Source organism: Pseudomonas sp. AB39(2026) (genome assembly GCF_059831485.1).
In genome coordinates, this window is record NZ_CP195212.1 from 4,051,403 (window position 1) to 4,165,092 (window position 113,690).

Sequence of the window (113,690 nt, forward strand, 5' to 3'; positions counted from 1 at the left end):
GCGGTATCCACCTTGGTGGTGGCCAGGGTGATTTTCTTCAGCGCGCGTGGGTCTGCCTTCTTGCTTTTGTAACGTTCGAACACATAGCCGGCGTCCAGCACAGTCTCGGCCAGCAGGCGGACCTTACTGTAGGTGTCGCGGTTGGCAACGGTCACTTCGTCCAATGCGAGCACCGCATCAGCGCCGCCGAGGGTTTTCAATACGCCCAGGGCGGAGGTTATGGCCTTGCGGAAGGGGCGGTCGCCCAATGCATCTTTACCGACGCCCAACAGCAGTACCCGTTCGGCCTTGATGCCAGGCAGGCTGTGCAATAGCAGGGTCTGGCCGGGCTTGCCTTCGTGATCACCACGCTTGAGAATCGCGCTGATGGCGCCGCTGCTCTGTTCGTCGAGCTTTCTGCCCACAGCGCCCAGGCTGCGGCCTTCGCTGACCGGTACCACCAAGGTTGCGGTCTTGAGCGTTTCGGCATTCACGCTTTTTACAAGCAGTTCCATGTAACGTCCCCAATCAGTGGTTCGACTGCCACGCGGCCCTGTGCCTCGTGGTCGCGCAGGCGTAGGCGTTCAGTTTGAGCCTGTGTCTCTGTCGCTGACAACCCCGATGGCACACCGCCAAGTGACAGGCACCCCCATTCACAGGATAATGCGCCCACTTTTTCCGTCGGGCCTGTGTGTAATCGCACAAGCGCATGGCCGTCAAGGCTGGTTACCCCGGAGTGTCTGGTTTGATCGTTTTCCGTTATCTGTCCCGCGAAGTCCTGGTGACCCTCAGTGCCGTCAGCGCCGTGCTGCTGGTTATCATCATGAGTGGGCGCTTTATCAAGTACCTGGCCCAGGCTGCCAGCGGTGCGCTCGACCCCGGTGTTTTGTTCCAGATCATGGGCTATCGGCTGCCGGGTTTCCTGCAGCTGATTCTCCCGCTGGGGTTGTTCCTGGGCATTCTGCTCGCTTACGGAAGGCTGTACCTGGAAAGCGAAATGACGGTGCTGTCTGCCACTGGCATGAGCCCAGGGCGCTTGCTGGGCATCACCATGATCCCGGCCACTGTGGTCGCCCTGCTGGTCGCCTGGCTCAGCTTCAGCCTGGCACCCCTGGGCGCAACGCGGTTTGCCCAACTGATCAACCAGCAGGATGCGCTGACCGAGTTCGACACGCTCGTACCGGGACGCTTCCAGATGCTGCGTGATGGCACGCGCGTCACCTATACCGAAGAGCTCTCCGAAGACCGCGTCAACCTGGGTGGCGTGTTCATCTCGGAAAAACGCGCGTCTACCGATGGCAAGAAGGATCGGGGTATTTCGGTGCTGGTAGCCGACAAAGGCCGCCAGGAGGTGGACACCAACGGTAACCGTTACCTGATCCTCGAGAACGGCTACCGCTACGACGGTAACCCGGGGCAACCCGATTACCGTGCTATCAAGTACGACACCTATGGCGTGATGTTGCCAAAGCCTGAGGTGAGCGAGGACATCAGCGAGCGCGAGGCCATTCCAACGTCCACCCTGTTCGGGTCCACTGTGCTGCGTGACCGTGCCGAACTGCAGTGGCGCCTTTCGCTGCCGCTGCTGGTCTTCATCGTTACGCTCATGGCCGTTCCCCTGTCACGGGTGAACCCGCGCCAAGGCCGGTTCCTCAAGCTGTTACCGGCCATCCTGCTGTACATGGCCTACCTTACTATCCTGATTTCGGTACGCAGTGCCGTGGAGAAAGGGCGCCTGCCCATCGGCCTTGGCCTGTGGTGGGTGCATGGGCTGTTCCTCGCCATCGGGATAGGGCTGATGGGGTGGCAACCCCTGCGTCTTTCGCAGGCGCAGCGTCGTAGCCGGGCTGGGGTGGCAAAATGAAGAAGCTTGATGGGTACATCGGTCGCAGCGTGTTCGTTGCTATCCTGGCGGTGCTGGGCATCATCCTGGGCCTGGCCACCCTGTTCGCGCTCATCGATGAACTGAGCGACCTGAGTGACACCTACACCTTGGGGGACGCGGCCTGGTACGTATTCCTCACCGCACCACGGCGTTTGTATGAGCTGTTGCCCATGTCCGCACTCATCGGGTGCCTGATCGGCCTGGGCAGCCTGGCCAGCAGCAGCGAACTGACGATCATGCGCGCAGCAGGCGTATCCATCTCACGTATCGTGTGGGCCGTCATGAAGCCTATGCTGGTGCTGATGGTGGCAGGCGTGCTGATCGGCGAATACGTGGCGCCGCCGGCTGAGGACCAGGCCCAGGCCTCCCGCTCCCTGGCACAGGGCGGTGGTGACGCCCAAAGCGGCAAGCACGGCTTGTGGCACCGCCAGGGCAACGAATATATCCATATCAATACTGTGCAGCCCAATGGGCTGCTGTATGGCGTAACCCGTTACGAGTTCGACGACCAGCACCACCTTCAGCAGTCCAGCTTCGCTCGCAAGGCCGTGTACGCACAGGACCACTGGCAGTTGAGTGAGGTCACTACCACGCTGTTCAAAGGGGACCATACCGAGGTTGTGCCTGCGGACACAGTGCGCTGGGACGTGGCCCTTACGCCGCAGCTGTTGAGCACCGTGGTCATGGCCCCTGAATCCCTCTCTATCACCGGCTTGTGGGCCTATGTGCATTACCTGGGCGCCCAAGGGCTGAGCAGCGGGAAGTACTGGCTGGCCTTCTGGACAAAAGTATTGCAACCCTTCGTGACCGCCGCCCTGGTGGTGATGGCGATCTCCTTCATCTTCGGCCCGCTGCGCTCTGTCACCCTGGGCCAGCGCGTGTTTACCGGGGTACTGGTAGGTTTCGTGTTCCGCATTGCCCAAGACCTGCTCGGCCCTTCGAGCCTGGTATTCGGCTTTCCGCCCCTGTTGGCGGTCGCCTTGCCTGCGACAGTCTGCGCCATAGCGGGGGTGTGGTTGTTGCGCAGGGCGGGCTAGCGCTATAGGCGCCTTTAGGCGGCTGTCTGTTAAAAGCTGACAAAACAGGCGCTCATAAAAAAGCCCCGCCTATCACTAGTCGGGGCTTTTTCGTGCGAAGGTGATCAGGCTTCGGCTTGAACTTCGTCCGCTTGCATGCCTTTTTGGCCCTGCACCGCAACGAAGGTCACTTTCTGGCCTTCTTTCAGGCTTTTGAAACCGTTGCCTTGGATAGCGCGGAAGTGCACGAACAGATCCGGACCGCTTTCAGGCGTGATAAAACCAAAACCTTTTTCGTCGTTGAACCACTTGACGGTACCGCTCTGGCGAGTGCTCATGTCTATTTCCTTGAAGCTCAATAATGGTGTCAGCTGGCCTTCAATTTGGAGGCTGCTATTACTGGTTGCAGGAAAGTAAGAGACGCAGAACGGGTTGTAGCAAAGCCTAGCGCTACTGCCCAGGTCACGAACCAAAGCGACCCATGCAAACTCAGTCCAGACGACTCTACGCTAACCTTAGTCACAAAAACAAGCCCCGAAACTGCTAGCTTTTATGCCTTTTTCATACCCGTTTTGCGACCTTATTCCTACTTGCTCAGCGAAGTGCCTCGACGGGCATAACACCGCCAAGGTCGCTGGCTATGCCATGCAAGCACAGCGCCATGACCGGGTTGATGAAGGCTGAATTCGCTTTAATGTCTGTTTACGCCTGGCCCCGATAATAACGCTGCGCTACAAAGGGCATGCGTGACACTTTCACGGGTACTGTCTTGCCCCGTACCAGTGCCCAGAGTTCGGTCTCCAACCCACTAAGGTGCGTATCTATCCATGCCATTGCAACTGGCGCATTCAATGTAGGGCCAAAGCCGCCACTGCAGACCTGGCCTACTTCGTTGCCCTCGGCATCTACTACCTGAGCGCCTTCACGTACCGGCATGCGTTCCTGGGGCAGCAAGCCAACCCGCTTGCGGGGCACACCCTCTTTCTGCTGGGCATAGATAGTGTCCGCACCTGGGAACCCGCCGGCACGTGCTCCATCGGCGCGGCGCACTTTTGAAATGGCCCAGCCCAGGTTGGCCTCTACTGGCGTAAGTTCGGCATTCATGTCATGCCCATACAGGCACAGGCCAGCCTCCAGTCGCAGCGAGTCACGTGCGCCCAGGCCAATAGGCTGCACTTCAGGCTCACTTAGCAGTCGGCGAGCCAGTGCTTCGGCTTGTTCCACAGGTACGGAAATCTCATAGCCATCTTCGCCGGTATAGCCCGAGCGGCTTACGTAGCAGGCAATGCCTGCCAGCTCCAGGGCTGCAAACTGCATGAAGGTCATGCTCGACACCGCAGGTTGCAACCGCGCCAGCACGTCCACGGCTTTGGGACCTTGCAGCGCCAGCAAGGCGCGGCTTTCGAACAGGGGCTCGATCACGCAGTGGCTGGTAAGGTGGCTGCGCAGGTGTGCAAGGTCTGCCTCCTTGCAGGCCGCGTTGACTACCAGGAACAGCTCCGTCTCTGAAACCTTGGCCACCATCAGGTCATCGAGAATGCCGCCCTGGTCGTTGGTGAACAGCGCATAGCGTTGGGTGCCAACTGGCAGGTCGATGATGTCGACGGGCACCAGCGCTTCCAGCGCTGCGGCAGCGTGCTCGCCCAGCAGCCGGATCTGCCCCATGTGTGACACATCGAACAGGCCAGCCTGCTCGCGGGTATGCAAGTGCTCCTTCAACACGCCTAGGGGGTATTGCACGGGCATGTCGTAACCGGCAAAAGGCACCATGCGCGCACCCAGTTCCAGGTGGAGGGCATGCAAAGGGGTTTTCAAAAGGGTGTCGGACATTGCTGTGCTCCTTGTGCTGCGGCATGGCCGTCAGCATTCAATAATGTTTACCGCCAGGCCGCCGCGCGCGGTTTCCTTGTACTTGCTTTTCATGTCAGCGCCGGTCTGGCGCATGGTGCGGATGACTTTATCCAGCGACACAAAATGCTGGCCGTCGCCGCGCAGCGCCATGCGCACGGCATTGATTGCCTTTACCGAACCCATTGCATTGCGCTCGATGCAGGGCACCTGCACCAGGCCGCCAATAGGGTCGCAAGTCAGCCCTAGGTTGTGCTCCATACCGATTTCTGCCGCATTTTCGACCTGCTGCACGGTGCCGCCCATGACTTCGCACAGCCCACCGGCGGCCATCGAGCAGGCCACGCCCACTTCGCCCTGGCAGCCGACTTCGGCCCCCGAGATTGAAGCGTTTTCCTTGTACAGGATGCCAATGGCCGCAGCGGTTAGAAGGAAGCGCACCACCCCGTCCTCATTGGCACCTGGCACGAATCGCATGTAGTAGTGCAACACGGCCGGCACGATACCGGCGGCGCCGTTGGTAGGTGCGGTGACCACCCGGCCGCCGCTGGCGTTCTCTTCATTCACGGCCAGGGCATAGAGGTTGACCCAGTCCAGCACGGACAGGCTGTCGCGCAGCGCGGCCTCTGGGTTGCTGCGCAGTTGGCGGTACAGCCCTGCTGCGCGACGCTTCACTTTCAGGCCGCCCGGGAGGATGCCTTCGTTCTCGCAGCCTGCACGTACGCACTGTTGCATTACCTGCCAGATGTGCAGCAGGCCGGCGCGGGTTTCAGCTTCCGGGCGCCAGGCCTTTTCGTTGGCCAGCATGATCTGGCTGATAGGCAGGTGTTGCGCCGTGCAGTGGGCCATCAATTCCTTGGCCAAGGTAAACGGGTAGGGCAGTGGGGTGGTATCGGCCACGATGCGGTCTGCACCGGCAGCGTTGTCATCCACCACGAACCCACCCCCTACCGAATAATACTCCCGGCTGCGTACCTGCAGGCCAGCCCCATCGAAAGCACGGAAAATCATGCCGTTGGGGTGGTAAGGCAAGGGCTTGCGGATCATTGCCAAGTGCTGTTTTTCGACGAAGTCGATTTCGTGTTCGCCCAGCAGCCGCAACCGGCCTGTGCTGCGAATGGCGGCCAGGCGAGCATCGATGGTCGTGGTGTCTACTGTGTCAGGCTGCTCGCCTTCAAGGCCAATCAGCACCGCTTTGTCACTGCCATGCCCTTTGCCCGTTGCACCTAGCGAGCCATACAGCTCTACTTTCACCTGGGCCACGCTGGCCAGCATCCCTTCGCGTCGAAGCCCTTCGGCGAAGCGCGCAGCAGCGCGCATGGGCCCCACGGTATGGGAACTGGAAGGGCCAATACCCACCTTGAACAGGTCAAACACACTTAAGGACATGAGCGTTCCAGGATAAAACTGAGAAAAAGGGGCCACGGTTGTGGCCCCTCGTGTCAGAGCCTGGGCTCACGCGTTTTGATAGGCTTCGATGGGCGGGCAGGCGCACACCAGGTTGCGATCCCCAAACACGTTGTCCACCCGTCCAACCGGCGGCCAGTACTTAGTAGCCTTGAGGCTGGCCAGCGGGTAGGCCGCTTGTTCCCGGCTGTAGCTATGGGGCCACTCGCCCAACAGCTCTTCAGCCGTATGCGGCGCGTTGCGCAGCGGGTTGTCCTCGGCATCCAGCGCGCCGCTCTCCACACCACGGATCTCCTCGCGAATGCAGATCATGGCGTCGCAGAAACGGTCCAATTCTTCCTTGGATTCGCTTTCAGTGGGCTCGATCATTAAAGTGCCGGCTACCGGGAACGACATGGTAGGGGCATGGAACCCGAAGTCGATCAAGCGCTTGGCCACGTCGTCCACGCTGATACCGCTGCTGTCCTTGAGCGGGCGCAGGTCGAGAATGCACTCATGGGCCACCAGGCCATTGCTGCCGGTATAGAGCACAGGGTAATGCTCTTCCAGGCGGCGGGCGATGTAGTTGGCGTTGAGGATAGCCATTTGCGAGGCACGCTTGAGGCCTGCACCGCCCATCATCCGGATGTACATCCAAGTAATGGGCAGAATGCTCGCGCTGCCGAACGGCGCAGCGCAGACGGCGCCTTCCTTGCGCTCCAAGGCTTCATGGCCTGGGAGGAAGGGGGCCAGGTGCGCTTTCACGCCGATCGGGCCCACGCCTGGGCCACCGCCGCCATGGGGAATGCAAAACGTCTTGTGCAGGTTAAGGTGGGACACGTCGCCGCCGAACTTGCCGGGCGCGCATAGGCCCACCATGGCGTTCATGTTGGCGCCGTCGATGTACACCTGGCCGCCGTTGTCATGAATGATCTGGCAGATTTCGCCGATCCCTTCTTCGAACACCCCATGGGTGGACGGGTAGGTGATCATGAGGGCAGCCAGGTAATCTTTATGCGCCTCCGCCTTGGCGCGCAGGTCGTCGATATCCACGTTACCCCGCGCATCACAGGCAGTAACCACTACGCGCATGCCGGCCATGTGGGCGGTCGCTGGGTTAGTGCCGTGGGCAGAAGAAGGGATCAGGCACAGGTCGCGCTGGGTATCGCCACGGCTCTGGTGGTAGGCACGAATGGCCAGCAAGCCGGCGTACTCACCTTGTGAGCCCGCATTAGGTTGCAGCGAGACAGCGTCGTAACCGGTGGCTGCGCACAGCATGGCTTCCAGTTCTTTTGTCAGCGCTGTGTAGCCTTGGCTTTGCTCTGCGGGGGCGAAGGGGTGCAGGTTTCCGAACTCGGCCCAGGTCACCGGGATCATTTCGCTGGCCGCGTTGAGCTTCATGGTGCAGGAACCCAGCGGAATCATGGTGCGGTCCAGGGCCAGGTCCTTGTCGGCCAGGCGGCGCAGGTAACGCATCAACTCGGTTTCGGAGTGATAACGGTTGAATACGGGGTGGCTGAGCACAGCACCCTGGCGCAGTTGCCCCTTAGGCAATGCACTGGAGGCACTGCCTTGAACAGCAGCGAAAGCTGGCTGCTGACCGGTGGCAAAAATAGCCCACAAGGCTTCTACATCGGCCTGCCGGCTGGTTTCGTCCAAGGACACGCCCACACGCTCGGCGTCTACCTGGCGCAGGTTGTAGCCCGCCGTCCGTGCTTTGGCATGCCGCTCAGCGGTGGCAGCCCCTGTGTGCAGTGTCAGGGTGTCGAAGAAGTGCGTCTGCTCGACCACTACACCCATGTCACGGAGGCCTGCCGCCAGAATCGCCGTCAGGGCATGGGTACGTTTAGCGATCTGTTGCAGGCCCTGAGGCCCGTGGTACACCGCATACATGCTGGCGATGTTGGCCAGGAGCACCTGCGCGGTGCAGATGTTGCTAGTGGCCTTTTCGCGGCGGATATGCTGCTCGCGTGTCTGCATGGCCAGCCGATAGGCAGGTTGGCCATGGCGGTCGATGGACACACCTACCAGGCGCCCGGGCATGTCGCGCTTGAAGCTGTCCCGGGTAGAAAAGTACGCGGCATGGGGGCCGCCAAAGCCTAAGGGCACGCCAAACCGCTGTGCGCTGCCAATGGCCACGTCAGCGCCGAATTCGCCCGGCGGCGTGAGCAGGGTCAAGGCCAGCAGGTCGGCGGCAACGGCTACCAAGGCCTGGCTGGCGTGGAAGCGTTCCACTACGGCGGTGTAATCCAGCACATCGCCGTTACTGGCAGGGTATTGCAGCAGGGCACCGAAGAAGCGGCTAGTGTCCTCCAGGGTGTGTTCATCGGCGACTACCACCTCAATACCCAGCGGCTCAGCGCGCGTACGCAGCACCGCTAGGGTTTGCGGGTGGCAACGCACCGACGCGAAGAAGGCGGTGCTAACACGGTTTTTCGACAGGCGCTTGCAGAAGGTCATGGCTTCGGCGGCAGCGGTGGCTTCGTCCAACAGCGAGGCATTGGCAATGGGCAGCCCCGTCAGGTCGCTGATCAGCGTCTGGAAGTTGAGGAGGGCTTCAAGGCGGCCTTGGGAAATTTCCGGTTGATAGGGGGTATACGCGGTATACCAGGCTGGATTTTCCAGCAGGTTGCGCAGGATGGGCGCCGGAGTATGGGTGTTGTAGTACCCCTGCCCGATCACCGTCTTGAGCAACTGGTTCTTGCCAGCAATAGCCTTGAGCGCAGCCAGTGCATCGGCTTCGCTTTGCCCATCGCCAGCATCCAGCACGCTGGTGCCCTTGATGGTGGCGGGAATGACCGCTGCGGTCAGGCTGTCCAGGCTATCGAAACCTAGGGTTTGAAGCAGCGCCTGCTCGTCTTCTGCGCGTGGGCCGATATGGCGGCCAATGAATTCGTTATCCGTGGTCAAGGCAACGTCAAAAGGCATGTCAGATGTCCTCAGGCTTGGGCAGCGATCAATTGATCGTAGGCGTTCTGGTCCAGCAGGCCATCGAGTTGCGACGCATCGACAGGCTTGAAGCGGAAGAACCAGCCACGTGCCAGGGGATCTTCATTGACCAGTTCAGGGTTGCCTTCCAGGGCCGGGTTCACCTCGGTGATCTCGCCATCCAGGGGCATGTTGATGCTGCTGGCGGCTTTAACAGATTCCAGTACAGCCACTTCAGCCTCCACAGTGTAGTCGCCGGTTTCCGGCAACTGTACGAACACCACGTCGCCCAGGGCCTGCTGGGCAAAATTGGTAATGCCTACGGTCACGGTGCCGTCGGCTTCGGCACGCAGCCATTCATGCTCATGGGTGAAACGCAAAACAGTCATGCAACACTCCAGAAGGCCAGGGGTGGCCGCAAACACGCGCCCATGCGGGCTGGATCGCTGTCATGTTGCAAATAGGCTGCCAATGCAATGAAGTACCCGATTTTGCTGGGCTAGAAGGGTGTGAGGGGACGGCAGCACAGGGCGTGATATGTAATGATTTCATTACGGTCGTTGTCAGGGCTGAGTCGGTGCTGGCTGCTTGAGGTGTAATGAAATGCAGACGCTGTATCGATAACGTGACGCAAGCGGGGCGAATGGCCAACGTCAGCTTTTGCTGGTGCCTATCCCGTATTTGCGCAAGCGGTTGGCAATGGCGGTATGGGACGTCTGCAGCCGCGCGGCCAGCTGCCGCGTGGACGGATAATCGGTATACAGCTTTTCCAGCAGCGCCTGTTCGAAATCGTCCACGGCCTGCTCCAGGCTATGGATTTCCCGGTCGCGTTGCTGCGCCACGGAAGTACCAGCAATGTCCAAGTCGCCAATGTCCACCAGTGTGCTTTCGCAAATGGCCGCTGCACGGAAAATCACATTCTGCAACTGGCGAACGTTGCCGGGCCAACGGTTGCCCAGCAGGGCAGGGTAGGTGCCCGGTGCCAGGCGACAGACGGGCCGGCCGATCTGCGCGCAGGCCTGGCGCATGAACCAACGGGCCAATAGCAGAATGTCCTGGCCCCGGTCACGCAAGGGCGGTACGTCCAGGTTGAGCACGTTGAGCCGGTAATACAGGTCTTCGCGAAAGGTCCCTTCGCTCACCATCTTGTCCAGATTGCGATGGGTGGCGCTCAGGATACGTACATTCACATTGATTTCGCGGTCGCCACCTACGCGCCTGAAGCTGCCGTCATTGAGGAACCGCAACAATTTAGCTTGCAGGTAGAGGGACATTTCGCCGATCTCATCGAGAAAGACCGTGCCTTGGTGCGCCAGCTCCATCAAGCCGGGCTTGCCGTTGCGCTGTGCGCCTGTGAACGCCCCAGGTGCATAGCCGAACAGCTCGCTTTCAGCCAGGTTTTCAGGCAACGCTGCGCAGTTCAGTGCCAGGAAGGGTGAGCTATGGCGTGCGCTGGCGGCATGGCAGGCGCGCGCGACGAGTTCTTTTCCCGTACCGGTTTCCCCCTGAATCAACAAAGGCGCATCCAGGGTAGCAATGCGTTGTGCCCGCGCCTTGAGCTGGCGAATGGCGGTGGACTCGCCCAGCAGCGCCTCGAAGCCTTCAGCATGGTCATGGTGCAGGGCTGCCAGCCGTTCGCCGATGCGGTTGGGGGGGTAGAGCGTGATGAGCGCGCCGGCGTGGGGAATGGGCGTGGCGTCCAGCATCAGGGTTTCGCCCTCCACCGACACTTCTCTGAGGGGCAGGCGGAAGCCGTTTTCAACCAGTGCCTCCAGCAGGCTGGTGTCGCGGAACACCTGTGCCACCAGCTCGCCAGCGGGTTCCCGACCGCATAGCGAAACCATGGCAGGGTTGGCCAGCAGTACCTTTCCTGCAGTGTCCACGGCCAGCACCGGGTCGCTCATGGCGGCAAGCAGCGCATCAAGCTGAAGGTGGCGCCGCTGGCCTGGCAAAATGTCCACCACCGTGACGGCCTGAACACCGGCCACGGCAAACAGCGCACCACGCAGTTCGTCCAGTACAGCAGCACTGAGCGTAGGGGCATCGATATACACATTGGGCGGTACCATCTCGACCGCATCCAGGTTCAGGTTGCGGGCACCCAGCAGGGCCAGTACTTCTTGGGTAATGCCTACCCGGTCTTGAAAGCTGACGTGAATACGCATGAGGAAAACAGGGCCTGGACGTCAGAAGCCATGGATTATGCCTCCCCCGTGCTGCCGATGAAACCCACGCTCAGGCGCCAGGCAGGTGCGCCGGGTCCACGGGACCGCCCGCGTGTCGCTCCAATTTGTTCTGGATATCGGCGAACATGGCGTCGTATTGGTGATGCACGCTGATAGGAATGATCTGCGTGGCGGGCAGGCCGTGTTGACGCGCCAGGTGATCGATGTCGCTGGCGAAGTTGAAGGCCAGGTCCCGTGGCAGGTCCAGTGCCTCGTTCAAGGCGTGGCCAGCAATATCACCTGCCACCTGGAAATGCATGATGGTGCCACGGGCGTCGCTGCGCGGTTCATAGGTGATGTCCAGCTGGTACGCGACGTCACGGGGCTGGACGGGGCTGTGTTCAAGGTGCAGGTGGCCGGGTTCGAACATGACGTACTCCTTGACAGAAACGCCCCGCAGGCCGGGGCGTCGAAGGGTCAAGCATAGACGTGCTCTGCGTTGGCTGCTTTATACCTTGAAGGGGTCCATCAAGCGCATCTGCTGGCCGGCCAGTGCGTTGAGCTGGCTGCTCACCTGGGCGGCCTCAGAGGCTTGTACGGTCAAGGCTTCGGTGACCACCCGAATGGCCGATACATTTCGGTTTACCTCTTCGGCCACGGCACTCTGCTCTTCTGCAGCGCTGGCGATCTGCAGGTTCATGTCGCTGATGATGCCTACCGCTTCACTGATGCGACTTAACGCGGACGAAGCCTGGAGGATTTGCGTAGCGTTCTCCTGGGCTTTGGCCTGGCTTGAGTGCATGGTAGCCACTACGTCGTGGGTCGCCCCCTGGATACGTTCGATTACCAGGCGAATCTCGCCTACCGAATCCTGTGTGCGCCGTGCCAGGTTGCGCACTTCATCGGCTACGACCGCGAACCCGCGGCCGCTTTCCCCAGCACGCGCCGCTTCGATGGCGGCGTTGAGTGCCAGTAGGTTGGTCTGGTCCGCAATACCCCGTATCACTTCCAGTACCGAGCCAATCTGCTCGCTGTTGACGGCAAGGGTTTGCACCTGGCCTACCGCCGTACTTACTTCCTCGGCCAGGCCATTGATGTCCACAGTGCTGCGCTCGATGATACGCAGGCCATCCCGTGCAGCCTGATCGGCACCTTTGGCGGCATTGGCAGCATTGGCAGCACTGCCGGCCACTTCATGGGCGGTGGCACTCATCTGATTGGACGCAGTGGCCACTTGGTCGATTTCCCTGAACTGGACCTGCATGCCTTCGCTGGTTTTGTGGGCGATGTCCGAGGACTGGTCGGCCGTGCTCCGGGCTTCGATGACACTGGCCTTGATTTGCGCGATCGTAGGTTGCAGCTTGTCGAGGAAGCGGTTGAACCAGTTGGCCAACTCGCCCAGCTCGTCTTTGCGAGCGTAGTGAATACGGCGCGTCAGGTCGCCTTCGCCGCTGGCAATGTCCTTTAGCATCAAGGCAACACTGGTGATAGGCCGGGTTACGCCTGAGGCCGTCAACCATAGCACCACCAGCCCCAGCAAGCCTGCCACGATGGCCACCATCAAGGTTTGCAGGGTGCCATTGGTCTGTGACTGGTCAAGCACAGCCTGGAGCTTCAACGCGTCCGCCAGCAGTACGTTGCGTGGCAGGTCGATCACCACGCCCCAGGCTGGTACGCCCTCTACCGGCACCACGGGGTAGATGGCGCGAATCACGTCGCCACGGGCCATCACCGTAGCCTTGCCGGCCTGAAGTTGCTGCAGGGTATCGCGACCGTCAACGCCTAAAGCTGCTTCAATACCCTTTCCCAGGGTGTCGGGGGTATTGCTGTCGGCAGCCAGTACGCCTTTGCTGGACAGCACCATGATATGGCCCGCGCCCTCGAACAGCTCGCCCTTTGCCTTCACGGCACTGACCTGCAAGGCGCTGAGGGCTAGGTCGACCCCCGCTACGCCGACCACCTTGCCTGCCACGCGGATGGGCACGGCCAGGGTGGTCATGAGCAGGGTCTTGCCGCCGCTGGTGTCGGCATAGGGTTCCAGCAGGCACAGCTTGCCGGTTTGCAGGGCGCAGGTATACCAACTGTTGAACGGCAGGCCACTGGCGTTTATTTCAGTCTTGGAGAGGTCATCTTCGTTGATGGCCGAATTGCTGTCATTGCCGTCGTAACGGCTCCAATAGCTGCTGAAGCGGCCGGTTTCATTGGAGCCGCGCGCCAGGTCAGCCACAAAGTCGGCATCGTTGCCGTCGAAGGCATTGGGCTGAAACACGGCCCACACCGCCAGTACGTCGCGGTTGCGCTTGAACGCCAGCGCCAAGGCCTGATTGGCCTCTTCGCGCAAGGCGGCGGCGTTGAAGTTCTGACGTTGGCGTGCGGTGCTCAATTGGGCCATCTGCTCGGCCAGGTCGCTGGTGAGCATCAGGTCTGCGCCATAGGCTTTTTGCAGCGATATAGCTTTTTCGGCAGCCTGGGCCAGCAGCAGTTTCTCAACGCTTGTGGTGAGCATGCGTTCACTGGACTGGCTCACCAGCGCGTTATTAGCGCGGCTCTGGTAAAGGTTCATGCCAACAACGGTGGCCACTACGGCAACCAGGCTCAACCCTGCCAGCAGCACTATTTTCAAACGGATGGACAGGGACTGCAGCATGGGTGTGCTCGTGGGGGGTAAGGTGGGCGAGGGCTGGCATGCCTCGAAAGCGGAGAGTTCGGCTTCGCCACCTCATCGGCCTTTTTGACCACGGCTTTATCATCTGCCGACAAGCGGTAAAGGCTAGCCAGGCCTTTTAGGGTGCTCGGGCCGCGACCAGATCCAGAGGTTGACCAGCACCATGCCGCCGATGGCCGCGTAGATCGCCCAGTAATGGCGCAAGGTGAGCCACATGACCACTGCGCACACCAGCATGCTGGCGGTGGCCGCCAGTTTGGACCGGCGTGTAATGACTTTACCCATCCGCCAGTTGCGAATGATGGGGCCAAACACCTTGTGGTTTTCCAGCCAGGCGGCCAGCCGTGGAGAACTGCGCGTGGCCGCCCAGGCGGCAATGAGGATGAATTCGGTGGTGGGCAGGCCAGGAATGAAGATGGCAACGATGCCAATGCCTACGCAGACATACGCAAGCACCCCATAAAGGACGCGAGCCAGGCGTGAGCGAGTAGGAGGGAGCTGGTCGGTCATCGGCACCGGGCAGTGATCGGGCCAGGCCACGCCATGGGCGGGCCGGGCGGTGAGTTCATGCCTATGCACGGGCAAAGGCGGTTTGCAGCAGTACCGTAAAGCGCTGGAAGGCTGCCAGGGCACCGGCTTGGGCCAGTGCATCGTCCCTGGGGCTTAGTTCAAGCGCGTCCAGCGCCTGGGTGAAACGTTTCCAGCCTGCCGCGCGGCCCTCTACAGGCGCTGCCAGGTGACGAGCCCCGTAGGTGGCAGACAACCCGAGCGCTTCGGCACGCTTGATCAGGAATGCGGCGCCGAGTTTCGACCCTTCCGACACAAAAATCCACCCCAGTGACTCACCAAAGCTGAGCAAGGCAGGCCCTCCCGGTGGCGGCTCGGGGGGTGTTACGCCCAGGTCGGCGAGGTCTGCCAGGGCGTCACTGGCGCGGCAGCGGCGGGGCAGGTCGGTAAAACAGCTACGCAGGTGCAGGTCCTGGTAGAGCCCTTCAAGGTCCGCCTGGAAAAGGTATTGGGCTGTTACGAAACGGCTGAAGCCTTCGAGGGAGTCGAAGGGCGCCTGCGCCTTTACCAGGTGATCAAGCGCTGCATGGGGCGCATGCGTGGCCTGGTTCAAGCGCTGCGAACGCAGCAAGGGCGTGATGGGTTCGAGTGCGGGGGAAGCCTGTAGAGGCATTGGGAATCGCTCCTTGAAATGATGACAGCGTGCGCAGTGGTTTTAGATATCCCAGACCAGATTGACCGAAACGTTGCGGCCTGGCTGAGTAAGGCGGTCCAGGTTGGCAGGCGCGGTGACCGAGGCTTCACCCACGCTGTCGTAGCCGCGCACGTTGTCCCAAAGCCAGTATTTTTTGTCGGCCAGGTTGTAAAGGCCCGCGTTGAGGGTGATGTCGTCACTGAGCTTGTAATAGCCGGTGAGGTCCAGCGTGCCGAAACCCGGTGTTTTGAACAGGGTGCCCCCATCGGGCGTGTTAAGGCTGCTGCTGTCCACCTGCCCTTTACGACTGACCAAGGTCCAGCTGAGCAACCCGCCGTGGCGCGGCCGGTCGTAGCCAATGCCCAGCACACTGGTTAACGGGTTGATGCTATTAAGGGGCTGGCCGGTGTCCTTGTTGCGCCCGTGGGCGTAGGCGATCGAACCTTGGGTATACAGGCCCTGCGGCGCCCCGAAGCGGTCCAAGTTGAGCCGACCTTTGGCTTCCACGCCGCGAATCGTGGCGTGGCGGATATTGCTGCTCTGGAACGTGGCTTGGTCGTAGCCGCCTTGCAGTTGGTTTTCGTCGATGAAATCCCGGTAGGTGTTATAGAACACGGCCAAGTCATAGCTGCCCGCCTCGAAGTAGCCTCGTAGCCCGGTTTCGAAACTGCGGCTTTTTTCAGGCTCCAGGTTCGGGTTGGGTTCCACCACGTAGTCACTGGCGGCGTTTTCGAACCGGCCATACAGGGCCTTGGCAGTGGGTGTACGGAACCCCTCGGCGTACTGACCGTACCAGGAGGTCTGCTCGGTGAAGGCATAGGTCACGCCCAGCTTGGGCGAGAGGCGGTGCCAGGTTTTAGTGTCGTCGCTGTACTGGGTATTGTCGCTGCCCTTGAGAGTGCGCAAAAACGCCTCGGTCAGTTTTGGTTTCAGGTGGGTGTAGTCATAGCGCACACCGGGAAGGAAGGACCAGTTGCCCAGCCGGATCTCATCCTGGGCAAACACGCTGTACGTATCGACGGTAGGGTTTGGAAAATCACTTTCCGGCGCTAAGGCGTCGCTGGGGCTGGGTTGGCCTGCGGTACAGTTGCGACCGTTCGCCAGGCAGACGCCGTAGCCGGAACGCAGGTTGGTAACTTTTTGCCGCTTGAGCGTGGCACCGTAGGTCAATGCATGATCGGTAGCGCCCAGGCTAAAGGCTTTATCCAACTGCCCATCGAAGATCCATTGACGGTCCTTGTATGAGGTTTGCCGGTGCCGTAGCACCTGGCGGGTGTAAGGGACGTACAGTTCGTCGGTCTGCTCGTCGGTCTTGGCCAACTGGTAGTTCAGGCTCCATTTGGCTTCATCGGCCAGCGGGCTGTTGAGGGTCACGTCATGGGCGATGCCGAAGCGCTCCCGTGTGCGCGTATCGTTCGTGCCTCTGGAGCGGTACATGCCCGACGCCACGCCTTGGATGAAAGGCCCGCCAATGGCGCTTTTTACGTCTGCCTGGTTGTTGCCTTTGAACCTTTCGTAGGTAAGCACCAGGCGCTCATCCTGGGCATAGGTCCACCCCGCCTTGGCAAGCACATTGGTGCTGCGCGCGTCTTCAGGGTTAGCGGCAGTACGGGCCAGCCCATTGCCGCCGTGGCTGGCGAAGGATTTGGTTTCGTGGCCGTCTCGCTGGCTCAGGTGCACAAGTGCGTCCACATTACCCTGGCGCCCTGCCACGGTACCGGACTTCAACCAGCTGTTGTCTTTGCCGCTGTAACCAGCCTTCAGGCGCGCCCCAGTGGCCTGGCCTGGCTTGATGATGTCAGCAGGGTCGAGCGTGTAATAACTGACTGCCCCACCGATGGCCGTGCTGCCATAGAGCGAAGAGCTGGGCCCGCGCAGGATCTCCACGCGTTTGATGATCTCAGGGTCTACGTAGTTGCGCTGGGTTTGTGCGTAAGGCCCGAAGAAATAGCTTTCCGGGATGCCCACGCCGTCGATCTGGGTAAGGACGCGGTCACCGTCGATACCACGAATGTTGTAACCCGTGATGCCTGCACGCTGGCCGCTACCACCCACGCTCACCCCAGGCTCATAACGCACGACGTCCTGAAGGGTGTTGACGTTGCTCTGGTCCAGTACCTGGCGATCAATCACGCTCACTGTGCCAGGCACCTCCGTCACCGCCTGGGTGTGTCGCGTGGCGCTGACGGTTATCGGTGCCAGCTCCACTGCTGTTGCCTGACGCACCAGCACGGCGGCACCTTCGCCTACCTGGCGATAACCCAGCCCGGTGCCTGCGAGCAGCTTTTCCAGCGCCTGTTCCGGCGCCATATGCCCGCTTACGCCCAATGAGAGCAGGTCGCTGCCCGTTTCGGCAGGAACCTCCACTTGCCAGCCCGTGACCAGGCTGAACGCCTTGAGTGCATTGGTCAGCGGTTGTTGGGCGATATGAAACGTGCGGCTGCCGGAGTCAGCGAAGGCAGGGGTAACGAACGCGGCAGCGAAAACCAGCAAGGCGCTGGATAGAAGAGGGTGGTACATGAACGGCTCCGTCTAGATGCGAATGTTTTGCATTGGCAGAAAGACAAGACGAACGAGCGACGCAAATGCGTAATTTTTTTAGCGGCTTATTTGGAGAGCAGGGCGGTTGTTGAGCTTTATTGCGCACCGCCTTTGTAGGAGTAGGCGTAAGCCTGCGAACATCACTCGGCTTACAGGCAAAATCACGACAGGCACTAGCCTCGTTGGCCCCATTCGCCCGCTTCGCAGGCTCCCACAAAAGTCGGCTATGCATGGCCAGCTCATCATTCCGACATGCTTTCTGTAACCTGCTGGCATATCCGCATCACTTGCTTGAGTTCTTTCTGTACGGTGCTGGCCGAGACACCTAACGCCTGAGCAATGGCTGGGCAAGGCTGGCCGTGTACCCGGTTCTGAATGAAGATGCTGCGTTGGCGTGGCGTAAGCCGAGCGACCTGCAGGCTGAGGCGCTGGAGGAGCTGATCGGTATATGCAGCTTCTTCAGCGGTGCTGCCTTCTTGGGGAATGTTGTGCACAACCTGCAAGGGCAGGTCACCGTCCAGGATGCACGTGTGTCGGCGCTGGGTACGCAGGTGGTCGAGCGCCAGGCGGCGGGCGGTTTGAAAAACGAAGGGTTCAAGGTGTTCCACGTGATAGCCCGCCAGCGCCCGCGACACCCGTAGCCATGTGTCATGCAGTAGGTCTTCGGCGACGTGTGGGTCGCCTACCATACTGTGAAGGGTGCGCAGCAGGCTAAGGCGGTGACGCAAAAAGACAGCGTCGAGGCGAGACGGATTCACGGGGGGCGACCTGGCTACGGAGGTCAGATGATAATGCTTCTCATCTTTTCAGCCGGTCAAGTCAGCCCCACCGAGAAACCATTACTTGGCGTTACACAGTGCCAGGCAGTTATCCAGCATACGGTTGGAGAAGCCCCATTCGTTGTCGTACCACGCCATGACCTTGACCATGCGGCCGATGACTTTGGTGTGATTGGCATCGAAGATCGAGGACAGCGGGTTGTTGTTGAAGTCGCATGACACCAGCGGCAGGGTGTTGTAACCCAGCACCTTGGAGCCTTCGGCGGCGGCCTTCATCAGGGCATTTACCTCAGCAACCGTGGTATCACGCTTGACGTTGATGGTCAGGTCCACCACAGACACATTGATCACGGGCACGCGCACGGCCATGCCTGTGAACTTGCCGGCCAGTGCTGGCAACACCAGGCCAACGGCTTCAGCGGCGCCGGTCTTGCTTGGGATCATCGACTGGGTGGCCGAGCGCGCCCGGAAGGGGTCGGTGTGGTACACGTCGATCAGGTTCTGGTCGTTGGTGTAGGCATGAATGGTGGTCATCAGGCCTTGTTCGATACCCAGCTCACGTTCCAGTACCTGTGCCACGGGTGCCAGGCAGTTGGTGGTACAGCTGGCGTTTGAGATGACCTGATGAGAGGCAGTCAGCACTTCATCGTTGACGCCATACACGACCGTGGCATCTGCGCCCTTGGCAGGGGCCGAGATGATGACCTTGCCAGCACCGGCGGTAAGGTGCGCAGCGGCTTTTTCACGGTCGGTGAAAAATCCGGTGCATTCGAACACAACATCTACATTGTTGGCTTTCCATGGCAATTCCGCCGGGTTGCGGATCGCCGACACCGCGATGCGGTCTCCATTGACACTCAGGCCGTTTTCATCGTGCTCGACTGTGGCATCAAACGTACCGTGCACGGTGTCGTATTTGAGCAAGTGGGCATTCATGGCACTGTCACCCAAGTCGTTGATGGCGACGACCTGCAGGTCCTGACGGTACCCCTGGGTATACAGTGCACGAAGAACGTTTCGACCGATGCGGCCGAAGCCATTGATTGCGATACGAATGGTCATGGCATTACCTACTGTCAGAGTGTGAGCGTTTCCAAACCATAGCCGGAACCGCGAAAATCTGTTTTGTTGTTGGAATTACAAGATTATTCGCATAGAAATAGAAAACAAGCCTTTTTGATGGCAGAATTTTGTTTTATCTACAACGCGTGACCGGTACGGCTCTGTCTTTTGATCGACCCCTGGCAGTTAAGTTGAAAGATTTGAAACCAGGCGGATCCTTTTGCAGCGCCCGACAACGGTCCCACTGAAAGCCTGGAGTCTTACATGCATCCCCGCGTCCTCGAGGTTACCCAACGGCTGATCGAACGCAGCCGCCCCACGCGCGAGCGTTATCTGGCCATGATCCGTGCCGCCGCGACCGAGGGGCCTCAGCGCGGCAAGCTGCAATGCGCCAACTTCGCCCATGGCGTGGCCGGGTGCGGCGCGGAGGACAAGCACCAGCTACGCCTTCTCAATGCGGCCAACGTGGCGATCGTGTCGGCCTACAACGACATGCTGTCAGCCCACCAGCCCTATGAACGCTACCCTGAGGTGATCAAGGCCGCACTGCGTGAAATGGGCTCGGTCGGGCAGTTCGCCGGTGGCGTGCCCGCCATGTGCGATGGTGTGACACAAGGCGAGCCAGGCATGGAACTGTCCATTGCCAGCCGCGAAACCATTGCCATGGCCACGGCCGTGGCGTTGTCTCACAACATGTTCGACGCGGCCTTGTGCCTGGGCATCTGCGACAAGATTGTGCCCGGCCTGATGATCGGCGCACTGCGCTTTGGCCACTTGCCGACCATTTTCGTGCCTGGCGGCCCCATGCCCTCGGGGATCTCCAACAAGCAGAAAGCCGATGTGCGCCAGCGCTACGCCGAAGGCAAGGCCACCCGCGAGGAGCTGTTGGAGTCTGAGATGAACTCCTACCACGCGCCAGGCACCTGCACGTTCTACGGCACCGCCAATACCAACCAGCTAGTAATGGAGGTGATGGGCCTGCACCTGCCAGGTTCGTCCTTCATCAACCCTAATACGCCGCTGCGCGAAGCGCTCACAGTCGAAGCCGCACAGCAGGTGACGCGCATTACCAAAGCCAGCGGCGCCTTTATGCCCCTGGGTGAAATTGTAGACGAACGGGCATTGGTCAACGCCTGCGTGGCCCTGCACGCCACAGGCGGCTCCACCAACCACACACTGCACCTGCCAGCGATCGCCATGGCCGCTGGCATCCAGTTGACCTGGAAAGACATGGCCGACCTCTCCGAGGTAGTGCCAACGCTGTCCAACGTGTACCCCAACGGTAAAGCCGACATCAACCACTTCCAGGCCGCAGGCGGCATGGCGTTCCTGATCCGTGAACTGCTGGAGGCCGGCCTGCTGCATGAAGACGTCAACACCGTAGTGGGCAAGGGCCTCAAGGCCTACACCCGTGAACCTTTCCTGGACAATGGCAAGGTGGTGTTCCGTGAAGGCCCGGTTGCCAGCCTGGACGAGGCCATTCTGCGCCCGGCCAGCCGACCGTTCTCCACCGAAGGCGGGCTTCGGGTGATGGAAGGCAACCTGGGCAGGGGCGTGATGAAGGTGTCGGCGGTGGCGCCTGAATTCCGTGTGGTTGAAGCCCCGGCCCGTGTGTTCGAGGACCAGCAGGCCCTGGCGGACGCGTTCAAGGCGGGCGAGCTTGAGCGTGACCTGGTGGCTGTTATGCGGTTCCAGGGGCCGCGTGCCAACGGCATGCCAGAGTTGCACAAGATGACGCCTTTCCTGGGCGTGTTGCAGGACCGGGGTTTCAAAGTGGCGTTGGTTACTGATGGACGAATGTCAGGTGCTTCGGGCAAGATCCCGGCCGCGATCCACGTGTGCCCTGAAGGGGCAGCGGGTGGGCCGCTGGCCAGGGTGCGTGATGGTGACATCATTCGCGTAGACGGCACGACCGGGACCCTTGAAATCAAGGTAGACCCTGCCGAATTTGCCGCACGTGAACCCGCCGTGCCTACAATCGACAGCAGCGTGGGCTGTGGTCGCGAACTGTTCAGTTTCATGCGCGTGGCGTTCAGCTCGGCCGAGCAGGGCGCCAGCGCCTTTACCTCGGCTTTGGGAGCCCTTACATGACATTGTCACTGGTAGGTGATATCGGCGGCACCAATGCACGTTTCGCCCTGTGGGAAAATGGGGCCATCCGGGCCGTCCAGGTGTTTGCCACCGCCGATTACACCAGCCCCGAGCAGGCTATTGGTCAGTACCTTAAAGACCAGGGCCTGGCGGCTGGCGCGATCAGCTCCGTCTGCCTGGCGGTAGCCGGGCCGGTGTCCGGTGATGAGTTCCGGTTCACCAACAGCCATTGGCGCATCAGCCAGAAGGCGTTTTGCAGCACGTTGAGTGTGCAGCGGTTGCTGTTGATCAATGACTTCACTGCCATGGCGTTAGGCATGACGCAGCTGCAGGAAGGCGAATTCAAGACCGTGTGTGAAGGCCAGGCACAGCCGCGCCGGCCTGCCGTGGTCATCGGGCCGGGCACGGGCCTGGGCGTGGGTACGTTGCTCTGCCTGGAAAACGGCCACTATATGGCTTTGCCGGGGGAGGGAGGCCATGTGGACCTGCCCGTGGGCAATGCGCGGGAAGCCAGGCTGCGCCAGTACATTCAGGATGAAATCGGCCATGTCAGTGCCGAAACCATTCTTAGCGGTGGTGGCCTGTTACGGCTCTATCAGGCGATCTGTGCCGTGGATGACCGCGTAGCCAAGGCGACCTCGCCGTCACAGGTGACCGAACTGGCGCTCAAGGGTGATGAAGTGGCCTGCCAGACCGTCGACCAGTTCTGCCGTTTCCTGGGGCGGGTGGCGGGTAACAATGTACTGACCGTGGGTGGGTTGGGCGGTGTGTACATCGTGGGCGGTGTGATCCCCAAATTCATCGAGCTGTTCCTGGCCAGCGGTTTCAAGGACAGCTTCGCTGACAAGGGCTGCATGAGCGGATATTTCTCAAATGTGCCGGTATGGGTGGTCACCGCCGAGTTTTCCGGCCTGATTGGTGCGGGTGTGGCCTTGCGGGAAGGGGCAGCTTGAGCGTCTAATCGGCGTCGAACGGGCGACGACCCGGGCTGACGGGAAATAAGCGCTGTGACCACTGCCGGCAAAACCATCCTTCTGGTAGACGACGACCAGGATATTCGAGAGTTGCTGACCACGTACCTGGGCCGCGCCGGCTTCCAGGTTCACGCGGTCAGCGATGGCCAGGGCTTTCGTGACGCGTTCAACGCAGCCAGCGTGGACCTAGTCATCCTGGACATCATGCTGCCTGATGAAGACGGCTTCAGCCTGTGCCGCTGGGCGCGTCAGCACCCTCGGCAGGCCCACGTGCCCATCATCATGCTCACCGCCAGTTCCGACGAGGCCGACCGTATTGTTGGCCTGGAGCTGGGGGCAGACGACTACCTGGGCAAACCCTTCAGCCCCCGCGAACTGCAGGCCCGTATCAAGGCCCTGCTGCGGCGAGCTCAATTTGGCAGCGAGCGGGTCAGCGAATTGCTCGCCTTCGATGAATGGCGGCTGGATGTAATCAGCCACCGCCTGTTCCATGTGGACGGCGAAGAAGTCATTCTTTCCGGGGCGGATTTCGCCTTGCTCAAGCTGTTCCTGGACCACCCCCAACAGATTCTGGACCGCGACACCATTGGCAATGCGACCCGCGGCCGCGAACCCATGCCCCTGGACCGCATCGTTGACATGGCCGTCAGCCGCTTGCGGCAACGGCTGCGCGATACAGACAAACCCCCTCGGCTGATCCGTACCGTACGCGGCAGTGGGTACCTGCTGGCCGCTCACGTTGTCGCTGCTTAAACGCCTGCCCCTGCCACGCTCCTTGCTGGGGCGCATGCTGATGCTGACATTGCTGGCGGTATTGCTGGCGCAAACCCTGTCCAGCGTGATCTGGCTGTCCCAACTACGGGAAACCCAGCTAGAAGGCGTCGTAACCAGCGCCCGCAGCTTGGCGCACTCCATGTCGGCCAGTGTCAGCTATTTCCGCTCTCTGCCATTGGCCTACCGGCCGCTGGTGCTGGACCAGTTGCGTAGCATGGGCGGAACACGGTTCTTTGTATCCCTCAACGACAAACCCTTGAGCATGCGGGTGTTAGGCCCCTCACCCAGGCGCCAGGCGGTGGTCAGCGCAGTGGAAGCCGTGCTTCACCAGCAATTGGGGGAGCAGGTGAACCTGACGGTGCAGTTCGTGACGCCGCAGGACCTGCGCATATTCAACAGCGGGCTGGCCCTGGATGACTTGCCACGCTCCTGGGCGCATTACGCCTTGACCTTGGAACCGGTGAACCCGCCGGTGATGGTGACCCAGATACACTTGGGTGACGGTGAGTGGCTGTACATTGCCTCATTGTTGCCCGAGCCCTATACCAGCCTGGACGAGGAGGGCCTGCCTGCCCAGCAGTTGCTGTTCATTGGTTTGACCAGCGCCTTCCTACTGATGTTCATCGGGTTGCTGGTGCATTGGCAAAGCCGCCCCTTGAAACGGTTGGCCCAGGCGGCGCGCGAATTATCATTGGGTGAAGAGCCGCAAAAGCCCTTGGCCGAAGGGGGTGGTAGCGAAGTGATGGAAGTCAGCCGCGCCTTCAATGCCATGCGCGATCGTATCAGCCGTTACCTGACGGAGCGCAGCCTGCTGTTCAGCGCCATTTCCCATGACCTGCGTACGCCTATCACCCGGCTGCGCCTTCGTGTCGAGCTGCTGGAGGATGAAACACTGCATACACGCTTTAACCGGGACCTGGACGAGCTGGACCTGTTGGTCAAAGGCGCCTTGCAGTGCGTGAAAGACACAGACATCCACGAGAACATCGAGCGGGTGGACCTTAACCAAGTGCTTGATTGCCTGGTGGAGCCTTACCTAGGGCAGGCCGGAGAGGGCCGTGTGACCCTGGAAGGGCGGGGGCGCCGCGCCTACCGGGGCAAGCCGCTGGCACTCAAGCGCTGCATGGGTAACCTGATCGACAATGCGCTCAAGTACGGCGACCGGGCGCACCTGTTTGTGGAGGATTCAGCCAAGGCCTTTGTGCTCCACGTGGATGACGAAGGGCCGGGTGTGCCCGCGCAACGCTTGGAAACGGTATTCGAACCCCATGTGCGATTGTCCAGCAATCAGCAGGGCTATGGCTTGGGGCTAGGTATCGCACGCAATATCGCCCACAGCCATGGAGGCGAGATTACTCTTCAGAACCTGCCTGCAGGTGGCTTGCGGGTGACGCTCTACCTTCCTCGCCGCTAGCGGTCAGCGCACAGTTTGGTCACCGCTCTGTGACATTTAAAAACCGCTTCGTTACCCGGGCGCGCGCTGCCCTTGGTTACACTCCAGCGCGAACAATAAAAACCAAAGGGCTTCCATGAACAGGTTCCAACCTGCATACAACAGTTGGCTGGCTGCACCTGCGCACCAGCAGTGGCTCACGGCCGAGGCGGCCCGGCTGGCTGATTTTGCCAAGGCCTCCCGGCTGGCCGAAGGCTTCGGCCACCTCGATGACAGCGGTCAGCTTGCCGACACCACTGCACAAACATTGATCACCACCCGCATGACCCACAGTTTTGCCCTGATGCACGTGAAGGGTGTGCCGGGCTATGCCGGGTACATCGATCATGGCATTGCCGCCCTTGAAGGCTGCCTGCAGGACCCCGAACACGGTGGCTGGTACAGCACCGCCAATACGGCCAGCGATGAGGGCAAGGCAGCCTACCTGCACGCCTTTGTGGCGCTGGCGGCCAGCTCTGCCGTGGCGGCGGCCAGGCCAGGTGCAACCGAACTGTTGGCCAAGGCCATCGGCATCATTGAAAGGCACTTCTGGAGCGAATCCGAAGGCGCCATGCGCGAAGCCTTTGATCGGGCCTGGGCCAACGAGGAAGCCTACCGGGGCGCCAACAGCAACATGCACACGGTGGAAGCCTTCCTGGCCCTGGCGGACGTAACCGGCGAGGTGAAATGGCTGGAGCGCGCAGTGCGGATTTGTGAGCGCGTTATTCATCAGCACGCCGCCAGCAATGGGCATCGCGTAATCGAGCACTTCAGCCCTGGATGGGCGCCTGCACTAGACTATAACCATGACCGGCCGGCGGACCCGTTCCGGCCTTACGGCAGCACACCCGGCCATGCATTCGAATGGGCTCGGCTATTGCTGCACCTTGAGGCAGCCCTTAGCCTGCGCAACCTTGACGCGCCGGCCTGGCTCCTGGCCGATGCCCGTGCATTGTTTGCAACCGCCTGCCATACGGCCTGGCAGGTGGACGGGGCGCCGGGGCTGGTTTACACCCTGGACTGGAGCGATCAGCCCGTGGTCCGGCAGCGTATGCATTGGGTGCATGCCGAAGCCAGCTCGGCGGCAGCGGCGTTGCTGCAACGTACCGGGGAAAGCGAATACGAACAGTGGTACCGCACCTTTTGGGAGTTCTCTGCGACCTACCTGCTGGATACGATCAAGGGCAGTTGGCATCACGAACTGGACGCTCATAACAGGCCTTCGGCGCAGGTGTGGGGTGGCAAACCTGACCTTTACCATGCCCTCCAGGCGGTGCTCTTGCCCACACTGCCGCTGGCGCGAAGCCTTGCCACTGGCCTGGGGGAGCCCGTTGTCACCAAGTTGTGACAAAACTGCATCCATTCGTTACCTGGCGTACTGGATACCCTGCTTACACTTCCCGCAGCGCAAGCGCCAGACTTGCAATGCATAACAACAAAAAGGTAACTCGATGAACGCGATCAATCGCCTCGCTACAGTCATATCCCTCGCCACACTCTTTCCCTTCGCTGCCCAGGCTGCCGACAGCAAAGGCACGGTCGAAGTCGTGCATTGGTGGACCTCGGGTGGTGAAAAAGCCGCTGTTGACGTGCTCAAGGCGCAGGTGGAAAAAGACGGCTTCACCTGGAAAGACGGTGCTGTCGCCGGTGGTGGCGGCTCGACCGCAATGACCGTACTGAAAAGCCGCGCCATGGCCGGTAACCCGCCGGGTGTGGCCCAGATCAAAGGCCCGGATATCCAGGAGTGGGCCAGCACCGGCCTGTTGAACCCTGATGCGCTCACGGATGTGGCCAAGCAGGAAAACTGGGACGGGCTGCTGTCCAAAAAAGTGGCTGACACCGTCAAGTACGAAGGCAAATACGTTGCGGTGCCTGTGAACATCCACCGTGTGAACTGGCTGTGGATCAACCCGGAAGTGTTCAAGAAAGCCGGCATCGACAAGGCGCCTACCACCCTTGAAGAATTCTATGCAGCAGGCGACAAGCTTAAGGCTGCTGGCTTCATTGCGTTGGCGCACGGCGGCCAACCGTGGCAGGACAGCACCGTGTTCGAAGATGTCGTGCTGTCGGTGATGGGGCCGGAAGGCTTCAAGAAGGCGTTCGTAGACCTGGATGAGAGCACGCTTACGGGCCCGGACATGGTCAAGGCCTTTACTGAGCTCAAGAAGGTCGCTACCTACATGGACGCCAACCGTGCCGGCCGTGACTGGAACCTGGCGGCCGGTGACGTGATCAGCGGTAAGGCGGGCATGCAGGCCATGGGTGACTGGGCCAAGAGCGAGTGGACCGCTGCGAAGAAGATCGCCGGCAAGGACTACCAGTGTGTGCCGTTCCCAGGCACCGACAAGGCCTTCACGTACAACATCGACTCCCTGGCTGTGTTCCTGGTCAAGGACAAGAACACCATTGCCGCTCAGCAGGATCTGGCCAAGGTGGCCTTGGGTACCGACTTCCAGAAGGTATTCAGCATCAACAAGGGCTCGATCCCTGTTCGCACCGACATGCAGAACGACATGGAGAAACTTGGTTTCGATTCCTGTGCACAGCAGGCGGCCAAGGACTTCGTAGCGGACGACAAGAGCGGCGGCCTGCAGCCAAGCATGGCGCACAACATGGCGACCTCTCTGGCCGTTCAAGGCGCGATCTTTGACGTAGTCACCAACTACATCAACAACACCAAGGCCGATCCAGCCGCCGCTGCCAAGCAACTGGCAAGCGCTATCAAGTCAGCCAAGTAACGCCGTACCTTCGCCCCTGCTATCTTTGCGTCTGGACAGCAGGGGCGATCTCGAACCCGAATGCTTCTAGCGGAACCCAAGTTTATGAGCTCAGTAGCGGCCTTGAGCAAAGCCTCGCCCCTGGATGCCCTGCAACGCTGGCTGCCCAAGCTGGTGTTGGCCCCAAGCATGCTCGTCGTGCTAGTGGGCTTTTACGGTTACATCATCTGGACGTTTATCCTCTCGTTCACCAGTTCCACCTTTATGCCGACCTACAAGTTCGTAGGCCTGCAACAATACATGCGGTTGATGGAAAACGACCGTTGGTGGGTCGCCAGCAAAAACCTGGCGGTCTTCGGCGGCATGTTCATTGCCATCAGCCTTGTGATCGGCGTGTTTCTGGCCGTGCTGCTGGACCAACGCATTCGCCGCGAAGGTTTCCTTCGCACGATTTACCTCTACCCCATGGCCCTGTCCATGATCGTGACCGGCACCGCCTGGAAATGGCTGCTCAACCCAGGCCTGGGCCTGGACAAGATGCTGCGTGACTGGGGCTGGGAAGGCTTTCGCCTGGACTGGCTGGTGGATCAGGACCGTGTGATCTATTGCGTGGTGATCGCCGCTGTATGGCAGGCGTCCGGCTTTGTGATGGCGCTATTCCTGGCCGGCCTGCGTGGCGTGGACAGTTCCATCGTGCGCGCGGCCCAGGTCGATGGTGCCAGCTTGCCCACCATCTACCTGAAAATTGTGCTGCCTAGCCTGCGCCCAGTGTTCTTCAGTGCCTTCATGATCCTTGCTCACATCGCGATCAAGAGCTTTGACCTGGTAATGGCCATGACAGCCGGTGGGCCAGGCTATGCCTCGGACCTTCCCGCCGTGTTCATGTATTCCTTCACCTTCAGCCGTGGCCAGATGGGCGTGGGCTCGGCCAGTGCCATGCTGATGCTGGGGGCTATCCTGGCCATCCTGGTGCCTTACCTCTACTCGGAACTGCGAGGCAAGCGCCATGACTGATACCCGCCTCAAGCAAGGCCTGACCCTAGACCGGGTGGCGATCTATACCGTATTGCTGGTCGCTGCGGCCATTTACCTGGTACCGCTGGTAGTGATGATGCTCACCAGCTTCAAATCGCCGGAAGATGTATTTGCCGGCAACCTGCTGAGCCTGCCTCAGGTATTTACCGTAGACGGCTGGGGCAAGGCGTGGAACACCGTGGGTGGCTACTTCTGGAACTCGGTAAAGATCACGGTGCCAGCTGTGCTGATCTCCACGTTCGTGGGCGCCCTGAATGGCTACGTGCTGTCCATGTGGCGCTTCCGTGGCTCCCAACTGTTCTTCGGCCTGTTGCTGTTCGGCTGCTTCCTGCCGTTCCAGACAGTATTGCTGCCAGCTTCCTTCACCCTGGGGCAAATGGGCCTGGCCAACACCACCACTGGCCTGGTTTTGGTTCATGTGGTGTACGGGCTGGCCTTCACCACGCTGTTCTTCCGTAACTTCTACGTCAGCGTGCCCAACGCGCTGGTAAGTGCAGCGCGGCTGGACGGGGCAGGGTTCTTTACGATTTTCGGGCGCATTCTGCTGCCCATGTCGATTCCCACCATCATGGTGTGCCTGATCTGGCAGTTCACGCAGATCTGGAACGACTTCCTGTTCGGTGTGGTGTTCGCCAGTGGCGACGCTCAGCCGATTACCGTTGCGCTGAACAACCTGGTCAATACCAGCACCGGCGTGAAGGAATATAACGTAGACATGGCTGCGGCGATGATCGCCGGGCTACCGACACTGCTGGTGTACGTACTGGCGGGCAAGTATTTCCTGCGTGGGCTGACGGCCGGCGCGGTTAAGGGGTAAGGCAAATGGCAGCGCTCGAACTGCGTAACGTGATCAAAACCTACGGCACTGGTTTGCCGGACACCCTCAAGAACATCCAGCTGCAGATTGACGCTGGGGAGTTTCTGATTCTTGTAGGCCCGTCAGGTTGTGGCAAATCTACCCTCATGAACTGCATTGCGGGCCTGGAGAACATCACAGGCGGCGCAATCATGCTCGATGGGGTCGACATCAGCGGCATGAGCCCGAAAGACCGGGACATTGCCATGGTGTTCCAGTCCTATGCGCTATACCCCACCATGACTGTGCGGGAAAACATTGCCTTTGGGCTGAAAATCCGCAAAATGCCTACCGCCGAGATCGATCAGGAAGTCGCGCGCGTGGCCAAGCTACTGCAGATTGAACATTTGCTTTCACGCAAGCCAGGCCAATTGTCAGGCGGCCAGCAACAGCGGGTTGCTATGGGCCGAGCCCTGGCAAGACGGCCAAAGATCTACCTGTTCGATGAGCCGCTGTCGAACCTGGACGCCAAGTTGCGGGTGGAGATGCGCACTGAAATCAAGCTGATGCACCAACGTTTGCGCACCACTACCGTGTACGTGACCCATGACCAGATCGAAGCCATGACACTGGGTGACAAGGTGGCCGTGATGAAGGACGGGATCATCCAGCAGTTCGGTACGCCCAAGGACATCTACAACAATCCGGCCAACCTGTTCGTTGCCAGCTTTATCGGTTCTCCCCCTATGAACTTTATTCCGCTACGCTTGCAGCGCAGGGATACAGGTTTGGTGGCAGTGCTGGACAGCGGGCAGGCGCGTTGCGAATTGCCACTTGGCGTGCATACCGCTGGCCTCGAAGACCGTGACGTGATCCTGGGCGTACGCCCTGAACAGCTGGTGGTAGCCAGGGAAGCCGGCAGTGCCTTGCCTGGCCTGCGCGCAGAGGTTCAGGTGACCGAGCCCACCGGCCCGGACACCTTGGTGTTCGTGACCTTGAACGACACCAAGGTGTGTTGCCGCGTGGCACCAGACGACGCCCCCGTGGTAGGCGAAACACTTGATGTACGTTTCGACCCAAGCAAGGTGCTGTTGTTCGACGCCGTTACGGGTGAACGGCTTGGTGTGACGGAGGCTGCTGCCATACAGCCGTCAGATGACAACGTGGCCCGGTTCGCCGGCCGCCATTAAGAGCGTGCCAACACACAAAGGCACACAACAGAGCGTTTTAATAACAATAAAACAACGAGGGTAGCCAGGGAATGAAGAAGCAAATTACCACTAAAAAAAGGACCTTCCGGCTGGCACGCCAGCTGTCGGTGCTCGGCGCCATGGGGCTGGCTACAACGGCCTATGCCGCCAAGCCCTACGATGCCTCCCAATACGGCACCGGCGACTGGGGCGGGTTGCGCCATGAGCTGTACGACAAAGGCTATGACTTCACCCTCGAATACGTCGGTGAAGCGGCCACCAACCTCAATGGTGGCTACAACGACGACCGTACTGCCCGTTATTCCGACCAGTTCGCCCTAGGCGTGCAGCTGGACCTGGAAAAGCTGTTCGGCTGGCATGGTGCGGAGTTCAAGCTGGCGGTCACCGAGCGTAGTGGTCGCAACATCAGCAATGACCGCATTGGCGACCCTCGTGCCGGCACCCTCAGCTCTTCCCAGGAAGTCTGGGGCCGCGGCCAAACCTGGCGGCTCACCCAGATGTGGGTCAAGCAGACCTTCCTGGACGACAAGCTAGATGTGAAGTTCGGCCGCTTCGGCGAAGGCGAGGACTTCAACAGCTTCCCATGCGATTTCCAGAACCTGGCGTTCTGCGGTTCTCAAGTGGGTAACTGGATTGGCGACATCTGGTACAACTGGCCTGTGTCTCAATGGGCACTGCGCGTGAAGTACAACATCACGCCAGAGTTCTACGCACAAATCGGTGCGTATGAGCAGAACCCGTCCTACCTGGAAACAGGTAATGCCTGGAAGCTCAGTGGCAGCGGTACCAAAGGCGCCATCATCCCAGTGGAAGTGGTGTGGTCACCCTCGGTCAATGGCCTGCCAGGCGAGTACCGTGCCGGTTACTACTACAGCACAGCCAAAGCCAACGACGTGTCCGAAGGCGAAGACGGCCAACTGCAAGCCGCCAGCGGGGGCGATTTCCGCCGCCATGGCAGCAAGCACGGTGCCTGGATCGTGGCCCAGCAGCAGTTGACCAGCCACAATGGTGACCCAAGCCGTGGCCTGAGCATCTTTGCCAACGCCACCGTGCATGACAAAGCTACCACCGTGGTCGACAACTACCAGCAAGTTGGCTTTGTGTATAAGGGCTTGTTCGATGGCCGCCCTAAAGACGACATCGGTGTAGGCCTGGCGCGTATCCATGTTAACGATGACGTCTCGGACAATGCCCGCCTCGCCAATGCCCTGAACGGCATCGACGACTACGACAATCCAACGTTCGTTCCAATCCGCAGCAGCGAGTACGACGCGGAAATCTACTACGGCTTCCACGTCACCAACTGGCTCACCGTGCGCCCCAACCTGCAGTACATCAAGCGCCCAGGTGGCGTGGACGATGTGGACAACGCCCTGGTTGCCGGTTTGAAAGTGCAGTCCAAGTTCTAACCCTGTAGCACGCTGTCGCCTTCAGGCGACAGCACAGCCGGCTGCTATCAGCCCTCTTCTAGGGGGTAGCGGCTGGCGTTCAGGCTTTCCTTGATCTTGCGCAAATGTGGCTGGAAATCCGAGCCACGGCGCAGGGTCATGCCTGTAGCCAGCACATCCAGCACCGTCAATTGAATAATGCGCGAGGTCATGGGCATGTAGATGTCCGTGTCTTCAGGCAATGGGATGTTCAGGCTGAGGCTGCTGGCCTGCGCTAGCGGCGAACCTGCCGAGGTCAGGCCCAGTACCGACGCGCCATTCTCCCTGGCAATACGCGCCACCTCTACCAGTTCGCGAGTGCGCCCGGTGTAGGAAATGATCACAAAGAGCTCTCCCGTGTGCGCCACCGAAGCCAGCATGCGTTGCATCAATACGTCTGCATGGGCGGAGACCGGCAAGTTGAAGCGGAAAAACTTGTGCTGAGCGTCTACGGCCACAGGGGCGGAAGCACCCAGCCCGAAGAAATGGATCTGCCGGGCCTGGATCATCATGTCCACTGCTCGGCTGATCAGTTGTGGGTCCAATTGCTGATAAACGCTGTCCAGCGACGCAATGGCGCTGGAAAAAATCTTTTGTGTATAGGCGGCAGGGTCATCGTCTGGCGCTACGGCACGGCTCACATAAGCAGCGCCGCTGGCCAGGCTTTGGGCCAGTTGAAGTTTCAGTTCAGGGTAGCCGCTGACCTCGAAGGACCGGCAGAATCGGTTTACCGTAGGCTCACTGACCTTGGCGGCCTGGGCAAGGGCGGCGATACTGAACCGGGTGGCCTGCTGGGGATTGCTTAGAATGACCTCGGCAACCTTGCGCTCAGCTTTGTTCAGGTCTTCAAGGCGACCCTGGATCTGCTCCAGTAGGTTGCGCACGCGATCCATGTACTCTCCTGTGAGCCACTGGCACTGCGGGGCACCGCGGGTCGTTTTCTCGCGCGGCGCCCTGTGCGGTGGGGGAAATGGGTGGTCTATCGTACTGATGGGGCCCGCCAATCACCAGTACAGATGCAGCAAGCACTGGGCTTGTTGTTTTATTACTACTTTTGGCTTGATTCACGGGCCTCAAACCCGTAATACTCGTCCAACTTGATAAAAGAACCCATATCATGCTGTCAATTTCCGAACCTTGCACCTTCGCTTTATTCGGCGCCCTCGGTGACCTGGCCCTGCGCAAGCTGTTTCCAGCGCTGTACCAGTTGGAACGGGCAGGCCTGCTCCACCCCGAGACTCGGTTGTTCGCCCTCGCTCGTGAGCCAGGTGACACCGCTACGCACCTGGCAAGAATTGACGAGCAGCTGCATGAGTTTGTACCCGCAGCAGAATTGGACGACGACCACCTGGCACGTTTCAAGGCCCGCCTTGAATACCTGCACGTCGACTTTCTGCTTGCCGAGGACTATGCCGTCCTGGCCGAGCGCATTGGCCCGGCCCAAGTCATCGCCTACTTCGCTACACCCGCCGCAGTGTACGGCGCGATTTGCGAAAACCTCGCCAAGGCCGGCCTGGCGGAGCGCACCCGGGTGGTGCTGGAAAAGCCCATCGGCCATGACCTTGAATCTTCACGCCGCGTAAATGACGCGGTGGCGCATTACTTCCCGGAAAACCGGGTGTACCGTATCGACCATTACCTGGGCAAGGAAACGGTTCAGAACCTGATTGCCCTGCGCTTTGCCAACAGCCTGTTCGAGACCCAGTGGAACCAGAACTACATCTCTCACGTAGAGATCACCGTTGCCGAGAAAGTCGGCATCGAAGGGCGCTGGGGCTATTTTGACAAGGCAGGCCAACTGCGCGACATGGTGCAGAACCACCTGCTTCAGTTGCTGTGTCTGATCGCAATGGACCCTCCCGCAGACCTCTCGGCAGACGCTATTCGAGACGAGAAAGTGAAAGTGCTCAAAGCGCTCGCGCCTATCACAGGCGAGGGGTTGAGTACCCATGTGGTTCGTGGGCAATACATTGCCGGCTACAGCGAAGGCCGTGGCGTGCCAGGGTACCTGGAGGAGGAAAACTCCAACACCCAGAGCGACACTGAAACCTTTGTGGCCCTGCGTGCAGATATCCGTAACTGGCGCTGGGCGGGCGTTCCCTTCTACCTGCGCACGGGCAAGCGCATGCCCCAGAAGCTGTCCCAGATCGTCATCCACTTCAAAGAGCCGCCGCACTACATCTTTGCACCCGAGCAGCGGCTTCAGATCAGCAACAAGCTGATCATCCGCCTGCAACCGGACGAAAGCATCTCACTGCGTGTGATGACCAAGGAGCAGGGCCTGGACAAAGGCATGCACCTCAAGAGCGGCCCGCTGCAGCTCAACCTGTCGGACAGCCGCAGCTCGCGTATTCCTGACGCGTACGAGCGGCTGTTGCTTGAAGTGATGCAGGGTAACCAGAACCTGTTCGTGCGCAAGGACGAAATCGAGTACGCATGGCGCTGGTGCGACCAGTTGATTGCTGGCTGGAAGCGTTCTGGTGATGCACCCAAACCTTACGCTGCAGGTTCCTGGGGGCCAATGAGCTCCATTGCCTTGATTACCCGCGATGGGCGGTCCTGGTATGGCGATATTTGAAACCGGCCAGTAGCCCAGCGCTGGCTTCGCTTCTCTCAACCACCCTGCCGGGCACGAACCGGCGCCCCTGAGCCAAGGATCAGCCGTTATGACGCCTGAACAACAAGCCCGCATGGCGGACAAGGTCACATTGATCGACGAGATCGCACAGCGCGCGCGCGTGCTCCCAGTGATCGTGATCAACGACGAACGCGAAATTCTGCCGATGGCCGATGCCCTGGCCGCCGGTGGGCTTACGTGCCTTGAGGTGACACTGCGGTCCAAGTTTGGGCTGAAGGCTATCGAGTTGTTGCGTCAACAGCGGCCGAACTTGACGGTAGGGGCGGGCACGGTACTGGATCGCCATATGTTTGCAGCTGTGGAGGCGGCGGGTGCCCAGTTCGTGGTGACGCCGGGTGCGACTCAGGACATGCTCGAAGCGGGCGTTGAAAGCGCGCTTCCACTGTTGCCAGGCATTGCCACGGCGTCAGAGATCATGATGGGCTACGCACTTGGCTACCGCCGTTTCAAGCTGTTCCCCGCTGAAATCTGCGGGGGCGCGGCGGCCATCCAAGCGTTCGGCGGGCCCTTCGGTGACGTACGTTTCTGCCCAACCGGCGGTGTAAACGTAGGCAACTTGAAAGCCTATATGAGCCTGCCCAACGTGATGTGCGTAGGGGGCACCTGGATGTTGGACAAAGCCTGGATCAAAGCAGGGGAGTGGGACAAGGTCGAACAAAGCAGCCGTGAGGCCGTCGAGCTGTTCTAGCCGTACAAGCAGGGCAGGGTTCAGGGGTGCGCTTGGTCAGCGCACCCTTTTTCATTTTTCGGCCTGATGTTTTTTCTGCAAGGGCGCCAGCAAATCATTCAGCCCGTTGTGATCGATTTCGTGCATCAGCGCGATCAAAGCTCCCAGTTCGCCATGGGGGAACCCCTGACGCGCGAACCACCCCAGATAGTTTCCAGGCAGGTCGGCCAACACGCGGCCTTTGTATTTACCGTAGGGCATGCGGGTCGTTACAAGCAGTTCGAGTTTCTGAAAATCCATGGGCGTGTGGCCGGGCTCGTTCAAATGGCGTGATCAAAGCGTGCAATTTGCAATGCCAAGCGAACACTGCCTTGCATTCCGAATGATGGCGAAGGGTTTCTCTTGGCGTTAACTGTTTGAAAATAATGGGGTTTCATAATAATTGCCAGTTGGCATGGACCCTGCTCTTGTCAATACAACGACTAAATATTCAGGAGAAGGGCAAATGACCAAGTCTGGCAATGATGTGGTATCGGTGCTCAACCACTTGATCGAAACCTGCAAAGACGGCCAAGAAGGTTTCAAGGCATGTGCCGATGACGTGAAGAACCCTGAGCTTAAGGCACTGTTCCTCAAACATGCTCAAGAGTGTGGTGCGGCTGCTGGCGAACTGCAAGCAGAAGTCACTCAGTTGGGTGGCAGCCCGGAAGACTCCACTAGCTTTAGCGCTGACCTGCACCGCCGTTGGGTGGACCTCAAATCGTTGATTACGGGCAAAAGCGAAGAAGCTGTGCTCAACGAAGCCGAGCGCGGTGAAGACGTGGCCAAGAAAGCCTACTCAGAAGCACTTCAAGAACCGCTACCTGCGCACATCTACGCGTTGATAGAACGCCAGTTCCACGGCGTACAGCGCAATCATGACCAGATTAAAGCGCTTCGCAATATCGCTCGCGCCAGCTGATTTCATCTCCGTTATCCCCTGTTGTAAATCCCTCTTACGCCGGTGCTGCCGGCGTTTTTTTTGGGAATGCAATGCCCTCCCAGCATGGCACACGTGGTTGCGACCTTCCCTCTTGGCCTGATACAGCGCTGCATCCCACAGAATATCGCAACGTACAGGGGCAGAGACGGCACGGCCAAAGAGCAGTTGACGTTTAAGCGAGGCCGGTACCTTTACCAGCTCCGGGTTTTGAGAAGCGTCTACCACACCTTGCAATGGAAGGTTGTACAGGGCCACTTTACGTTGAGCATCACCTTCGATCAGTTGGGCGACTGTTTTACTGACGACTGCTTCCTGCCATGGGAAAGCGCTCGGCAGTCATGGCCAAGCAGACGCGAGACACTGACGTGGCAATGGCTCTGGGATAAGGCAAAACTAGTCTAGGTACGCTGGAATCAGGTCACAAGGTATTCAGTGATGACTAGGTGCTACTATCTGGGTCACGTTAATTGCATTTCAACGCGAGCATTAGAGAAAACCTTCTGAAACAGAGTACTAAGGAATACTGCCTGTCTTGTACAAACCAGCAGCACCCAGGTACGTTTGAAAATAGTCCAGGCAATGGGCAGAAGGATATGGAAATACAGAACTTTCCCACAGAAGGCGCAGAATCAGCTGATAGATTTTTAGAGACTCTAACGCAGACACTACAGCACAACTGCTGAAAGAGTCTGCCATGCCTACCTCATGCTGCGTTGTACCTGGCCTGCTGCTGCTAGGCTTTACCACCGCCTTACGGCTACTGGTGCCTCAGGTTGCTCCTGGGTTCACAGGGTGGTTCGTCAACGTAGGAAGCCTCCTTATACAGCTTTAGCCTGAGAAAGGCGGGCGGGTCACGGCCCTCGCTGCTCGAATCAGGCATTCGGTCAGCTCCGGCGAGGAAAATTTGGTGAGCACGGCATCCGCGCCTGCTTCTTCGGCCCGCTTGCTGTTCATGGCACTGTCCAGGGAAGTATGAAGCAGAATGTACAAGCGGCTGAACGCCGTACTGTCCCGCAGCGTACGTGTCAGCGCGTACCCGTCCATTTCCGGCATTTCGATATCTGACACCACGATGTTGATTGCTGCCGCAGTACCTTGAAGCTCAACCAGTCGGGCCATGGCTTCCTTGGCGCTTCGGGCGGTGTGGCATCCTATGCCCAAGCTTCTCAGGGCAATGACCGACTGCTGCAGTGCCACCTGGCTGTCGTCCACCACAAGAATCCGTGCCTGCGCCAGCAGCTCGGCCTGCTCGGGGGTCAAGTCGCCCACAGGGGCTTCGCGCCGTGGAGGGGCGATACCGTGAATCACCTTCTCGATATCTAGCACTTGAACCAATACACCGTCTACTTGTGTCACTCCGGTGATAAAGGCCCGGCCCCCAGAGGCCGGGGGAGGGGGGCGTATGTCCGTAGAGCGGCAATGAATGATTCGGCTCACCGCCTGAACATGCAGGCCTTGCCGCGATCGACTTACATCCGTGACGATCAGGCATCCGCCGGAAGGGTCTGCCAATGGCTGTTCGCCGATTGCACGGCTAAGGTCAATAACCGACAGCGTAGCGCCCCGAAGCGTAGCGATGCCTCGAACATGAGGGTGAGCATCCGGAAGGCGGGTCAATGCAGGGCAAGGGATGATCTCACTCACTTTCAAGAGATTGATGGCCATCAACTTGCCGCTGCGCAAGGTGAACAGCAGAAGCGAGAGGGACTCAGTGGGTGCTTGGGACATAACTGCCTTCTGACTCGAGTGCGGTAAACCGCAGAACATATACACAGGGTATCGGCCAGATCTGCTGCAGCTTGAATGTGTTAAACCCTTGATCAGAGGGCGTCCGGCACCGCTGTAGCAATATTCGTACGCAGTTAACTGAGGTTTAATCGCTCGAACCTTTACTGTGCCTGGACCAACGATGCTATTTTATCGCCCCGCATTACTGTCGTCGCAGTGCGGCGCTAAAGGACGTTCATGAACCCTGACTATGCCTGGCTCGGCCGCGAGCGCCGTTTTCTCATGTTACTAGGCGTCATCTGCCTGGCCATCTTGGGCGGTGCTCTTTATATGCAGGTGGTGCTCGGAGAGGCGCCATGCCCTTTGTGCATCCTGCAGCGCTATGCGTTCCTGCTCATTGCGGTATTTGCCTTCATTGGCGCAGCAATTCCCGGCAAGCGTGGCGTTACAGCGTGCGAGGCCTTTGTAGTGGTGAGTGCGCTAGGCGGGCTAGTTGCAGCAGGCCGGCATGCCTGGGTATTGGCTCACCCCGAATCCAGTTGCGGGGTAGATGTGCTGCAGCCCATTGTAGATGGCCTGCCCCTGGCCAAGCTCCTGCCGTCGGTTTTTGAAGTGCAAGGTTTCTGCACAACACCTTATCCGCCTGTGCTGGGGCTTTCACTGGCACAGTGGGCACTGGTGGCCTTCGCCCTCACGGCAGTACTGGTGCCGCTAGGCATCTGGCGTAACCGGCGCGTGTCATGAATCGTGCCCGGCTTTGCAATTATGCAACAGTAACCCTATGCAATTCGGCCTAGGGGAAAGCTCTGAAAGGTCGATATTTCCTGGGTCGCCGCCGCTTCGCAAGCCATGCGACATCATGTCGCAGAGGGTTGAAAGTCAGCTGGATTGTTGCATAATTCGTAAGGTACTGTTGCTATATAAGTCATATTCATCATGGGGTTAGCTCACTACAATCGCGGCAATTTCCGCCAGGTAAGCCTCTCCAGGCCTTGAAAATCAAGGTATGCGCCTTTTTTTTCAATTCATTTGAGGCACCTGATGGTGTCCGGTTGTCTACCCTTACGGTGAGTGCCTCCAGTAATGGGGCGCATCCGGGCGACTTGCCTATAATCCGACGAGTCAAAGCAATTTGAGCACTGCACGACACTGGTTGCCTGATTCAGCAGTGGCTGGTTACCAGGCTTCCTCATGGTCGATATCGAAAAATGCTAACGCTTGGCAGGACAAAGTGTTGGCGATCACAACACACATTGCATTGAAGCAAGCTTTAGAGGTCGTGAGATGAGTAAAAAGCGTTACCCCAGACTGTTTGGCATATTGCCCTTTTTCGGCATGCTTTTTCTCAGTGGGTGCGACTGGACCCTGCTCAATCCCAAGGGGCAGGTGGGCATCGACGAGAGAAACCTGATTCTTCTCGCATTTGCATTGATGCTCACGGTGGTTATCCCGGTGATCGTCATGGCCTTGCTGTTCGCATGGCGGTACCGTGCGTCTAACCGCAACGCTACCTATGCGCCGGAATGGGCCCATTCCACGAAGATCGAAGCAGTCGTATGGGGTGTTCCTCTCATCATCATCGCCGTTCTGGGCTATGTGACGTACGTTTCCACTCACCATCTTGACCCGTACCGCCCACTGGATTCGGATGTGAAGCCTGTGCGCATCCAAGTCGTGGCACTGGATTGGAAGTGGCTGTTCATCTACCCAGACCAAGGCATCGCCACAGTCAACAAAATCGTATTCCCTGCACATACACCGGTTGCGTTCGAGATCACGTCAGATGCTGTGATGAACTCCTTCTTCATTCCTGCGCTGGGTGGTCAGATCTACGCCATGGCAGGCATGCAGACCAAGCTTCACCTGATTGCCAACCAGGAAGGTGATTTCCAGGGTATCTCGGCCAACTACAGTGGCGCGGGCTTCACTGGCATGAGCTTCCAGGCGCAAGCCACTACCCAGGCAGCGTTCGACAGCTGGGTAAACGAAGTAAAAAATTCACCGAAGAAACTTGATTCGGCCGAATACACCGCGCTGGCCAAACCAAGCGAGAAGAACCCTGTCGCGTTGTACGCTTCCGTGCCGCCAAACCTGTTCCATACCATCATCGACAAGTATGAAGGCATGGGCGCTGGCCACCACGGGATGCACGAGAAAGGTGTGCTTGGTCAGGAAGGTAAGGAAGTAAGTGAGAATTCAGCTGCTGGGGCAGAGGAGTAAGAGATGTTCGGTAAATTAACGCTGGAAGCGATACCCTTCCACGAGCCGATAGTGATGGTGACCCTCGCCGTCGTTGCCGTGCTCGGGGCGGGTGTGTTCGCGGCGATCACCTACCACAAGAAGTGGGGCTATCTCTGGAAAGAGTGGTTCACCTCTGTCGACCACAAGAAAATCGGTGTGATGTACATCGCCGTGGCCGTCATCATGCTGATCCGCGGCTTTGCCGACGCCATCATGATGCGTACACAACAGGCTATGGCTACGGGTGGGTCAACAGGCTACCTGCCACCTGAGCACTATGACCAGATCTTCACCGCTCACGGCACGATCATGATTATCTTCATGGCCATGCCTTTCATGATCGGCCTGATGAACATCGTGGTGCCCCTGCAGATCGGTGCTCGCGATGTCGCCTTCCCTTTCCTGAACTCGGTGAGCTTCTGGTTCTTCGTGGTAGGTGTACTGCTGGTTAACATCTCTCTGGGTGTGGGCGAGTTCGCCAAGACGGGCTGGGTTGCCTACCCGCCGTTGTCCGGGTTGCAGTATAGTCCGGGAGTAGGGGTGGACTACTACATCTGGGCCTTGCAGATATCCGGCCTGGGTACATTGCTGACCGGTGTGAACTTCATCGTGACCATTCTCAAGATGCGTGCCCCTGGCATGACCTTGATGAAAATGCCGGTGTTCACCTGGAACTGCCTGTGCACCGCTGTTCTGATCGCGGCCTCTTTCCCGATCCTGACCGCAACACTGTTCCTGCTCTCGCTTGACCGTTATCTGGGTATGCACTTCTTCACCAACGAGCTTGGTGGCAACCCGATGATGTACGTCAACCTGTTCTGGGCATGGGGCCACCCTGAAGTGTACATCCTGATCCTGCCGGCCTTCGGCGTGTTCTCGGAAGTCACCTCTACGTTCTCCAAAAAGCGCTTGTTCGGGTACGTGTCGCTGGTATGGGCGACCATCGCCATCACTGTGCTGTCGTTCATGGTGTGGTTGCACCACTTCTTCACCATGGGTGCAGGCGCCAACGTCAACGCCTTCTTCGGTATTGCCACTATGGTGATCGCGGTACCGACGGGTGTGAAGATCTTCACCTGGCTGTTCACCATGTTCCGCGGCCGCATCGAGTTCAAGACACCGATGCTATGGACGGTTGGCTTCATCGTGACCTTCAGTATCGGTGGTATGACCGGCGTACTGTTGGCAGTTCCAGGTGCGGACTTCGTGCTGCACAACAGCCTGTTCCTGATCGCGCACTTCCATAACGTGATCATCGGTGGTGCTGTATTCGGTTACCTGGCAGGCTTCACGTTCTGGTTCCCGAAAGCCTTTGGCTTCAAGCTCAACGAGCGCCTGGGCAAGTGTTCCTTCTGGTGCTGGCTGATCGGCTTCTATTTTGCCTTCATGCCGCTGTACGTGCTGGGCTTCATGGGCATGACCCGTCGCCTGAACCACACCGATAACCCGGAGTGGACCCCCTGGTTCTACGTGGCCATGGTCGGTGTACTGTTCGTTGCCGCTGGTATTGGCTTCCAGCTGCTGCAGATCTATGTCTCGATCCGTGACCGCAAGAAGAACATGGATGTGACCGGTGACCCATGGGATGGCCGTACCCTGGAATGGTCCACGTCCTCGCCACCACCGTTCTACAACTTCGCCGAAGTGCCAGTGGTTTCCGACCTGGATGCCTACTGGGGCATGAAGGAGCGTGCAGAAGCGACCGCTAACGCCGCTGACTACAAACAGATTCACATGCCGCGAAACACGGGCATGGGCGTAGTGATTGCGTTCTTCAGCCTAATCTTCGGGTTTGCCATGATCTGGCACATCTGGTGGGCTGTGGCCGTTGGTTTCGTAGGCATGATCGTGACCCTGATCGTGCGCAGCTATGACGACGACATTGACTACTACGTTCCAGCGGCAGAAGTCGCTCGTATCGAAGGTGAGCGCCAGCGAACACTGGCCAACTACCATGCCGGCGTGCCTAGCGGTACTCGTGTGAACTCCACGTTGGAGAAGGTTTGAATCATGGCTAATACCGTTCTGCACGGTGAAGTCGCCCATAGCCACGAGCATGGGCACGACGATCACCACGATGCCGGGGGCATGACTGTCTTCGGCTTCTGGATCTACCTGATGACGGACTGCATCCTGTTTGCGTCGATCTTCGCCGCATACGGGGTGCTGGCTGGCAACTTCGCCGGCGGCCCAAGCGGGCATGAGATCTTCGAACTGGACTACGTCCTGGTCGAAACCTTCCTGCTGCTGTTCAGCTCGATCACCTTCGGCTTTGCCATGCTGGCAATGCACAAGGGCAACAAGAGCGGCGTGATGACCTGGTTGTTCATCACCTTCCTGTTCGGCCTTGGTTTTATTGGCATGGAACTCAACGAGTTCCACAAGCTGATCTCTGAAGGCTACGGCCCGCAGCGCAGTGGCTTCCTGTCAGCGTTCTTCACGCTGGTGGGCACCCACGGCCTGCACGTGTCCAGCGGTCTGCTGTGGATGGCAGTGATGATGGCCCAGATCAGCAAGAACGGGCTTACCAGCACTAACCAGACGCGTATGAACTGCCTCAGCTTGTTCTGGCACTTCCTGGACGTGGTCTGGATCTGCGTATTCACCGTTGTCTACCTGATGGGGGCCTTGTAATGGCGAGCAACCATTCCGCCGGCGGCGCAAGTCACGGCAGCACCAAGTCGTATATGGTCGGCTTTATCCTGTCGGTGATTCTGACAGTGATTCCGTTTGGCCTGGTGATGTTCCAGTCGATGTCCAAGGCGGCCATTCTCACCATCGTGCTGGTATTCGCGGTGGTTCAGGTGCTGGTTCACCTAGTGTGCTTCCTGCACCTGGACCGCTCCTCCGAGCAGCGCTGGAATGTGATTGCGGGGATTTTCTCCTTCATCATCATTGCACTGCTGGTTGGCCTTTCGCTGTGGATCATGTTCAGCGTGCACCACTTCATGCTAGCGAAGTGAGGTAGCTTGCATGTCCGTTAAGCACTTTATCCAAATCACCAAACCGGGGATCATTTTCGGTAACGTGCTTTCGGTGGCAGGCGGCTTTTTCCTGGCTGCGCAAGGGCATATCGATCTCGGTCTGTTCCTTGCCACAGTGGTGGGTACATCGCTTGTAGTGGCGTCGGGTTGTGTATTCAACAACTGCATTGACCGCGACATCGATGTGAAGATGGAGCGCACCCGGAACCGCGCTATTGTCCAGGGTCTGATTTCGATCAAGTTGGCCCTGGTCTATGCGGCAGTCCTAGGGCTCCTGGGGTTTGGCCTGTTGTATAAAGTGGCCAACCCCCTGGCCGCCTTCTGTGGCTTGATCGGGTTTGCGATCTACGTAGGGCTGTACAGTCTCTACCTCAAGCGCAAATCGGTGCATGGCACGCTGGTGGGAAGTTTGTCAGGCGCAATGCCTCCGGTTATCGGCTACGTGGCCGTGACAGGGCGTTTCGACATAGCCGCGCTCACCTTGCTGGTGATGTTCAGCCTATGGCAAATGCCGCATTCCTATGCCATTGCAATCTTCCGGTTCAATGACTACAAGGCAGCCTCCATTCCGGTATTGCCGGTGGAGCGCGGTATCGCCGTCGCAAAACGCCACATCCTGTACTACATTCTGGCCTTTGTGCTGGCCACGTTGATGCTGACGCTTTGTGGCTACGCTGGCCTCAGCTACATGGCCGTTGCAGCGGCCATGGGTATGTACTGGCTTTACATGGCCTGGACGGGGTACAAAGCGGCGGATGATCGGGTATGGGCACGCAAGCTGTTCGTGTTTTCCATTTTCACCATCACGGCACTCAGTGTGATGATGTCGGTGGATTTCAAGGCCTCTGCGGGTTTCCTGCTGACATCGGCACTGCCGTAAGCCCTATCGATGTATGACAAAACCGGGCAATGCCCGGTTTTTTCATGGCTGCGTACTGGACAGCGCACGGTGGCTACCCTTATCTTCATTGCCAGCCATGCCATATGGCCACGTCGCTCGGACGGTTCCGGGCGCTTACGTACATCGAGGACAGCATGCCCGAACTCCGTTCGCCGCGCCGCTTTGCGCGCATAGATCGTCTCCCCCCCTACGTATTCAATATCACCGCAGACCTGAAAATGGCCGCCCGCCGTCGTGGTGAAGACATCATCGACCTGAGCATGGGTAACCCAGATGGCCCTACGCCTCCTCATATTGTCGAGAAGCTGGTCAGTGTGGCCCAACGTGAAGATACCCACGGGTATTCCACTTCAAGGGGTATTCCACGCCTGCGCCGCGCCATTTCACGGTGGTATGCGGACCGTTATCAGGTAGAGATAGATCCGGAAAACGAGGCCATTGTCACCATCGGCTCCAAGGAAGGCCTGGCACACCTGATGCTGGCAACCCTGGATCAGGGCGATACCGTGCTGGTACCCAACCCCAGCTACCCGATTCATATCTACGGCGCTGTCATTGCGGGTGCACAGGTACGCTCGGTACCACTGGTGCCCGGTGTAGATTTTTTCAATGAGCTGGAACGTGCCATTCGTGAGTCCATTCCCAAACCCAAGATGATGATCCTGGGCTTCCCGTCGAACCCCACGGCGCAATGCGTGGAGCTGGACTTTTTCGAACGCGTCGTAGCCTTGGCCAAGCGCTACGACGTGCTGGTGGTTCATGACCTTGCCTACGCGGACATCGTGTACGACGGCTGGAAAGCGCCCTCCATCATGCAAGTGCCTGGGGCCAAAGACATCGCTGTGGAGTTCTTTACGCTGTCCAAGAGCTATAACATGGCGGGCTGGCGTATTGGTTTCATGGTGGGTAACCCAGAACTGGTGTCGGCCTTGGCCCGGATCAAGAGCTACCACGATTACGGCACCTTTACCCCGCTGCAGGTGGCTGCCATTGCCGCCTTGGAGGGCGATCAGCAATGCGTTCGCGATATCGCCGAGCAATACCGGCAACGGCGCAATACCTTGGTAAAAGGCTTGCATGAAACCGGCTGGATGGTGGAAAACCCTAAAGCCTCCATGTATGTCTGGGCGAAGATCCCTGAGCCCTATGCTCACTTGGGCTCACTGGAGTTCGCTAAGAAGCTGCTTGCCGAAGCCAAGGTGTGTGTATCCCCAGGTGTTGGTTTCGGGGACTACGGTGATGACCATGTACGCTTCGCGCTGATCGAGAACAATGACCGTATACGCCAGGCCATACGCGGCATTCGTCATATGTTCCGGGCTGATGGGTTGTTGCCCGCTGCCAGCAGGCACTCGGCTGGTGTGTAACAGCACGCTATTGTTGCCAAGCAGGTAAGTCAGTTTCCTGCTGGGGGGTTGGACGCTGGTCCCCTGGCCGGCATACGCTTGCTACCACACGTATTCATTGCGCAAGCCTACCTAAGGGTGGGCCTGCTCTGGCCTCTGCCACTGCGTTTTGATTGCCGTAGCGCTGGAACTTCGTTGCCAGCCTGGGTCACTACACTGTAACGGTCGGGTCATTGCCTTCGTTTCCAAGTACCGCTTTGCCAGGTAAAACCTTTCGAAGAGGGGATTGCTATGCATACCAAGCTTTCCGGTTCAACGTCTGGCGCGCCTGTTGGCGCCAACGCCAGCTCGCTGAAGTTCGCCCAGCAGCTATTGGCCAGGGCTGGCATCGGCATGCACGGTGTACAGCCATGGGACATGACCCTCAATGACCCTGGCGTGCCTGCGCGCGCACTGGCCGAAGGCAACTTGGGGCTTGGGGAAGCGTATATGCGGGGAGAGTGGGATGCCGAGCGTCTCGACGAATTCTTCGCGCGCCTGCTGCGTGCCGGCGTAGCTGACCTGGTGAACCCCTCGGCACTAATGTTTCACGCGGTCAAGGCCAAGCTGATCAACTTACAGAACAAGGACCGTGCCTGGCAGGTGGGGGAGCAGCACTACGACTTGGGCAATGAGTTCTATGAAAGCATGCTCGATTCCCGCATGACCTATACCTGCGGTTATTGGAAGGACGCCAGCACGCTGGAGCAAGCCCAAGTTGCTAAGCTGGACCTGATCTGCCGCAAGCTAAAGCTGCAACCCGGGCAGCGTGTGTTGGACATCGGGTGTGGGTGGGGCAGCTTCATGGCCTATGCAGCTCAGCACTACGGCGTAACCTGTGTGGGCGTGACCATTTCCCGCGAGCAATGTGATTGGGCCAAGGCCCGCTATCCAGGCCTGCCACTGGACTTTCGCCTACAGGATTATCGGGATATCAATGAGCCGTTTGACCATATTGTCAGCATAGGCATGTTTGAGCACGTGGGCCGCAAGAACCATCGGCTATACATGGAAACGGTTCACCGCTGCCTTAAACAGGACGGGTTGTTTCTGCTCCACACCATTGGCAAGAACAAGCGCAACAGCACAACGGACCGCTGGATCGACAAGTACATTTTCCGCAACGGCGACCTTCCTTCCGTTGGACAGGTTGGGGATGCCATCGACGGGTTGTTCGTGGCCGAGGACATGCACAATTTCGGCGCCGATTACGACAAGACCTTGATGGCATGGTGTGAACGGTTCGAAGCGGCCTGGCCTCGCTTTGCCGACCACATGGGCGAGCCGTTCTTCCGGATGTGGCGTTATTATCTGTTGTCCTGCGCCGGGGCCTTCAGAGCCAGAGAGATTCAGCTGTGGCAGTGGGTGTTATCCAAGAAGGGCGTGCCCGGCGGTTACGCGCGCGTCAGTTAACCATGCAAAGGTATCCAAATGAGCAATGTGTTTCCCGTCAGCCGTCCGCGCCGCTTGCGCCGTTCGGAATCGCTGCGGTCAGTGTTTCAAGAAACAGAGTTCCAACTTCAGGACTTGGTGCTGCCGATCTTTGTGGAAGAGGGCATTGATGATTTCGTGCCCATCACCAGCATGCCTGGGGTCAATCGCATTCCCGAATCACGCCTGGCTAGTGAGATCGAGCGTTACGCACGGGCGGGCATCCGCTCCGTAATGACCTTTGGGGTGTCCCACCACCTTGATGCTGCGGGCAGTGACACCTGGAACGAAAACGGCCTCGTGGCGCGCATGGCGCGGATTTGCAAGGACACTGTGCCCGAGATGATTGTGATGTCGGACACCTGCTTCTGTGAGTACACCTCCCATGGGCACTGCGGCGTACTGCATGGTGAGGCAGTGGACAACGATGCCACTTTGGTGAACCTAGGCCGACAAGCCGTTGTGGCTGCCCAGGCCGGTGCGGACTTCATTGCCCCTTCGGCTGCCATGGACGGCCAGGTTCAAGCCATTCGCCAAGCGCTGGATGCGGCCGGGTTCGACCAGACCTCAATCATGGCGTATTCCACCAAGTTTGCTTCGGCGTTGTATGGCCCCTTCCGGGAAGCCGGTGGAACGGCCCTCAAGGGGGACCGAAAAGCCTATCAGATGAACCCCATGAACCGCCGTGAAGCGGTGCGTGAGTCATTGCTGGACGAACAGGAAGGCGCCGATGCCCTCATGGTAAAACCTGCAGGTGCCTATCTGGACATCATTCGAGACATCCGTGAGGCCTCCCGCTTGCCATTGGCGGCCTACCAGGTAAGTGGCGAGTACGCCATGATCAAGTTCGGTGGCCTGGCCGGTGCCATTGACGAAGCGCGTGTCATGCGCGAGAGCCTGGGCGCCATCAAGCGTGCAGGCGCTGACCTCATCCTTACGTACTTTGCCATGGACATTGCCCGCGACGGCCTTTGAAGCCATCGCAGCGCTACGCTTCACTCCCTGCCAGCGGTGCCTAGCAGGGAGAGGGGAAGGCGCACTGCGACAGTGGCATTGCCATTGTCGTTGTTGAACGACACATGGCCCCCGCAGCTTTCACACAAGGCCTTCACAATGGGTAGGCCCAGCCCCCAGCCCTTTGTTTCGCTGCGGGTAGAGATGAAGTAGGGCGTTGCCAGGTTGGTCAGTACCTCATCGGGGAAGCTACCCGCGTTGGAAACGGTCAGGTAAATGTCGTTACCTTCAGCCCATTGCCTTACCAGGATGGGTGACGCTTGGCCGCCATGCTTGCTGGCATTGATAACCAGGTTGTCCAGGATGCGCAGGAACGCATTGCGATCCCAATGCACCACGTTGTCTGTTGCCGCCAGTTGCGCTTCAATCGGCTGGGGCAACTGCAGCCTGAGGTTGTTCAAGGCGTCTTCGAACAACGGACCGGTTACCAGCGGTTCGGCCACCAGCTTTATGCCACCTCCCATGGCCACATGGGAAATGTCCAGGACGTTGCCGATCATACGGTCGATGCGCCGAAGGTTTTCTTCCAGTATCTGAAGCAATTCTTCAGTACGCCTGGCAGGGTTCTTCTTCATAAGACCTGCGACCATGGTGGCGGCGGCCAACGGCGAACGCAGGTCATGGCTGAACGATCGCATGAAGCGTTCCAGCATGATCTTTTCAGACCGCAGGCTTTCATTTCTAGCCACAGCTACTTTGCGCCTGCGTTCTACCCGTTCCAGGCGGTTCTCGGATTTCACCAGGCTGGCGATGGTGGCCAGCATTTCCTGCCCGTCGATAGGGTGGGTGAGGTAAGCACGGGCACCTTTGTTCAGCCCCATGGCTTTGTCGGCACCACTGATGAACGTTGCAGAGATATTGATGACCGCAGGCATATGGTCGCTGCCCAGCTTGGCCTCGGCATCGCGAATCAATTCGAACCCACTCATGTCCGGCAGGTTGATATCCAGGATCACCAGATCGATAGACGCATCGATCAGCGCCAGGCCCTCTGCACCATTACTGGCTTCCAGTACCTCGTACTGAGGCTCGTGGGACAGGATCTTGCGCAGGACATACCGGTTGGCCTGCATGTCATCGATAATCAGGATCCGCCTAGTACGCATCGCGCAAACTCCTGGAGAGGCGGTGCACCTGCTGCAGTACCGACTCGACGTAGTTGGGTTGCCCTTTGAGCAGCATGCCCGCACATTGCCCGCCGAGGGCCAGCCGTTCGGCTTCACCCAATGGCTTGGCCGTATTGATCAGAACACGCGCATGCATTGCCCAGTCCATGCTTTCGAGCAGATCGGCACCGTAGATATCCGGCAACTCCAGGTCCAGGAAAATGATATCGGGGCGTACAGCATGCAATTTGTCGATGCTGTCAGCCGCTGTGGTAGCGTCGATGATAAGCGGGCTGTAAGGCTCAAGCAGGTGACGCAACAGGTAGCGATCACCTTCATTGTCATCAATGATCAGAACGCTTAGCCCTTCAAGGTTCAGGCTTCTGAAATCGCTTTCAGCCTTGTCACACAGGCAGCGGGCAATCTCTACACTGAAACGGCTGCCTTGCCCTAGGGTGCTGCTCACGCTAATAGTGCCTTGCAGCAACAGAACCAGCCTTTGTACCAGCGACAGCCCTAGGCCGTTGCCCTGCACTTGGGTAAGCCCGGGCATCCGGATGCGGGCAAACTCCTCGAAAATGCGCTCAAGATTACCTTCTGAAATACCTACCCCGGTATCCTCTACCACCCATTCGAGGGTGTTTTCGCTGGGCTGGAACACGCGCAGGGTTACCGAGCCTTCAGGCGTGTATTTGAACGCATTGCTGATCAGGTTCCGCACCACTTGGAACAGCCGGTTGCGGTCGGTTTCCAGCATGACCGGGTGGTCGATCGAAATCACTTCCCACTCCAAGTCGGGATAACGCAGCGCCAGTGCGGCTGTAAACTGCCGAACCTGCTCCACGAACGTATCCAGCGAGAACGCCGACGCCACAACCTCCATCCTGCCGGACTCCGCCTCAGCGAGGTCCAGCAGTTCATTGACCATGTCTGCCAGTTCGCCGGCGGCTGCGCTGATAAAGCCCACCTGCTTGAGCTGCTCGACATTGAGGTCGCCATCTGTGCCGTTGAGCAGCAATTTCGAAATGTTCTCGATGATATTGATCGGCGTGCGGAATTCATGGGTCATGTTGGAAAAGAATCGGCTCTTGGACTCACTGGCAGAAGTGAGTTCGTGAGCAGTTTTTTCCAGCTCAGAGTAAAGCGCCACCACGCCTTTGTTGGTGGTTTCCAGTTCCAGGTTAGTGGCTTCCAGCTCGCGTTGTTTGATCTGCAGCTCAGCCGCCGTCAGCAACAGCTCCGAGCCTTGTTCCTGCAAGGCCACGAACGGGTCGGCCAGCCCTGCATCAGCCAGTGCGCGCCTAAGGGTCTCGATATGGCGGTCATCTGGGAACGGCAGAGACGGGTGGATAGCCTTGCCCGCATGAATGGTAGTGCCCTCAGCGCCTGTCCGGATCTCCCAAACATCCAGCAACCGCTGAGCACCCCGTAGCCCTACGCCCATGCCGGTTGTCGATACATAACTTCCGTTCAGGATGTAGTCGAGGTCCCTGATGCCAGGGCCTTGATCGACGGCATCAAAGAGCACGGCACACGCCTTCCCGGCAGCATCGCTTTTCAGATAGAAATGAAAGGCACCACTGCCCGCGTACTGGAAAATGTTGCGGGCAAGCTCCGATACAGCAGTGGCCAAGCGGATCTGGTCCAGCTTTGGCAGGCCTAGCCAGTCGCCCACCTGCCGGGCAGCCTGGCGGCACATCACCACATCGGTTTCAGCCTGTATCGACAGGCTGCACAACCTCAAAAGGTCATTCAATTCGGGCCACCACCGCCGTGGAATCGTCGGTTTGGCGGCTGAAGTCCCGGTGCAGCAAGGCTGCAATAATTTCGGGGTGGCGCGCGGTCAGGCCAGGGTAGCGGCCTGTGTCCAATCGGGTCTTGATGCCATCGCTGGTCAGAATAAGCACAGTGCCTGGGTCCCAGGGATAGGAATACGTAGGGGTTCGACCCATTCGGTAGCCAACCGTGCCATTGCTGGAGATCATGTTGCGTGGCTTGTCGCCCAACAGCATACCGGCAATATTCCCGATGCCGCAGTACGTCACTTGGCGTGCTTCGGGTTTTACTTCGGCGATACCTACCGCGCCACCGCGGGTAGGCATCAACGCGTGATGCAACTGCTGCATAAGGTGGTCCAGAGGGGTTGCAGGGTTGTGTGCGAGGAACACCTGCCGGGCCAAGGCACTGGCAGCGCTGGCAGCGTGGCCATGGCCCAGGCCATCGCATACCATCACGCGGTAGCCTGAGACAGCCCAGGCATCTCCTGCCACGGTTTCACCGGGGTAGGGGACGCACACAGCGCCGTGCCTCATGGCAACAGGCGCACTGGCCAGGTTGAAGCTGGCAAACACCACAGTGCCTTGCTCAGGCTGGCTGAAGATATCAAAGGTATCGGCCAGGCGTTTTACAGCGCCCAGCCCTACACCCAGGGTACCGATGGACGAATAATGGTCGGCCAGGCACTGGGCGATATTCGCCATACCAGGACCCGTATCAACGGCAAGCAGGTTGAGGCAGCCCTCGTCTTGCCGGTAGATCAGCTGCCCACCTCCGCCATGCAATACCAGGTTGCGGCCAAGCTCCTGAACCACTAAGGTCAGCTTGCCGATCAGTGCTTCCTCGCTGGTAAGCTGGCTGGCTTGGCGCACAATGGCGCGGCGGGCAGCATCTACATGCGCCAAGTCGCTGATCGGCAGCACCAGGCTGCACGCCTGGCTATCTACTTCCATTTCCACAGTTCCACGGTAGTGCCTTCGCCCTGGGCGCTTTGTATCGCAAAATGGTCTACCAGCCGTCGGGCACCGCTGAGCCCTAGGCCTAGGCCATTGCCAGAGGTGTAGCCGTCTACCATGGCCTGGTTCATGTCGGCGATGCCTTGGCCTTTGTCCGCCACTATCAGCCGTACCGCCGCTCGGCCGTCACGGAAGGTACGCTCCAGCAGGCATTCGCCACCACCCCCATAGATCAGGGCATTACGCGCAATTTCGCTGGCCGCTGTCACGATCTTGGTCTGGGATACCAGGCCTAGCCTTGCGTCTTCAGCTGCCTTGCGAACCCTTTGGCGGATAATGACGATGTCAGTTTCCTGTTTCAGCGGGAGTGTCTCTGTGCTCGTCACTCTCGACCTCTGCGACCAGATCATCGTTCACGTGTGTTTCCAGCCAAAGCATGCCTTTTTCGACATTCAGCGCCGTGGCGATACCTGGCAGTTCCAGGCCTAGCTCCACCAGAGTGATTGCTACCGCCGGTTGCATGCCGACAACAATCACCTTGGCATCCAGGATGCGAGAAACGCTGGCTATATGGGACAGCATTCTGCCGATGAACGAGTCGACGATTTCCAGCGAAGAAATATCGATCAGCACACCCTTGGCACTGTGCCGGACAATCTGTTCAGTAAGGTCTTCCTGGAGGTCCATGGCCAACTGGTCATGCATGTCTATCTGGATGCTGAGCAACAGGTAACGGCCCATCTTGAGAATCGGAATCTTGTCGACCATCTCGAACCTCAGCGTGTGTTAGGGCTGACAAGGCGAACATTCAGCTCCTTGAGGGCCAGCTGGAAGGCGTCGGACAATGAAGCCTTGGTAATGACGTCACCCAGCTCAACGCCCAGATGCACGATAGTAGCAGCGATCTGTGGGCGAATACCGCTGATGATGCAGCGGGCACCCATGAGCTTGGCAGCTGTGATGGTCTTGAGCAGGTGCTGGGCCACCATGGTGTCGACGGTGGGCACACCGGTGATGTCAATAATCGCGATGTCCGACTCGGTTTCCACGATCTTCTGCAGCAAGGCTTCCATCACCACTTGGGTGCGGTTGCTGTCCAATGAGCCGATCAGGGGCACGGCCAGCACGCCCTTCCACAACTGGACTACTGGGGTAGACAGCTCCAGCATACTTTCCTGTTGCTCTCGAATAACCTCTTCACGGCTGGCAACGAAGCGTTCCATGCTGTACAGGCCCAGTTTGTCCACCAGTTGGCTGGCCGCCAATAGTTGGTCAGGCTGCTGGGCCAACAGGGTAAACAGAGGTTGTTTGAGAGAGAAGACAAACGTGGCCGTTTCAGTGGGCGTGAAGCCTTGGCGGCTTTGTGCCTGGGACAAACGCTCAAGAAGCGACTTTACGGGCGCCCAGCTGGCGTGCTCAACGTCCTTACCGCCTTCGCTCAGTGCTTTGATGAACACTTTAAGCAGGTCGCGAGAGTTGTCGACCATGGTGCGGTCATCGATCAGGTCTGAGCGAATGCCCGCCTTGCGCTGAGCCTCAATCCATTGCTCCAAGAGCACGCTTTCGTTTTGCTTGAACGTATCGGCCAGCGAATCGACGGTCATTAAAACCTTCCTGTAGGGAATCGTCTGAAAAACGAACCACAGTAGCAAGAAGGCCGCGCAAATTGAAGGTGGGTGCAGCTGTGTTTCCAGGCTTTTGCCTCACTTGAGAACACGAGCGGTGCCGTGTTCATCCAAGCGAGGGAAAAGCCTGAAAGGCAAGCAGTGGTTAGACCAGTTGGTCGCCCACGTGGAGGATCTTCATGCCGTTGGTACCACCGATGGTGTGATGGCTATCGCCCTTGGTCAGGATAACCCAGTCGCCTTGCTCCACCAGGCCGCGTTTGAGTAGCTCGTCTACGGCTGCCTGGCTCACCTTGCCGATATCGTACGCCGAAGGATCGAAGGGCACGGTATAGACGCCGCGCATCAGCGATACCCGCGCCTGGGTTTCGCGCCCAGCCGCAAAGGCGTAGATCGGCACCGAAGAGCGGATGCGGGACATGATCAGCGGGGTATAGCCGCTTTCAGTAAGTGCGATGATCGCCTTCACGCCTGGGAAGTGGTTGGCGGTGTACATGGCCGCCAGCGCAATGCTCTCGTCACAGCGATTGAACTGCGTGTACAACCTGTGGCTGGACTTCTTGCTGGTGGGGTGTTTTTCCGCACCCAGGCAGATGCGTGCCATGGCCTGTACCGCTTCGATCGGGTAGGCGCCTGCCGCGCTTTCAGCCGACAGCATCACAGCATCGGTGTAGTCCAGCACCGCGTTGGCCACGTCGGACACTTCGGCCCGGGTCGGCATTGGGTTCTGGATCATCGACTCCATCATCTGGGTCGCAACGATGACGGCTTTGTTGTTGCGGCGAGCATGCTGGATGATTTTCTTCTGGATGGCGATCAGTTCGGCATCACCGATTTCCACGCCCAAGTCACCACGGGCGACCATCACGGCGTCACTGGCGCGAATCAGCCCGTCCAGGCTTTCGTCATCGGCCACGGCTTCGGCGCGCTCGATCTTGGCCACCAGCCAGGCCGTGCCGCCGGCAGCGTCGCGCAGCTGGCGGGCATATTCCATGTCGGCGGCATCACGCGGGAACGAAACCGCCAGGTAATCCACTTCCATTTCGGCGGCCAGAATGATGTCGGCCTTGTCCTTTTCGGTCAGGGCGGGTGCGGTCAGGCCACCACCACGGCGGTTGATGCCTTTGTGGTCGGATAAAGGCCCGCCAATGAGCACCACACAGTGAAGGGCGTCGGTGTCGGCACGCTCAACGCGCATGACCACGCGGCCATCGTCCAGCAGCAGCTCGTCACCTACACCGCAGTCTTTGACCAGGTCCGGGTAGTCGATGCCGACCACCTGCTGGTTGCCCTCAGTGAGCGGGTGCGTGGTAGAGAAGGTGAAGGCGTCGCCTACCTTGAGCTCGATGCGCTTGCCAGCGAACTTGGCGATGCGGATTTTCGGCCCTTGAAGGTCGCCCAGCAATGCCACATGGCGGCCGTTGCGCGCGGCGATCTCACGGATCAGGCGGGCGCGTGCCTTGTGTTCATCCGGTGTGCCATGGGAGAAGTTCAGGCGAGCCACATCCAGCCCGGCGAGAATCAGTTGCTCAAGCACCTCGGGCGAGTTGCTGGCTGGGCCGAGGGTGGCAACGATTTTTGTACGGCGTACGGTCATGCACTGGCTCCTTAATTGACGGGCGGTGAGAGGCTACTCCTCAAACCCGCTGTAGTCACCGACGGTTTGCACTACGTTGGCAGCTTGGCACCTGTGACGAGCAAGGCATTGAAGAATTGCATCAAGCCGCCGATACCCTTTACAGGCAGAGGAGATCTTCATGCGACCCCTTATCGTGTTGACCTTGCTGGCCATGGTGGCCGGCTGTACCCGCTGGTCGATGGACCAGCACTTGAACAGCGCTTACAGAGCGTATGACGCTGGCGATTGCAAGAAGGTCATGTTGGAATTGTCCCAAGTTGACCGCAAGAGCCGTGCACGGCCTTACATTCGCCCGGAAAGCGCCTTGCTGCGAGGGCAGTGCCTGGAGCGTCAGAACCTCTACGCTGATGCAGCGCAAACCTACCAGTTCATCTTCTATCAGTACCCAGGCAGCGAATACGCCTACCGGGCTAAAGCCCGATTGGAGACACTCGAACGCCTGGGCCAGTACCCCGCAGGTGCTGCCACGGTTCCAGGCGCGCCAGTGCATTGAGCAAAGGCTGGCAGACGGCTGGCTTTGCGTTAAGCTGAGCACCTGAGGGCACTTACCAAGCTTGCTATCAGTCCGAAAACAACAGGGCTAAGACACAGTGAATCGCCATGTATATCGATAGACGCATAGAGCGGCATCAGTTGCCGTACTACCTCAAGGTGTACAACCGGTATACCGACCGCCCGATCGGCTACCTGGGCAACGTGTCGGAGTCCGGGTTGATGCTGATCAGTAACGTACCGTTGCTGGTAGGGCCTGATTTCGAGCTGCAGCTGAAAGTACCGGCGCACGAAGGAGAGATCCAGCTGATCAACCTGACAGGCAGCTGCCTGTGGTGCCAGGAAGACACCACCCCTGGTTTCTACGACTCCGGCTTCATGCTGCTGCAGGTGCCTGTGGAGTATGAGCAACTGGTCGATGCGCTGCGTCGTTATTTCAGTTTTCTGCCCATGAGCGCTTCGGCCTGAGGGGCACCTGAGGAGCAGCAGTCAGAGGCTGCAACGCTAAGCTCCTTCGTATCATTGCAAGGCCCTGGCATACCGCTCAACCAGCGTCTCTGCCAGCTTGTCCCCTGGCACTTGCACGATGTCCAGCCCAGCCGCCCGGAGTGCCCCTGCGACCTGCAGGCGCATGCCCAGGGTATGGACCGCGCTGCAATAGGCCCGTATCTGCGCTTCGTTGCGCACAGGCTGGCATGTTGCAGCAGCCAGGGGCTGTTCGGCAATGTCGGCAATCACCAGCGTACGCTCCCGGGAAACCGCTGTGAGCGAAGCGAGTACCTGTGGTTCAGCCTCTGGCAGGCGCGTGATGAGCAGCACAATCGCCTTGGGGTGGCTGCGTTGCAGCACGCTGGCTGAGCTGGTACGCCAGTCCGTAGGGTGCGCGCTGGCCTGCACGTTAAGCAGCGCCTGATACACCGCTTGCAGTTGTGCGCTGCCTCCTCTTGGGGACAGGTAGCGACGGTTCGGGTTGCCGTCAAAATGTACGGCTACCTGGGCGCCGTATGCCAGCGCGGCACAGGCCACGGCTATGGCCGCATCCATAGCGCAGTCCAGTAGCCGCTCGCCTTGGTGCATGCCGCCCATGGGAGGGCCGGTGTCCAGCCAGATCGCTAGGTCTGGAACGTTGCGCTTCGTGGGGAGTGGGCAGGACGCCCATGCATCCAGCATTCGAAAACTCTGTCCGGCGCGACCTTGTGCAGGTGCGGCGAGCCTGTGGCGCACGCTCCATAAACCCAATGGCCCGCGTACGTGAAGCTCGCAGGCAACAGAGGGCAGGGCGCCGCGGCGCTGAGGTTCAAGCGTGTACTGAACCTGCGCCTGGTGCCGAGCGGGCAGGGTCAACTGCACGGGTAGCCCAAATGTGCGTACTGATGCCTTCCCGCTATGGCATTCGTTATAGGTCAGGCGTACCACATGGCCATGAGGGTTGGTCAGGGTAACGCTCACTACCTGGGCACGGCCTACACCCAGATGATCAGGTAGGTGCCGCACAGGGCTTGGCAATCGCACACCGGCTGCCCACAGCAGGTCTATTGCACTGCCCAGCATGAACCCCCCTAGCAGCCAAGGGCCCAGGCTTACACCGTACGCATCACCGGCCAGCACAGCCACCAATAGCACCGCCATCACTGCACAGGCGCTGTAGCAGGGGCGGATCATGTCGCCGTGCTCATGGCCGAGGGGCACTCACGGCACTCAACTGTTCGGCCAGCACCTGTTCAAGCGACGCCCCGTCGATACGCTGCGCGGCCGCCAGGCGAACACGATGGCGCAGCACAGCTGGTGCACATTGCCGAATGTCCTCTGCCACCGCATGGTCTCGGCCTGCCAGCAGCGCGCAGGCCTGTGCACAACGCACCAGCGCAATGGCGGCCCGTGGGCCTGCACCCAAGCAGAACAGCGGGGTGTAGCGTGTTGCGCGTACCAGGCGCACAGCGTAGTCCACTAGCGTATCGGCGACCTTGACCGTAGCGCGTTGCTTTCGCAGGTCAATGACATCGCTGGCGCTGAACAACTGCTGCGGGGCCGCCACGGCCAGCATGTCAGTGCCGACCGACAGGCTCAGGTCGCGCGCCAGGCGCACCTCCTCTTCCGGGCCTGGAAAGGCCACGTGCAGGGCCAGGAGGAAACGGTCGAGCAAGCTGTCGGACAGCGTGGCCACACCGGCCGAGTCCTGGGGATTGCGACAGGCAATGAGCAGGCAAGGGCGAGGCAGCGAAGGCCGTTCATCAAGGGCGCCCTCCTTGTCAGCCTCTAGGGCAAGGGCCAAGGCCGCCTGAGCCTCCATGGACGCCTGCTCTAGCCCTTTGGCTAGCACCACTTGCGCAGTTTCAGCTTCGGGGAGCCTGGTTTGGGCCGAGGCAAGAGACGAACACGCCAACGGGTGGCACGCTGCCCCAAACGAGGCAGCCAAAGCACGGGCCAGGGTTTGCTTGCCCGTACCAGGCGGGCCGTCAAGCAGCACATGGCCACCCGCCAAAAGGGCAATCAACAGGCCTTGGGTGGCGGCCGGCTGGCCTACGAATACGGTGTTGAGCTCCGTAGCCCAGTGGGTGGCACGGGCCGTGGCAAGCTCTGGAGGGGTAAGGGAACCAAGCGACGGGTTGCTCATAGGGCATTCCTGATGGCTTGCAACTGTACGACCTGGCGCCGGAATACAGTGGTAGACAAGCGTTTGTCGGGGTGCGGGTGCATGGCGTAGGCAATCTGAGCCGTAGACGTAGAAGCCAATGTAGCCAGCCATTGCCATTGCGCTGCCACGGTGAGGTGGCCAAAGGCAGGATAGCGCAACCGGGCCACCTGCCGGATATCCTCACGCAGGCCTTGTAACAGCTGCTCGCGGCTGGCGTGTCGATAGTGTATTGGCAGTGGGGCTTTTGGTTTGCCAGGCCTGGTGCCCAAGAGGGTAGGTTGGCGAACAAGGGTGGCCCAGGCCAGCAGTATCAGCAGCGAAAGGGCGCAGGCCAGTGTAGACGGGTGGCTCGCTAGCCACTGGCCAAGGCCTGGCGCTTCGCTGCGGTACTGCAGCACCACCTGGCGCCCCTGGTTCAGGTACCACAACAACCAGGCATTATCGAACTGGCCGATGGCAGGGTTGCGCCACAGGGCCGTATCGCTCACAACCGTAAGCGTGCCTGTACCCAGGGGTAACTGCAGCATGTGTGTGCCCTGGGGGCTGTTGGCCCATGACTGGGCCAGGTCATCGGCGTCTTCAAGGTGGCGGCCGGGCGCAAAACTCAATCGCAGTGGCGCCTGCCCGTCTTCCAGGTACAGTTCGGTAAGGGTGCTGCGAGCGGCTATTACCTGGCCGCCTGCACTGGCGTAGGCATCCAGCAGTCGAATGCTCAAAGGGTCTAGCAGAGGGTCACCGTCGCCGCCACTCGGTGTCCAAAACCCCTTCACGGTGACCACCAACCTACCGCCGGCATACACCCACGCTAGCAGCGTTTGCGCCTGCGCAGGGCTCATGTGTTCACGTTCGCCCAGCAGTACAAGGCTGAGCGTGTTAGCGGGCCTGTGAGCCAGGGGTTGGAGGTCCTGGCTGCGCACCACGGGCAGGCCCTGCTCACGGAGGAACTGGGCGGCTGCCCACCACGGATCGTCCACAGGGCGGGTGGCCCAGGCACCTAGCGCCAGCAGCACTGCAAACATAAGCAGTACCACGCTGCGCCGGTTCATGCGCCCGTATCACTGGGGAACAGATGGCGCCAACCGGCCAGCAACTGGTGCCACGTGGCGGTGTCCGGGTAGCGTTCAGCGTACACAGCCAGCTGCCACTGCTCCACCAACCGCCGAGTGAAGGCTTCCAGCCCGCTCAGCTGTAGCGCGGCGACTTGAGCCAGTACCTGAGGCTCGGTGGCACTGGACGGAATGTGGAGGTGATAGTCCGACCCCAGGTGCATCAGCAAAGACCTGTATAAGAGGCCCAAGGCTTCGGCAGGCGAATCGTCCCGCAGGCGTTCGACACGGGCAGCGACATCCGTGCAATTGGGTGGTGCGGGGAGGGGCGTGTACTGGACCTGCCCCTGGGGTGCAGGTGTGCGCCACCGCTTGGCCAAGGTGCCTAACAGTACGGCGAGCAGGCAAAGTATCGAAGCCAGCCCCATGCCACCGGTCACTGCAGACAGAGCAGTAGGGTCCGGACCTGCCAGCACCTGTACCACCGCCTGATGTGCCGCCTGCGAGGTCAATGGGGCTTGGTCAGCCATGGCCAGCACGGGGCCGCCGCCAGCCAGCAGGACAATGACACGAAGCAGCAGAGGTAATCCATTTACCGGCATGGTTGTTCTGGCGGACAGTGAGCCCTCGATGCTAGCCATGCACGAGCCATCCGGCAACCGGGATTGCGTGGCACACACCCGAGGCGCGTCGACGAATTTGGCCTCTGCCAGCACTGCCTTTAAACTGCACGATTGCTTGTTTCAGGAATGCCCCGTGACCACTAGCCTGTTCTGGTACGACTACGAAACCACCGGTATTGTCCCGAGCCGGGACCGGCCGCTCCAGGTAGCGGGTATCCGCACTGACGAACAGCTCAACGAAATCGATACGCCGCTCAACCTGTACTGTCACTTGGCCGATGACATCCTTCCGCACCCGGCAGCGTGCCTGGTCACAGGCATCGACCCAGCGCGCCTGCGCGAGCAGGGCGTGTCGGAAGTGGAATTCATGAACCGGGTGCACCATGAGCTTGGTCAGCCCGGTACCTGTGGCGTGGGGTACAACAGCCTGCGTTTCGACGACGAGGTCACCCGCTATAGCCTCTACCGCAACTTCCATGACCCCTATGCGCGTGAGTGGCAGGGCGGCAACAGCCGCTGGGACCTGATCGACCTGGTGCGTGCAGCCTACGCGCTTCGCCCCGATGGAATCGAATGGCCACAGGTGGATGGCCAGGTATCGCTGCGGCTGGAATTGCTCACCGCCGCCAATGGCATCGATCACGGCCAGGCCCATGATGCCTTGTCGGATGTTCGCGCGACCATTGCACTGGCGCGGCTGTTACGGGCGCGACAGCCCAAATTGTTCCACTGGCTGTTTGAGTTGCGCCGCAAACATAAGGTTATCGAACGCATCCAGTTGATGCGCCCTATGGTTCATGTATCCGGGCGCTTCGGTGCGGCGCGTAATTATCTGGGCGTTGTTTTACCGCTGGCATGGCATCCGCGAAACCGTAATGCCCTGATCGTCTGCGACCTGGCCCATGACCCGCGCGTGCTGTGGGAAGAAGAGAGTGAACTATTGGCCCGGCGGCTCTATACCCGCCATGACCAGTTGCTAGAAGGCCAACTGCCCGTCCCTCTGAAGTTGATTCATGTGAACCGTTGCCCGGTCATTGCACCGCTGGGAGTGATCGCTGATAAAGACCGTGAGCGCCTGCAGCTGGATGTCACGCTATATCAAAGTCGAGTGCAGGCGCTTCATGAAGCTCGGCATCTATGGGTAGAAAAGCTGAGCCATATTTATGGCAGTGACGAGTTCTTGCCTAACGACGACCCAGAGCAACAGCTGTATGCGGGCTTTATTGGCGACCGCGACCGGCGATTGTGTGAAAAAGTTCGGGAGGCGCCGCCTGAATCGCTCGCCCAGGATACCTGGATGTTCGATGATCCGCGTTTGCGCGAGTTGCTCTTTCGTTACCGCGCAAGAAATTATCCTGAAACCTTGGATGTTTCAGAGCAAGCCTTATGGCAGGCGTTCTGCCGTGGTCGGTTGACTGACCCTGCCTATGGCGCGCCCCATACGCTGCAAAGCTTTGCACAGGCGATGGAACAGGCGTTGAGTGGCGCTACGGAGCAGCAGCGGGCGCTACTAGGGCGGTGGCAGCACTATATAAACGGCGTGCGCCTTAAATGGCAGGTATGAAAAACGCCAGCAATGCTGGCGTTCGTGGGAAACCGCTAGATATTAGCCCAGCAGTGTTGCCCAGCTTTCCACTTCATCACCGCCCCACTTGGCTTTCCACTCTTTCAGGGTTTTGTGGTTGCCACCCTTGGTTTCAACGATTTCACCGTTGTGTGGGTTCTTGTATTGCTTGACCTTGCGGGCGCGCTTTGTACCTGTGGTTTTAACAGGTGCAACGCGGCCGGGCTTGGAGTTGCGGGCTTCCGGATCGAGCAGTGCGGTAATGTCACGCAGAGACTTCTGGTATTCGCCCATCAGGTCGCGCAATTTGGCTTCGAATTCAAGCTCGGTCTGCAGGTTCTTGTCCTGGGACAGGCTCTGCAGGCGGGCCTGGAGTTCCTTGATGGTTTCTTCGGTGTTGCGGTACTCGTTGATAAGCGACATGAAACTACCTATGAATGGGTTGACGGTCTGGGGCGATAATAAACACTGTGGAATATGGAGTAAAGATTAACCTGAGGCTTTGGCAATTAGAACGGTAAAGTCTGTGGGTGAATTTATTTCCACATGTTTTCACGATGGGATCATAAAGTAGCAATGCGCTTACACGTCTTTCATGTGCATGCAGGTGCTATTGCTACTGCACAACCGGGCGCCACTCGCTAGAATGGCGGTCTTTTTCGATGTACTGGAGCTTTACCGATGCGTACTTTCCGGCTGGTGATTGCCTGCCCCGACGGCGTTGGCATTGTTGCCAAGGTCAGCCACTTCCTGGCGTCCCATAATGGCTGGATCACTGAAGCAAGCCACCACTCCGATGAGCAGAGCGGGTGGTTCTTCATGCGCCACGAAATCCGTGCCGACAGCCTGCCCTTTGGCCTGGATGAATTCCGTGAAGCCTTCGCGCCCATTGCCGAAGCGTTTTCGATGGTCTGGCATATCACAGACTCTGGCCGCAAGAAGCGCGTGGCGCTGATGGCCAGCCGAGAATCCCATTGCCTGGCAGACCTGCTGCACCGCTGGCATAGCCAAGAGCTGGACTGCAATATCGCCTGCGTGATTTCCAATCACAATGATTTGCGCAGCATGGTGGAGTGGCACGGTATTCCTTATTACCACGTGCCGGTCAACCCAGCGGACAAGCAGCCTGCCTTTGCCGAAGTGTCTCGCCTGGTGAGCGAGCATGCCGCTGATGTGGTGGTACTGGCCCGCTACATGCAAATCCTGCCACCGCAACTGTGTCAGGACTATGCTCAGCGCGTCATCAACATTCACCATAGCTTCCTGCCGTCCTTCGTAGGCGCTAAGCCGTACCACCAGGCAGCGGCCCGAGGGGTGAAACTGATTGGTGCTACTTGCCATTATGTGACTGAAGAGCTGGACGCAGGGCCGATCATCGAACAAGACGTGGTGCGTATCAGTCACAGCCACAGCACCGAAGACATGGTGCGGTTGGGGCGTGATGTAGAAAAAATGGTATTGGCGCGTGGCTTGCGCTATCACCTTGAGGACCGCGTGCTGGTGCACGGCAACAAGACTGTGATCTTTGACTGACCCAGAGAGGTGAGCCATGACCGACCCGCTCGACCGTGCCACCTCCATGCCGCCCCCCGTACTGGGGGAGGGCTGCACCGCCCGTTACGATCCTCGGGCCTTGACTGACGATAACGGCACTGACTTTCCACACGCTGAGGCGTTATGGAAGGCGCTGCAGGAAGGTTGTCACGGCCCGGTTACGCCTGACGAAGCGTCATAAGCTTGCGTAGCAGCGGCCTGCCGACCATCAGGACGAACACGGGCGCACCGGCCAGCAGATAGAAGTAATACGTCACTACCCGCCAGATAACAATCGCTGCGGCAGCAGTAGGTTTACCTACCATAGGTGCCAGCAGCGCCGCGCTGGTCAGCTCTGCTGCACCGGCACCTCCGGGTAACAGGCTAAACTGCCCTGCACTCAAGGACAGGATCTGCACCAGGAAGGCCCACGCCCATTGCAGGTCTGCGCCCAACCCGCGCAGGGCCAGCCATAAAATGCTGAACCGCAATCCCCAGTGAGCGCAGGTGAGCAGGAAGGCCAGCGCCAGCGAAGGCTTGGGCATGCCAAGGGTGTCTTTGAAGGCATGCACAAAGTGTAACCAGCGGCGTGCCCAGCGCCAGCGACGCGGCCTGCCCATGCCCACGCGGCCCAGTAAATAGCCGGTAAGCGCCACGAAACGCCGTTGATGGCGAGCGATGGCCCAGCAGGTGAACAATGACAGCGTCATCAGCAGCGCACTGCTGCCCAACAGCCATTCCAGGCGACTGTCCAACTGATGGAATAAGGCATACAGCAGCACGCCTGCGATAGCACAGCAGAAGAAGAGCAGGTCGCCCAGTTGATCCATGGCAAAAACGGCGCCACTGCGCGCTGGCCGAATGCCTTGCCGATCAAGCAGTGTCACTAGGGTGACAGGGCCGCCGCTGCCGCCTGGCGTGGCGCAGATGGCAAATTCTGTGGCCATGATCATGCCGACGGTGTGGCACAGGCCCAGGTGTCTGCCCTCGGCCTGTAACAGTACTCGTAAGCGCAGGGCATTGAGGGTCCAGCACAGGCCGATCATGGCGAACAGGCCTAGCAACAGTGGCAGTGAAAAGCCACGCAGGCGGCTCAGCAATTCCCCGCCCCCCAGCGCCCAGGGTAGGGCAATGGCCATGGCCAGTGCCACGACCAGCCAGGCCAAGCGTTTCATGCCGCGTGTGCCATGGTGCCTTGGTGTGACAGCCAGCTGCGCTTGGTTTCAGCCACGCGACCGTCCTGCATCAGCCGTTGCAGCGTGTTCAGCCAATAAGCACGGGACGAGGCATGCCGCATGTCTACCGGGTGCAGCCCCAAGCGCACTGTTGCAGCCTGCTGCCAGCGCTGCAACTGCCATTCGCTGACCGCTCGGGAGAGGGTACGGCGCCAGGCGCTACCTGCACTCCATACCAGCCCAGGGGCTGTTATCTTTTCAAAGCTGGGCAGGCGATAGAAGTGCTGTGGATCGCTGGTATAGGACAGCGGCAACTTGCTGAGCGCCTTGCGCGTGCCTTCGCTCATCAGCCACGCGGGGGCCACAAAGCCGTCCAGCGGCCATTGCTGTTGCTGGAATACCTCAATGCCTCGGCTGATGCGTTCGAGGGCCTGGTGCTCAGCCAACGTATAGAATTCGCCTTCCCAGGTATATACCCGGCGCATGAACCACTGCCAAGGCGTGCGAGGTGCTGGCGCGTCATCGGCATGGTAGTAGCCATGCAGGGCCAACTCGTCCCCTGCCGCTAACCGTTGTTCCATAAGGCGGCAGAACGCCGGGTGCTGGCCGAGTGTGTTGCAGTGATGGAAATCGGGCACCACCAAGTGCGTCATGGTCACACCCCCCAGCGCATCCACAGCCTCTACGAAGGGCTTGTAATCTACCCAGGTCTGGGGCGCCACATCGTGCAGCACCAGCAACACGCTTCGGCGGCCGGTCGATGCCACTTGATCAACCATGGACCACCGCCGGTAATTCGACCGTCCCTTGAACAGCGTGATAGTGCCCCAGCAGCCCAGTCACCACGGTGTCCCAGGCGAACTCGCGCTCGGTGTACAGGCGCGCCCGCCTGCCCCATGCCACCGGGTCGTGCTTGAACAGGTGCCTCACGGTTTCCGCCATGGCGCCTGGGTCATTTGGAGGGCAGCGCAAACCGCCTTCATCCGTGATCAATTCCTTGAACGCACCGGCATCCACAGCCACCACCGGAATACCGCTGGCCATGGCTTCTAGAATGACAAGGCCAAAGGTTTCCTGATTGCCGGCGTGCAACAACGCGTCAGCGCTGGCCATTAGGCGCGCAACTTCATGCATGGGACAGAAATGGTTGATAACAGTAACGTTGTCGGGAACGTTGGCAGGCATGCTGGAACCTACCAATAACAAATGGTAATCCCCGCCCAGATGCTTCATACAATCGAGCAGCACAGGAATGTTCTTTTCCTTTGAGCCGCGCCCCGCAAACACCAACAAGCGAGTGTCTGCTGCAATACCTAACTGTTTCCGCAATTCTGGATCCCGGCGTGAAGGGTTAAACAGTTCAAGGTCCACGCCAAGCCGTTGAACGTATACATCCCTGATACCCAAACGGCGAAGTTTGTCTGCCATTACCTTGCTAGGTGCCAATACACGATCGAAGTTGCCATACAGCTTGCTCACATAAGCTTCCACGTTGGGCGTAACCCAGTTGCCCATGCGGTTACTGACCAGCAACGGTAGATCGGAGTGATAAAAACCGATCACAGGCACGTCCAGTTGGCGGCGGGCATTGAGGGCAGCCCAGGCCGTACGGTAGGGGTCACCCACTTCGATCACGTCTGGTTGCAGCTCTTTGAGAACGTTGCACCACGGCGCCAGGCGCACAGGGAAGCGGTAGCCATTGCCAAAGGGCAGGGCCGGCGAGGGTACGCGATATACACCGTTCTCTTCGCTCAGGCTTGGCCCTGGGATCAACAAACTATGGCGGATACCTGTTCTGCCGGCCAAGCGACGATGTTTGGCATCAAGGTAAGTCCTTACCCCTCCACTGGCTGGGGCGTAGAACATGGTGATGTCAGCAATGTGCACAATCAGCTTTCCTTCCGGCAGAGACCCTACCATGGACCTTAATGAACTTTAGATGTTCGATCCGGCCGCTTCGTTTAAGCCAGGAAAGTGATTGTACAAGGGGGAGGGAGGCCGCTCGCCAGGAGCGGCCGAAGGGATCAGCCGATTGCCTTGGAGGCCAGCCAGAAGAGCCCGGCTGCCATGCACATGACCACAGGCAAGGTGAGTACCCACGCCAGCATGATGTTTTTGACCGTGCTGCCCTGCAGGCCGCTACGGTTGGCCACCATGGTGCCAGCGACACCGGAGGACAGTACATGGGTGGTGGACACTGGCAAGCTGAACACGTTGGCCAGACCAATGGCGAATGCGGCGGTGATCTGCGCAGACATGCCTTGAGCGTAGGTCATGCCCTGCTTGCCGATTTTTTCGCCAATGGTCAGTACCACACGACGCCAGCCCACCATGGTGCCTACACCCAGCGCCAGGGCCACCGCGAAGATTACCCAGAACGGTGCATATTCTGTGGTACTGGTGAGGTCCTTGCGCAGCTTGTCCAGGTCGGCTTTTTCCCGAGCACCCAGGTCTGGCAGTTTTCCAACCTTGCGCGCCGTGTCATCCAGGCACAGCAGGAAGCGGCGGGTTTCAATGCGCTTGTCTGCTGCCATACTGTGATAGTCGGCTACACCGCGCAGGTTTTCCTGTAAGGCGGCGATGGTAGGTTCGGTCTGCTGCGGGTTGCATTCGAACTGCTCGGGCAGGTCCCCCTCGCGTGCCTTGCCCAGTGCCAGGTACTCGCCAAGGCTCGTGTTATTGCGCTGGTAAAACTGTGCCAGGTGCAAGGTGGCGTCGCGGGTGCGCTCGATCTCGTAGGTGCTGCTGGTGAGGTTGAGCACGAACTGGCTCGGTACAATGCCAATCAACACGAGCATGATCAGGCCGATGCCCTTCTGGCCATCGTTGGAGCCGTGAACAAAGCTTACCCCGAGTGCAGAGAGCACCAGCACCAGCCTGTTCCAGAAGGGCGGGTGTTTCTTGTCATCCAGCTTGCGGCGCTGGTCTGGGGTTTTATGCATCTTGGACAGCGGGCGCCAGCGCTTGAGCGCAATCAGCATCAAAGCTGCGACCCCGAAGCCCACGATGGGGGACACCACCAGAGAGGCACCAATGTCGATCGCCTTCTGCCAGTTCACCCCTTCAGCCAGGGGAATGTCGTTGATCATGGCATTGGCCATGCCCACGCCAAGAATGGAGCCGATCAAGGTGTGCGAGCTGGAAGCGGGAATACCGAAGTACCAAGTGCCCAGGTTCCAGGCGATGGCTGCTGCCAGCAGTGAGAACACCATGGCCAGGCCGCGGCCCGTGTTGACATTGATCAGCAGCTCGACCGGTAGCAGGTGAACGATGGCATACGCCACACCTACGCCACCCAGCAGTACACCCAGAAAATTGAAGAAGCCTGACAGCAATACAGCCAGGTGCGGCGGCATGGCCTTGGTATAAATGACGGTCGCCACCGCATTTGCGGTGTCATGAAAGCCATTGATGAACTCAAAGGCGAGGACGAAGGCCAAAGCCAGGAACAGGCTTATCAGGACCCAGGCGTCCAATCCGCTGAATAGATCGATCATGAAGATTTTGTGACCAGCCGTGGAGGGGGCGCGATTATGACAGAAAATCGCAAAAATCGATGCCCTTGCCTGCCGATTGGCTAAGGCCCCGTAAATACGGGCGGATGGCAGTCACAACCTCTGTTTGCTTCATGCAAGCCCTGGAGAACCGCCATTGATGCACCGGCCGGACTCAGCTCGCTTCGGCAGTTTTCAACTCATTTTCGATTTTTTCGATTTCAGTTTGAAAGGCTTGGTCCAATAGGCTAGCGCGTTTACGCCAAGGTTTACGTTCAGGTTCAGGTTGCGCGGCATAAGTGGTGATTTCTCCACCGTACACATCCTTGAAGCGTTTTTCCTGGCGCTCAAGTTCTGCGCGCAGTTCGTCTTTAGTCACATGCTTACCTTTATGAGCATTGGAAGTGGGAGTATACCCGTAACCCTATTGGCGGTGCCTGGGAACAGGTAAGGCAACGTTAGCGCTATAAGTTACAGTTAGTCAACTTCCAGGAGGTTTCCAAATATAGCAAAGCGCAGGTGTATCGCACTTGTTTGGATCCTTATATGCACAAAAAGGTTTAATGCCATTCATGTTTTTATTTTTACGTTTGCCATTGGCCAACCCCGTGGCAATAAAACAAACGGCTGGTCGCCGAGCCTTCCTCAAGGTGCGTTGCGTTGTAGGGAAGGGAAGCGGCGGGCTGGCCAATTGCGGTAATCGGCCAGCCGTTCGATAATCGACCTGCATGCTACGGCACATTCTGGCCAGGAGAACCTACCGTGAACGATCAACTTCGCACTGCGTTCAGTTCGCTCGCGCCGCCTATCGTGGCGTCACCGGCCAAACGTATACAGGCGTTCGCCGGAGACCCTGACTTTATGACGTCTCTGGCCAGAGGGCTGGCCGTGGTCCAGGCCTTTCAGGAGCGCAAGCGCCACCTCACCATTGCCCAGATCAGCCACCGCACTGAAATTCCTCGGGCAGCTGTGCGCCGGTGCCTGCATACCTTGATCAAACTGGGGTACGCCACCACTGATGGGCGGACCTATTCGTTGTTGCCCAAGGTGCTTACGTTAGGGCATGCCTACTTGTCCTCAACGCCCCTGGCCGTGTCGGCGCAGCCTTACCTGGATCGCATGAGCGAGCAACTTCATGAGGCCTGTAACATGGCCACCCTTGAGGGCGATGACATTCTTTATATCGCACGCAGTGCGACTACCCAGCGGTTGATCTCGGTCGACCTTTCGGTAGGTGGCCGGTTGCCGGCGTATTGCACTTCCATGGGGCGGATTCTGCTGTCGGCGCTGGACGATGCCACTCTGGGTGATTACCTGAGCCATGTGGAGTTGCAACCTAAGACCCGCAAAACCCTCACCAGCCGGGACCAACTCAAAGCGTGCCTGGAACAGGTGCGACAGCAGGGCTGGTGCATTGTCGACCAGGAGCTGGAGCAAGGCCTGCGCTCCATTGCCGTACCGGTGTACGACGCGTCCGGCCAGGTATTGGCAGCGTTGAATGTCAGCACCCATGCCGGACGTGTAGGCCGAGGCGAGTTGGAACAGCGTTTTCTGCCGATCATGCTGGCTGCCAGCCGGGACCTGAGTACTCAACTGTTCAGCTGACAAGCTCTGTTCGATAAACGCACTGATTGCCCTTTGCCGAATTGACGGTACGCGGAGGCGCCTCTTAATGTCGCCTCACTCGCCGAAGCGTTCGGCGGGTGCCTTCGGTGGAATAAAAATAATGAACCGTCCTCACGCTGCTCCAGGCCATTGCCTCGACGTTCAGTCGTTTATCAATAGCCAACCGTTGTCCCGCTTCCAATGGCGGGTTGTCCTGCTGTGTTTTCTGATCGTGTTTCTCGATGGCCTGGACACGGCCGCCATGGGGTTCATCGCTCCTGCCTTGTCTCAGGATTGGGGCTTGCCCAAGGGTAGCCTGGGGCCAGTCATGAGCGCGGCACTGGTCGGGATGGTATTCGGTGCCCTGGGTTCTGGGCCACTGGCTGACCGCTTTGGCCGCAAGGTAGTGCTGGTGGCAGCGGTGGCCGTATTTGGCGTCTTCAGCCTGGCGTCGGCCTACAGCACTAACATCGATCAACTCATGATCCTGCGCCTGCTTACCGGTATCGGCTTGGGGGCGGGCATGCCCAACGCCACTACGTTGCTGTCCGAATACACCCCCGAACGCCTCAAGTCCCTGCTGGTGACCAGCATGTTCTGTGGCTTCAACCTGGGCATGGCCGGAGGTGGCTTTATCTCTGCCAAACTCATTCCGGCGTACGGCTGGCATAGCCTGCTCCTGCTGGGCGGCGTGTTGCCTCTGGTATTGCTGGTGGTGCTGATGATCTGGCTGCCGGAATCCGCACGTTTCCTCATCGTGCGTAACCGTGGCATGGACCGCGTTCGCCAGGTGCTGGCGCCTATCAGCCCTACCGTAGTCGCCCAGGCAAGCACCTTCAGTGTGCCTGAGCTGACGACGGTAAATGCCCGCACCGTGTTTGCCGTCATGTTCTCCGGCACCTATAAAGCCGGCACTCTGTTGCTGTGGCTGACCTACTTCATGGGCTTGGTGATCGTGTACCTGTTGACCAGTTGGCTGCCCACCCTTATTCGAGACACTGGTGCGAGCATGGAGCAGGCCGCGTTTATCGGCGGATTGTTCCAGTTTGGCGGCGTACTCAGTGCGGTTGCCGTCGGCTGGGCCATGGATCGCTTCAACCCGCACAAGGTGATTGCCACCTTTTATTGCCTGGCCGGCGTGTTTGCGTATGCGGTGGGCCAGAGCCTGGGCAATTTCGTACTGCTGGCGACCCTGGTACTGGTAGCCGGCATGTGCGTGAACGGTGCCCAGTCCGCGATGCCTTCGCTGGCGGCGCGTTATTACCCCACGCAGGCCCGCGCCACGGGCGTGTCCTGGATGCTAGGCATCGGTCGATTCGGCGCCATCTTGGGTGCTTCCAGTGGCGCAGCGCTGCTGGGCGCCGGCTGGACGTTCACTCAAGTGCTCACGGCGCTGTTGGTACCTGCGGTGCTGGCCACGGCAGCGGTCTATATAAAGGGCCGCGTGAGCCATGCTGATGCCACGTAACAGCTAGCAGTAGCGTTCGATCACCGAACGCATACTCGATAATCGGATTGTACGGTGCAGTGGCGAATCGTAACCTGCTCTGCACGTATGCACAGGGACTGCCAATGGCCAGCCCCTCAAACAAAAAGGAGTCCTCGCGACATGGCTGAGCTTCTCTCACTCCACGAGGCTGTGAAGCAATTCGTGAACGATGGCGATACCGTCGCCCTTGAAGGGTTTACTCACCTTATTCCTACGGCCGCCGGTCACGAGATCATCCGTCAGGCAAAGAAAGACCTGACCTTGGTGCGCATGACCCCAGACCTGATTTATGACCAGCTGATCGGTGCAGGGTGCGCGCGTAAACTGATCTTCTCCTGGGGTGGCAACCCCGGCGTCGGCTCTCTGCACCGCCTGCGCGACGCTGTGGAAAAGCAGTGGCCCCGGGCGATCGAGATCGAAGAGCACAGCCACGCTGACCTGGCCAACGCCTACGTAGCCGGCGCCTCTGGGCTGCCTTTTGCGGTACTGCGCGCCTACGCAGGCTCCGACTTGCCCAAGGTCAACCCGCTGATCAAGACAGTGACCTGCCCCTTTACGGGCGAAGTGCTGGCTGCGGTGCCCTCGGTACGCCCGGATGTGACCGTGATCCATGCTCAAAAGGCCGACCGTAAGGGCAATGTGTTGCTGTGGGGCATTCTAGGGGTACAGAAGGAAGCCGCCCTGGCGGCCAAGCGCTGCATCGTCACCGTTGAGGAAATTGTGGATGACCTGCAGGCCCCGATGAATGCCTGCGTGTTGCCGACCTGGGCCTTGAGTGCCGTCTGCTTGGTGCCAGGGGGCTCGCATCCCTCCTATGCCCACGGGTATACCGAGCGTGACAACCGCTTCTACCAAGCCTGGGACCCTATCGCACGGGGCCGTGACACCTTTACGGCCTGGATCGATGAGTACGTGCGCGGCACGCGCGACTTCGAAGAATACCGCGCCAAACTCAGCCAAGCCGGAGAGCACGCCTGATGACTTACTCCACGTCCGAAATGATGACTGTGGCAGCGGCCCGCCGCCTGAAAAACGGTTCGGTCTGCTTTGTGGGCATCGGCTTGCCGTCCAAGGCTGCGAACCTGGCTCGGTTGACCTCGTCCCCTGATGTGGTGCTGATCTATGAGTCCGGCCCCATTGGCGCCAAACCCACGGTACTGCCCCTGTCTATCGGCGATGGCGAGCTGGCGGAAACCGCTGACACCGTAGTGCCAACAGGCGAAATCTTCCGTTACTGGCTGCAGGGCGGCCGCATCGACGTCGGCTTCCTGGGGGCTGCACAGGTCGACCGTTTCGGTAACATCAACACCACGGTGGTAGGCGATTACCACACGCCCAAGGTGCGCCTGCCAGGGGCTGGGGGAGCGCCTGAAATCGCCGGTTCTGCCAAGAGCGTGCTGATCATTCTCAAGCAGTCCCACCGCAGCTTTGTAGAAAAGCTGGACTTCATCACCTCTGTAGGCCACGGCGAAGGCGGCGATTCGCGCAAGCGCCTTGGGCTACCAGGGGCAGGGCCGGTGGGCATCATTACCGACCTGTGCATCATGGAGCCCGAAGCGGGCAGCCATGAGTTCGTGGTCACCTCGATTCACCCGGGCGTCACCCGCGAGCAGATCACGGCGGCAACAGGGTGGGCTATCCGGTTCGCCGACAACGTCGCTACCACCGGTGAACCCACAGAAGCCGAACTGACGGCCCTGCGCGACCTGGAAGCCCGTACGGCCGCCGCCCATGGCCAAGCCCCTGGAGAAGCCTGATGCGCGATGTATTCATTTGCGACGCCATTCGTACGCCTATCGGCCGCATGGGCGGTGCCTTGGCGGGTGTTCGTGCTGACGACCTGGCGGCGATCCCCATTAAGGCTTTGATGACGCGCAACCCGCAGGTTGATTGGAGCGCGGTGGACGAAGTGTTCATGGGCTGTGCCAACCAGGCCGGTGAAGACAACCGCAATGTGGCACGCATGGCCTTGCTGCTGGCCGGCCTGCCGCCTACCGTCCCCGGTATCACCCTCAACCGCCTGTGTGCCTCGGGGCTGGACGCGGTAGGCAGCGCCTTCCGCGCCATTGCCGCGGGCGAAATCGACCTGGCCATTGCCGGTGGCGTAGAGTCCATGTCCCGCGCACCCTTTGTGATGGGCAAGGCTGACACAGCTTGGTCGCGCAACATGAAGATCGAAGACACCACCATTGGCTGGCGTTTCGTGAACCCGGCCATGAAGGCGCAGTATGGCGTCGACGCCATGCCCCAAACCGCTGACAACGTGGCTGATGACTATCAGGTGTCTCGTGAAGACCAGGATGCCTTTGCCCTGCGCAGCCAGCAACGCAGTGCGGCAGCGCAGGCATCGGGCTTCTACGCCGAAGAAATCGTGCCTGTACATATCCCTGGCAAGAAGGGCGAAACAGTCGTCGACACCGACGAACACCCGCGCCCTGATACTACCCTTGAGGCCTTGGCCCGCCTCAAACCGGTCAACGGCCCGGACAAGACCGTGACAGCCGGTAACGCCTCAGGTGTGAACGACGGTGCTGCGGCGCTGATCCTGGCCTCGGCCGAGGCGGTAGAAAAACATGGCCTCACGCCTCGGGCCCGTGTACTGGGCGTGGCCAGCGCAGGCGTTGCCCCACGTGTGATGGGCATTGGTCCCGTTCCGGCGGTGCGCAAGCTCATCGGGCGCCTTGGGCTGACGGTGGAAGATTTCGACCTGATCGAACTCAACGAGGCCTTCGCGTCACAGGGCCTGGCCGTGTTGCGCGACCTTGGTGTGGCCGATGATGCTCCCCACGTGAACCCCAATGGCGGCGGTATTGCCTTGGGGCATCCCCTGGGCATGAGTGGCGCGCGCCTGGTCTTGACGGCCGTGCATCACCTTCAGCGCAGTGGTGGTAAAAGGGCCTTGGCCACCATGTGTGTGGGCGTAGGGCAGGGCGTGGCTTTGGCCCTGGAACGGGTATGACCCTGCTTCTTGCGTTGTTTCCTGAGCATATATAGGGCCTTCCGCACAAGGCCTGGTGTGTTTCGAGTGATTGCTGAGAGAGGGGGTGTTACGGTAGCGCTTCCGTATCCCCCTAATGAGAACAATAGATGACCACCACTCCTGATACGCCTTACACAGGCGAAGAGCGGCGCAAGCGGATATTCGCCATCGTTGGTGCCTCCTCCGGCAACCTCGTCGAATGGTTCGACTTTTATGTGTATGCGTTTTTCAGTCTGTATTTCGCCCCGTCTTTTTTCCCGTCCGAAGACCGCACCGTGCAACTGCTTTACAGCGCCGGGGTGTTCGCAGCAGGTTTTCTGATGCGCCCTATCGGGGGGTGGCTGTTCGGCCGTATCGCTGACCGTTATGGCCGGCGGCTTTCGATGATGATTGCCGTGCTGGTGATGTGTGCAGGCTCGTTGATGATTGCCTGCCTGCCGACCTATGCGACCATTGGCGTGGCCGCGCCTGTGCTGCTGCTGTTAGCCCGCTTGCTGCAGGGCCTGTCGGTGGGCGGCGAGTACGGCACTACCGCGACCTATATGAGCGAAATTGCGCTGCGTGGCCAGCGCGGTTTCTTCGCCTCGTTCCAGTACGTCACGTTGATTGGCGGGCAATTGCTGGCGTCCTTGGTGGTTGTGGTGCTGCAACAGATGTACAGCAGCGCCGAGCTGACCGCCTGGGGCTGGCGTATCCCATTCGTGATTGGCGCCATTACGGCCGTGATTTCCCTGTTGCTGCGTCGCTCACTTGAAGAAACCAGTACGGCAGAAACCCGTAATGCCAAGGATGCCGGCAGCCTGAAGGGCCTGTTCAAGCACCACTGGCTGGCGTTCGTTACCGTACTGGGCTACACCGCTGGCGGTTCGCTGATCTTCTACACCTTTACCACTTACATGCAGAAATTCCTGGTCAACACCTCGGGCATGCCCAAGGAAACGGCCAGCATCGTGATGACGGCCGCGCTGTTCGTGTACATGTGCATGCAGCCGCTGTTCGGTGCCTTGAGCGACCGTATCGGGCGGCGCAATTCCATGCTGCTGTTCGGTGGGCTGGGTGCGCTCTGTACCGTGCCTATTCTGCTGGCCCTTAAAACCGTCAGTAGCCCCTACATGGCCTTTGTACTGATCGTGCTGGCCATGGCCATCATCAGTTTCTACACCTCTATCAGCGGGCTGGTAAAAGCCGAGATGTTCCCGCCTCAGGTACGCGCACTGGGGGTGGGATTGTCCTACGCCGTCGCCAACGCCATCTTCGGCGGTTCGGCAGAGTTCGTGGCCCTGAGCTTGAAAAGCGGTGGCAATGAAAACAGCTTCTACTGGTACGTCACTGCCATGCTGGTGATTGCGTTCCTGTTCAGCTTCCGGTTGCCCAAACAGGCGGCCTACCTGCACCACGACCATTGACCCAGCCCGGCGCACGCGCCTGAGGGGCGTGCGTCGATGAACGAGGACACCATGAGCCCACGCCCCACCAACGACCTGTTCGATGCGTACTTCACCCTTGAGGGCATGCGCCGGATCTTTTCCAACGAGGGGCGGGTACAGGGGATGCTGGCGTTCGAAGCCGCATTGGCGCGGGCCCAGGCACGCACTGGGTTGATTCCTGCCTCGGCTCCCCCTGAAATCGAGGCTGCGTGCCATGCTGGCCTGTATGACCTGGATGCGTTAGCCCTGGCCATTGGCGGGGGCGGCAACTCGGCCATTCCCCTGGTGAAAATGCTGGGTAAACGCGTGGCGGCACAGGCGCCGGACGCCGAGCGTTATGTGCACTTGGGCGCCACTAGCCAGGACGTGATGGACACCGGGCTGGTGCTACAACTCCGGGATGCGATCAAGCTATTCGACCGCAAGCTTCTAGCGCTGACAAACGGCCTGGCCGAGCAGGCACAGCGTTACCGCACCACACCCATGCCAGGCCGTACCTGGCTGCAACACGCCACCCCGGTAACCCTGGGCATGAAACTCGCCGGGTGGCTGGGCGCCCTTGACCGCCACCGCCAGCGTTTGCTGGAACTCAAGCCGCGCCTGCTGGTGCTGCAGTTCGGTGGCGCGTCTGGCACCTTGGCGGCGTTGGGCGAACACGCCTGGCCGGTGGCCGAAGCCCTGGCCGATGAGCTGAAACTGGGCTTGCCCGAGCAACCGTGGCATACCCACCGCGATCGCCTTGTGGAGTTTGGTACCGTGCTGGGGCTGCTGGCCGGCACGCTGGGCAAGATGGGCCGTGACATCAGCCTGCTGATGCAGACCGAAGCCGGTGAAGTGTTCGAGCCTTCCGCGCCGGGCAAAGGGGGCTCATCCACCATGCCCCACAAACGCAACCCGGTCGGGGCTGCCGTGTTGATTGCCACGGCGACCCGTGCGCCGGGGCTGGTCTCCACGCTGCTCAGTGCCATGCCCCAGGAGCACGAGCGCAGCTTGGGCTTGTGGCATGCCGAATGGGACACCCTACCGGAACTGTGTTGCCTGGTCAGCGGTGCGCTGGAGCAGGCCATCGGGTTTGCCGGGGGCTTTGAGGTAGACGCCGAGCGTATGGGCCACAACCTGCAGTTGACCCAGGGCCTGGTGATGGCCGAAGCCGTGAGCATTGAGCTGTCGCAGCGGCTGGGGCGTGAAACCGCCCACCATCTGGTGGAGCGTTGCTGCAAGCGCGCTGTGGCTGAGGGTCGGCACTTGCGTGACGTGCTGGGCGATGAGCCCCAGGTCACCGCCGAGTTGTCGCCAACGGAGCTGGACCGCCTGCTGGACCCGGCCTATTACCTAGGCCAAGCCGAGCGCTGGGTGGCCCGCGCGGTCGCCGAGCATACACGTACCGCTGAATAACAGGAGGCTTAGGTGGCACAGGTCAAACTCGCCGACGGCGAACTCAATTATCAATTGGAGGGCCCCGAGGGTGCTCCGGTGCTGGTGCTGTCCAATTCCCTGGGCACCGACCTGGGGATGTGGGACAGCCAGGTGCCTGTATTTGCCGAGCATTTTCGGGTGCTCCGTTACGACACCCGTGGGCATGGCAGGTCGCTGGTCACCGTAGGGCCCTATACCATCGAGCAGCTGGGCCAAGACGTGCTAGCCCTGCTGGATGCCTTGCACTGTGACCGCGTGTCGTTCTGTGGCCTGTCCATGGGCGGGCTTATCGGCCAATGGCTGGGTATCAACGCCAGCGACCGCCTGCACAAGCTGGTGATCTGCAACACAGCGGCGAAGATCGCCACGGATGACGTGTGGAACAGCCGCATCGAAACCGTGCTGCGTGACCGTGAAGCTGCCATGGCAGGGTTGCGGGATGCTTCCATCGGCCGCTGGTTCACCCCAGGCTTTGCCGAGCGCGAGCCTGCGCAGGTCAAGCGTATTACCGACATGCTCGCCGCCACGTCCCCGGAGGGCTATGCCGCCAACTGTGCCGCCGTGCGCGATGCCGATTTCCGCGAGCAGGTGGCCCGTATTGCCGTGCCCCTGTTGGTTATCTCGGGTAGCGAGGACGCTGTAACGCCGCCAGCAGGCGGTGACTTTATCCAGCAACAGGTGAAGGGGGCTGAGCACCAGGTGTTCCCGGCTGCCCACCTGTCCAATGTCGAAATCGGCACGCCGTTCAGCCAGCGCGTGCTGGACTTTTTGCTTGCTTGAAAAAGGGTGCTTGATTGTGGATGAACAGCAACGCTACGAAGAAGGCATGAAGGTACGGCGTGAGGTACTGGGCGACGCCCATGTGGACCGCAGCCTGAAGAACGTCAACGGGTTTAACGGCGAGTTTCAGGAAATGATTACCCGGCATGCCTGGGGCGACATCTGGACCCGCCCTGGCCTGCCACGCCATACCCGCAGCCTGATCACCATTGCCATGTTGATCGGCATGAACCGCAGCGAGGAATTGAAGCTTCATTTGCGTGCGGCGGCCAACAATGGCGTTACGCGGGAAGAGCTCAAGGAAGTGATCATGCAGAGCGCCATTTATTGTGGCATTCCTGCGGCCAACGCCACCTTTCACCTGGCCGAGTCGGTGTGGGATGAATTGGGGGTAGAGTCCAAGGAGCAGCGGCCTGCGACCTGAAGCGGATGCTGGCGCCTGCGCAAGTTAAGCCTGCGTAGGCGCCAGGCAGCTTGTTACAGCAGGCTGAGGGGGTAGTTGAAGATCAGGCGGTTCTCATCGAAGCTGTTGGTGCTGCCGTAGTTACGGCGCAGGGTAGAGTTACGCCACCGCACACTGAGCGATTTGAACATGCCGCTCTGGAGGGTGTACGCCACCTCGGTCTCACGCCCGCGTTCTTCACCGTCAGTAATGCTCGCGCCAGTATGCACGTTGCTACCTTCGATAAAGCGGTTCATCAGGGTCAAGCCAGGGACGCCAAACCCGGCGAAGTCATAGTCATGGCGTACCTGCCAGGACTTCTCACCTTTGGCCTCATAGCTCGAACCGTAGCTGTCGTTTGCCAGGGTGCCGCCACTGGTACCGGCCACCCGCTGCCAACCCGCATTGCCGGTGACTTTCTGCAAGCCTACGTAGAAGGTGTTGAAGCCTACTTTCAAGGAGAACAGGCCTGACATAGTGCGGTTCTGCTGGTCTTTCACACCGGCCAGGTTGTCGGCCCGGCCAGCGCCGTCAGACTCGCCAATGAAGTAGCCCAGGTTGGCGCCTGCAGTAATGCCGTCTGCAATGGGCTGGGAATGCAGCAACTGGAAGTACTTCTGGTTGTACACGTCTTCGAGTTGGTCATACCAGGCACCCACCAGCGTACGTTTGTCGTTGAAGGTGTACTCGGCACCTACAAAGTTGAACGCATCGCCACTGATCGTAGGTTTGCCACGCACGGTGCTCCCGGCGTTATTCAGGGACATACGCTCCATGCTGGCATCGTTGCGCTGGCTGTTACGGTTGAACGAGCCGCCATACAGGGTGGTGTTGTCGATGTCCTTGGAGGTGATCTGAGCGCCTTGGAAGGTTTGCGGAAGCGAGCGGCCGTCATCGGAGCGCAGGATGGGCAGCACCGGCATCCATTCGCCCACTTTCAGCTCGGTCTTGGAGATTTTCATCTTGCCCGCAACCCCCAGGCGCCCAAAGTCGTCCGCAGGCTTGTTGCCGTCATGGGTCGGGAGCAACTGGGTGCCGTAGGTGCCACGGCCGCCATCGAGTTTCACCGCGAAGATACCCAGTACGTCCACACCAAAGCCGACGGCACCCTGGGTAAAGCCTGACTTGGCGTCCAGAATGAACGCCTGGGTCCATTCCTCTGCTTCACCATGCTTGGTGGGGCCTGGTACAGCGATGGAGCCGCCATTGTTTACATAGTTGCGGTTGAAATAGAAGTTGCGGAAGTTGAGTGTCGCTTTGGCGTCTTCAACAAACCCCGATTCAGCCGCTACCACAGGCACTGCAGCGGCGGAAACAGCCAGGCCGAGCAGGGCTAGGCCAACACGCTTTTTACGGGTGAAGCTCACAGGAATGGCTTTCATTATTGTTGTGTTCTCTGCTGATCAATGGCGATAGCGGGCCACCGTAACGCTGAGGTGTCCTTTGCAAGGGCACTTCAAGGGTCATTGCGGTTATCAAGCATGGAATGCGGTTTAGCGTAACGGCGTGCTGATGGTCTGCATGATGGCCTGCCTATTATTATTGGTTTTTTCAAGCGGCCTATATGAAGGCTGCTTCACACAGCGGATGGTGCAAATGTCCCATCCCTTGGGTCAATCCGCCACCACACCTTGTGGGCGATAGGCGAACACTCACTGTTCGGTTACTTTCGAACGCGTGGTCTTACGACGTCAGATCATTGTAAGTAGAAATTCCGTGAAAGCACTACGACTTTTGTTTAAACGCCGAATGCCGTCGGGTGTGGGCGCGTTGCTATGAGTGCGGGAGGCGTTTATGACAGCCCATGACGGACCGGAAGTTGCCTGGGGGGAAGGAGATAGAGGAGGAGGGGGGCAATGCCGCTGCCTTGGCTCAGGAAGCGGCATTGTTGCTTCAGCCCTTGGGCTTTTGTACCGGCGTGCTGCCGGCCTGGTCACTGCGCTCGTACCAGCCGCCCCCTAGTGCCCTGTAGAGGTTCACTTCGGCGGTGAGCTGGGCCAGGCGGTCAGTGATTAGCGACTGTTGTGCGCTGAACAGCTCACGCTGCGCGTCCAGCAGTGTCAGGTGGCTGTCCACGCCGATACGGTAGCGGCGGTCCGCCAGCCGGTAGTAGTCCTCGCTGGACTTCACCAGGTCCCGCTGGGCTTGTAGCTGGTCGGTGTAGGTTTTGCGCGCGGTAAGGCCGTCCGACACTTCCTGGAAAGCCGTTTGAATGGCTTTCTCGTAGTTGGCGACATTGATGTCCTTCTGGATTTTCGAGTAATCCAGGCTGGCTCGCAGTGCGCCCGCATTGAAGATCGGCAAGCTGATCGAAGGGCTGAACACCCAACGGCCAGAACCGCCCTTGAACAGCCCGTCCAGGTCCGAACTGGCCGTGCCGGCGCTGGCCGTCAACGTGATGCTGGGGAAGAACGCAGCCCGGGCGGCGCCGATGTTGGCATTGGCGGCCAACAGGTTGTGTTCGGCCTGCAGGATGTCCGGGCGACGGGTGAGCAGGTCCGAAGGCAGGCCTGCGGGCACTTCGGTCAGCAGGTCGCTGTCCAGGCGCTGAGGCTGCAAGCCCGTCGGCAATGGGCCACCAACCAGCACCGTCAGGTTGTTCAGGTCCTGGGCCACTTGGCGCTGATAGCGGGCCAGGTTGGCTCGAGCACCTTCAACGGCGGTGCGTGCCTGGCTCAGGTCCAACGCCGAAGACACACCCACTTCGGCACTACGGCTGGTCAGCCGCAGGCTTTCTTCGTAGGTTTTCAACGTGTCCTGGGTCAGCTGGTATAGCTCTTGGTCCGCCTGCCAGGTGAGGTAGGCATTGGCCACGCTGGCCACCAGGCTTATCTGGGTAGAGCGACGGGCCTCTTCGGTTGCAAAGTAGCTTTCCAGCGCTTGCTGGCTGAGGCTGCGAATGCGCCCGAACAGGTCCAGCTCATACGCCGAAATACCCAGCGATGCCGCGTAGGTACTGGAAATGCCCGAACGGCCGGTGGTGGACAGGTCCGCTGGGTTACGCTGGCGCGTGCCGGCGGCGTCTGCCGAAACCGCCGGGAACAGGTCTGCCCGCTGAATGCGGAACTGCGCTGCATAGGCATCCACGTTAAGCGCAGCTACGCGCAGGTCGCGGTTGTTCTGCAAGGAGGCCTGGATCAGCTGTTGCAGGGCCGGGTCCCGGTAGAACTCGCGCCAGCCTTGCTCGGCAGCGGCCTGCTTGGCAGGGTCCACCGGTGCGTACGCCGGGCCCTGTGGGTATTGCTCGGCCACAGGGGCAGCGGGGCGCTGGTAGTCAGGGATCAGCGAGCAGCCGCTGAGCACAACGGCGGCCACCGCAAGGGATATCAGTGACTTGCTCATTCGTGAGCCTCATCAGGTTTCGAGTCGGTGTGTTTCTTGCGACCCTGGAAGAGAGAAGATACGGCAACAAAGAACATGGGTACCCAGAAAATCGCCAGAACGGTCGCTGTGATCATGCCGCCGATCACACCCGTACCGATGGCGTGCTGGCTGCCTGAGCCGGCACCGCTGGAAATCGCCAGGGGCACCACGCCCAGAATGAACGCCATGGACGTCATGATGATGGGGCGCAGGCGCATGCGACAGGCTTCCACGGCGGCATCCAGCAGGCTCTTGCCTTGCTCGTGCAGCTCTTTGGCGAACTCCACGATCAGGATGGCGTTCTTCGCGGCCAGGCCCACCGTTACCAGCAGCCCCACCTGGAAGAACACATCGTTGGAGAGGCCGCGCAGGCTGGTGGCGATCAGCGCACCGATCACACCCAGCGGTACCACAAGGATAACCGCGATGGGGATGGACCAACTCTCATACAACGCAGCCAGGCAGAGGAATACGACCAGCAGGGACAGGGCGTACAACGCAGGTGCCTGGGACCCGGACAAGCGCTCTTCAAAGGACAGGCCGGTGAAGCTGTAACCAATGCCCGCCGGAAGCTGCTTGGCGATTTTCTCTACTTCATCCATGGCCTGGCCCGTACTGTAGCCCGGCGCAGGCGTACCCAGTATTTCTTCCGCCGCTACACCGTTATAGCGCGACAGCTTGGGTGAACCGAAGCCCCACTCGCCACTGGCGAACGCGGAGAAGGGCACCATTTTCCCATCGGTGTTGCGCACGTACCATTTTTCCAGGTCTTCAGGGCGCATACGGCCGCTGGCATCACCCTGCACGTACACTTTCTTCACACGACCACGGTCGATGAAGTCGTTCACGTAGCTGCCACCTAAGGCAATCGACAGGGTGCTGTTGATGTCCGACAGGCTCACACCCAGCGCGCGGGCACGCTCGTCATCGATCAGCAACTGATACTGCGGTTCGTCACTCAGGCCGTTAGGGCGCACGCCGGTGATGATCTTGCTTTGCGCCGCCATTCCCAGGAACTGGTTGCGAGCCTCCATCAATTTGGCATGGCCTACGCCGCCCTGATCCTGCAAGTAGAAGTCAAAGCCGGTGGCGTTACCCAGCTCCAGTACCGAAGGTGGTACCACCGCGAAGGTCATGGCGTCGCTGAACCCGAAGAAGTGCTGCTGTGCACGCTTGGCCACCTCGAACACGCTCATGCTCGAATCACGGTCTTCCCAAGGCTTGAGCATCACGAACGCCAGGCCTGAGCTTTGGCCACGGCCGGCAAAGTTGAAGCCGCTGACCGTGAACACGGATTTCACCGCCTTGCCTTCGCCGTTGTCCGCATCCAGCAGGTATTCGCGGGCCCGGTCCAGTACCTTCTGGGTATTTTCAGCCGAGGTATTGGGCGGCGTCTGTACCTGGGTGAAGATCACACCCTGGTCTTCTTCAGGCAGGAACGCTGCAGGAATGCGGGTAAACATCCAGGCCATGATGCCTACGATCACCAGGTACACCAGAAACGCCGGTATGCGGTGGCGAATCATGTGGCCAACGCCACGCTCGTAGCGGTTCACGCCGCGGTCGAACGTGCGGTTGAACCAGCCGAAGAAACCGCGCTTGGGCTGGCCATGGGTTTCCACGTCCGACGCCTTGAGCAACGTGGCGCACAGGGCAGGGGTGAACACCAGCGCTACGAACACCGACAGCGCCATGGCTGACACGATGGTGATAGAGAACTGCTTGTAGATCACACCCGTGGAGCCGCCGAAGAAGGCCATGGGCAGCAATACAGCTGACAGCACCAGCGCAATACCCACCAGCGCGCCCTGGATCTGCCCCATGGACTTGCGCGTGGCTTCCTTGGGCGAAATGTGTTCCTCGCCCATTACCCGCTCGACGTTTTCCACCACCACGATGGCATCGTCCACCAGCAGCCCGATGGCCAGGATCATCCCGAACATGGTCAGTGTGTTGATGGTGAAGCCAAAGGCAGCCAGGATGCCGAACGTCCCCAGCAATACCACCGGTACGGTCATGGTGGTGATCACCGTGGCGCGGAAGTTCTGCAGGAACAAGTACATCACCAGGAACACCAGCACAATCGCTTCGATCAAGGTGTGCACCACACCCGAGATCGATTCGGTCACCACGGGGGTGGTATCGTACGGGAACACGGCTTCAACGCCCTGTGGGAAGAAGGGCTTGAGGTTGTCGATGGTCGCGCGGATGGCCTTGGCTGTATCCAGGGCGTTGGCACCGGTTGCCAGCTTGATCGCCATGCCCGACGCGGCCTTGCCGTTGTACTGGGCGTTGATGCTGTAGTTCTCGCCACCCAGGCCGATGTCCGCCACGTCACGCAGGCGGACCTGGGAACCGTCGGTGTTGACCTTGAGCAGGATGTCGCCGAACTGTTCAGCGGTCTGCAGGCGGGTCTTGCCGATGATCGTTGCGTTGAGCTGAGTACCTGGCAGGGCGGGCAAGCCACCCAACTGGCCGGACGAAACCTGCACGTTCTGGGCTTCGATGGCCGACCTGACGTCCAGCGGGGTGAGCTGGAAGTTGTTCAGTTTTGCCGGGTCGAGCCAGATACGCATGGCGTACTGAGCACCGAACACCTGGAAGTCACCCACGCCCGAGGTTCGGGAGATAGGGTCCTGCAGGTTGGACACAATATAGTTGGCCAGGTCGTCCTTGGTCATGGCGCCGTCAGTGGACACCAGGCCGATCACCAACAGGAAGTTCTTCACCGCCTTGGTGACCCGCAGGCCCTGCTGCTGGACTTCCTGAGGCAGCAAGGGCGTGGCCAGGTTGAGCTTGTTCTGTACCTGTACCTGGGCGATGTCCGGGTTGGTGCCTTGGTTGAAGGTCACCGTGATGGTCATGCTGCCGTCAGAGTTACTCTCCGAAGAGATGTAGCGCAGGTTGTCGATGCCGTTCATCTGCTGCTCGATCACCTGCACCACGGTGTCCTGCACGGTTTGCGCAGAAGCACCTGGGTAGTTGACCGCAATGGCGATGGCCGGTGGCGCAATAGCGGGGTACTGGTTGATGGGCAGCTTGAGAATGGACAAACCGCCGACCAGCATGATCACCAAGGCGATTACCCAGGCGAAGATCGGCCGATCAATAAAGAACTTCGACATGGTTTATTCCTTCTCGCCACCGGCAGCATTGCCAGCAGGGGCTGGGGCAGCGGGTACATCGGCTTTTGCTTCATGCGGCTTCACTTCAGCGCCAGGTTTTACGTACTGCAAACCATCGACGATCAGTTTGTCGCCCGCTTTCAGGCCGTCTTCGATCAGCCAGCTGTCACCAACGGTGCGGCTGGTTTTCAAGGTGCGCTGTTCAACCTTGTTGTCCGCACCCACTACCAAGGCAGTCGGGGTGCCTTTGAGGTCACGGGTCACGCCGCGCTGTGGCGCGAGGATTGCGGCCTGAGCCACACCGGCCATCAGCTCAGCATGCACGAACATGCCAGGCAGCAAGGTGTGATCCGGGTTAGGGAATACGGCCCGCAACGTCACCGAACCTGTGGTTTCATCCACCGACACCTCCGAGAACTCCAGCTTGCCTTCCTGGCCATAGACCGTACCGTCCTCTAGCTTGAGCTGGGCTTTGGCCGAATTGGCACCGGCCTTCTGCAGTTGGCCACTTTCCAGGGCACGGCGCAGCTTGAGCATGTCCGAAGTGGACTGGGTGACGTCCACGTAGATAGGGTCCAGCTGGGAAATGGTCGCCAAGGCCATGGTCTGGCCATTGGTGACCAATGCGCCTTCGGTCACGGCCGAACGGCTGATACGCCCTGAAATCGGCGCCAACACCTTGGTGTAGCGCAGGTTGATCTGTGCACTCTTGAGCGTGGCCTCGGCTTGCAGCTGCTGCGCCCGCGCCGTGTCGTATTCCTGCCGGCTGACCGCTTGTTCATCAATCAATTGCTTGTAGCGGCCTGTAAGGGAGCGGTACTGCTCGACACTGGCCTGTGCGTTGGCCTGGGTGGCTTCGTACACCGACGGGTCGATCTGGTACAGCTGCTGGCCGGCCTTCACGTCGCCGCCTTCCTGGAACAGGCGCTTGAGAATGATGCCGTCCACTTGTGGGCGAACCTCTGCCATGCGGTACGCACTGGTACGGCCGGGCAGTTCGTTGGTAAGGGTAACGCTTTGTGGCTGTAGCGTGACCACGCCGACCTGAGGGGCCTGGGGAGCGGGAGGGGCTGCCTCTTGCTTCTCGCAGCCACTGAGCAAGGTGGCCAGGGCAATGGCGGATACCAGGGCGGTAACAGCTGGCTTGAAGTGCATGAAGATCCTCGGGGCGGAACGCGGAAGACGCTCAAGAGTAATGGAAGGAAGGGTTTGTAACATCTAGATAAATAGCTTACTAACGAATATACTTACGTTCGCGGCTGTTTGTAAATAGGCCATTTGCCTTCATCTGCTGCATAAACGTTCACTGGCCGGGCACGCTCCCATAATAAAAGCGCCGGCTCGCTTCGCCTTTGGCGGAGTACCTTGTGAGGTCACTGCCATGGTTCGCCGTACAAAAGAAGAAGCGCTGGAAACCCGCCAACAGATTGTGGAAGCTGCCGAGCATGCGTTTTATGAGCGTGGCGTGGCCAACACGACCTTGGCTGACATTGCCACCCGGGCTGGCGTCACACGCGGCGCGATCTACTGGCACTTCAGCAACAAGGCGGATGTGCTCCAAGCCTTGCTCGACAGCCTTAGCGAGCCCTTGGAAGATTTGGCCCGTGCCAGTGAAAGCGAGGATGAGCCCGATCCATTGGGTTGCATGCAGGCATTGTTGATTAAACTGTTTCAAGGCGTTTCCCTCGACCCCAAGACGCGGCGCATTAACGAGATCCTGTTTCACAAATGCGAGTTCACCAACGAAATGTGCGACCTGCGCCAACAGCGCGCCAGGGTCACTGCCGAGTGCGACGAGCGTATCGAATGCACGTTGCGCAATGCCGTGAATCGCAACCAGTTGCCTGCCAACCTTGATACGCGCCGCGCGGCCCTGGCCATGCATGCCTTTATCGATGGCCACCTTGCCCTGTGGTTGCTTGTACCCGACAGCCAGCGCCTGGATGAAGAAGCGCCGCGGCTTGTGGCCTGCATTATGGACATGCTTCGCTTCAGCCCCGCGCTGCTTAAAGGCGACTGGCCCTCAGGTACGGCCGCGCAATAGCCGGTTTGGCATAGCCAGGGCTGCAACCAGCCCCAGCAGTGAAAAAGCTGCACTGATACAAAACAACTGGGTAAACCCTTCGGCCAATTGCACGCGCCCACCGCCGCCTTGTGCATTCGCCGCCGCCAAGGCGTTCAGCAACAGGTTGCCATGCCCCTCCTGTGCCAGCCCGCCGGTGCCTGGGCTGCTTCCCAGCAATGCCAGCAGCAACGCCGACATCAAGGCTACCCCCACTGCGCCACCTAACGAACGGAACAGGTTGGTAGTACTGGTATTGACGCCAATGTCGCCAGGCTGGGCTGCGTTCTGCGCGCCCACCAGCGACGTGGGGAACTGAAGGCCGCAGCCTATACCTGTGAGCAGCATGAATACGCAACTCAACCACAGGTTGGCCAGAGGCGTAAAGGCCATGCCTAGCACGCTTATCGGCACTAACAAAGCCCCTGCAAGAATGACCGGTTTGAAGCGCCCGCTGCGTGCGGTATGGCGCCCGCCGAAGAAGGCCCCAATGGGCAAGCCGAACGCCAGGGGCAGTAGAAACAAGGCTGCGGCGTCTGCTGTGCCGCCGGTCACGCTCTGAAAACGTAAGGGCGCCAGTGCAGACATGGCGATAGCCTGGAAGCTGGTGAAAAAGACCGTACACCAGCACAAAACGGCACAGCGGTCGGCAAACAGGCGCAGCGGTAACAAGGGCTCTACACACCGCCCTTCATGCCACACGAAAACGGCCAAGGCCAGCACCCCCATCGCGAACAGCCCCAGCACTTGCGTGCTATGCCAGCTGTAACCCTGGCCCACATCGGTGATGGCCAGCAGCAGCCCTCCCAAGCCGACGATCATCAGCAAAGTACCTACGTAGTCGATACGGGCCTTGCGCTGAGGCGTTTGCAAGCCCGCCAACGTATGGCGAATGAACAGCCAGGCCGCGATGCCCAGCGGTAGGTTCAGCCAGAACACCCAGCGCCATGACAGGTACTCCGTCATCAAGCCGCCCGCCACGGGGCCGGCCACGCTGGCAGCGGCGTACATGCTGCTGAAATACCCCTGATAGCGGCCGCGCTCACGGGGTGGCACTACGTCACCAATGATGGCTTGGCTCACCGACACCATGCCGCCGGCACCGACGCCTTGAAGCACGCGTGCCAGCACCAGCTGCTCCATGCTCTGGGCCATGGCACAGAGCGCGGACGCCACGGTAAACACCCCCATGCCAATCAGGATCATACGGCGGCGGCCATACAGGTCACCCAGTTTGCCGTACACCGGGGTGGCAATGGTCATGGCGACCATGTAGCCCGAGATCACCCACGCCAGCAGCCCCACATCGGAAAACTGTGCCGAAATGGCAGGCATGGACACGGCAACGATGGTCTGGTCGAGGGCACCCAAAAAAATGGCGCTCATCAAGGCGATGAGCACATCCCGTAGCGCCGGCGCGGAAGGGCTGGTGGTATTCACAAGGGGGTCAGAATGCTCGCACGGATAAGGCAGGAAGGCGCTTACCTCCTGTATGACGCCAGCGGGTTGGGTAAGTTTAAGCGGTTGTACTGATGGGGACCTGCTTGAGCCGGGCCACGTCACGGCTGGGCGGCGCACCGAACAGCCGGCTGTATTCGCGGCTGAATTGCGAAGGGCTTTCGTAGCCCACACGGTAGCTGGCCACGGAGGCGTCCAAGCCCTCGTTGAACATCAACCGGCGTGCTTCCTGCAGCCGTAGCTGCTTTTGATACTGCAAGGGGCTCATGGACGTTACGGCTTTGAACCGGTGGTGCAAGGTAGAAGCGCTCAGGTTCACGCGGCGAGCCAACGCCTCGATGCGCAAGGGCTCACCGTAATTGCCATTGAGCCACTCAATGGCCTGGGTGACTCGATGGGTCTGACTATTGGCCTGTACGATTTCATATAGGCGGTGCCCTTGGGGGCTGCGCAGCAAACGGTAGAGCACCTCTCGGCGAATCAATGGCGCCAGCACCGCCAGATCGCGGGGGGCATCCAGCAACCGCGCCAGGCGTAGCAGTGCGTCCAGCAGGTCTGGGCATAGCCGGTCCACGTATAGGCCCCGCCCTGTAGGCCGGGCGGGCACGCTCAATGGCCCGGCGTCGGCAATCAGGGCTGTGATCTGGGCAGGGTCGATGTCCAGTCGCAGTGACAGACTAGGGTCTTCTTCGGTGGCCTCCAGAATACGCCCGCTGATGGGCATCGCCACCGAGACCACCATGAAGTTCAGCGGGTCATAGACGTAGCGCTCTTCGCCCAAACTCACCTCTTTGCTGCCATGGGCCAGTACACAGAGCGCTGGTTGCGCGAGGGCGGGCAATGAGGGCGTGCGGCTGTGATAGCGCACCAGGTGCAGGCCGGGCACAGCGCTCTCGCACATCGGCACTTCCTGCGTGTGCCGGCGAATGATGTCGGCCAGTTCGGCCCGTTGCCGTTCCTGAGACGGGCAGGGGGCGGCAGGGCCTGCTTCGAAAGAGGTCATTACAGCGGCTCCGGACGTAATTCCTAGCGTATAGCCTAGGCGTTGGTGTGGGGTGAAGGTAGGCCATTCCTGCCATCGGCTTGCCTGATCCTGCAAAACGGCGAGGCTGGCGGCCTGGCAGGATCAGGCAAGTCACTCATAGGATCAAGATAACGGCCTGTGCGGGTAAAGCCGTAACCTTGAAATCATCAGCCATGCCGATACCAGGGAGCACTACCATGACTCAACAGCCTTTTATCAGCCATAGCGTCGCCCTTCGTGCTTGGCCAGGGCGTTCCAGCCAGGTAGGTGAGCGCCTTGCCGGCCTGGTGAGCGCGACGCGACCACTGGAAGGTTGCCTCTCCATTGTGGTGCAACGTGACCTTGCCGATACCCGCTTGTGGCACCTGGACATGACCTGGGCCGATGATAATGCCATGGGCGACTGGCTGGCCGAGACTGTAGCCGACCTGTTCGCCGACTTGATCGGCCATTACCTGATCATGCAGATCGACTTTCTCCCAGGCGCCACCTGTTTTACCGAGCTTCAACTGCGCCGCGCCGGTTGATCAGTTAGCCGGCCGCGTCATCTTGAACAGCTTCCCCAGCTCGAAATAGTCTGCCGGCCCGCCGCCCCGCAGTATCGGGCGCGCTGCTGCCGTGTCGTATATACCGTCCTTTAGTAAGTCCCGGCGAATGTGCACCGCTACTACTTCGCCCAGCACCAGCCACGTGGGCACCCTATCTCCGTTCGCACCCTGCAGTTGCAGGATCTGGGTCAGTTTGCATTCGAACGATACCGGCGTTGCGGCCACCCGAGGCACACCGATAACCCTGGACGGCACCGTTGCCAAGCCACTGAGTTCAAACTCGTTGACCTCCGGGCCCACGGCTGCACAGCTCTGGTTCATCTGCTCGGCCAGGTCGAACGTTGCCAGGTTCCAGGCAAACTCACCCGTGGCCTCGATATTGTTCAGGCTGTCTTTTCGCCCAGTGCTGGCAAAACCGATGATAGGCGGGACGTAGTTGAACGCGTTGAAAAAGCTGTAGGGCGCCAGGTTAAGGACACCTTCGGCACTGCGCGAAGACACCCAGCCAATGGGGCGCGGCCCTACGATGGCGTTGAACGGGTCATGGGGCAGGCCATGCCCTTTGGAAGGCTCATAGTAGTGGAAGTCGTCGCTCATCGAAGGTTACCTCTTGAAAAGGGCAGGGCAGGTTGCCACCCGGCGTGGTGCAGGTTCAGGCCCATAATGGAGTGCCGAGCCCTGCAAAATGTTCAGCGGCTGCAGCGTTCCTGAGCAGCACCACAGCACTGTGACCCCCCAATGCATCCAATTTGGTACGAATATGCCAACTTTGGCACAAATCTTCCTTATGCAAGGCAACGGTAAGTCGCGGGCTTTTTATCCGGGCCTTTCGCACCACTTGCCGTCAGCGAGCAGCCATCCTGTTCATTCCAGGTGCAGAAACCTGCCAAAAGCAGGCCTTGTTATAAAGGAAACCATTCAATGCCCGAAGCCTGCATGTTGTTTCTTCCTTCCACCTGGCGCCAGCCAAGCCTTGGCCCGAGCAGCCCTCACCGTGCTGTTCTAGGGCTGCCGCCTTCTCACCACTCTACCTATCCTGTTTTCCCTCAATGACAACATGCCAAAACACGGTTCGATGCCAGGCCTTTCAAGCCTGTTCGAATCGCCTGTTTAGTGCGTCGCCGTGTAGCTTCATGTCACGGCTATATAACCATTGGGTAGGGGAAGTAATTAAATGAAGCGATAAATATATTTGCACCATTTGGATGCTCTTGTATCAATAGGGTGCGAAATAACAGCGCAGGGTTTCAGAACAAGATCCGGCATTAGGGTTATTACCGGCTCGTAGGGTTCTGTTGCCTCTCGAACAGGTGTTCAATGTGCTTTAAAGCATGTTGCCGCATCCCTTTGCCTTGGCAAAAGCAGAACGTACAGAATCGCGACATTGATTCATCTAATAGGCACGGAACGCTCTGTTTCGAGGTTTCTGGCACAAGGGTTGCTCTGTATCGATACGGTAAAACTGTTGTAGCTAATGATTACATTCAGGGTCAGGGAAACGACATGCGATCAACACCCTAGTTATATAAACGTTGCCTGAGCGATGTGGCTAACGTAGTACAGGCCGCAAAGTACTGCGGTTGCTAAGGCATCAATAACGTTGTGAATACTCGAACCTGAATAAAAGGTGCGAGCGGGTTTTTATTGCCCTTCATATAGCTGAGGGAGCTTCGATGAATGATGCGGTAAAGAAGCAATCGCCCCACTTGGCAGTGGCCGCAGCACCTGCTTCGGTATTGCCAGGACTTGTATATAAAGCCAATACATCAAACCCTGGCACCCTGAAGAAACAGCATGTCGTGCTGTTGGTAGCAGTGTCGCTGTTGATTCATGGCGGTATCTGGTGGCTGGTGCAGCACCACAAGGCGCCCCTGCCCGATGTGGCGCCCCAGGTGCCCGAAATGACCGTAGAACTCAGTAGCCCTACACCCCCTACGCCAGAGCCTCCACCGCCGGAGCCACCGCCGCCGCCACCACCTCCACCGCCCCCGCCACCTCCGGCACCCGAAGAAGACCCGGATGCCGTGAAGCCTGCGCCTAAGCCTGTGGAAAAGAAGGTTGAGAAGCCTAAGCCTGTGCCCAAGCCGCAACCGGTGAAAAAGCCCACGCCGCCCACGCCGCCCACGCCGCCTGCGCCTGCGCCGGTGGCGCCAGCCGCGCCGCCGGCCCCGCCAAGCCCGAAACCCGCGCCCCCTGCACCGGCTGCACCGGCCCCAGTTAAGGAAACCGCAGCGGTATCGGGCCTGGCGAGTTTAGGCAACCCGCCCCCGGAGTACCCCTCGCTGGCATTGAGGCGCAACTGGGAAGGCACGGTGGTGCTACGGATTCAGGTATTGGCCAGCGGCCGTGCCGGGACGGTGGAGGTCACGCGCTCAAGCGGCAAGCCGCAACTGGATGAAGCCGCTGTGGCGGCCGTGCGGGGCTGGAAATTCATTCCGGCCAAACGCGGTGACACCCCTATCGACGGCTTCGCCACCCAAACCATTGATTTCAAGTTGCCGCAATAAGGCACGCATACAACACATTCTGGATTTACGAGGTGTAGCCATGAACGCATCACTGTCTGCAATGATTGTCCCAGGTGTCCTTTGGGCGCTGGTGTTCTTCTCGGTGCTCAGCTGGGGGCTGCTGCTTATCAAGGCGGCCCAGTACCTGCGGCTCAAATCCCAGAACCGGCAATTCAGCAAAGCGTTCTGGTCAGCGCCCGACCTGCTGACCGCGGCCGAGCATTCCAGCCAATACCCCGGCTCGCTGGCCCGCATCGCCAACAGCGGCTTTGAAGCCATGGCCGTTGATGAAGCGCCGCGTACTGCCCAGCAACTGGCCCACACTATCAACCGTCAGGACCGGCTGGAGCGCAACCTGCGCCAGCAGATCCAGCGCGAGCGCCGCGCCCTTGAAGCAGGCCAGGCCATATTGGCCAGTATCGGCAGCACCTCGCCCTTTATCGGCCTGTTCGGCACGGTGTGGGGCATCATGGAGGCACTGCAGAGCATCGGCGCCAGCGGCTCGGCCAGCCTGGAAACCGTCGCTGGCCCCATCGGCCATGCCCTGATCGCTACGGGGGTGGGGATTGCCGTCGCAGTGCCCGCAGTCCTCATCTACAACTTCTTCCTGCGCCGCCTCAAGCTTGCCCTAGCCGACATGGACGACTTCGCCCACGACTTCGACAGTTTGGCCCAGCGCAGCGCCTTCGCGGTAACCCGCGAACCCATCGCCCACAAGCACGCCCACAGCGTGCGGGAGGCGAGCTGACATGTCCTTTTCCACACAAGACAGCGATGAAGTGCTCAGTGAAATGAACGTCACCCCGCTGGTGGACGTGATGCTGGTGCTGCTGGTGGTGTTCATTGTCACCGCGCCCCTGATGACCAATGCCATCAAGGTGAACCTGCCCAAGACCGATGCCGTGGCCCCGGCCCAGAAGAAAGATCCGGTGGTGGTCAGCGTGGACCAGGACGGCAAGTTCTTCCTGGCCAAGGCTGAAGTGGCGCCCGAGGCCCTTGAGCAAAGCCTGCAGGACGTCAAGGCCAAGGACCCGGAGGTGCGCGTGCAGCTGCAGGCTGACACCAACGTGAACTATGGCCAGGTCGCCAAGGCCATGGCGTCTATCGAGCGCTCGGGCATTACGAAAATTTCGGTTATGACCACCCGTTAGAACCCGGCTGTGAACCCTGTGCGAAGCCATTTCGGCTTTGCAGGGGTGCGGCTTGCATGAAGAAAGGAGTTTTCCGGGGCAGGCACAACCCATCCGGAGCACACAGGGCTTACCGCGCCCTTTCAATCAACGCCTGAGAACAATCGGAAGTGACCATGTTGATGAGTTTTCCCGGCTTCACCCTCAAGCCTCTGGTTGCCACCCTGCAGCGACATCGCATGGTGCCTGTGTACATGATGGCCATGGGCATGAGCGGCGCTTATGCCGCTGACAGCACTGAAGAAACCAACAGCGCGCAAGCGGCCGTGATTGCACCGGCGCCGGTGACCACGCAACTGCAAAAGGTGGAAGTGACCGGCTCGGCCATTCGCCGGGTGGACGCTGAGACGGCCGTGCCCATCACTATCCTGCGCACCGCCGACCTGGAAAAGCAGGGTGTGACCACTACCGCCGAGCTGATGCAACGGGTAACTGGCAGCAACTCCATCAATAACTCCGCAGGCTCGGTAGGTTCAGCCACCGGTGGGGCCAGCTTCGCCGACATGCGCGGTATCGGCGCCAACAAGACCCTGGTGCTGCTCAACGGCCGCCGCCTGGCCAACAACGCCATGGCAGGTACCACCTCCCAGGGCGGGGCGGTCGACCTGAACATGATTCCGTTCGCCGCCATCGACCGCGTGGAAGTACTGCGTGATGGCGCTTCGGCACTGTATGGCACAGACGCCATTGGGGGCGTAATCAACTTCATCACCAAAAAGTCCCTGACCGATGGCACCCTGACCCTAGGCGGTGAAACGCCTACCCAGGATGGCGGCGGGGGCAGCAAGGACATCAGCGGCAGTTGGGGCTACGGCGACCTCGAGCAGGACCGTTTCAACGTGATGGGTGTACTCAATTACCGCACCCAGCAGAACCTGGATGCCAATGACCGTGGGTTCGACAGGGACTACGTACCCAACCGTGGCCTGGACAACACCTCAGGCACGTCCTTCCCTAGCAACTACAGCCAGAATGGCTTTGCTTCCAACCCCTTGGGGCCAGCCTGCAGCGGGCCCAACCAGATCGCCAGCGACGGCGTATGCCGCTACAGCACCCGCAACTCGGTGTACCTGCTGCCTCAGACCGAAGCCACGTCGTTCTTCGGCAAGGCGACCGGCAAGTTGGCGGACGACCATAATGTGAGCCTGGATTACTTCTGGTCGCGCAACAACAACGGCGTCAGTGTTGGGCCAGCGCCCCTGACCGGGCTGAGCCTGTCGCCCAGTTCTCCCTACTACCCTGGCAACGGCATCACGCCACTGCCCAACAACTTTGCACTGGACCCTACCCAGCCCGTAGGTGTGAATTGGCGTGAGGCCGCTGCCGGTGACCGCGAGTCCAAGGACCAGAACACCAGCCAGCGCTTCCAGCTGACCTTCGACGGCACGGTGGCTGGCTGGGACTACAACGTAGGTGCTGGTTACAACCAGAACCAGGTCTACAACAAGGTCACCAGTGGTTACGTGAGCGATGCGGCGATGATCGCCGGGCTGGACGCCGGCTTGCTAAACCCCTTCGGGCCGCAGAGTGACGCCGGCCAGGCCTTTATCGATGCCAACACCTACCATGGCACCTACGCCGTTTCTACCGGCCGTGTAGGGGTAGTGGACGGTAAGGTGACCCGGGAAATCGGTGACTGGTTCGGTGCAGGCCCAGTCGGGCTGGCACTGGGCGGGGAATACCGCAAGGAGAAATTCCACGAAACCGTGGACGACTTTGCTGGCGACCTGTCCAGCCTGGGCGTAGACCCCAACAGCTCGGTGGCGGGCGACCGCAGCATCAGCGCCCAGTACGCCGAAATCAACGTGCCGGTGCTGGACACCCTGGAACTGTCGGCGGCCGTGCGCCACGACAAGTACAGCGACTTTGGCAGCAGCACCAACCCTAAGTATTCGTTCCGCTTCCAGCCTTTCAAGGAACTGGTGGTGCGGGGTGCGTACAGCGAAGGGTTCCGCGCACCATCGTTGTATGAGCTGAACAACCCCACCTACACCACTTTCAGCCAGGGCAACTACAACGACCCGCGCCTGTGTACCGGGGGCGTGCTGCAGCCTGGCGGCAACGGCGGCCGCGATTGCAACCAGCAGTTCCTCAACAACACAGGCGGTAACCAGGACCTCAAGCCCGAAACCGCTCGCAACGTGACGGCGGGCTTCGTGTACCAACCCGTGCGCAACCTGTCCATGGGCCTGGACTTCTGGTGGATCAAGATCGCGGGGCAGATCGAAGAGTTTCCCGAGTCCGAAGTGTTTGCCAACCCAGACCTGTACAGCAACCGGATCATCCGTGCAGCGGACGGGTCCATCGACCACATCGTGACGGGCCTGGCCAACCTGGGCAACCTGAAAACCAGTGGCGTGGACGTCAGCCTGAACTACCGCTTCCCAGCTACCCCATTTGGCCAGTTCGGCCTGGACCTGCAAGGCACCTACGTCAGCCGTTATGACTACCAGCAAACCATTGGTGGCAGTTACATCGACCGTGTGGGTGACTTCCAAGGCTACGGCGTAGCCGCTCGCTGGAAACACAACATCACCGGCTCCTGGACCTACGGCGCGGCAAGGGCTTCGATCACCAACCGCTATACCTCTGGCTACAACGACTATGACCGCACCACTAACGACCGTGTCGCGTCTTACATGCTCTGGGACCTGGCCGCTGGCTACACCTTCAGCAAGGTGCTGGACGTGGACCTGGGCGTGAAGAACATTCTTGACCGCGACCCGCCGTTCTCCAACCAGAACTACACCTTCCAGAGTGGCTACGACCCGCGCTACACCGACCCGCTGGGCCGCACCCTGTTTGCCAGGGCGACCTACCACTTCTGAACCACCCGTCACGGGCTGCGCTCCGGCCCGTTCGATGGTTTGCGGATCGCACCCCTGGCCTGGCGCCAGGGGCTTTTTTCGGGCTTCAAGGGTTTGCGTTCGAGGACGTTGTCGTGATGCCACTGTTTGCTGCTGTTGTGCCCCGCCTGCTGCTGGCGGCGGCGCTGTACCTGGTGGTATCGAGCGCCCAAGCGGCGCCCGTGACCGCGATGACCGTCTATGGCGAGCCCCCTAAATACCCCCCTGATTTCCAGCATTTCGATTATGTGAACCCGGTCGCGCCTAAGGGTGGGTCGCTGACCCGTGCGGCCGAAGAGATTTCCGCCTTCACCTACATCATGCCTTCCAGCGACCAGGGCACGGGCGTGGTTCAGGTGGACACGTGGTTGTATTCACCCCTGGCCTACCGCTCCCTGGACGAGCCTTATACAGTCTATGGCCTGGTGGCCGAGAAAATGGAGCACGACCCTGCTGGCCTCTGGGTGCGTTTCTACCTGGACCCCCGTGCGCGCTTCCACGATGGCACACCCATTACCGCCCAGGATGTGGCATACACCTTCAATGCCCTGACGACCCAGGCCAGCCTGAGCTATCGGCTGCTTTATGCAGACGTACAGGCGGTGGTGGTGGAAGGCCCGCGCCAGGTGCGCTTTGACTTCAAAAACAACCTGAACCGAACCCTACCTCTAGACCTTGCCTCCCTGCGGGTGCTGCCTGAGCACTACTGGGCACATGAGAACTTCGCCGGTGGCGGTGGCTTCAAGCCGCCGCTGGGCAGTGGGCCCTACCGCATCGGCAAGGTGGACCCAGGCCGCAGCATCACCTTCGAACGCGTCAAGGACTGGTGGGCCAAGGACCTGCCCGTCAGCCGCGGCCTTTATAACTTCGATACCTTGACCATAAATTTCTACGGTGACACCGAAGTGGCCCGCCAACTGTTGCAGGCCCAGGCATTCGATTACAACCGCGAGTTTTCCTCCAGCGGGTATGTGGTGGGCTACAACAGCCCGGCCTTGGCAGACGGCCGCCTGCAACGGGCCATCCTGGCCAAGCCCAGGCCAGTGGCGGCGCAAGGGTTTGTGTTCAACCTGCAGCGGCCCGTGTTCCAGGACCGCCGGGTGCGCCAGGCGCTGACGCTGCTATGGGATTTCGACTGGGCCAACCAGCACATGATGCGCGGGTTCTACCGGCGCCAGAGCAGTTACTTCCCCAAAAGCGACATGGCCGCCACGCAGCTGCCGGACGCTGAGGAACTGGCCATTCTCGAACCTTTGCGGGGCCAGGTGCCAGATGAGGTATTCAACCAGGTGTACCAGTCACCCACCACGGACGGCAGCGGTTACATCCGCGACAAGCAGCTCAAAGCCCTTGCGCTACTGGCTGAAGCCGGGTGGCATCCGGACCATAACCGGCTGGTGAATGCGGCGGGTGAGCAACTGAAGTTCACTTTCCTGGACGGGCAGGGGGGCTTTGATCGCCTGGTGCTGCCCATGAAGCGAACACTGGCGCAGATTGGTATCGATCTGGAAATGCGCCGAATCGACGGTGGCCAATACAACAACCTGATGAACGCTCGGGACTACGACATGATTGTCGTGACCTTCCCGCGCAGTGGTGATCCGCTTATTTCGCCTGGCCGCGAGCTGTACAACCTCTACGGATCAGCCAGCGCCAACCAGCCCGGCAGCTCCAACTTCATGGTGCTGAAGAACCCCGCTATAGATGCGCTGATCGACGGCCTGGTGCAGGCCGATACACGCAGCAGCATGGTGCACCATGCCCGGGCGCTGGACCGGGTGTTGCAATGGGGCTACTACGCCATTCAGAACTATTACAGCGAAGGCACACCGACGGTGTACCTCAACCGCTTCGGCATGCCCAAGCAGCCCCCCAGCTACGACGTGGGCCTGGACACCTGGTGGCAGGTCAGCGCTACCGCTCTCACCAACGCGCAGATGAGCGCACTGCTGTCCCACCCGGAGGGCTCCTGAGATGCCGCGTTACATTCTCCGTCGCCTGTTGCTCATCATTCCCACGTTGTTGTGCATTCTGGTCGTGAATTTCGTGATCGTTCAGGCAGCACCAGGTGGGCCGGTGGACCAGGCCATTGCCCGCCTGCAAGGGGCCGGCAAGCAAGGCGTCGGTGGCGGCGGTGGCGAGATGGCCGGTGGTAGCGGTAGCCGCGCCAGCCAAGGCCTGGACCCAGCCTTGATCGAGGAAATCAAGCGGCATTACGGGTTCGACAAGCCCATGCACGAGCGCCTGTGGCTGATGCTTACGCATTATGCCCAGCTGGATTTCGGCAACAGCTTTTTCAGGGGCGCGCCGGTGACCGAGCTGATTGCGCAAAAGCTGCCCACTACCTTGTCGCTAGGGCTATGGGCCACGCTGATCACTTACCTGGTGTCCATTCCCCTGGGCATTCGCAAGGCGGTACTGCATGGCACCCGCTTCGATGTTTGGACCAGCACGGCAATCATTATTGGCTATGCGATGCCTGCGTTCCTGTTCGCCATTCTGCTGATTGTGGTGTTTGCCGGGGGCAGTTACCTCAGTTGGTTCCCGGTGCAGGGGTTGGTGTCCGAGGGCTTCGAGCAGCTGTCATTGGCCGGCAAGGTGGTCGACTATGCCTGGCACCTGGTGCTCCCGGTGAGCGCCTTGGTGATTGGCGGGTTTGCCACCCTCACCATCATGACCAAAAACAGCTTCCTTAACGAAATCAGCCGCCAGTACGTGACCACGGCGCGGGCCAAGGGCCTGACGGAGCAGCGGCTGCTGTATGGTCATGTGTTTCGCAATGCCATGCTGCTGGTGCTGGCAGGCATTCCCCAGGCCCTGATCGATGTGTTCTTCGCAGGCTCGCTGCTGATCGAAACGCTTTTCAACCTTGATGGCATAGGCCGCATGAGCTACGACGCGGCGGTCTCCCGGGACTACCCGGTGGTGTTCGGCACCCTGTTCCTGTTCACCTTGTTCGGCCTGTTGATCAAGCTGGTAGGGGACATTTGCTACACGCTGGTGGACCCCCGGATCGATTTTTCCAAGAGGGCTGCCTGAATGTTCACACTGTCGCCTCTGGGCAGGCGCCGCCTGCAAGCGTTCAAGGCGAATCGCCGTGGCTGGTGGTCCCTGTGGCTGTTCGTGGGCGTGCTTGCCCTGTGCCTATGCGCAGACTGGATCGCCAATGACAAGCCGTTACTGGTGAGCGTCAATGGCCAATGGTATTTCCCCATCCTCAAGGCTTATCAGGAAACCGATTTTGGTGGTGAGCTGCCCTTCGAGCCGGACTACACCAGCCAGTACGTGCGAGACCTGATTGCCAGCAGGCAGGGGTGGATGCTGTTCCCACCCATTCCTTATGGCCCCGAGTCTGTGAACTGGGACCTGACCGCCCCGTCACCCAGCCCGCCCACCGCTCAGAACTGGCTCGGTACCGATGCGCAGGCCCGTGACGTACTGGCCCGGGCCCTGTACGGCGCGCGGGTGTCCATTGCCTTTGCCTTGTTGCTGACCTTGATCAGCACCTTGATCGGCGTGTTCGCCGGGGCCATGCAGGGCTACTACGGGGGGCTGACAGACCTGATCGGCCAGCGCTTGCAGGAGATCTGGTCAGGCCTGCCAGTACTGTACCTGCTGATCATTCTCTCAGGGTTCGTGGCACCCAGTTTCTGGTGGCTGCTAGGGACCATGGCGCTGTTTTCGTGGCTAGGGCTGGTGGATGTGGTGCGGGCCGAGTTCTTGCGCGGGCGCAACCTGGAGTACGTGAAGGCGGCCCGGGCCTTGGGCCTGACCGACAGCGCACTGATGCTAAGGCACATCCTGCCAAATGCCATGACCAGCACCTTGACCTACCTGCCGTTCATTGTGACCGGCGCCATTTCCACCCTCACGGCCCTGGATTTTCTCGGCTTTGGCATGCCCGCTGGCACGGCCTCGCTCGGGGAACTGGTGGGTGAGGCCAAACAGAACCTTCAGGCGCCCTGGCTCGGGCTGACGGCGTTCTGTGTGCTGGCCCTGATTCTGTCACTGCTGGTATTTATTGGAGAGGCATGCCGTGACGCATTTGACCCAAGGCACTGAGGCTTCCCTTCCCTTGGTGGCCATTCGTGACCTGCACGTTGCCTTTGGGGACCGTAGCGTGGTGCATGGGGTAAGCCTGACCATCAACCGGGGTGAGTGTGTGGCACTGGTGGGGGAATCCGGTTCGGGCAAGTCCGTCACCGCGCACTCAATCCTGCGGCTGCTGCCAGGGGCCAATGTACGCACGCACGGGCAGATCCTGTTCGACGGGCAGGACCTGGTCAGCGCCAGCCCCAGCCACTTGCGTACCTTGCGCGGCAACCGGGTGGCTATGATTTTCCAGGAACCCATGACATCCCTTAACCCGCTGCACACGGTGGAAAAACAGATCGGGGAGGTGCTGGCCCTGCACAAGGGGCTTGGCCGCCAGGCCGCTCGAGCCAGGGTGCTGGAATTGCTTGAGCTGGTAGGGGTGCGCGACCCCGTCCAACGGTTGAAGGCCTACCCGCACCAGTTGTCTGGCGGGCAACGCCAGCGTGTCATGATTGCCATGGCACTGGCCAACGAGCCTGACCTGTTGATTGCCGACGAACCCACCACCGCGTTGGACGTGACTGTGCAGCAGCAGATACTGGAACTGCTGCGCAGCCTGCAGGCACGCCTGGGCATGGCCTTGCTGCTGATCAGCCATGATCTCAACCTGGTGAAGCAGATTGCCCAGCGGGTGTACGTCATGCGCCAGGGCAACATTGTGGAGGAGGGCGATACCGGGCAGCTGTTTGCCAACCCTCAGCACCTGTACAGCCGGTTGTTGATCGAGGCTGAGCCCAACGGGCAACCGGTGCCGGTCACGTTTGAGCACCCTGTGCTGACGGTGGACGAGTTGCGTGTATGGTTTCCCTTGCCTACGCCGCTGTTCAGCCGCCGCCGTGAGTACATCAAGGCGGTGGATGGGGTGAGTTTTGACTTGCTTAAAGGCAGAACGCTGGGGATTGTGGGTGAGTCCGGGTCGGGAAAGTCCACCTTGGGCCAGGCCATTTTGCGCCTGGTGGATTGCGAAGGCAGCGTACGCTTTGGCACGGTGCAAATGACCCTGCAGCCCCCTCAGGCCATGCGCCGCTTGCGCCAGCACATGCAGGTGGTGTTTCAAGACCCCTTCGGCAGCCTCAGCCCGCGCTTGTCTGTGGAGCAGATCATTGCCGAGGGGTTGTTGACCCATAACATTGGAACGGCTGCTGAACGCGAGGCCGCGGTGATCCGCGTGCTGGGGGAGGTGGGCCTTGACCCTGAAAGCCGGCACCGTTACCCCCATGAGTTTTCCGGCGGCCAGCGCCAGCGCATCGCTATTGCGCGGGCACTGGTGCTGGAGCCGAGCCTGATACTGCTGGACGAGCCCACGTCCGCCCTGGACCGCACTGTGCAGAAGCAGGTGGTGGAGCTGTTGCGTTCACTTCAGCAGCGGCGTGGCCTGACGTACCTGTTCATCAGCCACGACCTGGCTGTGGTGCGCGCGCTGGCCCATGATGTGCTGGTGATACACAACGGCCGGGTCGTAGAACAGGGCCCGGCGCAACAGGTATTCACCGCGCCCGAACACCCCTACACTCAGGCTCTGATCGCGGCTTCAGGGCTTCATGGGCCGCATTGTCCAAGCCAGGCACCTTATTAAGCCCCTGTTCGCAGGCTGCGCCAGCTCCCACAAGGGGTATGCCATGCGCTGTCTGTTGGACCGGGCGTAGCCCGGGAAGTTGTCCGCCGGTTCGCAGGCTGCGCCAGCTCCCACACCGGTTAGACCGGGCGCAGCCCGGGAATGAACTGACTAGAGCAGCTCGAACCGCGCCTGTTTCACGTCCTGGGAGTCCAGGCCGATCTGCACGTCGAAATCTCCCGCTTCGGCCGCGTACTGAAGCTGGGTGTTATAGAACTTCAGGTCCTCCTCAGTGAGGTTGAACGTCACTTCCTTGCGCTCACCTGCCTTGAGGAATACTTTCTCGAAGTTCTTCAGCTCCTTGATCGGCCGTGCCATGGACGCTGCCACGTCATGCAAGTACAGCTGCACCACAGTTTCCCCGTCACGTTTGCCGGTATTACGCACGGTCACACTGGCCTTGAGGGTATCGCCCCGCTTGAGCCGGGCACTGGACAGGTGAACGTCCGACACGTCAAAAGTGGTGTAGCTCAGGCCATAGCCGAAGGGGAACAGCGGGGTGGTGTCCTCATCGAAATACTGGGAGGTATAGTTGCCCGCCTTGCCTGGGGTGAACGGGCGACCAATGGTCAGGTGGCTGTAGTACATGGGCACCTGCCCCACGGAGCGTGGGAAGGTCACCGGCAGCTTGCCCGAAGGGTTGTAGTCACCGAACAGGACGTCGGCGATGGCATGGCCGCCTTCAGTACCGGTGAACCAGGTTTCCAGCAGGGCATCGGCCTGCTCCGTTTCCCGTACCAGCGACAGCGGCCGGCCGTTCATCAGCACTATCACAAGGGGTTTGCCCGTGGCCCGCAAGGCGGTCAGCAAGGCACGCTGGGGCGCTGGGATGTCCAGCGTGGTACGGCTGGCCGACTCATGGGACATGCCACGTGACTCACCTACCGCCGCCACGATCACATCGGCACTTGCCGCGGCTTTCAGGGCTTCGTCGATCATGGCCTGGGGCGTACGCGGGTCCACTTCCACTTCGGTGCGGTCGAAAATGATCCGGTTGAGGAAGGCGAGGCTGTTGCGGTCATTGGTCACGTTGGCGCCCTTGGCATACAGCACCTGCGCCTGGTTGCCGACCGCGTCGCGCAGCCCGCGCAGCAACGTGATGGACTGGGTAGGCTGGCCGGCGGCCGACCAACTGCCCATCATGTCGATAGGGGCATCGCCCAGGGGGCCCACCAGCGCGATGGTGCCGGCCTTCTTCAGCGGCAGCGTGTCTTTGGCATTCTTGAGCAGCACCATGGAACGCCGGGCCACGGCCCTGGCATCCTGACGGTGCAGCCGGCTCTCGGCATTGACGTCCTGCGGGTCGTCTACGGCCTTGCCCAGGCGGCGGTAAGGGTCGGCAAACAGCCCCAGGTCGTACTTGGTAGACAGCACTTCACGCACGGCGCTGTCGATCTGCGCTTCGGGTACTTCGCCGGCCTTTACCAACCCAGGCAACTCCTTGCCGTACACCATGTCGTTCATGCTCAGGTCGATACCCGCACGGATCGCCAGCTTGGCCGCTTCACGGCCATCCCGAGCTACGCCATGCTTGACCAGTTCCAGGATCGCCCCGTGGTCGCTCACGGTCAGGCCTTTGAAACCCCAGTCCCGGCGCAGCAGGTCCTGCATCAGCCAGGTGTTGGACGTGGCCGGCACTCCGTTGATGGAGTTGAGTGCAACCATCACGCCACCGGCCCCTGCGTCCAGCGCGGCACGGTAGGGGGGTAGGTAGTCCTGGTACATGCGGGTAGGGCTCATGTCCACGGTGTTGTAGTCCCGGCCACCCTCTACGCCGCCGTACAGCGCAAAGTGTTTCACGGCGGCCATGATGCTGTCGGGTGCGCTCACGTCCTTGCCTTGGTAGCCCTGCACCATCACCTTGGCAATGCGCGACACCAGGTAGGTATCCTCGCCAAACCCTTCACTGCTGCGGCCCCAGCGGGGGTCGCGGGAAATGTCCACCATGGGGCCGAAGGTCATGTCCAGGCTGTCGGCGGCGGCTTCTCGGGCGGCCGTGCGTGCGCTCACGGCAATGGCGTCCATGTCCCAGCTGGAGGCCAGGCCCAGGCCAATGGGGAAAATGGTGCGCTGGCCGTGGATCACGTCATAGGCAAAGAACATGGGGATCTTCAGCCGGCTGTTCATGGCCGCGTCCTGCATGGGACGGTTTTCCGGGCGGGTAACTGAGTTGAAGGTGCCACCGATACGCCCGGCGGCGATTTCCTTGCGTATCTGCTCGTGGGTCATGTCTGGCCCGATGCTGATCAGCCGCAGTTGGCCGATCTTTTCATCCAGTGTCATGCGCGACAGCAGGTCGCTGATGAACGCCTCCTTGGTCGGTGCCGGGGCAGTGCCTTCGGCCAAGGTATAAGGGCAAGCGAGGGCAGCAGCCATGCCGAGCAGATACAGCTTCTTCATGAAAATCATTCCTGGCGGGCTAACAGGCTCAATGGGCCTATAACTTTATTTACGAACTGTTGTAACCCAATTAGGGACAGGTGATCCAGTCGGCGCGTGTTTTTCCGCTTTTAGCGCGCCTGCCTTAGAATGGCGACCCGCTGCCTTTTTCGAGATTCACTTGATGCCTGTTGCGCCTGCTTCCGCCTTGTCCACCGATGACCCCCGTGCCGTGTTCCTGGACCTGCTGCAAGGGGCACTTGCCGCCGGGCGCTGGGTGAAACTGGTGCTGGCCCGGCCGGTGGGGGCGGAGCCTGAGCTGGAGCGCATCACGGTCAAGCCGCTCACTGTAAAAGGTGAGCCGCGCCTGGGGTTCGTGCTGCGCTATCGCACCCGTGACATTACCCGGCACTATGGCCTGGACGAAGGCCTGGCCGAGATCGCCAACGCCTTGCCCGCGCCGTTTCGCAACGCCCACCTGCATGCCACGGATGAAACCGTGCAGTTGGAATTCGGCAAGAAGGGCAAGGCGCGGTTGCACCGTACACGAGCGCAACAGGTGCAAGCAGCAGCCCCGGCCGAGCACGACCGCGCCAAGCAGCGCTGGCTGGACCTGGACCGCCCGTTCCTCGCCGCCTTGGGCGTGACCGACCACAAGGGCACGCTGGTGCCTGCCATGTCGCGCAAGTGGAAGCAGATCAACAAGTTCATCGAAGTGTTTGCCCACGCCTTCAACCAGGCGGGTTTGCCAGAAAGCGCCCCCGTGCAGGTGGCTGACTTCGGCTCGGGCAAGGGTTACCTCACCTTCGCCATCCACGATTACCTGCGCCACGGCCTGGGCCGGGACGCACGGGTCACGGGTGTGGAGTTGCGTGAAGACATGGTGACCCTGTGCAACCAGGCGGCGGCCGAGCTGGACCACCCAGGCCTGCAGTTCGAACTGGGGGACGTGCGCACGGTGGTCCCGGCACGCATTGATGTGATGATCGCCCTGCATGCCTGCGATGTGGCCACGGACTACGCCCTTCACACCGGCATTCGTAGCCAGGCGGCGATCATCATGTGCTCGCCCTGCTGCCACAAGCAGCTGCGCCCTCAGATGACCAGCCCCGAGCCCCTGGGCCCTATGCTGCAGTTCGGCCTGCACATGGGCCAGCAGGCCGAAATGCTCACCGACAGCCTGCGGGCGCTGTACCTGGAAGCCTGCGGGTATGAAACGAAGGTATTCGAGTTTGTATCTCTGGAGCACACCAGCAAGAACAAGATGATTCTGGCAGTCAAGCGTGCGAGGCCCATCGATGTGAGCGCTCGGCTGGCCCGTATCGAGGCGCTGAAAGCGTTCTATGGCATACAGGAGCACTGCCTGGAAACGCTGCTCCAGGCAGACCACCTGCTGGCGTGAGTCAGCGCCTTGGCCGGGCCTTTTCCTGAGGAATCATCAGGGCTGGGGCCCCTAACGGGTGGCTGGTGGCGTCGAAGAACTCCAAGGTCACCCGATCGCCCAGCAGCGCGTGGTAGTGCTTTTTCTGGCTGAGCACCCAAGGGTCGCTCAACGGGAAAATCGACACCGCCATGGCGTCAATGGGAGCCTGGCGCAGGGCCGCCAGCACATGGGCATCCTGGGTGTTCAACTGGTGGCCAAACACGCACAGCGGGCCTCGATGCACGGCCAGTGCCCCAAGGTTACGAGTAAGGTAGTCCGACCCCCGAATGCTTCGCAGCTTGTCGGCACCTGTGCCCTCGTTGACGAACAGCGGCACCTCCCCCGGTGTATTGATGGCAAACCCGTCCAGCAATTCGCTGCCCACGGCCAGGCGGCGGCGGGTGGCGCCGTCGCGGTCTTTGAGCAGGTGCAGCCCGCCATGCAGGTAATGCAGGCGATGGTCACCTGCAGGCGGCCGGCTGGCATCAAAGCTGGCATCCTCGTCCAGGCCATCATCGAAGCCTTCCGGCGCTTCTGCTACGGCCCAGTGGCACAGCAGGTCATAGTTACCTGAATAGATCGCTTGGTAGTCCCGCAGGGCGGTGTTGAGTGCCAGGCGCGTAGCAGCAGGGAGCAGCCGCCAGGGCAGGTGAACACTGCGCATGGCGTGGATCAGCGCTTCCTTGATGGCGTAGTAGCGGTTCAGAGGGCCGGAGGCGCCAATGGCCAGCGCTGCGTTCACGCGCGTGGTGGTATTGAGTGATCCCAGTACCTGTTCGAAGCTCTCGCTGCCCAATGCCTTGAACAGCGCCAGGTCGGTCTGGCCCAGCGGGCGGTTGCGCACCTTTTGCGCCAGCTCGAACAGCGAGTCATAGGCAAAGCCCCGCCACAGGGCACGGCTGGCGCCATTGCCCAGCAACAGGCCGGTGCAATGGCCAGCCAGGCGCGTGTCTTTCCAGGCGGGGAGGGTGGTGTCGAAGGTGTGTAATTCCATAGTGCAGCAATTCGGTGACTTAGGCTGGCGCGACTGTAGCACGTTGCCGCTGTGGCTCGCGGGTTTGCGCCTTCCGCCCGTATGGAAGGTGCCCGTATGGAAGGTGAGTGTCGCGAGTGTCATCTTGAAACAGCACCCGCTGCGCTATGCTCGAAGGCTGGCGCAAAGCGCCTTCCATTGTTAAACCCGAAAAAGGGGAATGCGTGTGAAGCAGGTCAAAACATTCCAGTTGGGTGCCGCGCTGTTGTGCCTGGCCATGACAGCAGCGCCCGTGTTCGCTGCTGCGCCCTCGCCAGAGGCTTTGGCAAAGAAGGCCGGCTTTGCCTGGCCTGCAGTGATCGCTCACCGGGGCGCCAGCTACGATGCGCCCGAGTCTACTCGCCCCGCCTATATAGCCGCCCGCGACCTGGGTGCGGACTACCTGGAAATGGACCTGCAACGCACCCGCGACGGGCAGCTGGTAGCCTTTCATGACGACACACTGCTGCGTACCACAGACGTGGCCACCCGTTTTCCGGACCGCCGCGACAAGCCTATAAGCGCGTTCCCCCTGGCTGAACTGCGTGAGCTGGATGCCGGCAGCTGGTTCAACACGGCCTACCCAGACCGTGCACGCCCCGCCTTCCAGGGCGCCAAGGTGTTGACCCTGGATGAGATCATCGACATTGCCGATGCCGACCCTGAGAACCGTACCGGGCTGTACATCGAAACCAAGGTGCCCAGCCTCTACCCCGGCATCGAAGCGGACCTGAAGGCCAAGCTGATCTCCCGCGGCTGGCTGACCCCTTCTGGCGAGGTTGCCGCTGGCCACCACGTGGTGCTGCAAACCTTCGAAAAGGCCAGCCTGGAACTGCTGGCCAAGGAAATGCCCAAGGTGCCCAAAGTGCTGTTGCTGTGGGTGGGCGAGGGCAGCATCGAGCCGGAGTCCAAAGTGGCCTTCGCAGACTCGGGTATCAAGGACAAGGCGGCGTACTACGCCAGCCAACGCCCTGCCAGCAAGGAAGCCTTCGCCAGCTGGGTCGATTTTGCTAAAGCGCAAGGTGCGGTGGGCACTGGCCCTTCAGCGGCGCTGACCAAAGGGGGCGATCAAAGCTACATGGACCTGGTGCAGCCCTGGATGAACAAGCTTACCCATGCCAAGGGCCTGCTGGTGCACGTGTACACCGTGGATGACCCAGTGGACTTCGACAAGGTCAAGAAGGCCGGCGTAGACGGCATATTCACCAACCGTGCGGCCGAACTGCTGAAGTTCGACGGGCGCCCTTCGAAGCGCTCCGTGCAGGCTATTCTCGACGACGAAGGCTATTGACCGGAAATGCCGTGCAGGTCGGCGATCCAGCGCCCGATCGGCTCGGCATTGCGCTCCAGCGTATCCAGCGCATCTCGCACGCTGCCCGCCGTGGCAGCGTCAAACCCCCGCACCTCCACCCACAGCGCCAATTCTTCAATGGCCGCTGCCAGGGCTACCTGGTTTTCGTAGATCTTCTCTAACGCGTGGTGCAGTGAGTCGGGCATGGTTGTCACTCCTTGTGGCGTGAAGTAGTGACCCTTGGGCCACACGTTGGTGCCCGCCGCTTGCTTTGGGCAGGAAGTGGCCATAGGCCTGCTTACATGAAAAAGCCTTCAAACAATCTCAGGGAACCGATCCCACCCCTCTGCACCTCTAAGGAAAACAAGCCTTTGCAATAATAGTGGAGAGCAACCATGCAGGTACAAGTCAACAGCAACCAGGTCACCGCCGGCGTAGGTTTGCACGACTGGGTAGGTAGCGCCGTGGAAGACGCCCTGGAGCGGTTCGATGACTTGCTGACCCGGGTGGAAGTCCATGTCAGTGATGAAAACGCCGACAAATCCGGCGCCCAAGACAAGCGCTGCCAGATCGAAGCCCGGCCCAAAGGCCATACGCCTGTGTCCGTTACCCACAAGGCAGAATCTCTGGACCAGGCCGTGCAAGGCGCTGCTGAGAAAATGTCCCATGCCCTGGAGCACCTGATGGGCCGCCTGGATGAGCCTGTGGTTTCCACCGGCCACCTGACCGCACCGCCAGTGCTGGAAGACTCGGAAGCAGAAGTGGATGCAATGCTGGAGGATGACTTCCTGGCCCGGCGTGAGGCGCTGGGTAAAGAATAAACAAGGGGAAGGGGCCTGGCTGCTGAGGTGGCTGGGCCTTGGCCTGACACGCTTTATTGCCTTTCTCTACCCCTTGCCAGCATCGGGTTGCCCCAGACCTCGCGCGCTAACCAGCGCCTTTAGCAACAGTCGTGTGCATTGCCAACTCGAAATAGGGCTTCGACATCGGCGTCAGCTATTTGGAAAGCCTGATAGTCGAATGATTGCCCATCATTCATACCTCTAGCGAATCCAATACGGGGCAGCTTCATGGCTTCCTCAGAAGGCGCCAGCCCTGAAGTCGGTTTACTGATTTTGGCGGTGTCAATGACCGTACCCGCTGCCATGTCTTCTGACATTCGCGACAAGTCTTCTTCGTTGGCACGTGTATGGCAGGTCTGCATGGTTCCTTCTCCCCTGTGCATGGCCCAAGTGTCTATGCGGCGATTGTAGCCGAGCACAATGTATTACCTGCGACATTGCCCGTGGAAGCAGGATGACCGCAAGCCAAAAGCGGTTTACACTCATTTGACGAAATATCAGCATCAAATGACGGAGGCTGCATGGGCGTCTCAATCACTGAAAAGCGCCGAGAAGCATTGCGTAGCGACGGGGAGAAGGCATTCTGGGCTTTCGCTAGTCGCCAGCATGCGCTCAGGGAATCTGAGCGGTTGGTTCATATTAAGAAAGGTTTTTCGGTACAACTTTTCCAAGCGATGCGGCTAACCTTCAACCTGCAACAAGAGGTTGTAGCCGTTCTCTTCAATGGTTCGACCTCTACCTTTGAGCGTCGAATTCGTGAAGATCAAGCGCTTGATACCGTAGCTTCCGAGCGCCTGGACCGCATAGCATCGGTGTCCAACCTCGCACACGAGGTGTTTGAAGACCAGGATGCCGCTGCAAGGTGGATGTCGGTGCCTAATAAAGCCCTCGGGAATGTTGCGCCTATCCTGCTGTGTGAAACCGAGATCGGCGCAAAGCAGGTACGTCGGGTGTTGCATGCGCTGGAGTGGGGCGGGGCGGCCTAATGCGGGCATGGCGAATAGCGAAAGAGAAACGTGCGACAGACCTTTCGGGCAAAGGCGCTGCTATTGAAGGCGGTCGGTGGAATGATCAGGATGTGCCTGCGGTGTACATGGGCATGACCCCAGCTATCTGCTGCCTGGAGACCTTCGTTCACGCAACCGGCCAGCCGACGTTCCCACTCAAGATCACGTGTTTCGAACTGCCCTCAGACCCTTCACTGTACAGGACACTAAGCGCCGCTGATTTGCCCGAAGGGTGGGCAAGCCTGCCAGCCGACCGGCCCAGCATGGACCTTGGCACTGCGTGGCTGAAATCCAATACGCATCTGGGGCTGATCGTTCCGTCTGCCATCATGCCGCTGGAGTTGAACGTCGTCGTCAACCCCAATCATCCCCAAGCGAGCCAGATTAAAGTCGTTGAAATGTACGACTTTATGTATGACCCGCGGATGTTTGAGGTGGGTAGGGGGTTGTGATTTCCCTGGATGCTTTTAGGCTAGGGCTGAGCAGTCTGCTGCTTGTGGAAATGGGCAGGCCCAGCAGGTGTTTGGCCACTAGGCCATGCATTTCCTGACGCCGCTTAAGACTGTGAAAAGCCCGCCGCTGTCGAGAACGTGAGGGGCACTCTCTGAAAACCAAGCTGGAGACGATCTTTGTGCGTGAATCGCTTGAGTAAATACGGGCGTTGGTGGAGCAACTGCGCGGCCAATACGTCCATGGGATCAAAGGGCCTGCGGATTACAAGCGAGCTACCCTGCTGCTGGATGAGCTTACCGATGGGCACATACTTAGCCGGTATGAAGAGCAGATCTTGATTGAGGTGGAGAAGGCCATTCTGGGTTATGAGCAGGGCGAACGCTTCACCAATGCTGTTTACGGTAGCCTTTGTAGGGTGTATCTCCGGCCAGCTAAGGCACCGGGACTCCCAGGTATTTCGCGATTCGAGCAGTATCTTCTTTGCACCCATGAGCGAATGCCTGCCTCAGAAATTGGGCTTGGGTTGCTTTGGTTCGTTCGTCTATTCCTGACATTGCTAGTGTGTAATAACCCTCTGCCTGAAATTCTTCAGCGCTCAATGCTTGAGGACGTGCATTGTCCGCGATCCATTGGATAGCGTCTTCACCAGGCTGCAAAGCTGGCTTGTGCTTGGGAAAGCAGTACGGGTTTCGGGTCGTTATTGGGTATTCTGACAAGTAGGGATCTACGCCCTCAATTGTTGTTTGAAGGAGTTTCAACCGCCTGGAGTAGTCTTCGCTAGGTGGGTAAAAATCAATACACTTTGCATACTCCAAAGCGCCAGCCATTAGCCCTCGTTCGGCAGCCTGGCCGAGCAAATCACACATTTCTTTGTTGTTTTTAAAGGGTTTTTTTGCAAACAACAGGTTAGCCTTTTGGTACATAGCGACGCCGTTCCCAGCGGCGATGGCATTGTCTAGGTGTGTGTACATTCGCTTGTCAATTTTCACGAGTTCATCTACGAGCGCCCGCCCTTTCGCTACGTCAGTGTCATGCCGCGCAGCCATGTCCTGCAACTGTGCATAACCATTTTTTAGAACCTCCATGTCTTTTTGCGCTGCGAGCCATTCGGAAGCGGCTCTAGGTTGCGGTGCCTCGGCAAATGAAAAAGAAGATATCAGGCAAATGCCCAAGATTGATAAGCGACGGTAGTTCATGTAACAACCTTAAGTAAGCGGTGATTTTTTTTGTGTCCTTGCATTTCTACATACCTACGACAGGCGGCAACAGACGTACTGTTATCGACTTGGACGGAACAATCTGAATATGGCCTAGCTAAAATGGTTAGGCAGGCGCCGGCAACAAGAGAGGAACCAGACCATAAGCACTCTGATTGAAAAGCCTCATTTTGTGCGTGAATCGCTGGAGCAAATACAGGCGTTGGTGGAGCAGCTGCGCGGTCAATACGTCCATGGGATCAAAGGTCCTGCGGACTACAAGCGAGCTACCCTGCTGCTGGATAAGCTTACCGATGGGCACATACTCAACCGGTATGAAGAGCAGATCTTGGTTGAGGTGGAGGAGGCCATTCTGGATTATGAGCAGGGCGATGCGACCTTCAGCCGTTTCAGTGCTGAAGCACAAGCTGCCGCCACGCCTATACAGCTGCTGAAGGATCTGATGGAAACCCACACTCTGTCCGGCTCAGACCTGCCTGAAATTGGCGACAAAACGTCTGTATCCAAGGTCCTGAACGGCGAGCGCCCGATCAGTCACAAAAAGCTTTTGCATTGGCTGAACGATTTGGCATTGACCCGAAAGCATTCATCGCTGCGCAGGTTCGAGCCTCTGCTAAAACGTCGAGCATTGCTGTAACCATGTAGCAGAATCCTGCATCGGTTCTGGTTGGCAGGCAAAGCAGGCTACTGGCACATGGCTTTCCGCTTTATCGACACGGCTGCGGAACTGGTTCTTTACCTTGATCAGCACTGAAAGGGTAGCGACAGATGGCAATGCACAACCCACCTCATCCGGGCGAAGCGCTGCGCGAAGATGTATTGCCGGAACTCAAGTTATCTACTACGGACCTAGCCAAGCAGATTGGCTATTCTAGAAGGCGTCTATCCACACTACTCAATGGCCGTTCTGCCGTTAAAGCAGACCTGGCGTGGCGTCTGGAGTTAGCAGGTGTAGGCAAGGCCCATATGTGGCTTGCTCGCCAGTTGGCCTATGATTTGTGGTGCGCTCAGCACAAAAGCATTCCACCGATCACTAAGCCAGGTGCCCAGCAATCTAAGGCAATTCTGAGTGTAAACCAGATAGATCAACTACAGCGAAGGGGCTCGAAAGCCAGGTAACGCGAGGGCTTGAAGAGGAAAATCTGGAGCGGGTAGAGGGAATCGAACCCTCAACTAAAGCTTGGGAAGCTTTCGTTTTGCCACTAAACTATACCCGCTCAAGGGCGTACTTTTTACCAGAAAGCGTTTGAAAACAGAACCTTTTTTTTCGCCAAAGCGAAACGCCTGCCCTCCGCTTTACCCCTTACCCCTCCAGCGACGCCTGCAGGCTGGCCAGCTCCCCCTCGGTCAACGCCCGATAGGCCCCAGGCGCCAAGGCCGGGTCCAGCGCTAAAGGGCCTATGGCCACCCGGTGCAGTCGGGTCACTTTGTTTTGGAAGTGGCCGAACATACGCTTGACTTGATGGTAACGCCCCTCCACCAAACTTAAGTGGGCCGAGTGCGACCCTAGCAGGGTGAGGTGGGCGGGCAGGGTGGTGAGGCCTTCGTAGGCGAAGTACAGGCCTGCCTCGAACACGCTGGCATAGTGCGCTTCGATGGGTTGCTCGGTTTCCACGTAGTACAGTTTGGGCAGCTTGCTGCCGGGCTGTGTGAGGCGGCGGGACCAGTGGCCGTCGTTGGTCAACAGCAGTAGCCCAGTGCTGTTGTAGTCCAGGCGGCCTGCCAGGTGCAGGTCGGTGCGTTCGGCTTCTGGCAGCAGGTCAAGCACCGTGCGGTGCTCGGGGTCGCTGGTGGCGCTTACGCAGCCCTCGGGTTTATGCAGCATCAGGTAGCGCGCCGGGTAGCCGTGCTGCACCACTTGGCCGCGGACGCTCACGGTCGCGAACGGGCGAATGTCCCAGGCGGGTTCCTGTACCACGCACCCGTCCACTTCAACCTCGCCCATGGCCAGCGCTCGCCTGGCCTGCTGGCGGTTGTAGCCCGGAAGGTTGGCAACCAGGCGGTCAAGGCGCATCGGTAGGCTTAGCCGATACAGGCGCTAACCCAGCGGCACAGCGTGGGCACAGGCACGCTGCGCCCCGTGGCGCATCCGGCAGGGCAGCCAGCACCTTGGCGTCTACGGTCACGTTGAAGCACCAGCAAGGGGCCGTGCTGGGCATGGTCATGGCGCACTGGTTCGAACAGCCACAGGCCGGGCAGGTGGAAGGGTCTGGCATGGGGAAGGGCAACCTTATGAAGCGATCACGCGTGTGCGCATTGTCGCATACGTGAGGGTTGGCTTCAGGCTGTAACGCGCAGGTTCTGCAGCACGATTGGCCGGGCCCAGCCGGTATCGAAGTCGAACTCGCGCTGCTGGTAGATCAGTGTCTGCTCATCGAAAGGCACGTTGGCCGGGGGCAGCAGGTCCGTTTCGAACTCGGCGATCGGTAAGTACAGGGCACGTGGTTTGGGCGCAGGGCCTGGCTCGGGCAGCGGCTTACCGTTGGCAAACACGATAGGCCGGCGCCAGCCGGTGTCCAGGTCAAGCTCCAGCTGTTGAGCTTGCAG

104 protein-coding genes, 1 tRNA gene and 1 pseudogene (2 of these 106 running past the window's edge) are annotated in these 113,690 nt (G+C 59.8%); 55 read left to right on the forward strand and 51 right to left on the reverse strand.

From position 1 onward, the window contains the following. On the reverse strand, window positions 1-494 hold the beginning of the coding sequence (locus ACSAMW_RS18605) for a leucyl aminopeptidase (RefSeq protein ID WP_500591542.1). Its footprint begins 994 nt before the window's first position; only the first 494 of its 1,488 coding nucleotides appear in the window; its start codon is at window positions 492-494; the stop codon falls past the left edge of the window. Window positions 495-724: 230 nt separating this feature from the next. Here ACSAMW_RS18605 and lptF point away from each other — a divergent pair, with 230 nt between their 5' ends. Beyond that, window positions 725-1,843 carry an LPS export ABC transporter permease LptF gene (gene lptF, locus ACSAMW_RS18610; RefSeq protein WP_500591543.1) on the forward strand — a complete coding sequence of 373 codons (1,119 nt, stop codon included), beginning with the start codon at window positions 725-727 and terminating at the stop codon, window positions 1,841-1,843. Beyond that, a complete protein-coding gene (gene lptG / locus ACSAMW_RS18615) occupies window positions 1,840-2,901 on the forward strand; it encodes an LPS export ABC transporter permease LptG (protein ID WP_500591544.1) in 1,062 nt (353 codons plus the stop codon). Before lptF ends, lptG begins: the two co-directional genes overlap by 4 nt. 104 nt (window positions 2,902-3,005) lie before the next feature. On the opposite strand, the gene ACSAMW_RS18620 is transcribed toward lptG, so the two are convergent. The 14 genes and pseudogenes from ACSAMW_RS18620 to gap form a co-directional block, all read right to left on the reverse strand. Next, the gene (locus ACSAMW_RS18620; RefSeq protein ID WP_003227496.1) at window positions 3,006-3,218 is read right to left on the reverse strand and encodes a cold-shock protein; all 213 of its coding nucleotides are present in this window, start codon (window positions 3,216-3,218) and stop codon (window positions 3,006-3,008) included. A 364-nt stretch (window positions 3,219-3,582) separates the two neighbouring features. After that, the gene (gene gcvT, locus ACSAMW_RS18625) at window positions 3,583-4,710 is read right to left on the reverse strand and encodes a glycine cleavage system aminomethyltransferase GcvT (protein WP_500591545.1); all 1,128 of its coding nucleotides are present in this window, start codon (window positions 4,708-4,710) and stop codon (window positions 3,583-3,585) included. Window positions 4,711-4,740: 30 nt separating this feature from the next. Next, the gene (locus tag ACSAMW_RS18630) at window positions 4,741-6,117 is read right to left on the reverse strand and encodes an L-serine ammonia-lyase (RefSeq protein ID WP_500591546.1); all 1,377 of its coding nucleotides are present in this window, start codon (window positions 6,115-6,117) and stop codon (window positions 4,741-4,743) included. Window positions 6,118-6,183: 66 nt separating this feature from the next. After that, the gene (gene gcvP, locus ACSAMW_RS18635; RefSeq protein ID WP_500591547.1) at window positions 6,184-9,042 is read right to left on the reverse strand and encodes an aminomethyl-transferring glycine dehydrogenase; all 2,859 of its coding nucleotides are present in this window, start codon (window positions 9,040-9,042) and stop codon (window positions 6,184-6,186) included. Between the two features lie 11 nt (window positions 9,043-9,053). Further along, the gene (gcvH, locus tag ACSAMW_RS18640) at window positions 9,054-9,431 is read right to left on the reverse strand and encodes a glycine cleavage system protein GcvH (RefSeq protein ID WP_500591548.1); all 378 of its coding nucleotides are present in this window, start codon (window positions 9,429-9,431) and stop codon (window positions 9,054-9,056) included. A gap of 264 nt (window positions 9,432-9,695) precedes the next feature. Further along, window positions 9,696-11,207, reverse strand: coding sequence for a transcriptional regulator GcsR (gene gcsR, locus ACSAMW_RS18645; protein ID WP_500591549.1), 1,512 nt, complete (start codon window positions 11,205-11,207; stop codon window positions 9,696-9,698). A 70-nt stretch (window positions 11,208-11,277) separates the two neighbouring features. Continuing rightward, window positions 11,278-11,637: a DUF5064 family protein gene (locus tag ACSAMW_RS18650; protein WP_500591550.1), complete on the reverse strand. Its 360-nt coding sequence runs from the start codon at window positions 11,635-11,637 to the stop codon at window positions 11,278-11,280. 78 nt (window positions 11,638-11,715) lie between these two features. Then, window positions 11,716-12,471, reverse strand: a complete 756-nt coding sequence (locus ACSAMW_RS18655; RefSeq protein WP_500594074.1) for a methyl-accepting chemotaxis protein — start codon at window positions 12,469-12,471, stop codon at window positions 11,716-11,718. Window positions 12,472-12,573: 102 nt separating this feature from the next. After that, window positions 12,574-13,854: pseudogene (locus ACSAMW_RS18660) on the reverse strand (methyl-accepting chemotaxis protein); the annotation flags it as partial. Between the two features lie 123 nt (window positions 13,855-13,977). Continuing rightward, window positions 13,978-14,382, reverse strand: a complete 405-nt coding sequence (locus tag ACSAMW_RS18665) for a YbaN family protein (RefSeq protein WP_500591551.1) — start codon at window positions 14,380-14,382, stop codon at window positions 13,978-13,980. Window positions 14,383-14,443: 61 nt separating this feature from the next. Next, the gene (locus ACSAMW_RS18670) at window positions 14,444-15,052 is read right to left on the reverse strand and encodes a biliverdin-producing heme oxygenase (protein WP_500591552.1); all 609 of its coding nucleotides are present in this window, start codon (window positions 15,050-15,052) and stop codon (window positions 14,444-14,446) included. Between the two features lie 42 nt (window positions 15,053-15,094). Beyond that, a complete protein-coding gene (locus tag ACSAMW_RS18675) occupies window positions 15,095-17,593 on the reverse strand; it encodes a TonB-dependent receptor (protein ID WP_500591553.1) in 2,499 nt (832 codons plus the stop codon). 263 nt (window positions 17,594-17,856) lie between these two features. Then, window positions 17,857-18,372, reverse strand: coding sequence for an RNA polymerase sigma factor (locus ACSAMW_RS18680; RefSeq protein ID WP_500591554.1), 516 nt, complete (start codon window positions 18,370-18,372; stop codon window positions 17,857-17,859). A gap of 81 nt (window positions 18,373-18,453) precedes the next feature. Next, the gene (gene gap, locus ACSAMW_RS18685) at window positions 18,454-19,455 is read right to left on the reverse strand and encodes a type I glyceraldehyde-3-phosphate dehydrogenase (RefSeq protein ID WP_500591555.1); all 1,002 of its coding nucleotides are present in this window, start codon (window positions 19,453-19,455) and stop codon (window positions 18,454-18,456) included. A gap of 264 nt (window positions 19,456-19,719) precedes the next feature. On the opposite strand from gap, the gene edd reads away from it, so the two are divergent. The 10 genes from edd to ACSAMW_RS18735 all read left to right on the forward strand — a co-directional run bounded on the left by edd (window position 19,720) and on the right by ACSAMW_RS18735 (window position 31,894). After that, window positions 19,720-21,546 carry a phosphogluconate dehydratase gene (edd, locus tag ACSAMW_RS18690; protein ID WP_500591556.1) on the forward strand — a complete coding sequence of 609 codons (1,827 nt, stop codon included), beginning with the start codon at window positions 19,720-19,722 and terminating at the stop codon, window positions 21,544-21,546. Continuing rightward, the gene (locus ACSAMW_RS18695) at window positions 21,543-22,499 is read left to right on the forward strand and encodes a glucokinase (RefSeq protein ID WP_500591557.1); all 957 of its coding nucleotides are present in this window, start codon (window positions 21,543-21,545) and stop codon (window positions 22,497-22,499) included. Before edd ends, ACSAMW_RS18695 begins: the two co-directional genes overlap by 4 nt. Before the next feature lie 54 nt (window positions 22,500-22,553). Then, the gene (locus tag ACSAMW_RS18700; protein ID WP_168082367.1) at window positions 22,554-23,273 is read left to right on the forward strand and encodes a response regulator; all 720 of its coding nucleotides are present in this window, start codon (window positions 22,554-22,556) and stop codon (window positions 23,271-23,273) included. A 34-nt stretch (window positions 23,274-23,307) separates the two neighbouring features. Continuing rightward, window positions 23,308-24,708, forward strand: coding sequence for an ATP-binding protein (locus ACSAMW_RS18705; protein WP_500594075.1), 1,401 nt, complete (start codon window positions 23,308-23,310; stop codon window positions 24,706-24,708). 115 nt (window positions 24,709-24,823) lie between these two features. Continuing rightward, a complete protein-coding gene (locus ACSAMW_RS18710) occupies window positions 24,824-26,074 on the forward strand; it encodes a D-mannose isomerase (RefSeq protein WP_500591558.1) in 1,251 nt (416 codons plus the stop codon). A gap of 103 nt (window positions 26,075-26,177) precedes the next feature. After that, window positions 26,178-27,464: an ABC transporter substrate-binding protein gene (locus tag ACSAMW_RS18715; protein WP_500591559.1), complete on the forward strand. Its 1,287-nt coding sequence runs from the start codon at window positions 26,178-26,180 to the stop codon at window positions 27,462-27,464. Window positions 27,465-27,548: 84 nt separating this feature from the next. Further along, window positions 27,549-28,457 (forward strand): carbohydrate ABC transporter permease, encoded by a 909-nt coding sequence (locus ACSAMW_RS18720; RefSeq protein WP_168082361.1) that lies wholly within the window; start codon window positions 27,549-27,551, stop codon window positions 28,455-28,457. Further along, window positions 28,450-29,295: a carbohydrate ABC transporter permease gene (locus tag ACSAMW_RS18725; RefSeq protein WP_500591560.1), complete on the forward strand. Its 846-nt coding sequence runs from the start codon at window positions 28,450-28,452 to the stop codon at window positions 29,293-29,295. Before ACSAMW_RS18720 ends, ACSAMW_RS18725 begins: the two co-directional genes overlap by 8 nt. 5 nt (window positions 29,296-29,300) lie before the next feature. Beyond that, entirely contained in the window at window positions 29,301-30,464 is a 1,164-nt protein-coding gene (locus tag ACSAMW_RS18730) for an ABC transporter ATP-binding protein (RefSeq protein WP_500591561.1), read from the forward strand. A gap of 140 nt (window positions 30,465-30,604) precedes the next feature. Then, window positions 30,605-31,894 carry a carbohydrate porin gene (locus ACSAMW_RS18735; protein ID WP_420708438.1) on the forward strand — a complete coding sequence of 430 codons (1,290 nt, stop codon included), beginning with the start codon at window positions 30,605-30,607 and terminating at the stop codon, window positions 31,892-31,894. 47 nt (window positions 31,895-31,941) lie between these two features. On the opposite strand, the gene ACSAMW_RS18740 is transcribed toward ACSAMW_RS18735, so the two are convergent. Continuing rightward, on the reverse strand, window positions 31,942-32,796 hold the full coding sequence (locus ACSAMW_RS18740) for a MurR/RpiR family transcriptional regulator (protein WP_500594076.1): 855 nt from the start codon (window positions 32,794-32,796) through the stop codon (window positions 31,942-31,944). 233 nt (window positions 32,797-33,029) lie between these two features. On the opposite strand from ACSAMW_RS18740, the gene zwf reads away from it, so the two are divergent. Together zwf and ACSAMW_RS18750 are read left to right on the forward strand one after the other, a co-directional pair. After that, the gene (zwf, locus tag ACSAMW_RS18745; RefSeq protein ID WP_500591562.1) at window positions 33,030-34,490 is read left to right on the forward strand and encodes a glucose-6-phosphate dehydrogenase; all 1,461 of its coding nucleotides are present in this window, start codon (window positions 33,030-33,032) and stop codon (window positions 34,488-34,490) included. An 88-nt stretch (window positions 34,491-34,578) separates the two neighbouring features. After that, window positions 34,579-35,238, forward strand: coding sequence for a bifunctional 4-hydroxy-2-oxoglutarate aldolase/2-dehydro-3-deoxy-phosphogluconate aldolase (locus ACSAMW_RS18750; protein ID WP_500591563.1), 660 nt, complete (start codon window positions 34,579-34,581; stop codon window positions 35,236-35,238). 51 nt (window positions 35,239-35,289) lie between these two features. Here ACSAMW_RS18750 and ACSAMW_RS18755 read toward each other — a convergent pair whose 3' ends face one another. Then, a complete protein-coding gene (locus ACSAMW_RS18755) occupies window positions 35,290-35,517 on the reverse strand; it encodes a DUF3820 family protein (protein WP_500591564.1) in 228 nt (75 codons plus the stop codon). 205 nt (window positions 35,518-35,722) lie between these two features. Here ACSAMW_RS18755 and ACSAMW_RS18760 point away from each other — a divergent pair, with 205 nt between their 5' ends. Next, the gene (locus tag ACSAMW_RS18760; protein WP_500591565.1) at window positions 35,723-36,178 is read left to right on the forward strand and encodes a PA2169 family four-helix-bundle protein; all 456 of its coding nucleotides are present in this window, start codon (window positions 35,723-35,725) and stop codon (window positions 36,176-36,178) included. Window positions 36,179-37,027: 849 nt separating this feature from the next. Here the strand turns inward: ACSAMW_RS18760 and ACSAMW_RS18765 are convergent. Continuing rightward, window positions 37,028-37,927: a chemotaxis protein gene (locus ACSAMW_RS18765; protein ID WP_500591566.1), complete on the reverse strand. Its 900-nt coding sequence runs from the start codon at window positions 37,925-37,927 to the stop codon at window positions 37,028-37,030. 237 nt (window positions 37,928-38,164) lie between these two features. Between ACSAMW_RS18765 and ACSAMW_RS18770 the strand changes: the two genes are divergently transcribed. From ACSAMW_RS18770 to hemB, 9 genes are all read left to right on the forward strand, one after another. Further along, complete coding sequence (locus ACSAMW_RS18770; protein ID WP_500591567.1) at window positions 38,165-38,671, forward strand: disulfide bond formation protein B; 507 nt, start codon at window positions 38,165-38,167, stop codon at window positions 38,669-38,671. 540 nt (window positions 38,672-39,211) lie between these two features. Further along, entirely contained in the window at window positions 39,212-40,147 is a 936-nt protein-coding gene (gene cyoA, locus ACSAMW_RS18775; RefSeq protein WP_500591568.1) for a ubiquinol oxidase subunit II, read from the forward strand. A gap of 3 nt (window positions 40,148-40,150) precedes the next feature. Then, the gene (cyoB, locus tag ACSAMW_RS18780) at window positions 40,151-42,175 is read left to right on the forward strand and encodes a cytochrome o ubiquinol oxidase subunit I (RefSeq protein WP_500591569.1); all 2,025 of its coding nucleotides are present in this window, start codon (window positions 40,151-40,153) and stop codon (window positions 42,173-42,175) included. A 3-nt stretch (window positions 42,176-42,178) separates the two neighbouring features. Then, window positions 42,179-42,802 carry a cytochrome o ubiquinol oxidase subunit III gene (locus ACSAMW_RS18785; RefSeq protein ID WP_168082337.1) on the forward strand — a complete coding sequence of 208 codons (624 nt, stop codon included), beginning with the start codon at window positions 42,179-42,181 and terminating at the stop codon, window positions 42,800-42,802. After that, the gene (gene cyoD, locus ACSAMW_RS18790) at window positions 42,802-43,131 is read left to right on the forward strand and encodes a cytochrome o ubiquinol oxidase subunit IV (RefSeq protein WP_168082336.1); all 330 of its coding nucleotides are present in this window, start codon (window positions 42,802-42,804) and stop codon (window positions 43,129-43,131) included. The genes ACSAMW_RS18785 and cyoD overlap by 1 nt, the downstream gene beginning before the upstream one ends. Before the next feature lie 10 nt (window positions 43,132-43,141). Beyond that, window positions 43,142-44,032: a heme o synthase gene (gene cyoE, locus ACSAMW_RS18795; RefSeq protein ID WP_500591570.1), complete on the forward strand. Its 891-nt coding sequence runs from the start codon at window positions 43,142-43,144 to the stop codon at window positions 44,030-44,032. 155 nt (window positions 44,033-44,187) lie between these two features. Next, window positions 44,188-45,420 (forward strand): alanine transaminase, encoded by a 1,233-nt coding sequence (gene alaC / locus ACSAMW_RS18800; protein WP_500591571.1) that lies wholly within the window; start codon window positions 44,188-44,190, stop codon window positions 45,418-45,420. A gap of 270 nt (window positions 45,421-45,690) precedes the next feature. After that, entirely contained in the window at window positions 45,691-46,851 is a 1,161-nt protein-coding gene (cfa, locus tag ACSAMW_RS18805) for a cyclopropane fatty acyl phospholipid synthase (RefSeq protein WP_500591572.1), read from the forward strand. 18 nt (window positions 46,852-46,869) lie between these two features. Beyond that, window positions 46,870-47,844 (forward strand): porphobilinogen synthase, encoded by a 975-nt coding sequence (hemB, locus tag ACSAMW_RS18810; RefSeq protein ID WP_500591573.1) that lies wholly within the window; start codon window positions 46,870-46,872, stop codon window positions 47,842-47,844. Between the two features lie 20 nt (window positions 47,845-47,864). Here the strand turns inward: hemB and ACSAMW_RS18815 are convergent, their stop codons facing one another. From ACSAMW_RS18815 to pyk, 7 genes are all read right to left on the reverse strand, one after another. Beyond that, window positions 47,865-48,989: a hybrid sensor histidine kinase/response regulator gene (locus ACSAMW_RS18815; protein ID WP_500591574.1), complete on the reverse strand. Its 1,125-nt coding sequence runs from the start codon at window positions 48,987-48,989 to the stop codon at window positions 47,865-47,867. Then, window positions 48,979-50,745 carry an ATP-binding response regulator gene (locus ACSAMW_RS18820; protein WP_500591575.1) on the reverse strand — a complete coding sequence of 589 codons (1,767 nt, stop codon included), beginning with the start codon at window positions 50,743-50,745 and terminating at the stop codon, window positions 48,979-48,981. The genes ACSAMW_RS18815 and ACSAMW_RS18820 overlap by 11 nt, the downstream gene beginning before the upstream one ends. After that, window positions 50,738-51,718, reverse strand: a complete 981-nt coding sequence (locus ACSAMW_RS18825) for a SpoIIE family protein phosphatase (protein ID WP_500591576.1) — start codon at window positions 51,716-51,718, stop codon at window positions 50,738-50,740. Before ACSAMW_RS18825 ends, ACSAMW_RS18820 begins: the two co-directional genes overlap by 8 nt. Continuing rightward, a complete protein-coding gene (locus ACSAMW_RS18830; protein WP_324616861.1) occupies window positions 51,709-52,107 on the reverse strand; it encodes an ATP-binding protein in 399 nt (132 codons plus the stop codon). Before ACSAMW_RS18830 ends, ACSAMW_RS18825 begins: the two co-directional genes overlap by 10 nt. Beyond that, window positions 52,067-52,489, reverse strand: coding sequence for an STAS domain-containing protein (locus ACSAMW_RS18835; RefSeq protein ID WP_500591577.1), 423 nt, complete (start codon window positions 52,487-52,489; stop codon window positions 52,067-52,069). The genes ACSAMW_RS18830 and ACSAMW_RS18835 overlap by 41 nt, the downstream gene beginning before the upstream one ends. 8 nt (window positions 52,490-52,497) lie before the next feature. Continuing rightward, a complete protein-coding gene (locus ACSAMW_RS18840) occupies window positions 52,498-53,325 on the reverse strand; it encodes an STAS domain-containing protein (protein WP_500591578.1) in 828 nt (275 codons plus the stop codon). A 166-nt stretch (window positions 53,326-53,491) separates the two neighbouring features. Beyond that, window positions 53,492-54,943 (reverse strand): pyruvate kinase, encoded by a 1,452-nt coding sequence (gene pyk / locus ACSAMW_RS18845; RefSeq protein ID WP_168082325.1) that lies wholly within the window; start codon window positions 54,941-54,943, stop codon window positions 53,492-53,494. Window positions 54,944-55,103: 160 nt separating this feature from the next. Between pyk and ACSAMW_RS18850 the strand changes: the two genes are divergently transcribed. Further along, window positions 55,104-55,478: a tetratricopeptide repeat protein gene (locus tag ACSAMW_RS18850; RefSeq protein ID WP_500591579.1), complete on the forward strand. Its 375-nt coding sequence runs from the start codon at window positions 55,104-55,106 to the stop codon at window positions 55,476-55,478. Window positions 55,479-55,585: 107 nt separating this feature from the next. Next, entirely contained in the window at window positions 55,586-55,945 is a 360-nt protein-coding gene (locus ACSAMW_RS18855) for a PilZ domain-containing protein (RefSeq protein WP_500591580.1), read from the forward strand. Between the two features lie 51 nt (window positions 55,946-55,996). Here ACSAMW_RS18855 and ACSAMW_RS18860 read toward each other — a convergent pair whose 3' ends face one another. The 4 genes from ACSAMW_RS18860 to ACSAMW_RS18875 are packed head-to-tail and all read right to left on the reverse strand — an operon-like array spanning window position 55,997 to window position 59,799. Beyond that, complete coding sequence (locus tag ACSAMW_RS18860; RefSeq protein WP_500591581.1) at window positions 55,997-57,139, reverse strand: DUF58 domain-containing protein; 1,143 nt, start codon at window positions 57,137-57,139, stop codon at window positions 55,997-55,999. A gap of 10 nt (window positions 57,140-57,149) precedes the next feature. Then, on the reverse strand, window positions 57,150-58,091 hold the full coding sequence (locus tag ACSAMW_RS18865; RefSeq protein ID WP_500591582.1) for an AAA family ATPase: 942 nt from the start codon (window positions 58,089-58,091) through the stop codon (window positions 57,150-57,152). Continuing rightward, a complete protein-coding gene (locus ACSAMW_RS18870; RefSeq protein ID WP_500591583.1) occupies window positions 58,088-59,158 on the reverse strand; it encodes a DUF4350 domain-containing protein in 1,071 nt (356 codons plus the stop codon). The genes ACSAMW_RS18865 and ACSAMW_RS18870 overlap by 4 nt, the downstream gene beginning before the upstream one ends. Continuing rightward, a complete protein-coding gene (locus ACSAMW_RS18875; protein WP_500591584.1) occupies window positions 59,155-59,799 on the reverse strand; it encodes a hypothetical protein in 645 nt (214 codons plus the stop codon). Before ACSAMW_RS18875 ends, ACSAMW_RS18870 begins: the two co-directional genes overlap by 4 nt. 115 nt (window positions 59,800-59,914) lie before the next feature. On the opposite strand from ACSAMW_RS18875, the gene sbcB reads away from it, so the two are divergent. Then, a complete protein-coding gene (gene sbcB, locus ACSAMW_RS18880; RefSeq protein WP_500591585.1) occupies window positions 59,915-61,345 on the forward strand; it encodes an exodeoxyribonuclease I in 1,431 nt (476 codons plus the stop codon). Between the two features lie 42 nt (window positions 61,346-61,387). Here the strand turns inward: sbcB and mvaT are convergent, their stop codons facing one another. Then, window positions 61,388-61,768, reverse strand: coding sequence for a histone-like nucleoid-structuring protein MvaT (gene mvaT / locus ACSAMW_RS18885; RefSeq protein ID WP_168082312.1), 381 nt, complete (start codon window positions 61,766-61,768; stop codon window positions 61,388-61,390). Between the two features lie 258 nt (window positions 61,769-62,026). Here mvaT and purU point away from each other — a divergent pair, with 258 nt between their 5' ends. Next, window positions 62,027-62,878, forward strand: a complete 852-nt coding sequence (gene purU, locus ACSAMW_RS18890) for a formyltetrahydrofolate deformylase (RefSeq protein WP_500591586.1) — start codon at window positions 62,027-62,029, stop codon at window positions 62,876-62,878. A gap of 16 nt (window positions 62,879-62,894) precedes the next feature. Then, window positions 62,895-63,080, forward strand: a complete 186-nt coding sequence (locus ACSAMW_RS18895) for a hypothetical protein (RefSeq protein WP_500591587.1) — start codon at window positions 62,895-62,897, stop codon at window positions 63,078-63,080. Here ACSAMW_RS18895 and gpgF read toward each other — a convergent pair. The 5 genes from gpgF to ACSAMW_RS18920 all read right to left on the reverse strand — a co-directional run bounded on the left by gpgF (window position 63,058) and on the right by ACSAMW_RS18920 (window position 67,926). Beyond that, a complete protein-coding gene (gpgF, locus tag ACSAMW_RS18900) occupies window positions 63,058-64,053 on the reverse strand; it encodes a glucosaminyl phosphatidylglycerol flippase (RefSeq protein WP_500591588.1) in 996 nt (331 codons plus the stop codon). The two genes, ACSAMW_RS18895 and gpgF, sit on opposite strands and share 23 nt — an antisense overlap. After that, window positions 64,050-64,832: an N-acetylglucosaminyl phosphatidylglycerol deacetylase gene (gene gpgD / locus ACSAMW_RS18905; protein ID WP_500591589.1), complete on the reverse strand. Its 783-nt coding sequence runs from the start codon at window positions 64,830-64,832 to the stop codon at window positions 64,050-64,052. The genes gpgF and gpgD overlap by 4 nt, the downstream gene beginning before the upstream one ends. Then, window positions 64,825-65,940 carry an N-acetylglucosaminyl phosphatidylglycerol synthase gene (gene gpgS / locus ACSAMW_RS18910; protein WP_500591590.1) on the reverse strand — a complete coding sequence of 372 codons (1,116 nt, stop codon included), beginning with the start codon at window positions 65,938-65,940 and terminating at the stop codon, window positions 64,825-64,827. Before gpgS ends, gpgD begins: the two co-directional genes overlap by 8 nt. A gap of 137 nt (window positions 65,941-66,077) precedes the next feature. Next, the gene (locus ACSAMW_RS18915; protein WP_168082302.1) at window positions 66,078-67,550 is read right to left on the reverse strand and encodes an inorganic phosphate transporter; all 1,473 of its coding nucleotides are present in this window, start codon (window positions 67,548-67,550) and stop codon (window positions 66,078-66,080) included. Window positions 67,551-67,722: 172 nt separating this feature from the next. After that, a complete protein-coding gene (locus ACSAMW_RS18920) occupies window positions 67,723-67,926 on the reverse strand; it encodes a hypothetical protein (protein ID WP_168082300.1) in 204 nt (67 codons plus the stop codon). Window positions 67,927-68,309: 383 nt separating this feature from the next. Between ACSAMW_RS18920 and pcaR the strand changes: the two genes are divergently transcribed. The 9 genes from pcaR (at window position 68,310) to pcaC (ending at window position 77,668) form a co-directional block, all read left to right on the forward strand. Then, a complete protein-coding gene (gene pcaR / locus ACSAMW_RS18925; RefSeq protein WP_500591591.1) occupies window positions 68,310-69,152 on the forward strand; it encodes a pca regulon transcriptional regulator PcaR in 843 nt (280 codons plus the stop codon). A 121-nt stretch (window positions 69,153-69,273) separates the two neighbouring features. Then, complete coding sequence (pcaK, locus tag ACSAMW_RS18930) at window positions 69,274-70,620, forward strand: 4-hydroxybenzoate transporter PcaK (protein WP_500591592.1); 1,347 nt, start codon at window positions 69,274-69,276, stop codon at window positions 70,618-70,620. Between the two features lie 141 nt (window positions 70,621-70,761). Beyond that, on the forward strand, window positions 70,762-71,619 hold the full coding sequence (locus ACSAMW_RS18935; RefSeq protein WP_500591593.1) for a CoA transferase subunit A: 858 nt from the start codon (window positions 70,762-70,764) through the stop codon (window positions 71,617-71,619). After that, window positions 71,616-72,398, forward strand: a complete 783-nt coding sequence (locus ACSAMW_RS18940; RefSeq protein WP_178088879.1) for a CoA-transferase subunit beta — start codon at window positions 71,616-71,618, stop codon at window positions 72,396-72,398. Before ACSAMW_RS18935 ends, ACSAMW_RS18940 begins: the two co-directional genes overlap by 4 nt. Next, complete coding sequence (gene pcaF / locus ACSAMW_RS18945) at window positions 72,395-73,600, forward strand: 3-oxoadipyl-CoA thiolase (RefSeq protein WP_500594077.1); 1,206 nt, start codon at window positions 72,395-72,397, stop codon at window positions 73,598-73,600. Before ACSAMW_RS18940 ends, pcaF begins: the two co-directional genes overlap by 4 nt. A gap of 128 nt (window positions 73,601-73,728) precedes the next feature. Then, on the forward strand, window positions 73,729-75,027 hold the full coding sequence (locus tag ACSAMW_RS18950) for an MFS family transporter (RefSeq protein WP_500591594.1): 1,299 nt from the start codon (window positions 73,729-73,731) through the stop codon (window positions 75,025-75,027). A 51-nt stretch (window positions 75,028-75,078) separates the two neighbouring features. After that, window positions 75,079-76,443 carry a 3-carboxy-cis,cis-muconate cycloisomerase gene (locus ACSAMW_RS18955; protein WP_500591595.1) on the forward strand — a complete coding sequence of 455 codons (1,365 nt, stop codon included), beginning with the start codon at window positions 75,079-75,081 and terminating at the stop codon, window positions 76,441-76,443. Window positions 76,444-76,455: 12 nt separating this feature from the next. Next, window positions 76,456-77,244, forward strand: coding sequence for a 3-oxoadipate enol-lactonase (gene pcaD, locus ACSAMW_RS18960; protein ID WP_500591596.1), 789 nt, complete (start codon window positions 76,456-76,458; stop codon window positions 77,242-77,244). 16 nt (window positions 77,245-77,260) lie between these two features. Then, on the forward strand, window positions 77,261-77,668 hold the full coding sequence (gene pcaC, locus ACSAMW_RS18965) for a 4-carboxymuconolactone decarboxylase (RefSeq protein ID WP_500591597.1): 408 nt from the start codon (window positions 77,261-77,263) through the stop codon (window positions 77,666-77,668). A 53-nt stretch (window positions 77,669-77,721) separates the two neighbouring features. Here pcaC and ACSAMW_RS18970 read toward each other — a convergent pair whose 3' ends face one another. The 4 genes from ACSAMW_RS18970 to ACSAMW_RS18985 all read right to left on the reverse strand — a co-directional run bounded on the left by ACSAMW_RS18970 (window position 77,722) and on the right by ACSAMW_RS18985 (window position 85,329). Further along, window positions 77,722-79,068 (reverse strand): OprD family porin, encoded by a 1,347-nt coding sequence (locus ACSAMW_RS18970; protein ID WP_500591598.1) that lies wholly within the window; start codon window positions 79,066-79,068, stop codon window positions 77,722-77,724. Between the two features lie 511 nt (window positions 79,069-79,579). Next, window positions 79,580-81,028: an AdeC/AdeK/OprM family multidrug efflux complex outer membrane factor gene (gene adeC, locus ACSAMW_RS18975; RefSeq protein WP_500591599.1), complete on the reverse strand. Its 1,449-nt coding sequence runs from the start codon at window positions 81,026-81,028 to the stop codon at window positions 79,580-79,582. Next, on the reverse strand, window positions 81,025-84,174 hold the full coding sequence (locus ACSAMW_RS18980; RefSeq protein ID WP_500591600.1) for an efflux RND transporter permease subunit: 3,150 nt from the start codon (window positions 84,172-84,174) through the stop codon (window positions 81,025-81,027). The genes adeC and ACSAMW_RS18980 overlap by 4 nt, the downstream gene beginning before the upstream one ends. Window positions 84,175-84,177: 3 nt before the next feature. Continuing rightward, entirely contained in the window at window positions 84,178-85,329 is a 1,152-nt protein-coding gene (locus ACSAMW_RS18985; RefSeq protein ID WP_500591601.1) for an efflux RND transporter periplasmic adaptor subunit, read from the reverse strand. 226 nt (window positions 85,330-85,555) lie between these two features. Between ACSAMW_RS18985 and ACSAMW_RS18990 the strand changes: the two genes are divergently transcribed. Further along, window positions 85,556-86,218 (forward strand): TetR family transcriptional regulator, encoded by a 663-nt coding sequence (locus tag ACSAMW_RS18990; protein WP_500591602.1) that lies wholly within the window; start codon window positions 85,556-85,558, stop codon window positions 86,216-86,218. Here ACSAMW_RS18990 and ACSAMW_RS18995 read toward each other — a convergent pair. Further along, a complete protein-coding gene (locus tag ACSAMW_RS18995; protein ID WP_500594078.1) occupies window positions 86,198-87,622 on the reverse strand; it encodes an MDR family MFS transporter in 1,425 nt (474 codons plus the stop codon). The genes ACSAMW_RS18990 and ACSAMW_RS18995 overlap by 21 nt on opposite strands. Before the next feature lie 130 nt (window positions 87,623-87,752). Then, window positions 87,753-88,697, reverse strand: coding sequence for an AraC family transcriptional regulator (locus tag ACSAMW_RS19000; RefSeq protein WP_500591603.1), 945 nt, complete (start codon window positions 88,695-88,697; stop codon window positions 87,753-87,755). Between the two features lie 218 nt (window positions 88,698-88,915). Here ACSAMW_RS19000 and ACSAMW_RS19005 point away from each other — a divergent pair, with 218 nt between their 5' ends. After that, window positions 88,916-89,245: an antibiotic biosynthesis monooxygenase family protein gene (locus tag ACSAMW_RS19005; protein WP_500591604.1), complete on the forward strand. Its 330-nt coding sequence runs from the start codon at window positions 88,916-88,918 to the stop codon at window positions 89,243-89,245. Here the strand turns inward: ACSAMW_RS19005 and ACSAMW_RS19010 are convergent, their stop codons facing one another. Next, window positions 89,246-89,863: a flavin reductase family protein gene (locus ACSAMW_RS19010; RefSeq protein ID WP_500591605.1), complete on the reverse strand. Its 618-nt coding sequence runs from the start codon at window positions 89,861-89,863 to the stop codon at window positions 89,246-89,248. A gap of 1,076 nt (window positions 89,864-90,939) precedes the next feature. Here ACSAMW_RS19010 and ACSAMW_RS19015 point away from each other — a divergent pair. From ACSAMW_RS19015 to ACSAMW_RS19050, 8 genes are all read left to right on the forward strand, one after another. Further along, window positions 90,940-91,773 (forward strand): energy transducer TonB, encoded by an 834-nt coding sequence (locus ACSAMW_RS19015; protein WP_500591606.1) that lies wholly within the window; start codon window positions 90,940-90,942, stop codon window positions 91,771-91,773. A gap of 40 nt (window positions 91,774-91,813) precedes the next feature. Beyond that, the gene (locus ACSAMW_RS19020; RefSeq protein ID WP_500591607.1) at window positions 91,814-92,521 is read left to right on the forward strand and encodes a MotA/TolQ/ExbB proton channel family protein; all 708 of its coding nucleotides are present in this window, start codon (window positions 91,814-91,816) and stop codon (window positions 92,519-92,521) included. A 1-nt stretch (window position 92,522) separates the two neighbouring features. Then, the gene (locus tag ACSAMW_RS19025; RefSeq protein ID WP_500591608.1) at window positions 92,523-92,924 is read left to right on the forward strand and encodes an ExbD/TolR family protein; all 402 of its coding nucleotides are present in this window, start codon (window positions 92,523-92,525) and stop codon (window positions 92,922-92,924) included. A gap of 155 nt (window positions 92,925-93,079) precedes the next feature. Beyond that, window positions 93,080-95,791 (forward strand): TonB-dependent receptor, encoded by a 2,712-nt coding sequence (locus tag ACSAMW_RS19030; RefSeq protein WP_500591609.1) that lies wholly within the window; start codon window positions 93,080-93,082, stop codon window positions 95,789-95,791. A gap of 116 nt (window positions 95,792-95,907) precedes the next feature. Next, window positions 95,908-97,782 (forward strand): extracellular solute-binding protein, encoded by a 1,875-nt coding sequence (locus ACSAMW_RS19035; protein WP_500594079.1) that lies wholly within the window; start codon window positions 95,908-95,910, stop codon window positions 97,780-97,782. A 1-nt stretch (window position 97,783) separates the two neighbouring features. Continuing rightward, the gene (locus ACSAMW_RS19040; RefSeq protein ID WP_500591610.1) at window positions 97,784-98,848 is read left to right on the forward strand and encodes a microcin C ABC transporter permease YejB; all 1,065 of its coding nucleotides are present in this window, start codon (window positions 97,784-97,786) and stop codon (window positions 98,846-98,848) included. Then, the gene (locus tag ACSAMW_RS19045; protein WP_500591611.1) at window positions 98,849-99,871 is read left to right on the forward strand and encodes an ABC transporter permease; all 1,023 of its coding nucleotides are present in this window, start codon (window positions 98,849-98,851) and stop codon (window positions 99,869-99,871) included. It begins immediately after the preceding gene. Continuing rightward, window positions 99,846-101,480: an ABC transporter ATP-binding protein gene (locus tag ACSAMW_RS19050; RefSeq protein WP_500591612.1), complete on the forward strand. Its 1,635-nt coding sequence runs from the start codon at window positions 99,846-99,848 to the stop codon at window positions 101,478-101,480. Before ACSAMW_RS19045 ends, ACSAMW_RS19050 begins: the two co-directional genes overlap by 26 nt. A 150-nt stretch (window positions 101,481-101,630) precedes the next feature. Here the strand turns inward: ACSAMW_RS19050 and bglX are convergent, their stop codons facing one another. Continuing rightward, on the reverse strand, window positions 101,631-103,919 hold the full coding sequence (bglX, locus tag ACSAMW_RS19055) for a beta-glucosidase BglX (RefSeq protein WP_500591613.1): 2,289 nt from the start codon (window positions 103,917-103,919) through the stop codon (window positions 101,631-101,633). A 163-nt stretch (window positions 103,920-104,082) separates the two neighbouring features. Between bglX and ACSAMW_RS19060 the strand changes: the two genes are divergently transcribed. After that, entirely contained in the window at window positions 104,083-105,300 is a 1,218-nt protein-coding gene (locus tag ACSAMW_RS19060) for a class I SAM-dependent methyltransferase (RefSeq protein WP_500591614.1), read from the forward strand. Between the two features lies 1 nt (window position 105,301). Here the strand turns inward: ACSAMW_RS19060 and ACSAMW_RS19065 are convergent, their stop codons facing one another. Continuing rightward, window positions 105,302-106,315 (reverse strand): DUF4917 family protein, encoded by a 1,014-nt coding sequence (locus tag ACSAMW_RS19065; RefSeq protein WP_500591615.1) that lies wholly within the window; start codon window positions 106,313-106,315, stop codon window positions 105,302-105,304. Window positions 106,316-106,571: 256 nt separating this feature from the next. Between ACSAMW_RS19065 and ACSAMW_RS19070 the strand changes: the two genes are divergently transcribed. Continuing rightward, window positions 106,572-107,624, forward strand: a complete 1,053-nt coding sequence (locus ACSAMW_RS19070) for a glycerophosphodiester phosphodiesterase (RefSeq protein WP_500594080.1) — start codon at window positions 106,572-106,574, stop codon at window positions 107,622-107,624. On the opposite strand, the gene ACSAMW_RS19075 is transcribed toward ACSAMW_RS19070, so the two are convergent. Further along, window positions 107,618-107,830: a hypothetical protein gene (locus tag ACSAMW_RS19075; RefSeq protein ID WP_500591616.1), complete on the reverse strand. Its 213-nt coding sequence runs from the start codon at window positions 107,828-107,830 to the stop codon at window positions 107,618-107,620. The two genes, ACSAMW_RS19070 and ACSAMW_RS19075, sit on opposite strands and share 7 nt — an antisense overlap. 189 nt (window positions 107,831-108,019) lie before the next feature. On the opposite strand from ACSAMW_RS19075, the gene ACSAMW_RS19080 reads away from it, so the two are divergent. Then, window positions 108,020-108,445 (forward strand): HPF/RaiA family ribosome-associated protein, encoded by a 426-nt coding sequence (locus ACSAMW_RS19080; protein WP_500591617.1) that lies wholly within the window; start codon window positions 108,020-108,022, stop codon window positions 108,443-108,445. Window positions 108,446-108,564: 119 nt separating this feature from the next. Here ACSAMW_RS19080 and ACSAMW_RS19085 read toward each other — a convergent pair whose 3' ends face one another. After that, complete coding sequence (locus tag ACSAMW_RS19085; RefSeq protein WP_500591618.1) at window positions 108,565-108,828, reverse strand: hypothetical protein; 264 nt, start codon at window positions 108,826-108,828, stop codon at window positions 108,565-108,567. A gap of 159 nt (window positions 108,829-108,987) precedes the next feature. Here ACSAMW_RS19085 and ACSAMW_RS19090 point away from each other — a divergent pair, with 159 nt between their 5' ends. Together ACSAMW_RS19090 and ACSAMW_RS19095 are read left to right on the forward strand one after the other, a co-directional pair. Next, a complete protein-coding gene (locus tag ACSAMW_RS19090; protein WP_168082242.1) occupies window positions 108,988-109,452 on the forward strand; it encodes an Xre family toxin-antitoxin system antitoxin in 465 nt (154 codons plus the stop codon). Further along, the gene (locus ACSAMW_RS19095) at window positions 109,452-109,925 is read left to right on the forward strand and encodes an RES family NAD+ phosphorylase (RefSeq protein ID WP_500591619.1); all 474 of its coding nucleotides are present in this window, start codon (window positions 109,452-109,454) and stop codon (window positions 109,923-109,925) included. Before ACSAMW_RS19090 ends, ACSAMW_RS19095 begins: the two co-directional genes overlap by 1 nt. Window positions 109,926-110,357: 432 nt before the next feature. On the opposite strand, the gene ACSAMW_RS19100 is transcribed toward ACSAMW_RS19095, so the two are convergent. Next, the gene (locus ACSAMW_RS19100) at window positions 110,358-111,122 is read right to left on the reverse strand and encodes a hypothetical protein (RefSeq protein WP_500591620.1); all 765 of its coding nucleotides are present in this window, start codon (window positions 111,120-111,122) and stop codon (window positions 110,358-110,360) included. 193 nt (window positions 111,123-111,315) lie between these two features. On the opposite strand from ACSAMW_RS19100, the gene ACSAMW_RS19105 reads away from it, so the two are divergent. Together ACSAMW_RS19105 and ACSAMW_RS19110 are read left to right on the forward strand one after the other, a co-directional pair. Then, the gene (locus tag ACSAMW_RS19105) at window positions 111,316-111,780 is read left to right on the forward strand and encodes a helix-turn-helix domain-containing protein (protein WP_500591621.1); all 465 of its coding nucleotides are present in this window, start codon (window positions 111,316-111,318) and stop codon (window positions 111,778-111,780) included. Window positions 111,781-111,917: 137 nt separating this feature from the next. Next, window positions 111,918-112,262: a HigA family addiction module antitoxin gene (locus ACSAMW_RS19110; RefSeq protein ID WP_500594081.1), complete on the forward strand. Its 345-nt coding sequence runs from the start codon at window positions 111,918-111,920 to the stop codon at window positions 112,260-112,262. A 24-nt stretch (window positions 112,263-112,286) separates the two neighbouring features. On the opposite strand, the gene ACSAMW_RS19115 is transcribed toward ACSAMW_RS19110, so the two are convergent. The 4 genes from ACSAMW_RS19115 to ACSAMW_RS19130 form a co-directional block, all read right to left on the reverse strand. Further along, window positions 112,287-112,360 (reverse strand) — tRNA-Gly (locus ACSAMW_RS19115). An 86-nt stretch (window positions 112,361-112,446) separates the two neighbouring features. Next, window positions 112,447-113,157, reverse strand: coding sequence for a pseudouridine synthase (locus tag ACSAMW_RS19120; protein WP_500591622.1), 711 nt, complete (start codon window positions 113,155-113,157; stop codon window positions 112,447-112,449). After that, window positions 113,147-113,359, reverse strand: a complete 213-nt coding sequence (locus ACSAMW_RS19125) for a cysteine-rich CWC family protein (RefSeq protein WP_500591623.1) — start codon at window positions 113,357-113,359, stop codon at window positions 113,147-113,149. The genes ACSAMW_RS19120 and ACSAMW_RS19125 overlap by 11 nt, the downstream gene beginning before the upstream one ends. A gap of 64 nt (window positions 113,360-113,423) precedes the next feature. After that, on the reverse strand, window positions 113,424-113,690 hold the end of the coding sequence (locus ACSAMW_RS19130) for an energy transducer TonB (protein ID WP_500591624.1). 366 nt of this gene lie beyond the right edge of the window; only the last 267 of its 633 coding nucleotides appear in the window; the start codon falls outside the window, past its right edge; the stop codon is at window positions 113,424-113,426.

Excerpts from the sequence above, each read along its gene's own strand:
- ACSAMW_RS18730 (WP_500591561.1), top strand. The coding sequence starts at position 29,301 with ATGGCAGCGCTCGAACTGCGTAACGTGATCAAAACCTACGGCACTGGT.
- gcvH (WP_500591548.1), bottom strand. The coding sequence starts at position 9,431 with ATGACTGTTTTGCGTTTCACCCATGAGCATGAATGGCTGCGTGCCGAA.
- ACSAMW_RS18980 (WP_500591600.1), bottom strand. The coding sequence starts at position 84,174 with ATGTCGAAGTTCTTTATTGATCGGCCGATCTTCGCCTGGGTAATCGCC.
- ACSAMW_RS18990 (WP_500591602.1), top strand. The coding sequence starts at position 85,556 with ATGGTTCGCCGTACAAAAGAAGAAGCGCTGGAAACCCGCCAACAGATT.
- alaC (WP_500591571.1), top strand. The coding sequence starts at position 44,188 with ATGCCCGAACTCCGTTCGCCGCGCCGCTTTGCGCGCATAGATCGTCTC.
- pcaK (WP_500591592.1), top strand. The coding sequence starts at position 69,274 with ATGAACCGTCCTCACGCTGCTCCAGGCCATTGCCTCGACGTTCAGTCG.
- ACSAMW_RS18650 (WP_500591550.1), bottom strand. The coding sequence starts at position 11,637 with ATGTTCGAACCCGGCCACCTGCACCTTGAACACAGCCCCGTCCAGCCC.
- ACSAMW_RS18670 (WP_500591552.1), bottom strand. The coding sequence starts at position 15,052 with ATGCCTCTACAGGCTTCCCCCGCACTCGAACCCATCACGCCCTTGCTG.
- cyoD (WP_168082336.1), top strand. The coding sequence starts at position 42,802 with ATGGCGAGCAACCATTCCGCCGGCGGCGCAAGTCACGGCAGCACCAAG.
- ACSAMW_RS18760 (WP_500591565.1), top strand. The coding sequence starts at position 35,723 with ATGACCAAGTCTGGCAATGATGTGGTATCGGTGCTCAACCACTTGATC.
- ACSAMW_RS18770 (WP_500591567.1), top strand. The coding sequence starts at position 38,165 with ATGAACCCTGACTATGCCTGGCTCGGCCGCGAGCGCCGTTTTCTCATG.
- hemB (WP_500591573.1), top strand. The coding sequence starts at position 46,870 with ATGAGCAATGTGTTTCCCGTCAGCCGTCCGCGCCGCTTGCGCCGTTCG.
- ACSAMW_RS18755 (WP_500591564.1), bottom strand. The coding sequence starts at position 35,517 with ATGGATTTTCAGAAACTCGAACTGCTTGTAACGACCCGCATGCCCTAC.
- ACSAMW_RS18860 (WP_500591581.1), bottom strand. The coding sequence starts at position 57,139 with ATGATCCGCCCCTGCTACAGCGCCTGTGCAGTGATGGCGGTGCTATTG.
- gcvT (WP_500591545.1), bottom strand. The coding sequence starts at position 4,710 with ATGTCCGACACCCTTTTGAAAACCCCTTTGCATGCCCTCCACCTGGAA.
- ACSAMW_RS19075 (WP_500591616.1), bottom strand. The coding sequence starts at position 107,830 with ATGCCCGACTCACTGCACCACGCGTTAGAGAAGATCTACGAAAACCAG.
- ACSAMW_RS18835 (WP_500591577.1), bottom strand. The coding sequence starts at position 52,489 with ATGGTCGACAAGATTCCGATTCTCAAGATGGGCCGTTACCTGTTGCTC.
- gcsR (WP_500591549.1), bottom strand. The coding sequence starts at position 11,207 with ATGCGTATTCACGTCAGCTTTCAAGACCGGGTAGGCATTACCCAAGAA.
- ACSAMW_RS18895 (WP_500591587.1), top strand. The coding sequence starts at position 62,895 with ATGACCGACCCGCTCGACCGTGCCACCTCCATGCCGCCCCCCGTACTG.
- ACSAMW_RS18620 (WP_003227496.1), bottom strand. The coding sequence starts at position 3,218 with ATGAGCACTCGCCAGAGCGGTACCGTCAAGTGGTTCAACGACGAAAAA.
- ACSAMW_RS18915 (WP_168082302.1), bottom strand. The coding sequence starts at position 67,550 with ATGATCGATCTATTCAGCGGATTGGACGCCTGGGTCCTGATAAGCCTG.
- ACSAMW_RS18665 (WP_500591551.1), bottom strand. The coding sequence starts at position 14,382 with ATGACCGACCAGCTCCCTCCTACTCGCTCACGCCTGGCTCGCGTCCTT.
- ACSAMW_RS19030 (WP_500591609.1), top strand. The coding sequence starts at position 93,080 with ATGTTGATGAGTTTTCCCGGCTTCACCCTCAAGCCTCTGGTTGCCACC.
- ACSAMW_RS18825 (WP_500591576.1), bottom strand. The coding sequence starts at position 51,718 with ATGGAAGTAGATAGCCAGGCGTGCAGCCTGGTGCTGCCGATCAGCGAC.
- ACSAMW_RS18875 (WP_500591584.1), bottom strand. The coding sequence starts at position 59,799 with ATGGCTAGCATCGAGGGCTCACTGTCCGCCAGAACAACCATGCCGGTA.
- ACSAMW_RS19100 (WP_500591620.1), bottom strand. The coding sequence starts at position 111,122 with ATGAACTACCGTCGCTTATCAATCTTGGGCATTTGCCTGATATCTTCT.
- ACSAMW_RS18765 (WP_500591566.1), bottom strand. The coding sequence starts at position 37,927 with ATGTCCCAAGCACCCACTGAGTCCCTCTCGCTTCTGCTGTTCACCTTG.
- ACSAMW_RS19085 (WP_500591618.1), bottom strand. The coding sequence starts at position 108,828 with ATGCAGACCTGCCATACACGTGCCAACGAAGAAGACTTGTCGCGAATG.
- purU (WP_500591586.1), top strand. The coding sequence starts at position 62,027 with ATGCGTACTTTCCGGCTGGTGATTGCCTGCCCCGACGGCGTTGGCATT.
- ACSAMW_RS19060 (WP_500591614.1), top strand. The coding sequence starts at position 104,083 with ATGCCTGTTGCGCCTGCTTCCGCCTTGTCCACCGATGACCCCCGTGCC.
- ACSAMW_RS18655 (WP_500594074.1), bottom strand. The coding sequence starts at position 12,471 with ATGCAGGTCCAGTTCAGGGAAATCGACCAAGTGGCCACTGCGTCCAAT.
- gcvP (WP_500591547.1), bottom strand. The coding sequence starts at position 9,042 with ATGCCTTTTGACGTTGCCTTGACCACGGATAACGAATTCATTGGCCGC.
- ACSAMW_RS19000 (WP_500591603.1), bottom strand. The coding sequence starts at position 88,697 with ATGACCTCTTTCGAAGCAGGCCCTGCCGCCCCCTGCCCGTCTCAGGAA.
- ACSAMW_RS18630 (WP_500591546.1), bottom strand. The coding sequence starts at position 6,117 with ATGTCCTTAAGTGTGTTTGACCTGTTCAAGGTGGGTATTGGCCCTTCC.
- lptG (WP_500591544.1), top strand. The coding sequence starts at position 1,840 with ATGAAGAAGCTTGATGGGTACATCGGTCGCAGCGTGTTCGTTGCTATC.
- ACSAMW_RS18720 (WP_168082361.1), top strand. The coding sequence starts at position 27,549 with ATGAGCTCAGTAGCGGCCTTGAGCAAAGCCTCGCCCCTGGATGCCCTG.
- ACSAMW_RS18935 (WP_500591593.1), top strand. The coding sequence starts at position 70,762 with ATGGCTGAGCTTCTCTCACTCCACGAGGCTGTGAAGCAATTCGTGAAC.
- ACSAMW_RS19120 (WP_500591622.1), bottom strand. The coding sequence starts at position 113,157 with ATGCGCCTTGACCGCCTGGTTGCCAACCTTCCGGGCTACAACCGCCAG.
- ACSAMW_RS19040 (WP_500591610.1), top strand. The coding sequence starts at position 97,784 with ATGCCGCGTTACATTCTCCGTCGCCTGTTGCTCATCATTCCCACGTTG.
- ACSAMW_RS19070 (WP_500594080.1), top strand. The coding sequence starts at position 106,572 with ATGACAGCAGCGCCCGTGTTCGCTGCTGCGCCCTCGCCAGAGGCTTTG.
- ACSAMW_RS19090 (WP_168082242.1), top strand. The coding sequence starts at position 108,988 with ATGGGCGTCTCAATCACTGAAAAGCGCCGAGAAGCATTGCGTAGCGAC.
- ACSAMW_RS18725 (WP_500591560.1), top strand. The coding sequence starts at position 28,450 with ATGACTGATACCCGCCTCAAGCAAGGCCTGACCCTAGACCGGGTGGCG.
- gpgF (WP_500591588.1), bottom strand. The coding sequence starts at position 64,053 with ATGAAACGCTTGGCCTGGCTGGTCGTGGCACTGGCCATGGCCATTGCC.
- ACSAMW_RS19005 (WP_500591604.1), top strand. The coding sequence starts at position 88,916 with ATGACTCAACAGCCTTTTATCAGCCATAGCGTCGCCCTTCGTGCTTGG.
- ACSAMW_RS18850 (WP_500591579.1), top strand. The coding sequence starts at position 55,104 with ATGCGACCCCTTATCGTGTTGACCTTGCTGGCCATGGTGGCCGGCTGT.
- ACSAMW_RS18750 (WP_500591563.1), top strand. The coding sequence starts at position 34,579 with ATGACGCCTGAACAACAAGCCCGCATGGCGGACAAGGTCACATTGATC.
- cyoA (WP_500591568.1), top strand. The coding sequence starts at position 39,212 with ATGAGTAAAAAGCGTTACCCCAGACTGTTTGGCATATTGCCCTTTTTC.
- ACSAMW_RS18735 (WP_420708438.1), top strand. The coding sequence starts at position 30,605 with ATGGGGCTGGCTACAACGGCCTATGCCGCCAAGCCCTACGATGCCTCC.
- ACSAMW_RS18785 (WP_168082337.1), top strand. The coding sequence starts at position 42,179 with ATGGCTAATACCGTTCTGCACGGTGAAGTCGCCCATAGCCACGAGCAT.
- ACSAMW_RS19020 (WP_500591607.1), top strand. The coding sequence starts at position 91,814 with ATGAACGCATCACTGTCTGCAATGATTGTCCCAGGTGTCCTTTGGGCG.
- gpgD (WP_500591589.1), bottom strand. The coding sequence starts at position 64,832 with ATGGTTGATCAAGTGGCATCGACCGGCCGCCGAAGCGTGTTGCTGGTG.
- edd (WP_500591556.1), top strand. The coding sequence starts at position 19,720 with ATGCATCCCCGCGTCCTCGAGGTTACCCAACGGCTGATCGAACGCAGC.
- ACSAMW_RS18715 (WP_500591559.1), top strand. The coding sequence starts at position 26,178 with ATGAACGCGATCAATCGCCTCGCTACAGTCATATCCCTCGCCACACTC.
- ACSAMW_RS18950 (WP_500591594.1), top strand. The coding sequence starts at position 73,729 with ATGACCACCACTCCTGATACGCCTTACACAGGCGAAGAGCGGCGCAAG.
- ACSAMW_RS19095 (WP_500591619.1), top strand. The coding sequence starts at position 109,452 with ATGCGGGCATGGCGAATAGCGAAAGAGAAACGTGCGACAGACCTTTCG.
- ACSAMW_RS18815 (WP_500591574.1), bottom strand. The coding sequence starts at position 48,989 with ATGCGTACTAGGCGGATCCTGATTATCGATGACATGCAGGCCAACCGG.
- cfa (WP_500591572.1), top strand. The coding sequence starts at position 45,691 with ATGCATACCAAGCTTTCCGGTTCAACGTCTGGCGCGCCTGTTGGCGCC.
- ACSAMW_RS18695 (WP_500591557.1), top strand. The coding sequence starts at position 21,543 with ATGACATTGTCACTGGTAGGTGATATCGGCGGCACCAATGCACGTTTC.
- ACSAMW_RS19125 (WP_500591623.1), bottom strand. The coding sequence starts at position 113,359 with ATGCCAGACCCTTCCACCTGCCCGGCCTGTGGCTGTTCGAACCAGTGC.
- adeC (WP_500591599.1), bottom strand. The coding sequence starts at position 81,028 with ATGAGCAAGTCACTGATATCCCTTGCGGTGGCCGCCGTTGTGCTCAGC.
- ACSAMW_RS18675 (WP_500591553.1), bottom strand. The coding sequence starts at position 17,593 with ATGTACCACCCTCTTCTATCCAGCGCCTTGCTGGTTTTCGCTGCCGCG.
- ACSAMW_RS19065 (WP_500591615.1), bottom strand. The coding sequence starts at position 106,315 with ATGGAATTACACACCTTCGACACCACCCTCCCCGCCTGGAAAGACACG.
- ACSAMW_RS18710 (WP_500591558.1), top strand. The coding sequence starts at position 24,824 with ATGAACAGGTTCCAACCTGCATACAACAGTTGGCTGGCTGCACCTGCG.
- ACSAMW_RS19110 (WP_500594081.1), top strand. The coding sequence starts at position 111,918 with ATGCACAACCCACCTCATCCGGGCGAAGCGCTGCGCGAAGATGTATTG.
- ACSAMW_RS18995 (WP_500594078.1), bottom strand. The coding sequence starts at position 87,622 with ATGAGCGCCATTTTTTTGGGTGCCCTCGACCAGACCATCGTTGCCGTG.
- ACSAMW_RS18970 (WP_500591598.1), bottom strand. The coding sequence starts at position 79,068 with ATGAAAGCCATTCCTGTGAGCTTCACCCGTAAAAAGCGTGTTGGCCTA.
- ACSAMW_RS18855 (WP_500591580.1), top strand. The coding sequence starts at position 55,586 with ATGTATATCGATAGACGCATAGAGCGGCATCAGTTGCCGTACTACCTC.
- cyoE (WP_500591570.1), top strand. The coding sequence starts at position 43,142 with ATGTCCGTTAAGCACTTTATCCAAATCACCAAACCGGGGATCATTTTC.
- pyk (WP_168082325.1), bottom strand. The coding sequence starts at position 54,943 with ATGACCGTACGCCGTACAAAAATCGTTGCCACCCTCGGCCCAGCCAGC.
- ACSAMW_RS18705 (WP_500594075.1), top strand. The coding sequence starts at position 23,308 with ATGCTGATGCTGACATTGCTGGCGGTATTGCTGGCGCAAACCCTGTCC.
- mvaT (WP_168082312.1), bottom strand. The coding sequence starts at position 61,768 with ATGTCGCTTATCAACGAGTACCGCAACACCGAAGAAACCATCAAGGAA.
- bglX (WP_500591613.1), bottom strand. The coding sequence starts at position 103,919 with ATGAAGAAGCTGTATCTGCTCGGCATGGCTGCTGCCCTCGCTTGCCCT.
- ACSAMW_RS19035 (WP_500594079.1), top strand. The coding sequence starts at position 95,908 with ATGCCACTGTTTGCTGCTGTTGTGCCCCGCCTGCTGCTGGCGGCGGCG.
- ACSAMW_RS19015 (WP_500591606.1), top strand. The coding sequence starts at position 90,940 with ATGAATGATGCGGTAAAGAAGCAATCGCCCCACTTGGCAGTGGCCGCA.
- gap (WP_500591555.1), bottom strand. The coding sequence starts at position 19,455 with ATGACCATTCGTATCGCAATCAATGGCTTCGGCCGCATCGGTCGAAAC.
- cyoB (WP_500591569.1), top strand. The coding sequence starts at position 40,151 with ATGTTCGGTAAATTAACGCTGGAAGCGATACCCTTCCACGAGCCGATA.
- ACSAMW_RS18955 (WP_500591595.1), top strand. The coding sequence starts at position 75,079 with ATGAGCCCACGCCCCACCAACGACCTGTTCGATGCGTACTTCACCCTT.
- ACSAMW_RS19010 (WP_500591605.1), bottom strand. The coding sequence starts at position 89,863 with ATGAGCGACGACTTCCACTACTATGAGCCTTCCAAAGGGCATGGCCTG.
- zwf (WP_500591562.1), top strand. The coding sequence starts at position 33,030 with ATGCTGTCAATTTCCGAACCTTGCACCTTCGCTTTATTCGGCGCCCTC.
- ACSAMW_RS19080 (WP_500591617.1), top strand. The coding sequence starts at position 108,020 with ATGCAGGTACAAGTCAACAGCAACCAGGTCACCGCCGGCGTAGGTTTG.
- ACSAMW_RS19045 (WP_500591611.1), top strand. The coding sequence starts at position 98,849 with ATGTTCACACTGTCGCCTCTGGGCAGGCGCCGCCTGCAAGCGTTCAAG.
- ACSAMW_RS19025 (WP_500591608.1), top strand. The coding sequence starts at position 92,523 with ATGTCCTTTTCCACACAAGACAGCGATGAAGTGCTCAGTGAAATGAAC.
- ACSAMW_RS18870 (WP_500591583.1), bottom strand. The coding sequence starts at position 59,158 with ATGAACCGGCGCAGCGTGGTACTGCTTATGTTTGCAGTGCTGCTGGCG.
- ACSAMW_RS18865 (WP_500591582.1), bottom strand. The coding sequence starts at position 58,091 with ATGAGCAACCCGTCGCTTGGTTCCCTTACCCCTCCAGAGCTTGCCACG.
- ACSAMW_RS18840 (WP_500591578.1), bottom strand. The coding sequence starts at position 53,325 with ATGACCGTCGATTCGCTGGCCGATACGTTCAAGCAAAACGAAAGCGTG.
- ACSAMW_RS18985 (WP_500591601.1), bottom strand. The coding sequence starts at position 85,329 with ATGCACTTCAAGCCAGCTGTTACCGCCCTGGTATCCGCCATTGCCCTG.